Source organism: Massilia atriviolacea, assembly GCF_003953935.1.
GTDB classification, from domain to species: Bacteria; Pseudomonadota; Gammaproteobacteria; order Burkholderiales; family Burkholderiaceae_D; genus Telluria_A; species Telluria_A atriviolacea.
In genome coordinates this window covers 632,478-715,602 of record NZ_RXLQ01000001.1, presented here as the reverse complement: position 1 = coordinate 715,602, position 83,125 = coordinate 632,478, and the positions used below count along the sequence as shown (strand labels likewise).

The following is an 83,125-nucleotide window of genomic DNA, read 5'->3' as shown; positions in this document are numbered from 1 at the left end:
CGTCTTGCCTACGCCGCTCGGGCCTACCAGCACCATGTTCTTGTGCCGCTCCACAAAGCCCAGGCCGCCTCAAACAGATCGCCCTGATAGATCGCCCTGATGCGGACATGAAGTTCGTCGAGCACAGTGGCGCCGCGATTGAAGCCGGCCGCCTGTCCATCCTCGAGCTGGAAGACCGCATGCGCCAGGCCGGCGCCGAGCTGCTGGTAATCAAACCGGGCAACGTGACCGAGAGCCAAATCCTGGCTGACAACGAGCAGGGATCGTGCGCGCTCAAGAAGGTGGCCGAGAACATTGAAGACCCGCTCGACCAGGCGCTGCAGCTGATGGCTGCCTGGGTGGGCGAGCCGCAAGGCGCGCACCTTGCCGTCTTCAAGGACTTCGGCGCTGCCACCTTGGCCGAGGCATCCGCCGACCTGCTGTTCAAGAGCGTTACCGGTGGCAAAATCTCCGCTGAAACCTACTTCAACGAGCTGCCTACCTTCGACGTGCCAATGCCAAAGGTGCCGGGCGCCGAACCGGTCACGAAGCCTGGCGCCAAGCCTGCGCCGGTGACCGACTTAGCGCGCTCGAGCAGTGGTTGATGGACCTGCTCATCCAGCACAATGTCTTGATGCTGCGCGCCGAGGCAGAAGTCAAGGCCAAGGTGCTCGCGCTGCTGATCCCGATGCAAAAGGATATCGTGGGCGTGCTGGCCAGCGCACCGGCTCTGTCCGAGCTGGACAAGGCTGGCAAGAGCGCGCTGCTGCGCAAATCGAATGCGCTGATCGCCGACTACTACGGTCGGGCCCAGCTAGTGGCCGACCTGGGTGCCATGGCGCAAGTCGAGGCGCTGGGCGTGCACTCCGCGCTGTCGACGGTGATCGAAGCCCGCATTGGCGTTGGCATGCCGACCGAGAACTACCTGGTCAGCGACACCCTGATGCTGGGATCGCCGGCGCGCACCTGGTGGCTGCGCCAGCAGCAGGACACGGCGTTCGAGTTGGCAACGCAAATCCGCATCGGGGCAGCGCAGGGCGAGACGAACGCTCAGATCGTTGCGCGCGTAGTCGGCACCGACGAAATCCCGGGCGTGATGCCGATGGCGCGCAAGAACGCGCTGTCGACCGTGCAGACCAGCATGGCCGGCGTGGCAGCTGCGGCGCGCCGTGCAACGTTCGAGATGAATCGGCACCTGATGACCGCCATTGAGCAAGTTTCGACCATGGACGGGCATTCCGGCCTGATGTGCATTGCATACGGCGGCGCGCAATGGGATCTGCACTATGAACCGATGGGCGAGAACCACCTGCAGTCTAACGATGGCGTGCCTCGGCACCACGGCTGCCGGTCGACCGAGATCGCAGTGATGAAGATCTTCCGCGAGATGGGGATCGACCTGGACGAGCCAGAAGAGGGCGCGCGTGCATCGTCGAGCGGGCCGATTAGCGCCAAGACGACTTTCGCCGACTACCTGACGATGAAGGGCGCCGACTACCAGAACGAGGTACTCGGCCCTGGCCGTGCTGCGCTGTTCCGAGAGGGCAAGCTGGCGCCGCGCGACCTGGTGAACATGAGCGGCAGACCGCTGAAGCTGTCAGCCTCAAGGAGATGTACTCGCAGTAGGGTAGCATCGGCGCATGACATTCCACCCGAGATCCCTGCCGGCGTCGCCGACGCTGCCCGTGCCGCCGGCGTCACCCAAGCCCATGGCTATCGACGATCTCGCGGCCGCGCTGGCTAAGATATCAGCGATCGGCATGGGCGGCGCGCCGGTCGCGCTTCCTGATGGGCGCGCCGTGATGGCCGTCGATCTGGTGGCGCACGGCGAGGTGCCTGCGCATTTTGTCGTAACGAGCAGGAAATAGTTTTACTCCCATGAGTATTGATCAGTTTGCAAAGATATAATTAATATCAGTGCAAACTTCGTGTCGATGCAACTCGATGCGATCAATCCTCAAGGAGGGCGTATTTTGTCGAATATCATGTGGTTTCTGCTGGGTGAGTTCCTGATCGTGATGGCAATGGTTTATTTGATCCGTACAGTAAATGGTCAGGATGCGGAAAGTAGGCAGCTTTACTTCGGGTCGGTCGTGCTGACGGCCATGACCTTGGTCTTCATCCTATCAATGGCGATGTATTACTGGGCAGAAGGCGCGGAAATTCAGGCGCGCGCGCAGAAGATATTTGAGGCCTGCCTCCAAGTTATCCCTCCGCTCTTGACGCTGGTGATCGGGTTTTACTTCGGCAAGCGGAGCGAGACCAAGGCGGTGTCAAAGCCGGAAAATACCTAAACGAATTACAGCCCGCTCCGGCGGGCTTTTTTTCTATGAAAGCAAATTAAGCTTGGGCGCAATTTGACGCGTCGGTGGTCTAACGCGGATTGAGTTGATTTAGGATGTGATGTCTCGTCATACCGCCCGTGCCGAGCCGGTCGAAGAGCACCGGCTTACTGCTTGCCTGACCACTTGCGCGGCGTGCGGGCAGCCGATGCCTGTGGCCTATACTGCTGTGGTCAAGTCATTTCGGACACACGCTAGGTTAGCGAACAGCCGGCTTGCTTCGCCCCAAGTCTCGGAAACGATAGCCCATGCAAGCTTGCCGTGCCGATTTGTTAGCTGTAATGGCATCCCTTTTTGGGCGCATTGGTACCAATACCTTTCATTGTCGTGGATGGTCACCATGACCGACATCGGCGTTGTCAGGCCCAACGCACACGGACAGGCAATGATGAGTACAGCAAGCCCGTCGACGAAACCGAATACCCAAGCTGGATCGGGGCCGAATATGTCCGATATGGCCACTGCGACGGACCGCGGCAAGGTCCACCAGAACCTGCGCCTGACATCGGCCAGTTCAGGATTCTCCTCGCCGTCGAGCGAAGGGAACGCCGGTTCCAGCGCATCCTGCATAGCGGGCAATTGCCCCGCTTGGCACGCCGAATTTCCGGATGCACCGGATCACTGCGATCCCGATGGGAACTTCATCGGGATGGGGCTACCAGAACATGATCGTGCAGCCGCTCGCCCGCAAAGGGAATCGTGGACCTTCCTCACTGCCGGCTTCTTTGCTCGAAACAATGCCTGCGATGCGATGCGATGCGATGCGAGCGCGATTGCGCCGGCAAGGGGCGTCAACGCGCACTGCCTTGGCGATCACTGACATTTCCGCATCACCGTCATGTGCTTCTGCAACATGTCGGGCGATATTGATTTCATTTGCTCGTCGATGATCGCCGGAGGTCCTTCCGGCGTTCTCGTGCCCTTCATCTTCTTGTGCATGTTGCACATTGCGTTCATCTCGCCTGTCTGCGATGCAGGAAACGCTGCGAACCGTGCGTAAGCGTCCTCTCCTTCGCTCTCATCAGGCATACCAGGCGCCAACATGGTCAATTGTTTGACGCACCTCAAAACATCCGGCAACGGTTCAGATCCGGGCCGCGCCAGCAGTTGACCGACGCCGCAAATATGGCCGCCGTCGCGTACGCGGCAGCGACACGTTGCCGGCCGCTCAGCTGCCCTGCCCGCAGGGCAGGCCATGGCGTTCGCAAGATGCCTGGAGCAGCCTGTGTGCGGCATCCGGCACAAGCGACTTGCAAGGGCGGCGTGACGCGGTGGGAGATCTGCAGACACCATGCGTCATGAGGGAGGGAACCCTGGAGGTATTCCGGTGTCAGACAGTGCAACGCCCCATTGATGGCGGTCGACCTGGCACAAGGCCGCCGGCGATGGCTGCGCGGCGCAAAGCAAGGGGGCGGGGCGCTCGTGAACCGGAACCGGTTCTGTCAGTTCATTCAAACAAGGTACGATCAACGAACGAGGGGCCGACAAATGGATCAGAGCTTGCAGGTGGCGGAACGGGCGCATCCCCATGCCGGGGTTGCTATTGCGTCGCGCGAACCCGGGATACGTCCAGTCACGGCGCAGTGGGCATGGGCGACGGCAGGATTGTCGCCGATGTCGACGTGGACAGCGTATTGGGACTGGGCCTGGCATCTGGCGTGTTCTCCCGCGAAACAGGGTCAACTGGCGATCAAGGCCGGACGCAAGTACGCCAGGCTGCTTCGGACCTTCACAAACCTACCGTGCGACGGCTGCCCGCCATGTATCGAACCATTGCCGCAGGACCGCCGTTTCAGCGCGCCGGAATGGCGGATGTGGCCATTTAACCTCGTGTATCAGTCATTCCTCCTCACTCAGCAGTGGTGGCACAACGCCACGCAAGGCGTACCCGGTGTGACGCCGCATCATGAACAGTTGATGATATTTGCCTCACGCCAGCTCCTGGATATGGTTGCGCCATCGAATTTCATCGCGCTCAATCCGGTCGTCTTGCACGAAACCTTTCGGCGCGGCGGCCGAAACCTGTTGGAGGGAATGTACAATTGGGCCGTCGACAGCGTGCGCCTGCTTGCCGGCGTGCCGGAAGCGACCGCCGACGCGTTCCTTCCGGGCCGCGGGGTCGCCATCACCCCCGGTAAGGTTATTTATCGAAATCGCCTGATCGAACTGATCCAGTATGCGCCGCAGACCGACACGGTGTACGCCGAACCGGTGCTGCTGGTACCGCCATGGATCATGAAATATTACATACTCGATTTGTCGCCACCCAACTCACTGGTCAGGTTTCTAGTTCGGCAGGGGCACTCGGTCGTGATGCTCTCGTGGCGCAACCCCGATGAAAACGATCGCGAGCTCGGCATGAACGACTACCTCGCCAGCGGGGTGCTGTGCGCCATCGACATCGTCGAGGCGACATTCCCGGGCAGGCGAATGCATGCGCTCGGGTACTGCCTGGGCGGCACCTTGCTGGCCATCGCTGCGGCAGTGCTGGGAAGGCGCGGCGACACGCGCCTCAGGTCGCTGACCCTGCTGGCGGCCCAGCTTGATTTCTCCGAGCCCGGTGAGCTGGGCATCTTTATCGACGAAAACCAGCTGGCCTACCTCGATGCGCTCATGGCGCGGCAAGGCTATCTCGACGGCAAACAAATGCAAGGCGCGTTTGCGCTGCTGAATTCAAAAGACATGGTCTGGTCGCGCATCGTGCAAAACTATTTGCTGGGCCGAAGCGGGCAGCCACGGACCGAACTGGCCGCATGGACTGCGGACGCCACCAGAATGCCTTACAGGCAGCACAGCGAGTATCTGCGCCATCTGTATCTTCACAACGATCTCGTCAATGGACGCTATGTCGTCGATGGGAAGGCGGTATGCCTGGCCGACATCAGGCTGCCAATCTTTGCGCTGGGCGCGCGGCGCGATACTGTGGCGCCATGGAAGTCCGTGTACAAGGTCCACGCGGTCACCGATGCGGAAATCACCTTCTGTCTTGCCAGTGGCGGACACAATGCGGGCATTGTCGCGCCGCCAGGCCCATCGGCGGACGAAAAAAGTTACCAGATTGGTGTGCGCGATGGCGGGGCGCCCACCGTGGATGCTGAGCAATGGTGGCGACAGATGCCTAATCGCCCCGGCTCCTGGTGGCCCGCGTGGGCCGATTGGCTGAAACAGAAATCGGGTGAGCGCGTCGAAGCCGGCGCTGTGTGGCGCGCCAGCGCCATGCTCGACCCGGCGCCCGGGCGTTACGTTCTCATGGCCTGATGACCGGCGCCGGCCGCACGGTGACGGCGCGCCTGTTACCGTGCATCGCGCCAGTTCCGCTCGGCTTCCCGGCCAGGCCGCCCCGGTTCGCCCGCCGGGCGGATGGCGAGGTGGTGAAAGGCGAAGTAGCGCCAGTCGATGTGGCCTGAGATAGCGTGCATTCCATTAGTTCCCTGTAAACGCACGCCATATGAGAGCGCGCAAATCGTGGCGAACGGCTTTGGAGCGGCGCTTTTGGAGCGGTACGATGGTATTTTTTTCGCTGCGTCGTGGCGCGTCGCTTTGCAGAAATCACTCTAACGGAGGTCGAAAATGGTCATGATAACCCGAGCTTTACCCTTGGTGGCGCTGGTCGGCGCACTGTCGCTGATAATGTCGAACAGCCTGGCTGCGCCGCCGAAAAAGGGGGCGTCGGCGCAGGGCGACGAGTCTGCTGAAACAATGCAGAGGCAGGAATACGCCGCAATAAGGCATGTCAACGATGCCGTTGCGGTGGTGCGCAGGCTGAACGCCGACGCGCGCATGCATTCCTTGCTGCGCAAGGCGAAAGGTATTTTCCTTGTCCCCACCTACGGCCGCGCCGCGTTAGGGCTCGGCGCTGCCGGCGGCGCAGGGGTACTGCTGCTCAAACGCGATGACGGATCGTGGAGCTCGCCGGCCTTCTATTACATTGGCAGCCTCAGTGCCGGTGCCCAGGCAGGCGCGGAGGGCGGCGCAATCGCGTTTGTGCTGAACAACGACAAGGCGGTCAACAAGTTCCTTCAAAAAAATCTGTTTTCGCTCAGTGCGGATTCGGGACTGACGATCGTCAACTGGAATGCAAGCGCGCAGGGAAGCATCGGCGATGGCGATGTCACTGCGTGGACCGGCACGCGCGGGCTGTTCGGCAATGTCGCCACGGTGGGACTCAATGGCATCGGCTATAACCAGAACCTGACCAACGCCTTTTATCGGCAGAACGTCTCCATCAGCGATGCAGTGGGCGGAAAATTCAACAATGATGGCGCCGACGTGCTGCGCGCTACCCTGCGGGATGGCGCGCGTTGACCGGCCTCGCATTGCCGGGAAGAATGAAGGTGGCCCGGCCCGGCGGCTCCCGACCCGGCAAAATTTGACGTCGGTAAAAACGTTCAGCCACTTTCATTGATCGGTGAATGAGTCAAAACCAAGGGGGAAAGCATGTCCTTGAAGACGATTGTCGTGCACGTCGATTCCACGCCCGGATCCGGCGAGCGGGTCAACATTGCTGCGCAACTTGCGATCGACGACGACGCGCATCTGATCGGCCTGGCCACCACCGGGTGGTCGTCGTTTGTGTTCGCCACGGGCGCCATCGATCCGATGGTACCGCCGTTCTCTCTGGAGCTCGAGCCTGTCAGGCAGGAGTGTCGCACCGCACTTGCCGCTTTCGAAGCGCAGGCGTGCGCGCTCGGTGTCGCATCCCTGGAAACGCGGATGGCGGAAGAGGAGGCGGGCATGGCGCTCGCCCTGCATGGCCGCTACAGCGACCTCATCGTGCTGGGACAAACCACGGGCGCCAGCAGCAGTGTCCTGGTGCGCCGCGATTTCCCCGAGTATGTCCTGCTCAATTGCGCCGCGCCCGTGCTGGTGATCCCCGCCAGCGGCAGCGTCGGCAGGGTCGGGCGCAAAGTGCTTGTGGCGTGGAATGGCAGCATGGAGGCGCGGCGGGCCGTTGTCTCAGCCATTCCCGTGTTGCAGCGCGCCCGGCAGGTGAGTCTGGTCATCATCAATCCGGAGCGGCCTGGAATGGACGAGGGCGATGAACCCGGCGCCGACATGGCCCTGTATCTCGCGCGGCAGGGTGTGCGCGTTGACGTGCTCAGCCGCTCGACCAGGGGCGAGGCCGGAGATGCGATCATCGACGTGGCGACCGGATGCGGCGCGGACATGGTGGTCATGGGTGCCTATGGGCGCTCCCGCCTGCGTGAATTCATCATGGGCGGGGCCACCCGGACCATGCTCGAATCGATGCCGGTGCCGGTCTGGATGGCACACTAGCGTGGTGCGCCACGGCGCCTGCGCCGCTTACTGCATGTGCAAGGCGCGGGCGAGTGCCTGGTCGAGCCGGTAGATGTCGTTGGCGAACAGCGGTCGGCCGCGCCGGTCGGTGACGGCGGTCGCATAAAATAGCACCACGGGAACGGCACTTCCGAGCCGGACCGTGCGAGTGGGCCCCGGCTGCATGGCCTCACGCACGCTCTCGCTGTCCCATTGCGCCGTATCGGCCAGGACAAACTCGGCCAGTTCGGCCGGACGCTCCACCCGGATGCATCCATGGCTCAGGTCGCGCCGTTCCTTGTCGAACAGTTCGCGCGCGGAGGTCGCGTGCAGGTAAATATTCATCGGATTCGGCATGGCGAACTTGACCGCGCCAAGTACATTCCGGGGGCCGGGCCGTTGCCGGACACGCGCCGTTCCCGCACGCAACGCCGCCATGGAATCGGCCGTCCCCGCCGCAAGTATCTTCCCGCCGGCGGACACCAGTTCCATTGCGTTGTTTTTCAGGTAGGCCGGATCGCGTGCCAGCCTGGGGAGAATTTCCTTGCGCTCGATACTGCGCGGAACGTTCCAATAGGGGTTGAATTCAAGGTAGCGCATCTGGCCGACGAAGAGCGGGGTTGGCGTGCGGGCGGCGGCGCCGACAATGACCCGCATCTCGAGCGGTTCGGCCTGGCCGGGGTGGGCACTGTCGAATGCCCACAGCCGGAACGCCGGAATATTGACGGCCACGATGCGCCCGCGCCGCACGGCGGGAAGCCAGCGCAGACGCTCGAGCGTCAGGATGAGCTGGCGCACGCGATGGGCGGGAGAGACGGCGAGCGCGGCCATGGTTGACGCGCCCAGCTCGCCGTTTGCGTCGAGGCCGTGGCGCGATTGAAAGCGCCTGATCGCTTGCGCGAGAGCGGCGCTGTATACCGCGTCGTCAGCTGCGGCATCGGCGCCGGGCAGGTCGCCGAGCAGTATGAGGCGCTGCCGTACGGGAGGAATGCCCGCATACGGCCTTCCCACGATGAGTTTGCCTCCATGCGGCAATGCGGAGATCGGCGGCCATTGCCCGGCCAGGCTGGCCAGCGTGCGGTACTCGGCCAAGGTCTTCTTGACCCGCCAGTACAAGGCGACGCGCGGCGCGGCGTCGTTGGCCAGTTGGGCCACGCCATCTTGCACCAGGGCGCGTCGAAGCTGCTCGACCGGATCGTAGTCCGGGCCTTGCTCGGCTGCCGGGAGAGCGGCGGGCTCCGGGGGCGCCCGGCCGAAATGCAGGTGCGACAGCAATTGGAGTACCGCGCCGCTGAGTGCAACGTCGACCGCCGCGCCGTGCGCCGCAGGATCGTCCGGCTGGCCCGGCACGGCCGCGAGGCGATAGGCGGACGGTTCGAGGCCATGGGCATGCGCTTCCTGCAGCAGTTGCAGCGCCTGGCGCGCGTGCCGTCCATCGCCGCCGCTCCAGAGCGGGCGGTAGCCCTCCGCTTCGTAGAGCCGCGCGACCATGTCCTGCGCAGCGGCGGGCAGGGCGTCCGGCCGGGCAATAGCCGCCCTGATGGCGGCGCTGCTGGCAAACGCATCCTCGCTGTTGCTGGCCGGCGCGGACAGCAGTAGCAGGAGCAGTAGTAGCATGTGTAAGGTGATGCGGGTGGCCCCGAAGTGGGTTTGGCGATCCAAGATTGTCCCCGGCAAATTGTGGTGTTGGAAAATTGCGCTGCTTCGCCAGCGGCGCCCGGTTGCGCGCCCCCCACGCTCGCCCCGCCGCGCACTACGGTGGCGTAAGAGGCGCGCTGCCATGGCGCTCTCGGCGCGGCTGCCCGGCGAGACCAGCGGCGCACTTGGCCGGCACCTTGCGCACGCGGTCGAGCCTCAGCGCGACGATGCGCGCCGACGCGACCGCCGACCTCGCGGTCTCTAAGCGGCCGACGGCCAAGCTGCCTGTTTCCACCGGCACCGGCGCGGTGGGAATGTCGCGGACGCAGCCGGCAAACCGGCCCCGCCGCGCCTGTATGTCATTCCTGCCTTGCCGGAGCGTCGGCCGCGTACCGATCGGCGCTCATGACGACTGGAAAATGCAGCTGCTGCATTTTCATCGGAGCGGTCACCGGGCCAACCAGATCGCGTCCGAGCAGTATGGCCATTGATTCGTCCCGCGTAAAGCGGAGCACGCGCACGCCTGTCAGCTCCTGGGGCCTTTCCGGCAAGGCGACGGCTACGATGTGGTGCAATATGCTCCTTGAAGCCGAGTCCCGGAACTATCTTGCATAATTGCTGGCATTGAAAACAGTACGCGGACTTATCGGGGGCCGACCGATGAAATGCGAAGCGTGTCCGCACACTTTGATTCACCTCAAACGATACCGATTTTTCCCGCATACAGTGGACTGATCGAGGAGGGACCCGACGCTCGCCGGCCCGGACGGGTGATGTGCGCGCCGGTCGAGATCGGCCAGCTTCGCCGGCGTTACGGCGTCGAGGCCGATATCGTCCCCGGAACCGGTGAGAGCGATCTCGGCCACGCGCTGATGGAACCGGCGTGCGTTAACCGCTTCTGGGTGGGACCACCGGCAGGGTGCCGTTATCCGCCAGCCTGCCGCTGCTGATGTCGGCATGAATCCGCGAAACGGGATGGGAGGAAGCATGGCCCGCACAGCCTCGGTTACCGGCGTGCTGCAGTTCACGCACGATATCGGCCCGGTCGACATCTTCGCCAATAGCGCCAGCATCCCGGCCGATGTCATGCTGCGCCACATGACACCTGAGCGGTGGCCGACAGTGCTTCAGGACGACCCGGGGTCGATGTTGCGTATGTCGGGCGATGCCATCGTATCCATGCGGCAGCGACAGTTCGGCCGCATTATCGACATCGGTGCGGTCAATGCCCGGCAGGGGCAGGCGGGCCAATGCAACTACGCCGCGAGCAAGGCAGGTGTCCCCGGGCTGCCCAGGGCGCTGGTGCGCGAATCGGCATCGAGGCACGTGACCGTCAATGCCACCGCACCGGTCTGTTGCGACACCGGCGTGGTCGCCAGCCGCGCGCCCGCGACGCCGCAGCGGACCGAGGCATCGATCCCGTCGGGCCGGCTGGACTTGCCCGCCGAAGTCGTCCGGGCGGCGGCTTGTATCACGGGCGCCACGGTCGATGTCACCGGCGCCCAGTCGGTGCGGTAGGTCGCCATGCCAAAGACAATGGACGCCATGGTCATGCGCGCTGCGGAGGACGGACTGCGGCTCGAGCAGGTCGCCGTGCCGCGGCCCGGCGAACACGATGTGCTCCTGCAGGTGAGCGCCTGCGGCGTCTGCCGTACCGACTTGCATATTCTCGATGGCGATCTTGCACCGCACCGGCATGCGCTGGTCCCCGGCCACGAGATCGTCGGCCGCGTCGTGGATGCCGGCCGCCGCGCGCGCCGCTTCGAACCGGGCCAGCGTGTCGGGGTACCGTGGCTGGGATCGACCTGCGGGCGTTGCGGGTACTGCCTGAGCGGGCGCGAGAACTTGTGCGGCCGGGCGCGCTTTACCGGTTACGACCGCGACGGTGGCTATGCGCAGTACGCGGCCGCCGACGAGCGCTATTGTTTTGCCTTGCCCGAGCGGTATGACGATCTGCATGCAGCTCCGCTGCTGTGTGCCGGCTTGATCGGCTACCGCGCCCTTGCCATGAGCGCGCCGGCCGGTCCGCTCGGCTTGTACGGGTTCGGAGCGGCCGCGCATCTCGTGGCGCAACTGGCGGCCCAGGGCGGACGCACGGTCTTTGCGTTCACCCGGCCAGGCGATGTCCGTTCGCAGCAGTTCGCCCGCTCCCTGGGCGTGTCCTGGGCCGGCGCGTCCGGCGACAAGCCGCCAGAGCTGCTCGGCGCCGCCATCCTGTTCGCGCCGGTCGGCGCCCTGGTGCCGCAAGCACTCGCCGCCAGCGCAAAAGGGGCGAGCATCGTGTGCGCAGGCATTCACATGAGCGACATTCCCGCCATGTCCTACGCCTTGTTGTGGGGCGAGCGCTGCCTGCGCTCGGTAGCCAACCTGACCCGGCAGGACGGCGAGCGCTTCTTTCGCCTGGCGGCCGACCATGCCTTGCGCATCGTCCCGGTAGCGTTCCCGCTCGGCGCTGCCACCGAGGCGCTCGGGCGTCTGAGGAGCGGAAGCATCGATGGCGCCGCCGTGCTCGCGCCATGGGCCCCGCCCGTAGCGGCGGGGGCGGCATCGTCGCCGTCAGCGCGGATGCCGTGAGCGCCGCCGCTGCGCCCGGCCTGGACGGTGTCGACCTGTTCGTCCCGCCGATCCCGTGTCCGCGCGGCAGGTCGCAGCCCTCTTCGCACCGGTGGATACCGATGCCATGTTGACGCTCGATGTTCATAACCTGTCGGTCTAGCGGAATGCACTTCGTTGCCATCCTGGAAACCTGTTCTGTTCTTCCCTGTTCGCCGATGCGATCGCTGCCGTCGTGGCCGGCCGCTGTGCGTCCTCGCGCCGGCGTTCTCGGCCTTTGCCGAGAACGCCGGCGGGCACGACGTGTTGATCGTGGATGACACGATTGCGAGCGGCAGCACGCTTGCCCGTTGCGCCAGGACGTGCCGGAAGCGCGGCGCCTGCCAGGTGTATGCGGTCGCCGCGCATGGTCTGATTACGGGTGAGGCGAGCCGTACCCTTGGGGAAGCCCAGGTCGACCGAATTCCTGTCAACGATACGGTTCCGCAGTTCAGGCTGGCGTACGGACCGGTTCGGGCGAAGTTGCAGCTGCTCGCTTGCTGGTCGCTGCTGGCTGGGCGTACGCGCCGCAAGCAGCTGCGACGCCGCGCGCGGCGGCGTCATCCGTACGGCCCGAGGCTTACCTTCGGCTCGCCGCCTCTGGCTTGTGCGCCTGCCCTGGTTTGTCCGGCCCGTGCGTCTCCTGGCGCGGCGCCGCTGGTTTTTTCCGGCGCTGGGCATCTCCCTGGTCGAAGAAATGGTAGCGCTGGCCTCCCTGCAGCTTGGCCAGGTACATGGCCTGATCGGCTTGGTTCAGCAAGGCGTCGATACTTGTCGCATCGGATGGGAAAATCGCAATGCCGACGCTGGCGCGAATGGTGAACCGGTGTTTCCGGAACTGGAATGGACGGGCGAGGGCGTCCAGCAGCTTTTGTGCCAGCAATCCGGCACTGGCACGGCTGTCGAGGTCGGCCAACAGCACCGCGAACTCGTCGCCGCCGATCCGAGCGACGGTGTCCGAACGGCGGATGCCCGACTGCAGTCTCTGTGCCACGGCGGCGAGCAACTGGTCGCCGACGTGGTGGCCGAGCGTGTCGTTGATGGCTTTGAAGCCGTCGAGGTCGAGGAACATCATTGCCAGCGGCTGCTCGGAGCGCAAGGCGCTCAATGCCGCTTTCTGTGCGATGTCGTCCAGCATGGCGCGGTTCGGAAGGCGGGTCAGGACGTCGTGGTAAGCCAGGTAATGTTCGTGTTCGCGCCGCGCTTCGCGCTGCGTGATGTCATGCTGTACCGCGACGAAGTGGCGAATCGCACCCTGCGCGTCGCGCAGCGGGGCCACGGCTTCCTCGACCACGTAGAGCGTCCCGTCCTTGCGCCGGTCGATCACGTCGCCGCGCCAGATCCGACCCGCCCGCACCGTGTCCCACAACTGGCGATAGAATGCGGCGTCGTGCCGGCCCGATCGAAGCACGCTCGGGGTATGGCCGAGGAGTTCCTCGACAGCGTAGCCGGACAGTTCGCACAGGGCGCGATTAGCCCACAAGATATTTCCCTCGCTGTCGGTGAGCATCGCCGGCGCGGGAAACTGTGCGAAGGCCTCGGTCAGGAGGCCATCGGGCGCCGATGCGGAACCATCGGCTTGTTGGTGCGGCGTCATGTGTGCCCCGCGGGAGAGTTCAAGACCCGGACAGCTTGGATCTGGCCGGCGCCGGGAAGTTCATCCGCCGTTCGCGGCGGCGGCGCCAGCGTAGCGCCGGCCGTTTTGCCGATGCGCGTGGCGACAGAACAAACTGCGCGCGTCTCGATTTTCCTTGGCACAAGGGAATTCGTTGACGATCGCTTGCGCATGGACGGCATGGAAACCGACCGCGCCGACCTTGTCACCGCCGAAATTTCCGGTATCAAGAAAGAACCTCTCACGGTCTCAGTGGGCGGCAACGAGGTCACGATCAGCGGGCAGCGCGTGGCCGTGACGGAGCGCGGAAGGGCGGACTGCGCTCCGCGAGCGCCAAAGGCACGAACTTGCCGCGCGTTGGCTGAACCAGTATCCCGACGCGACAGGCGACCATGACGGCCTGGGCGTGTTCCGCCTCTAGCGCACCGGGCGCGCCCTGTTACGGTGCAAGCGTTGCGCTCTTGCTGGACAGCCAGGCCGGCGGCACCCCACTGCACTATCTGCGATTTGCGCTTGAGTCGACCCGGCCGCGCCATACGATCCCGCGACGACGGCGCTGCTTTATGCAAGGCTGCGTCATCTTGACCGTGGCGTCGTTGCAGCAGGCTTGCCGGTGATGGTCGACGCCGGCTTACCGGAGCGCGCAACGCATCCTCTTCAAGGAACTGGCGAACGATCTCGATGTGCCATTCGTCGTGTTCTCGATACAGGCCGACGAACGCATGATGCGCGAGCGCATCGTCAGCCGGTCCCGCATGCACCGCGATCCCTCGGATGGCGGTCTCGATACGTTCGGGCCCCAGCTTGCCACCAGCGACCCGCTGTCCGGCGATGAGACAAGTGAGCTTGTCTGTGTAGGCGGAGACGGGGCGGCGGGCGATGTGTCGCTCCGAGCGAGCCTTGTCACGGTGTTCGACCGATGCGGGCACGGGCGCGCGGAAGCTGACCGGATTGCCGTGTCGAGGCCGTGTTCGCGGAGCACGGTCCAGCGGGCTTCCTTGTGCAAGCCGCGCGCGATTGAGGCGCATCAAACGTCGTGCTTCGCAGCGGACCATGCTCGAACAGCGCATCCGGTCGGCCGCGCTGCGCACGCCCGGCGGAGTTCGGATGTCTCCTATAACTTTTCAGATAGTGAGGATCCAATGATCAGTGACAGCGAAGTAAGAAAGAACGTAGAGCATGAGCTCGAGTGGGATGCACGGCTCGACGCGTCAGAACTGGCAGTAACGGTGAAAAGCGGTGTCGTCACACTGACGGGCGCTGTGCACTGCTATGGCCACAAGGTGGAAGCCGAACGTGCAGCCAAGCGGGTCAAAGGCGTTTATGGCCTGGTCAACGAAATCGACGTGCGGCTCGCCAGCGACGGCCGTACCGACGCCGAGATCGCCCACGATGCCGTAGCAGCGCTTCAGCTGCAGTTGCCCATCTCGGCGCAATCGGTCAAGGTCATCGTCGAACATGGACATATCCGGCTGGAAGGGAAGGTAAACTGGGACTACCAGCGCCAGCGCGCGGAGGGCGCCGTGCGCAACCTGCGCGGGGTTAAGAGTGTGCAAAATCAGATAACGATTGCGCCAGCGGTCTCACCGCGGGACATCCGGGGCGAGATACAGGCCGCGTTCCATCGGCATGCCCAGATCGAGGCCAATCGCGTGACGGTAGGGGTGCAATCCGGTCATGTTGTTCTGGCGGGCACCGTCAGAACCTGGGCCGAACGTGAGGAAGCCGAGCGTGCGGCGTGGATGGCACCTGGCGTGGTCGGCGTACGCAACAATATTGCGATCGGCCCATAGACCGGCGGGATCGCCACGCGCGTTCGTATGCGCCCAGGTACGACGACGTTGGTAGCACCTCGGCTACAGCTGGCACTCGCGCCCGCCGTGGCGGCAGCGGGTGCCGGCGCGCGCCATCATCCGGAAAGCTGGGCTGGCTCGGCACAGCACGCGATCATGTCGCGTATGTCGCGTATAGCGCTCTGGCTGTCGCCTGCCGAGATATCCACGGCGCGGATGGGGGCGGGCAGCATGACCACCCTGAATCCGTTCGTGAGCGCATCTTTCACGGTGTCCGGCACGCGATGGTGCGTCGCCAGGCCCCCGATAACAGCCGCCGGCGCCCGCTTGCGCAGTTGCGCGGCCAGGCCGGTCCCTTTGAAACCGGAGTACGCATCGGGCGCGCCGACTAGGCGCCGGCCGGGAAGGTTTTTGGCGCTTCCCCCATTCCCATTGACTGGTCCATTCCGGCGGCGCGCTGTCAACGGCGATTTTAAACTGGTACAGTTTTCGTCGAGCCAGCGCTGTAAAACGGATACACCGCCGTCACCGGCCACCCCATGTGTTCAGCCAATTTCCGTGAGCTCGCACGCACGCATCATGGCGGCCTGCCGCTGATGCTTGAGCCTGTAGCTTTCGCCCGCGATCGGCGCGATGTGCGCGCGGTGCGGCAGGCGGTCCAGCAGCGCCGCGGTCAAGGTCGTATCCTGTACCAACGCCGTGTCCCGCTGCCCGAACGCCAGCTTGCTGGTCACGAGCAGACTGCTGCGTTGGTACAAGGCGGCGCTCACCTGGAAGAACAGGTTGGCTTGCTCCCGGTTCATCGGCAGCTAGCCGATTTCGTCGACGATCGGCAAGCGGTACGCCTTGATCGCCCGGTGCACGACCGCCTTCAGGTTGTTCTGCGTATGCGCTAACGTGGCAGGTGTGGTCCGCCGCGTCAGGACGGCGGGTTCATTGCATTGTACTGGCCGCGAGAATTTCCGCCCCGGGGCCGTGCGAGAAGCTGTGTTGATACAGCTGAACATGATTTGTTCCCTGCAGTGTCGCCTGGTACAGGGCGTGGTCTGCATGGCAGAGAAGGGCGCCGGGATCCCCCCCATGCTCCGGCGATAGTGCCACGCCGATGTTCGCTTGCAGGTCGATGCGCTCGCCGCGGACTACAAACGGCATCGCCAGCGCGGCCTGCAGTCGTTTTACCATGGCGAGCACGGTATCGCGGTCGCTGATTCCAGTGGCCAGAATGGCTAGTTCGGCATCGCCCACGCAGGCAAGCGTGTCCGATTGCCTGACCGTGCTGGCCAGGCGACCGGCAAGCGCGCCAGGCAAGCCGCTGCCTGCGGCGATCAGGGGGCCGTGCAGATCAGGGTGGCCATCGGGTGCGATCCGGATCACGGCGGTGCGCTCGGTGCCGCGCGACGAGCGCGCGATGGCTGCGTCCAGTAAATGGATGAGCGTGGCCCGGTTGGGACGGCTGAAAAACAGGTCCATGCGCGTCTGGGTGCGCGCTGACCGGTCGAAATCGAGCTGTTGCGTGATGTCTTGCTGAACGGCGACGAAATGGGTGACGCTGCCGTCTTCGTTGCGCAGTGGCGTGATGACTTCGTTGGCCGCATACAGCGAACCATCCTTGCGTTTATCGATGACCTGGCCGCGCCACACGCGGCCGGACAGTACCTTTTGCCACAGCTCGGCGTAAAAGACCGGCCCTTCGATGCCCGAGTTCAGCAAGGCAGGCGTGCGGCCCGCTAATTCATCGAGCGTATAGCCGCTCAACGTGCAGAAAGCAGCGTTGGCCCACACGATCCGGCCTGCAGAATCGGTGATAAAGGTCGCATTTGCCAGTTCCTTGAATGCCTGGAGCAGGAGCGGCTGCAGGGAGGTTGGAAAGTGATATGGCGCTTGTACAGGGTTCATGACGGCGGTCTCCGGTTGTTCCTGGTTAGAGTCCGTTTGCGCGCCCGAGTTCAACGGCTTGTTTTGCTGCGCCAGAAAAGCTGCTCGACAGGGATTCATGGCGGCCGTGCCGAACCATACGATATGCTGCGGGACTGACCACCATGCGCATCAACGCCGGGAGACATGTCATGGTCAAGCCGATCGTCGTGACCGGTATCGTGGCGGCGGTGGCGGTAACCGCCCGCGCAGTCCTGTTTTATGTGACACGCGACTTAGGCACGTCGTGCATGGCGCCGCCAGATCCTCGCGCGCTCGCGTTCGCGCGTCGCTTCGGCTTCCGTGATGTCCTGCCGTGCCGCGACGCTATAACGGGATCGCGCGTTGCTTCTCGTACGGCAGTCGCGGCGGGATCGCTCATGTACCGTCAACTGATCTGCGCCAGGCCCGTGTCCGCGCCATGCCATGCCCGCTCTCATCGTGGACGCAGCTGGCAAGATGGGCACGATGGCTGCGCGAGCGCAGCTGTACCGGGTGCGCACTGGCGCTGCGACTTTCCTCATCGCCTGTGGCGGGAAGCAGGGGAAAGGGCAGCTTGCGTGACCGCTGCGCCCGCAAGGCGTTCGCAAACAAGGAGACAGCCTGCCTTGACGATGTGGCTCAGGGCCATGGCGAGCGCGCGAGCGGAGCAGGAGTTGCCCGCGCATTTTGTCCGTATGCTGCTGGAAAACGTGTTGAAGTAGCGCATTGCCAATGTCAGACGTTTGAGCCCCCGCTTGATGTAGCGCAGAGATCATGCGCTTAACACGCCCATGATTAAGGTTCCTTGCATGCGTTAGCGCCGCTGACGCCGCATACGAGCGGTTCATCGTTGGGGGGTGGGTAGTGCGCAAAACGATTATGGTTCACGCGGGTACCGTGGCGCGCAACGCATTGAATGATGCTGGTTTGCCCGCCCGGACGACGCACCGGGCATTTCAGGCGCGTGGTCGCAGGCGGTGCCGCGGGCGAGCTTACCTCATATGAGCGCATCGATCCACCCTGGGGCGCCCTTGCTAGGGATGAAGGGCTTGATTGTCGGAATCGCCAACGCCGACAGCATCGCATACGGTTGCGCCCGCGCGATGCGGGCCCAGGGAGCCGACCTGGCTGTTACCTACCTCAACGACAAGGCGGAGCCGCATGTCCGGCCCCTGGTGCAGGCGCTCCAGTGTCCGATCATCGTTCCTTGCGATGTTGAAAAAGCAGGGGAGCTGGAAGCTGTCTTCGCCCAGCTCTTGCAGCGTTGGGGACGGCTGGACTTCGTGTTGCATTCGATTGCCTATGCCCCCCGGGATGCGTTGTGCGGACGGGTTACGGATTGCCCTGGGACCGGCTTTGCGCGTGCCATGGATGTGTCGGTCCATTCCTTCATTCGTATGGCGAAGCTGGCCGAACCGCTGATGACCAGTGGCGGATGTCTGCTGACGATGAGCTATCTTGGCGCACAAGAAGTTGTCAGGCAGTATGGCGTGATGGGGCCGGTGAAAGCCGCGCTCGAGGGGGTGGTCCGCTATCTTGCCGCCGAGCTCGGTCCTAGCGGCATCCGCGTGCATGCCATCTCGCCGGGACCGCTCAAGACCCGGGCGGCGTCCGGTATTCCTGAATTCGATTCCTTGCTGGAGCTGGCGGCAAAAAAAGCGCCGCTGCACCAACTCGTCACGATCGACGATGTCGGCATGGTCGCGGCTCTGCTTGTGTCGGAAGGCGCCCGCGCCCTGACTGGCAACGTCATCTATGTCGATGCCGGGTATCACGTCGTCGATTGAGCCTCGTTCGGTGCAAGCTTCTGTAGCGATGCTCTCCCCGACGCCTTGAGGCGATGAGTTCATGGCGGCAACGGCAATCCGTGCCCTGGCAGGTATCGACACGGCGTCGTGCCTGCGTTGCGGCGGCCTGCAATAAGACAGGCCGCTGCCCAAGTTCAGTCCTCAAGCCCGAAAAACGCCAAGGTCGCCGCATACGCATCGGCCCGCACCTGTCCGACCGGCACCCCACGCGCGCTGGCGAGCAGCTCGGCAACGCGCGCCAGCGCCGCCGGCTCGTTCCTGCCCGCAATGCCCGGGGTGTAGCCGGGCGGCGTCAGGTAGGGCGCGTCGGTTTCCAGCATCGTGCGCGCGGGCGGGATGGCGTGCAGCGCCTGCAACAGGTCGTGATTGCGGTTCTTTTGTCCGACCCAGCCGGTAATGCCGAGATAAAAACCGCGTTCGATATACGCTCGCGCGACCGCCTCGTTGCCGGTGAAGCAGTGCACCACACATTTCGGCAGGCGGCCCTGGAAGTTGTCCAGGATGGCCAGCAGGTCCGCTGCGGCCTCCCGCTCATGCAGGAACATGGGCTTGCCGATCGTGCAGGCCAGCGCGACATGGGCTTCCAGCGCGGCACGCTGGACCATGCGCGGCGACAGGTCGCGGTTGTAGTCGAGCCCGGTTTCGCCCACCGCCACCGCATTCGGATGCGCGAGCAGTTCGCGTAGTTGCGCCAGGGTGTCGTCGTCGAACCCGGACGCGTAATGGGGATGGACGCCGGCAGTGAAGTAGCCCGTGCCGGGCGCCATCTGTTCCGTCAGCAGCGCCACCTCCCTGGACGTGGCGAGCGAGGTGCCGGTCAGGATGAAGCGCCCGACACCGGCCTCATGCGCCCGCGCGATCACTTGTTTCCAGTCACGCGAGAAGCGGTGGCTGGCGAGGTTCAGTCCAATGTCGATCAGGGGCGGTGTCAGCATGCCCGGCATTGTCGATGGCAAGTTGGTAGTTTGTCAATGTCGACGATGCCGGGCCATGCACGACACCATCAGCGTGCACGCAGGACGTGGCCGCAGGCGTTCCTCATTTCCTTATGCTTGCCTCTCAAAATATTGCTTCATTGCAAGGCTGCTGCGTAGCTCCGTCACGATCGCCAGAAGATCTTCCTGGCGTTTTCCCCCCGCTTCCGCTTCCGCTTGCGTAAGCGGCTGGTCCACATAGGTCTCTCTTCTGACGCCGGGGCGTCCCGCGATGCCGTACTCCTCGCCGCCAGTCTCGCGCGGATTGGGGTGGGAGACGACCGCCTCCGAATCGATCATTGCAATCGTATTGTCTATTTCACGTTCGACGACTGCTTTGACTCCGGCCATCAGCGGAGTCCAGGCAGATGCCCTCGTTTCGGTAGCCACCCTCTGATTGAAGCGCTCGTTTTTGTCAGCGTAGACTTCGTCCAGGCCAGAATAATCCTTGTGGTCCTCGGGCACCACTTTTTTCTGGGCATTTACGAGGTTGCCATCACTGTCCACCAATTCGTTTAGTTCTGTTGCCAAGGCCAAAATCGAACGATATTGCTCGTTATTTTTTAGCGCCTCACTATGGTTTGTCAGGCGCGTCAGCGTCGTTCCATTGAAATATTCATCATGCGATCCGTTCTTAAATGCAACCCAGGCGTTGTTTTCAACTTGTCGTGGATTTGTCAATCCCTCTTTGCCCTGCAACTCCGTCAGTAATCCTTCCAGTTTTTTCAGGGCGAGCGGTTTGGCGTTGTTTTGCGCATATGTTTTCATGGCGGCCAGGTCGTCTCGTGAAGCAGAGGTGGTCGCTAAAATATTGGGCACCCAATCCTTTGCCCATACACTCGCCAGTTCTTTGACGATCGACGAATAGTCGTCGTCATCTGGCAGCGTCGCTACTCGCTGAATCAGGATGGAAGGGATTGCCATGGTATTGGCCAGGGCCTTGTTCAGATGGATAAAATGAGCGGGCAGGGCTTCCAATTCGGCATCGTCTCCAGCTTGCGCTTCCAGATGCGCCAGCGCCGTGTCGTCGAGTTCCTTACAGAGTATCCCCATGTGACTTCGGTCCGCAGTGCTCGTGTCCTCATCTTGGGAATCCACTCTGGATCCGATGATCGCATCGGCGATCTCATCGCCGTTCAAGGATATATTCATCTGCGAGTAAATATTGCCACCCTGCAGTTTAGACGCCGTCGGCTCCACAATTTGCATGTTGTCGATCTCGATGGCGCTCTCCTGCGCGGTCGAGCGAACCCATCCCGTACCCACGCCTTTTTCCTTAAGAAGTTCGAGAAGCGCGTCCAGATTTGCCGAACCCAATTTGTTCGCCGCAGTTCTGACTTCCCCCAGCGCCGCTCTCATCTTTATGTGAATTTCCTGGATTTCCTTTCTGTCCGGGCTGCCATCCGTCTTGTTCGGGACGATGAAAGGCGGCATGCCGATCTCGACGACGTCTCCCGAATCGGTTTCCAGTTCGAATCCGATCCCGAATAAATCCGACTGTGGCGGCGTACGGGCGAGGATGATGTGCGATGCGGTACCTGCAAGCGAGTGTCCGGTAAATTCGTATTCGAAACCGACGCTGCGGTGCGACGACATGATGCTGTCTTTCGTATGCTTTGAAAGCAGCTTCGTTTGATAGGCCTTTTGTTCGGCGATAAAGTCGCCCGCCGACATGTCGGCTATTTTTTTGTACCCGTCTATTGGCGCAGCGCGCGCGCGCAATCTTCCGGGAAGATTGGCGCTCAACGATTTATGCGGCTCGGCATTGACCTCGGCAAATGCATCGGAGCGAATATGCGGCCAATCGTTGTCTTTATATCTGGCCTTATTTTCGGCAAAGAGTGGATGCCACATGTGGTTCTTTTCTGTTGCTTTGGCGTCTGCCTTGTGGTTGCGCAGTACTTCCTGATTCGGGCCGCGTCGTGACGGAACGACATGGTCGGGGTGGGTTTCGATCTCAAGGATTTTCCCTTCCGCCAGCGTGCCCACTTCTTTCCCGTGGAAGATCGAATCGCCTATTGGCGCCACGGTATTGGTCGTGCCGACCACTTTCACGAGCAGGCCGCGCATGGTCGCTTCTCCCGCTGCCGCAGCGGCCCGCGGCGAGGCGGCGTCGGTGCCTGGCGCATCCTGAGCGGCAGCGGGCGGCCGGTTCGCCTGCGCCGGCGCGGATTCTTCCTGAGGGGGGATGTGCAGCGACGAGACGCTGAGCGTGCGGGTCAATGAGGGAGTGAACACAGGTTTGTCCTCTTTTCACAGGTGAGGGGGAATCGGTAAGATGGACCTCGCCGTATCGATCGACGCGGCCACCGCTATCCCATAGGTGGCGGCAGAACCGCAGCCGTTCCATCGCTCCCGGCGTCTTTTCGCATGTGCGGCAGACCTGATGTGCGGCAAACCTGATGCGCCGCGAAGATTCCCGATCCTGTGCATGGAACCGGGCGCCCCTTTCCGCACACACATGGCGGCAAGGGCGTCGTCACGCGGATGGCGCCGGCATCACCGCTCACTTATCAGGGAGGGTACGCCGAAAGCCGGTGCGCGCCACGCCGCCGGCGGGAGGCGTCCGCATCGACACCATGGCCTCGTCACGCTCCGCGCTACACAGTTCCACGATCACCGCCTGCTCCATCATGCAGCCGCACGACCCCGTCGCCGACGCCAGCGGCCGCCGCCGCCGCGGCCTGGGCCGCAAGGACGCCGCCGGCCCCCGGCCGCTGTAGGCGCAGCATGGCGACCCAATCGATTTCATCCCTGCAAGCGCCGCTGCACCTGCACAGCGCGGCGCCGCTGGCGGCCGCCAAGCCCGCCGCCGAGGCAGGCAAGGCCATGGGCAAGGCCGACTTCGACGACCTGGCCGGCTCCGGCGCGGTCCAGGCCCATCTGCCCAAGGTGCGCACGCCGCTGATGCGCCGCCTGGCGCGCACGCCGGCGGCCCCGCAGCCGGCGGTCCACGACGACCACGACACACCGCTCAAGAGCGCCGCCGCGCAACTGATCGAGTCCCTGTCGCAGCGCTCGGACGACAGAGGCGAGCCCTGGCAGGGCACCGAAGACCCGCTCCAGCAACAAATGCTGCTGGAGCAGGCCCGCCAGCATCTCGAACACCTGCCCGACGACGGCAGCGGCAAGCGCGAGGCCCTCGGCGCCCGGCTCGATGCGATGCAGGCCGGGCTCACCGCGCGCCACGGTCCCGCCATTGCCCAGGGCAAGGGCCATGCCGACGCGCTGGAAGGCGCGCTCGCCGCGCAGGGCGCCGCTCCCGCCGCCTTGTCCGCCTTGCGCCAGCAGTTCGGCGCCCCGGTCAACGGCCGCCGCGATGCGCCGATGCCGCCCACCGCGCTGCTCGATATCCTGCTCAAACAGGCCGGCCCGGCCGGCGCCGGTACGGCGCTCGGCCGCCCGCCGGCGCAATTGCACGAGGAACTGAGGCGCCGGGGCCGTTCCGGACCGCGCCTGTGGCTGTCGCTGCAGGACGCCGCCAGTTTCCAGCTGGTCAACACCAGTTTCGCGATGGCCGGCGACCTGCGCCGCGAACTGTCGGACAAGGCCCAGGCCGCGCCCCTGGCCGGGCAGGGCGAGCTGGCCCGGCTGCTGCTGGGCCTGGGCGACGCGGACGCCGGCCAGGCCGGCCCGCTGCTGCGCCAGCTGGTCGACATGGAACACCTGAGCCCGCGCCAGCGCGGCGCCGCCTGCCAGGTCCTGCGCGCGGCCATCGCGCGCTGCCCGGACAGCATGTGGAGCGGCGCCGCGCCGTCCCAGCGCCTGGGCCTGCTCGACCAGCTGCAAGCGATGACGATCGAACACCACGCCGCCTTGCCGACCCTGTCGGCGGCGCCCGGCGACGCGCTGCAATCGCGGCTGCGCGAGGACCACCACAACAGCAGGAGACCATGATGGAAGACATCGCCGCACGCCTGGTACGCCAGGCTCGTCACGACCAGGTCGTGATGCAACAGCCGCAGGAGGACGGCCTGCAACTGCTGGCCTATCCCTTGCCGGACGGCGCGCTGGTCGCGCTCGGCTTCGGCCGCTACAGCGCGCACCGCGTGCTGCCCGAGCGCGTCCTGCGGCGCCGCGCGGTCCAGCCGTCGCGCTACGCCGGCTGGCTGCCGGCCATGCTGGGCGACGGCAGCTGGTACCTGGTGCGGCGCCTGCGCGACGACGCTTCCGGCCAGCCCGCCTTGCCCGACAGCGCCCAATGGCAGGCCGCGCGCGAGCTGCTGGCATGAGCCGCATCTCCTCCGCCGGCGGCGCAGGGCGCGCCGAGCTGCATGGCGGCGACGCCCATTTCGGCATCGCCGGCCCGTCCGCCCTGGACACCATCGTCCCGGTCAAGCGCACCGACCTGACGGCGTGGGAAGAATCGGCCTCGCTGTCGCCGTTCGATGCGGCCAGGCAGGAAACGCTGGCGCCGCTGACGCGCTTTCTCGGCGCGGCGCTGACGGTGGCCAATCCGGCCTGGTCGCGCGACCCCTTGCCCGGCTTGCGCGCGCTGCAAAAGCGCCTGGTCGACCATTCGCTGGCGCTCGATCCGGCCGCGCGCGCCGACAGCATGGAAGCGATCCTGGTGGTCGAAGACGCCGTGCGCCTGCGCCTGCGCTTCCAGCAGATGGAGCTGGCGCGTTTCGGCGCCGAGGCGGCCGCATGAAACTGCGCCAGCGCCACACCCCCATGCCGCTCGACCTCGCGGTGGCCATCGGCCTGCTGTGGGGCCACCTGAACAGCGGCCAGTTCGACCAGGCCTGGCGCCTGGGCCGCGTGTGCCGCCAGATCTGGCCCGACGACGAGCGCCTGGCGCTGCTGGTGGCCACCGCCCAGGTCGAGCTGTTCGACGGCCCCGACCCCGATACCCAGGCCTTGCTGGCGCGCGCCGCCTGCCCGTCCTGGAGCGCCGTGCTGGCGCGCCGCTGCGGCGCCGCCTGACCCCATCCACTCCCTTCACCATGCCAGGAAATCCGCATGCTCAATAGAATCGTCATGTACCTCAACGGGCTCGCGGCCCGCATGGCAAAGCGCGCCGAACTGGGGGCCGCCGGACTGGTGATCGCCATCGTCTTCATGCTGGTGCTGCCGATGCCGGTCTGGCTGCTCGACATCCTGATCGCGCTCAACCTGTGCGCCGCCGGCCTGATGGTGGTGGTGTCGATGTACATGGCCGGGCCGACCGCGTTTTCCACCTTTCCCACCGTGCTGCTGCTGACCACCCTGTTCCGCCTCGCGCTGGAGGTGGCCACCACGCGCCTGATCCTGCTCGAAGGCGATGCCGGCCACATCGTCGAAACCTTCGGCAACTTCGTCGTCGGCGGCAACCTGGTGGTCGGCCTGGTGATTTTCCTGATCCTGACCGTGGTCCAGTTCATCGTCATCACCAAGGGGTCGGAGCGGGTGTCGGAGGTGTCGGCGCGCTTTTCGCTGGACGCCATGCCGGGCAAGCAGATGTCGATCGACAGCGACCTGCGCTCGGGCCTGCTGACCCCCGACGAAGCCAAGAAGAAGCGCGCCACGCTGGGCCAGGAGAGCCAGCTGCACGGCGCCATGGACGGCGCCATGAAGTTCGTCAAGGGCGATTCCATCGCCGGCATCTTCATCGTGGTGGTCAACCTGGTCGGCGGCATCTCCATCGGCATGCTGCAGCACAATATGGCGGCGGGCGAGGCGGTGCGCAAGTACGCCATCCTGTCGATCGGGGACGCCCTGATCGCGCAGATTCCGGCGCTGCTGATCTCGCTGGCGGCCGGCATGATCACCACCCGCGTGCCGATCGGCGACGAGAAGCCGGGCGAGGAGGCCAGCAACATCGGCCAGGACATCGCCGCCCAGCTGTTCGGCGAACCGCGCGCCTTGCTGGTGGCCGCGTCCATCATGCTCCTGTTCGGCCTGATTCCCGGCATGCCGACCCTGGTGTTCCTGATCCTGGCCGTGCTGCTGGGCGGCGGCGGCGCGGTCGGCATGCTCAAGCCGCGCGCGGAGGCGGCCAGCCAGTTGCAGACAGCCGAGGTGGAGCGCCAGAACGCCGGCATCGTCGACCTGACCACGTTTACCGCCACACGCCCGTTCGCGGTGCGCATGGCGCCCGAGATGGAGGGGACGGAGGCGGCCGACAGCGTCATCCGCGCGGTGCGCATCATGCGCAACAATGTGCTCGACCAGAAGGGCATCCCGGACCTGCAGCCGGTCGACTTCGAGTTCCGCGCGACGGTGCCGGCCGGCCGCGTCCACTTCCTGATGGCCGAAATCCCGCTGATCGACGTCGAGATGCGCAGCGGCTGGGCGGCCAGCACCGAATCGGCCGAGCGGCTGGAGGAACTCGGCTTCACGGCGCAGGAAGACGCGCTGGTCGGCACGCGCCGGCGCCGTGTCTGGGTCGAGCTGGCCGACGAAGCCGGCCTGCAGGCGGCCGCGGTCAAGTACCTGTCCTGGGAGCAGGTGTTCGCTGCCGACGTGCAGGTCGAAATGCTGCGCAACTGCCAGATGTTCATCGGCGTGCACGAGGTGCAGCGCTTTACCGCCTGGGCCGACCGCCGCTTTCCGGAACTGGGCAAGGAACTGGCGCGCAGCGTGACCCTGCCGCGCCTGACCGAGGTGATCCAGCGCCTGGCGCGCGAGGGCGTGTCCTTGCGCAATGCGCGCCTGCTGCTGGAAACCACCCTCGAATGGGCGCCCAAGGAGCGCGATCCGGACGTCATCGCCGACTATGTTCGGCTGGCCTTCAAGCGCCAGCTGTGCCACGAGGTGGCGCGCGACGGCCTGATCGAGGTGGTGCTGCTCTCGCCCGAGCTGGAAGAACAGTTGCGCGCCGCGCTGCGCCAGACCAGCCAGGGTGCCTATTTGGAGCTGGACCCGGAACTGGAACAGGCCATTCTCGACCGCCTCGGGCAACTGGCCGGCACCGGGGGCACGCCGGCCGCGCCGCCGGTGCTGGTGACGGCGGCCGACATCCGGCGCGCGCTGCGCAACCTGATCGAGGAAGAGTTCTTTTCGGTGCCGGTGTTCGCGTTCGCCGAACTGACCCAGCACAGCCGCGTGCAGCCGGTCGGGATGATCGAGATGTAAGTACCCGTCCAGAAGTAGATGCGATTGTTGTCTTCCATGGCCGGCGCGCTGCGGCGTTGCCCAACGCTCGCGGTGCTCGCACTGCGTCGCGTCGGGCGCACGGCAATCGCGTCCGGTTCTGGGCGCCGGAATTTCAGATCTATTTCTGTTCGGGTACCTGGGCGCGGGCGGCAGGCGCGCGTGACGCAAAAAAGCGGCCCGGCGGGCCGCTTCGTCGCTTCCGCAAGGCCGATTCAAATGGCGCTGTTGGCGATCTCGTTGGCGCGCTTGTTGATGTCGGCCAGCGTCTTCAGCATCGACAGCATGTTCTGGACCATCATGGCCATGTGGGTTTCGATTTCCTTGGCCTTGAGCATGGCCGCCGGGCTGTTGCTGCCGGCATGGGCAGCGGCCAGGTCGGCGTGCTGTTTCTCCAGCGCCTCCAGTTCGCGCATCTGGTGGGCAAAGGAGCCCGCAACCGGGTGCGACGGCGGCGCCGCATGGGCCGCCGGGGCGTGATGGGCGGCCGGGGCATGATGGGCGTGCGCGGCGCTGGCTGGCGCCCTGGCGTGCTGGCTGGCCGGGGTGTGCCCGCTTTGCTCGATCCGCGCCAGCATTTTCGCCGGCAGCGAGGTCAGGAAATCGGCCGCCTTGCCCAGCAACGAGCGCTTGGCGGGGGCGTCCGCTTCCTTGTGATTGTCGAGCTGCTGCGCCAGCGCGCTCGCCTGCTGTTGTATGGCGGGGGATACCGATGTCTCCTTTGGGGCAAGCTGCGCGGTGAGGTCGACCAGGGGCGGCACCGTGCCGCCGACCGGTCCCTTGGGCAGATCGTCGAGGTCGATCAGCGAGGCTTGCTTGTCCCCGGCTGCGGGGGCGAGGTGGGAGGTGAGGTCGCCCATCGGCGGCACCGTGGCGGCGGCGGCTGCTCCTTTCGGCAGGTCGTCGAGGTCGATTAGCGGCGCTTCCTCCCGCGCAGCCTCGGCGGTCTTGTTGTTGAAGGACGCGTGCATGCGGCTGGCGAAGTTGTTTTCCTTGGCGCGCATGGGGTTGCGTGCGGCCGCTCCGCCGGTCTGTGGCGGCGCGGGCGGGGGCGGGCTGTGTTCCGCTGTCTTTTGCGCTGTCTGCTCGGGTTTATTGAAGAGCGCGAGAATCTCGCTGTTGCTCATGCGCGCGCTGGTCTGGATGGGCATGCTGCCTCCGTGTGGGATGAAAAAGAAAAAGGGCGCCGTGTGGCGCGGTCAGGAATCGGGCATGTCGATGGCGTCGGCGCCGGCATCGACCGTCTGGCGGGCGGCGTTGCCGAAGGCGGCCCTAAGCGCGGCGGCGCCCGCCTGGAAATCGGCGCGCCATTCGCCGCCGCCGGCTTCCAGGCGGCAGGCCCCGCCCGTCAGGGTGGCGTCGGCCCGGACCTCCCACGCGCAATCGGCGGGCGCCAGCGCGCTGTCGTCGGGATGCAGGTACAGCACCGGCTGCGCCAGCGTGCGCGGCGTCTCCTGCAGCAGGCGCCGGCAGCTCGCTGCGAGCCGTTCGCGCGGCGTGCTCTCGGCCAGCGCGCGATCGAACAGGGCCAGGGCCAGGTCGACCGCCAGCGCCTGGGCGCCGTCGAGCAGGTCGGCGTGGCGCTGTTCGAGCTGGCGCAGCAGGGCGGCGGTGCGCTCCAGCGCCTGCTGTTCGGCGTCGGCCACCGCCGCGCGCGCCTCGTCGGCGGCGGCCCGGCGCACTTGTTCGGCCGCGCTCCTGGCCTCGTCGAGAATCTTTTCGGCGGCGGCGCGTGCGTCGCGCGTCAGCGTCAGCGCGCCGGCGCGCCACAGGCCGTACTCGGCGCGCAGCAGGGAATCGGTGGAAATCGTGGCGACACAGAAGTCGTTCATCGTCGTGCCTTGTTCAAGAGGGAATGGGGTGCTATGCGCCCTGCATGGCGCGCGCCCGGCACAGCAGCCAGCAGCGGCGCGCCCGTTCGGCGCCGGCCGCGCCCAGCGCTTGCGGCATGGCGGCCAGCACGGTGGCGATGCGCGCACCGACAGCGGCGTCCAGGCCGCAGCGCAGGCGCGGCCACAGGCCGGGGAAACCGGCCTCCAGGTGGCAGGCCAGTTCGCACAGGCCGCGCAATGCGAGCGTGTCGCTGTCCAGATAGAGCGGGCCGCCGTGGCAGGCCAGCGGCTGGGTCGAGGCCAGCCGCAGGCACCACGCCCGCTCGGCGGCGCACAGGGTCGCCAGCGCCGCCCCATCCTGGGTGCGCGCCGCCAGCAGGCCGCCGTACAGGCGCGCGGTGGCGCCGAGGGCGGCCGGATCGGTGCCGCTCGCCTCGGCCCAGGCCGGGTCGAAGCTGGGCGGCAGCGCCGGGGGCAGGCCGAGCTGGGCGCACCACAGGCGGTAGCCGTCGCGCAGCGACAGCGTCCCCGCCATGGCGGCGTGCGGCGGCGGCTGCGGGGCGGTGCGCCAGGGAGCGAACCACCAGTCGAGAAAACCGTCGGGCAGCGAAGCGGCGACGCTCATGCCCTAGTCCCGCACGGCGGCATCGGCGCTGAAGGCCGGCGGCTTGCCGAAGTGGCTCTTCAACATGGCCGCCAGGCGCGGATGGTAGCGGCCCAGCGCAAACAGCAGGCCGCCCAGCAAGGTGGCCGACAGCAGCGCCAGGCCGATCAGGGTCATCCGCAGCGACGTGGCCGAGCCGGCCTGGACGCGGAACGGACCGACTTCGCTCCAGTCGATCACCGGCGCCGTGTAGGCGCTCGACGCCATCACCACCGAGACCTTGGAGCGTCCGCCTTCGCCGGACAGGCCGGGGATGCTGGAGGCGACCAGCTGGCGGATGCGCGGCAGCAGGGTGTCTTCATCCATGGTGCCGTGGTATTTGACGAACACGGCGGCGGAAGACGGCTGGATCGGTTCGCCCGGTGCTATGCGTTCGGGCAACACCACGTGCACGCGCGCCGAGATCACGTTGTCGAACTGCTGCAGGGTCGATTCGAGTTCGGCCGACAGCGCATGGATGTAGCGCGCGCGTTCTTCGAGCGGGGTGGAAATCATGCTGTCCTTCTTGAACACCTGGCCCAGGTCGGACAGCGCGCGGCGCGGCAGGCCGGCCGCCTGCATGGCGGTGGTGGCGCGCGCGATGTCGTCGGCCTTGACGGTCAGGGTCACGCCTTCCTTGGTGGCGGCTTTCTGCGCCTCGATGCCGTGGCGGCTGAGCAGGGTGACGATTTCGTTGGCGTCGGCGTCGTTCAGGCCGACCTGCAGGTTGGCGCTCTTGCCGCAGCCGGCCAGCAGGGCGCACAGCGCCAGCGGCAGGAGCGGCGCCAGGAGGTGGCGTGACGGCGGCATGCTCATTGCAGCCGGGTGAGCTGGTCGAGCGCCGAGGCGGCCTTGGCGGCGGCCTTGGACACGAACTGCACGCGCGTCTGGTAGTCGCTCAGGGCCAGCGTGGCCTTCATCAGCTGCATCGAGTCGCCCGAGCGCGCCGCCTGCTCCAGGTTGCGCGAGATTAGCTGCTGGTCTTTTTTCAGCTCGCCCGACAGCGCGCCGGCGCGCTGCATCACGCGCTCGCCCAGCGAGACGGGGCCGTTGCCCGGCTGGGCCACCGGCCCGAGCGGGGCGGCGCCGCCCTTGGCGCCCTGGCCGAGCTCGCGCGCCATGATCTCGCGGAATTCGGTCTCGCTGACGGGACTGAGGTGCAGCGCGTCCTTGCCGGGGGCGCTTGGGCCTGCCGCGTCGGGCCCGGGAAGCGGCATTTTGCTGCTGAGGATATCGGTTACTTGCATGGCTGTACTCGCGCTGGAGGGTGGAAGGGGAGGGTTCAGCGAATGAGTGTCGGGCCCGGGCCGATGGTTCCACGGGCTTGTTTCGGAGATCGACGGGGATATATTTTCGATTCGGGCGAACCAAACGGGAGCAGGCTGCCACTCACCAGCAATGCCGGGCTGTCGCCGCTGCCGTTCATCATCCGCCAAGAGGAAGAAATAGCATGTCACACGATAATAATCCGATCACCCGGGCGCTGCGCCGCCTGGAAACCCACTTCGACGACGCCGACCAGCGCATGCGCGACTTCATGGCGGCCGAAGCCGCCGGCGACAAGCCGGACCCGGACAGCTTCCTGCACATGCTGGAGCAGCGCTCGGTGACCCGGCGCGCCATGGAGGCGCAGCACAAGCTGCATGAAAAGCCGCTCAAAACCGTTCTGACCGAGGCCAAATAAACCATGAGCGAACACGATCAACTGGCCCGCTGGTTGCGGGCCCAGCCGCTCGGGGCGCGCGTCGCCATCGACGGCGAAGCGGTCTGGCTGCGGCCGGACGAGGGCGGCGCCGAACTGGCGGCCTGCCTGTGGCCCAATCCCAGCGGCGAGCAGGTGCAGGCCGCGCTGCGCCAGGGCTTCTCGAGCGCGCAAGCCTTCGAGGCGGGCCTGAGCCTGTCCGACGACGGCTTGCTGCTGAGCCGCTGGCTGCCTGCCTGCGGCGGCTGGAACGACGCCGCGGCGGCGCTGGAACAATTGCTCGACCAGCTGGCCGCCTGGCGCGCCAGCCTGGGTGCGGCGGCCGAGCGGCCGCGCGCGGCCGCCGGCGGCGTCGCCCGCCACGAACAGCGCATGCGCCAGATGCTCGCCGGAGCACGGCCATGACGCGCCTGGCCTGCATTGCCCGCGGCGTCCTGCTGGCGGCCTGCCTGGCGCAGGCGGCGCCGGCCGCCGCCGTGGCGCCCGCCAGCTGGAACGAGACCGGTTTTGCCGTCGACGCCAAGGGCTTGCGCCTGTCGCGCGTGCTGGAGCAGTTCGGGGTGGCCTACGGAGTCCAGGTCGACAGCCGCGTTGCCGACGCCGTGCTGCCGCCGACCCGGATCAAGGCCGCCACCGGTACCGAATTCCTCGACCGCCTGGCCGCCAGCGCGGGTTTCCGCTGGTTCGTCTACAACGAGACGGTGTACGTGGTGCCGAGGGGCGAGCAGGTGTCGATGCGCCTGCAGGTCGGCGAAGACGCGGTGCAGGACGCCAAGGCCGCCCTGAGCGGGGTGGGCCTGTTCGATGCGCGCTTCGGCTGGGGCGAACTGCCCGACGAAGGCGTGGTCATCGTCAGCGGTCCGCGCGTCTACGTCGAGCTGGTGCGCTCGCTGCTGCTGCCGGACCGCAAGCCGGAAGAAGCCGCCAGCGGCAGGCAGGTGATGGTGTTCCGCCTCAAGTACGCCAGCGCCGCCGACCGCACCATCGCCGTGCGCGGCCAGAAGGAACTGGTCCCGGGCATCAAGACCATCCTCAGCCGGCTGCTCGACAGCGACCCGGCCCAGAAGCCCAGTGCGCTGCCGGACAAGGACTTCGACATCGCCAGCAGCAAGCCCTCGCGCCGCGCCCCGCTCGGCAAGGGCGGCGCGCGCGACGCCGACGAGGCGGCCGCCGACGTCCCCGAGCGCAAGCGTGGCGCCAAGGCCGCCGGCCGGGGCGAGCGCGTGCGCATCGACGCCGATCCCTCGCTCAACGCCGTCATCATCTACGACGACGTGGCCAAGCGCGCCACCTACCAGAGCCTGATCGCGCAGCTGGACGTGGAACCGCGCCAGGTCGAGATCGAAGCGCTGATCGTCGACATCGACCGCAGCAAGCTGAGCGAACTGGGCGTGGAGTGGGGCGTCAAGGACGGCAACAGGAGCGCCACCATCAACGCCGGCCCCGGCCAATCGCAGGGCATCGACCTGCCTTTGCCCGGTTCGACCCTGCTGATCAATAACGCCGGCCGCTTCTACGCGCGCCTGAAGGCGATGGAAGGCAATGGCGACGCCCGCGTGCTGGCCAAGCCGACCGTGCTCACGCTCGACAACGTGGCGGCGGTGCTGGACCTGAGCCAGACCGCCTACGTGCCGCTGGTCGGCGAGCGCGTGGCCGACCTGGCCGACATCACGGTCGGCACCATGCTGCGCGTGGTCCCGCGCATCGTGCAGGAGGGCGCGGCGATGCGGGTGCGGCTGGAGATCGATATCGAGGATGGCGCGATGGACAAGAACGGCGGCAAGAACAACGTGACCCGTTCCACCATCAGCAGCCAGGCCATCGTCGATGCCCAGCAGACGCTGATGATCGGCGGCTACCATGCGGAGTCGGTATCGCGCCAGAACCAGAAAGTACCCGTGCTGGGTGACGTGCCGCTGCTCGGCGGCCTGTTCCGCAGTTCCAGCGAAACCCATAGCGCGCGCGAGCGCCTGTTCCTGATCACGCCGCGCGTGATGAACAATCCCGGCATGGCGGCGGCCGAGCTGTCGCGCGCGAACAAGGCGGCGCGCCGGCTGGCGGCGGCCGAACAGCGCAAACAGGTGCGCCACGGCGAGCCGTCCCTGGCGCCGGCAGCTGTACCGGCGCCAGCACCGGCAGCCGTAGCCGCACCCGCGCCGGCCGCCGCACCGGCCGCCGCGCCAGAGGCAGAGGCCATGGCCGTAAACGTCAGGCCGATGATGCGCCGGGTGTCGCTGGCCGACACCCTGTGGCCCAAAAAGACGCGTCCCGGACCCTGCAAGCGGCAGGCGCTGTCATGGCGCTGAGGCCTGCCGCGCGCCTGTGCTGCCTGCTGCTGGTGTCGGGCATGCCGGCGGCGCAGGCGGCGCTGTTCAAGTATGTCGATCCGGTCACGCGCATGGCCAGCTATACCAACTACCGTCCCTCCCAGGCCGGTGCGCGCGAACTGGCGCTGCGGCTGGACGGGGCGCCGCGCCGGGTGGCCGCGCGCGTCAGGTCGCTGGCGACGGCGGCGGTGGCGGCGAGCGGGCCGATGCTGGGGCCGGCCAACTTTCCGCGCATCGACGCGGCGCGCCAGCGCGAACTCGACACCGGCCGCCGCCACATCATCGGCACCGAACTGCAGTCGGCGGAAGCGGAGCTGGCGCGCCTGCTGGCCGGCGGCGCCGCGCCCGACCAGATCGGCCGCCGGCGCGGCGACGTGGCCGCCCTGCGGCGCGAACTCGAACGTCTTCCTTAGCCTATTCCGGCGTGTATTCGAGCCGGTAGCCCTGGCTGTACGAGGTGCGGATGATCACGCGCCGCTCCGGGCCGAACTGCAGCTTCTTGCGCAGCTTGTAGACATGCTGCTCGATGGTGCGGCCCGCCACGTCGCTGTCGGCGCTCCAGATCGAGGCGCCGATGGTGCCGCGCGAGATGAACACCCCCGGCGACGAAAAGAACAGCCAGGCCATGGTGAACTCGCGCGGCGTCAGGTCCACCGTTTCGCCATCGTAGGCGGCGCTGGCCGCCTCGCGGTCGAGCGCGTACTTCCCCAGCGTGATGGTGCGGCGCACGCGGTTCGGATGGTGGCGCCGGATCACGGCGCGGATGCGCGCGATCGCTTCCACCGCCTCGAAATGCGCGCCGATGAAATCGTCGGCGCCGGCGTTGAGCGCCAGTGCCGCCATCTCTGGCGTGCCTTGCGATAGCGCGATGACCGGCGTGCTGTTGCCGGTGCGGCAGTTCAGCCAGGAGACGAAATCTTCGCTGTCGTCGCGGTGGTTGCCGATGTCGATCATCAGCAGCGCGAAGCCGCGCCGGCTCAGCATGCGCGACAGGCTATTTTCCGTAGCAAAGCGCTCGCAGCTGAAACCGGACTGTTGCAGCAAGGCTTGCAGCCTGGCGAACAGGCTGTCGCTGCGCACGTAGCAGCCGATGCTCTCAGAATTATTCAGCATGCTGTGGATCCCCGGAAATAGCCTTGATGTAGTGGTCAATGTTGCGACCGCTGTTGTATCAGCAAACCGCCTCGCGCCGCAAGGGATTTTTGCTTGGAGCCAATAACGACGGCCTGTCTGCGATATGCGTGGTGAATATTTTCAGAAAGATGGAACCGCTTCTACGCTGGCGACACTCATCGTCACTGGATGCGCGCAAGGTGCGCAGCCAGCTTGGCGAGGCCGGGTACATTTTTTTTCACGCGATGCTTCTGAATGTTGCTTATGCTTAATTCCCTCTTGTCTTTCCCCAGGCGCGGCCTGCTGTTGTGGCTGGGCGCATGCCTGCCGCTGGCGGCCGGCGCCGCGCTGCCGGCCGCAGTGCCGCAGCCCTTGCTGATGCCGGCGTACGGCATCCCGAACGCCGATGCGGAGTGCATGGACGAGGCGCCGCAGCCACGCGCCATCGTGGCCAGCATGTTCAAATCACAGCCGCAGCCGCGCGCCAGCAAGCTGGCCATGCTGGAGGCGCCCAGGCCGACCGTGTCGCGGCCGGCCGTTGCCAGGCCGGCGGTGCCGGCGCCAGCGCCGCCGTTACCGCTACCGCAGCCGCAGCCGCAGCCGCAGCCGCTCGCTGCGCCAGCCACGCAGGGCTGGCAGCTCAAGGCGGCCGACCGGACCCTGAAGACGGCGCTGCTGCGCTGGGCCGCCAGCGAAGGCTGGCAGCTGGTATGGGAAGCGCCGGTCGACTATGCGGTCGAACGCGACACCACCATCGGCGGCAGTTTCGAACAGGCCATCGAAGCGGTGGCGCACAGCATGGCCGGCGCCGAAACGCCCTTGCAGGCGATTTTCTACAAAGGCAACCGCGTCATCCGCATCGTCGCCAAGGGAGCGCAATCATGACAGCCCGATTTGTCACAGCGGTGGCGCTCTGTTCCACCCTGTCCGCATGCTCCGACATCGCGCGGCGCGACCCCCAGACCTTCGGCGACCCGGGCGGAAAAATCGCCGAGATGTCGCGCCAGGTCGGCACGGCCATGCCGCTCGCCGCGCCCGCCGTGGTGCATGCCGAGGGGGTCTGGCTCGGCCACAAGGCGATCAAGCTGGCCAATACGCCGACGCTGCCGCCGGTGTTCGGCGAGCCGGCCAACTTCGACCGCACCGTGTCGTCGCTGGCCGAACTGGCCGAGCGCATCACCATGCGCTCCGGGATTCCGACCAAGGTCAGTCCGGGCGCGCTGGCCGTCGCCAGCGGCGCACCGGCCCCGGGGACGCCGCCAGCGGCGGCAGGCGCCGGCACGGTGACGCCGATCGTCCCGCCGCTCAATGCCGCGCCGGCCAAGGGCGCCCCGTCCAAGGCCGAACCGGTGCACATCGCCTACCGCAACGGCAGCTTCCAGAACTTCCTCGACACCGTGGCCGCGCGCTATGGCGTCTACTGGAAATACACCAACGGCGCGATCCTGTTCTTCCACACCGAAGCGCGCACCTTCCAGATCAATGCGCTGCCGGGCGACGCCACCTTCAGCGCCACCGTCAGCAGCGGCGCGACCTCCAGCGGCGGCGTCTCGGGCGGCGGCCCCGGCGGCGGCAGCGGCAGCGGCACCAATGGCGTCAGCGCCAGCAACAACCAGAATACCGGCGTCAGCTCGCAGCTGTCGGTCTACTCGAACCTGCAGAAATCGGTCGGCGCCATGCTCTCCGCATACGGCCAGGTGGTGGCCTCGCCTGCCACCGGCAGCATCACCGTGGTCGATACGCCCGACGCCATGGAACGCATCGCCGCCTTCATCGACAGCGAGAACCAGGCCATGGCGCGCCAGATCGCGATCAATGTGACGGTGCTGTCGGTCACGCTCAGCGACGCCGACGAATACGGCATCAACTGGAACCTGGTGTACAGCAACCTGCTCAACACCTACGGCATCCGCAACACCATCGCCGGGACGCCCGGCAGCAGTCCGGCCGCGTTCTCGGCCGGCGTGCTGGCTTCGTCGAAGAGCAAGTTCGCGGGCAGCTCGCTGATGATCAAGGCGCTTTCGCAGCAGGGCAAGGTGCGGCGCCAGACCAGTGCCAGCGTGGTCACCCTGAACAACCAGCCGGTGCCGGTGCAGGTGGCCAAGCAGACCAGCTACCTGAAGTCGTCCGAAACGACCGTCTCGCCGCTGGCCGGTTCGACCACCTCGCTCACGCCCGGCGTGGTCACCTCGGGCTTCAACATGAGCATCCTGCCGCACCTGCTGGACGACGGCACGGTGATGCTGCAGTTCTCGACCGATATTTCGGCCCTGCGCCAGATCCGCCGGGTCAACAGCGGCGGCAGCGGCGACAGCACCAGCATCGAGTCGCCCGAACTGGACACCCGCAACTTCCTGCAGCGGGTCGCGATGAAGTCGAACGAAACGCTGATCATCAGCGGCTTCGAACAGACCGACGACGATATCGACCGCCAGGGCGTGGGCCATCCGTCCAACTTCCTGCTCGGCGGCGCCCTGGCGCGCAAGGCCAACAAGGAAGTGATCGTGATCCTGGTGACGCCGACCACCATGGCCGGCGGCTGAGGCGAGCGCGATGAGCACCCCCATCATCGAGCTCGGACGGCACAAATTCGTCTGCGGCCTGTTCTGGCAATCGCTGTCGCGCCCGCGCGAGCTGGCGCGCGAGGCGGCCGACCTGGCGCGCAAGATCGACTGCGATCTGGCCGTGCTGCGGCGCGAGTATTCGACCGCCCAGGCCGGCTTTGCGAAGAGCGGCAGCGGCCCGCGCCAGGCCCTGTATTCGCTGGCGGCGGCGGTGGCGAGCCGGCTGGCGCGCGACGGCGCCCACTACGACGGCGAAAACCAGCCGGTGCACAACTGGCTGGCGGCGTTCCGCCTGCCGGACGGGAACTGGGCCTATTTTGCTGTGCGCGACGCCAACTTCCTGCCCAACGGCGACTTCGCCGGCACGCGCGAGGAAGTCTTCGAGCGCCTGCACGGCGACTACGGCCTGGGCGGCTGGAACCTGGTCATCGGCGACGCCGAGCTGGAACACTACGGCTTTCACAATTTCAGCGAGCGCAGCATCGAGGAGCTGCTGGGCGACCCGGACGGCGGGCGCATCAAGGTCAGCAAGGCCTGGCTGCTGCGTCCGACCGCGCCGCGCATCCCGCCGCGCATGCTGGCCGCTGGCGCCGCCGCCTGCGCGCTGCTGGTGCTCGGCGCCGCCTTCGGCTGGCGCCAGTACCAGTTGCGCCAGCAGGCCCAGCGCATGGCCGTGCAGGCGGCGCAGGCCGCCCAGGCCGCCCAGGCCGCCCAGGCCGAACAGGCGCGCCTGGCCTTGCTGCCGTCCTTCAAGCCGGCGCCGAAGCCGGCGCCGCATCCGTGGATCCACAGCGCCGCCCCGAGCAGCGTGGCGCGCGCCTGCGTGGCCGGCTTGTCGCAGCTCGCGCCCGGCGGCTGGGCCCTGGTCGAATATACCTGCGGCGCACCCGAGCAGCGCTTCACCTGGAACCGCCAGGGATCGACCGTCGACATGCTGCTGGCGCAGGTGCCGCAAGCGCAGGTCGATATCGGCGGCGACACCGCGACCCTGGGACGGCCCTTCGCGCCCGGTGCGGGCGCCGACGATGTGCTGCTGCCGCGCCAGCAGCTGGTGGCCGGGATCCAGTCGCGCCTGCAGTTGATGAACCTGGGCCTGCACCTGGCCCTCAAAGCGCCGCCGCCGCTGCCGCCCGGCGGAAATAAAGATGGAACCATGGCGCCCGATTGGCACACCTATACGTATGCGATCGGGCCTGTCGGCATGTCGCCGCTGGAGGTGGCCGCGATCCTCGACATGCCGGGCATCCGGCTCGAGCGATTGCGCTACCGCGCCGGAATCTGGTCATTGGAAGGAGTCATTTATGCGAAATAGCCTGCGCCTGCTTTTCCTGCTGGCGGTGGCGGCGGTGCCCGCCGCCGCCGCCGCCCCCGTGTCCGCCGCCGCGCCGGGCGGCGCCAGCGCCTCCGACGCCCTGACCCGCATCGAGTCCGAGACCCTGGTGCTGAAAGCGCGCGAGCGCCAGCTGGCGGTCAAGGCGGCGATCGCCCAGCGCCAGAACGAGATCGCCGGGCGCCAGGACGAGGGTGCGCGCCTGGGCAGTGCGGCGCCCGGTTCCAGCCCGGTGGTGCAGTCGCTCGAAGGCATCGGCCAGCACCAGTACGCGACGCTGCGCTTCGAGAGCGGCGCCGTGGCCGAGGTGCGCGCCGGCGATGTGCTGGCCGGCGGCCTGCGCGTGCTGAGCGTCGAATCGAATGGCGTGATCGTCGAAACGGCGCGCAAGAAGCGCATGCGCCTGCACATGGCGGGCAATGCGCAGGCGCCGTTCAACCCGGCGCCGGCGCCGCTGCCGCCAGCGCTGGCGCGTCCGGCGGTGGCGCTGCCGCCGCTGTTCCCCGGCGCCACCGGGAGCGAGCGATGATCCCCTTCGCCAGCATCCGCAACGCCGCTTCCTCCAGGGCCGCGCCAGCGGCGCCATCGGCCTCCAAAGCCGGCGCCGCGCCGCAGGTACTGAGCCGCTCGGGCGACTTCGAAGGCAGCGCCGAGGAACGCAAGCTCCTGTGCCTGCTGTCGGACGGGCGCCTGCTGATCGCGCAGGGCCAGGAATCGAATCCGCACGTGCTGTCCTACCGCGCGCGCCTGCAGAAGATGGCGCGCGAGTGCACCGTCAGCGTGGTCGACATCGAGACCATCGCCGCCCTGTACAACAATGGCGCGGCCGAGCAGGGCGGGCGCCGCAACGAGCACTCGATGATGCAGGTGACCGCCAAGGAGCTGCTCAACCGCGCCTGCCGCGAACGCGCCTCGGACATCCACATCCGCGTGCGCCGCTGCAGCACCGAGACCTATTTCCGCATCCATAACGACTTGATCCGGGTCGGCAGCCAGACCTCGGAATACGGCGAGCGCCTGCTGGCCACCCTGTACGGCGCGATGACCTCGGTGTCCGACAGCTCGTACAAGCCGACCGAACGCCAGGACGCCAGCATCGCCGACCGCGACAAGCTGCCGCCGCAGCTGTACGGCGTGCGCATCGCCACCGCGCCCACCAGCGAAGGCACGCTGATGGTGCTGCGCCTGCTGTACAACGACGCCGGCGACACGGTCGACCTGCGTCCGCTGGGGTTCAGCGAGCTGCATGCCGACCAGCTGCAGAAGCTCAAGGAACAGCCGACCGGCATGAACATCATCAGCGGGCCGACCGGCTCGGGCAAGTCGACCACCTTGCAGCGCGTGCTGAGCGGCGCGATCCAGGAGGCCGGCCAGAAGCTGCACGTGCTGACCGTGGAAGACCCGGTCGAGTATCCGATCGACGGCGCGGTGCAGACCTCGGTGACCAACGCCGGCAGCGAGGAAGAACGTTCGCGCCTGTTCTCGGCGGCGATCAGCAACGCCATGCGGCTCGACCCGGACACCATCATGATCGGCGAAATGCGCGACAAGGCCTCGGCCCAGAGCGCGCTGCGGGCCTCGATGACCGGGCACCAGGTGTGGACCACGGTGCACGCCAACAGCGCCATGGCGATCGTCGACCGCCTGCTCGACCTGGGCCTGCCGATGAACATGGTGGCCGACCACCTGGTGGTGACCGGCTTGATCAGCCAGCGCCTGGTCAAGCTGCTGTGCCCCCATTGCAAGGTCAGGCTGCGCGAACAGCCGGACGCGCTGGCCTCGCCGCTGCTGGCGCGCGTGCGCCAGGCCACCGGCGCCGCCTTCGAGCAGGTGTGCGTGGCCGGCCCGGGCTGCCCCGAGTGCCGCGAGCAGGGCACGGCGGGGCGCACCGTGGTGGCCGAGGTGATCGTGCCCGATGCGCGCTTCTTCGATTTGATCCGCAGCGGCGCCAAAGGACAGGCGCTCGACTACTGGCGCCGCGAGCTGGGCGGCCAGACCCTGCTCGAACACGCGCTGCAGAAGGTGGCGGCGGGGCTGGTCGATCCGCGCATGGCCGAGAAAGTGGTGGGCCACCTGGCTGTGGATGCGCCGCGCGCCGAGCGCCACCTGAACGTGGTGGAGACCTTGCATGCAGGTTGACGTGCAACGCTGGTGGGCGCGTACCCAGTTCGGCGAGGCCGTGCGCCTGCGCGTGTACCGCAAGATCGCCGCCATGCTGGGCAACGGCGTGCCGCTGCTGAAAATCCTAGACGAGCTGTGGGAGCGCGCTTCCTTCGAAGGGCGCAAGCCGAACGAGCCGCTGGCCATCGTGCTGGCCGACTGCCGCCGCACGGTGCAGAACGGCCGCTTTCTGGGCGACGGGCTGGAATCGTGGATACCGAGCACCGAACGCATGATCATCCTGGCCGGCGAGCAGTCCGGGCGCCTGGAAGTGACCTTGCAGGTGCTGGCCGGGGTGGTCAAGTCGCAAAAGGAAATCAAGCGCGTGATCGTCGGCGGCCTGTCCTACCCGCTGGCGATCCTGGCGATGGTGCTGGCTTATTTATATGTGTTCGGGGTGACGGTGGTGCCGCAGTTCGCGCGCATGGTCGACCCGGAGAAGTGGCGCGGCTCGGCGCGCTCGCTGTACCTGATGTCGCAGCTGGTGCAGCAGTGGATGCTGCCGATCGTCGGCGGCCTGCTGCTGGTGCTGGTGGCGATCGCCCTGTCGATGCCGCGCTGGCGCGGCAACCTGCGCGTCGTGATGGACCGCTACGCGCCGTATTCGATCTACCGGCTGCAGGTCGGCAGCGGCTTCCTGATGGCGTTTTCGGCCCTGCAGTTCGCCGGCATCACGGTCGAAAAATCCCTGCAGCGCCTGTCCGGCCAGGCCCCGCCATGGCTGCGCGAACGCCTCGACGGCGCCCTGCTGGGGGTCAAGTCCGGCCTCAATTGCGGCGAGGCGCTGCGCAACGCCGGCTACGGTTTCCCGTCGCCCGAAGTGGTCGACGACCTGTGCGTGTATGCCGAATACAAGGGCTTCGCCGACGCGCTCAAGATCCTGGCCGACGAATGGCTGGCCGATGGCGTGGAGACGGTGAGCGCCCAGATGAAGGTGCTCAACGGCTTTTCGGTGGTCGCGCTGGCACTGGTGATCGCCTGGCTGGTGACGGGCTTTTTCGGCATCCAGCAGGAGATCGCCAGCATGACGCGCAGCATGCGCTGAACCGGATTCCTTTTTTTTAGTTTTTTTTACTTGCCCACCGACTGGAGAACACCATGAAACAACGTACCTACCCACGCCGCCAGGCCGGCGCCTCCCTGCTGGAAGCCATTGCCTACCTGGGCATTGCCGCCATCGTCATCCTGGGCGCGGTCTCGCTGCTGACCGGCGCCTTCAGCAGCGCCCAATCGAACCAGGCCGGCGAGGAAGTGACCGCCATCCGCACCGCCGTGCGCAAGCTGTACATGGGCCAGGGCTACGGCACCGGATCGCTCAACGGCACGCTGAAAACCGCCGCTGCCTTTCCCGGCACGCTGGCGGTGACCGCCGACGGCACCGCCACCAATGTCTGGGGCGGCAACGTGGTCGTCACCGGCGCCACCGGCAGCTTCACCATCGCCTACCCGGCCTTGCCGCAGGACGTCTGCCTGGCCACCCTGGTCGCGGCGAGCGGCTGGCAGTCGATCGCCTCGCCCGGGACGGCGTCGATCACCACGTTCCCGGTCACCCCGGCGGCGGCCGCCACCGCCTGCAGCGTGAGCGGGGCGGGCGGCAATGCCCTGACCTTCACCTCCAACTGAACCCGAAACCATCGATCCTCGTATGCTTGACGCAACCGCAGTCCGCCAACTGGTCTTTTCCGACCTGTACCTGGGCCATCCCACGCTGGAGGACCGCTTTTGCGACGTCCCCGGCGCCAGTGCCAATCCGCTGCGCGCCAGCAGCGCGCTGCGGGGCGATCTCGACCTGCTGATCGGGGTCTGCAAGGAGGCGCTGGCGGGCAAGAGCGCGCCGGAGCGCTGCAAGGTGGCGCACGACGGCGTCGACTACCACATGACCACCATGCTGACGGCGGGCGGGCAGGTGTTCGTGCTGCGCCGGATCGCCGGCGCGATCCGTTCGCTGGCCGAACTGGGCATCCCCAACGCCTTCATCCCGACGCTGCTGGCGCGCGGGCTGTCCGGCCTGTTCCTGGTGGCCGGCGCGGCCAAGTCGGGCAAGACCAGCAGCGCCTGCGCCATGGTCAAGGAGCGCCTGGCGGCGCACGGCGGCGTGGCCGTGACCGGCGAATCGCTGATCGAACTGCCGCTCGAAGGCGCCTACGGCGACGGCGTCTGCTACCAGACCGGCACCGGCGCCGACGCCAGTTTTGCGGAGGCGCTGCGGCGGGTGCTGGGGACCGGCGCGCATATCATCCTGCTCGACGAGATCCGCGACCAGGAGGCAGCCGTGGCCGCGCTGCGCGCCAGCATCGACGGCTACCTCCTGATCAGCACCATGCGCGCCGACAGCGCCACCCAGGCCTTCGGCAAGCTCGAATCGCTGGCCGCCGAGCGCCTCGGCGCGGTGCACGCGCGCGCGCTGATGGCCGACGGCCTGGCCGGCGTGCTGCACCAGCAGCTTGCCGCCGGCGCCAGGGTCACCCTCAAGACCGACCTGCTTCTGTTGAAGGATGCGCCGTGCGCGCGCAGCCACGTGCGCAACGGCCAGTACGAGCTGCTCGCTCCCATCGCCAGGCAGCAGATGGCGGCCCTGATCGGGTCCGGCGCGGCCCAGCGGCTGGCGCAGCGCTAGGCCATGTTCAACGCCATGATCGTCGCCGCGCTGCTGGCGCTCACCACCTGGTACTGCGCGCTGCAGGGCGACTCCGGCGCACTGGCCACCCGCAGCGCGCAGCGCGGCCAGGCCAGCGCCATGGCCGCCTACCGCCAGACGGTGGTGGCGTACTTTACCGCCCATCCCGAGCGCTACCAGGCCGCGCCCGCGCCGCAGCCGGCGATGCCGGCCGGGCAGGGCGGCTTTGCCAACTACCGCCTGGCCGACGGCACCATCCTGGTGTACGCGCTGGCGCCGCAGCCCGGCCTGACCGGCGAGCTGCTGGCGCTGTCGCAGCGCTCGCACATGGTGGGCCGCTTCAGCGACGGCGTATTCCGTTCGGCGCTCTCGGGCGCGCCGAGCGCCATCGCCACGCCGCCGCTGGCGATTCCGAACGGCGGCCCGGTGTGGCTGGCCGCCGCCAACTAAGGACAGCAGCATGCACCCTATCCATCCCAAACAGCACGGCATCGCCATGATCGAAATCCTCGGCGCGCTGCTGATCGCCGCGATGCTGGTGGCCGGCCTGGCGTCGATGATCGACACCGGCCTGGAAGACGCCAAGGCCCAGCGCAGCGCGCAGTACCAGGCGGCCATGGCGGCCGCCGCCAGCACCTACCTGGCCGACCAGTACGGCGCGCTGGCGCAGCCGGCCCGGGTCGGCCAGACCATCGCGATCACGCCGGCCATGCTGCGCGCGGCCGGCATGCTGCCGCCGGGGATGGCGCCCGCCAATCCCTACGGCCAGAGCGGCTGCCTGCTGGTGCGCCCGCGCGTCAAGTCGGCGGCGGCGCCGGCCACCATCGTGCTCGATGCGCTGGTGGTCAGCGAAGGCACGCCGATTCCGGACCGGGTGCTGGCGTTTGCCGCCGCCAGCGCCGGCGCCGGTTTCATCAGCGCCCGCGAGCCGACCCGCGCCCAGAGCGCGGCCGGGGCCTGGGCGCTCGGCCCCACCACCTCGCCGACCCTGGCCAGCTTCCTCGGCGCCAAATGCAGCGCCACGCCGGCCGGCGGCGGCAGCCTGGTGTCGGCCCTGTTCTTCGACGGCGCCGGCCAGTCGGCCGATTTCCTCTACCGCAACAAGGTGCCCGGCATGCCCGAGCTGAACCAGATGAACGCGCCGATCGGGATGGGCGCGGCGGCGGTGGTGACCTTCGACGATCCGTGCAGCGGCGCCGCCATCGCCGTCGATGCCGAACGCAGGCTGATGCACTGTAATAGCGAGAACCGCTGGGCCAAGGTCTCCCCCACCTCGTCGTGGAAGAAGCCGGTGTACAACTTCGCCGACCTGGCGCTGCAGGAAGGCAACACCGATGGCGACGTGCGGCTGGTCAAGTCGCTCGGCCTGGCCTTCAGCTACCGCAAGGTGACCGACGAATGGCGTCCGCTGGCGGCCGACCAGAACGGCAACCTGAACATCCCTGGAACGCTGACGGCCGGCCTGGACGTCAAGGCCGGGCGCGACCTGACCGCCGGCAGGAACGGCGAGATCAAGGGCGACCTCGACGTGTACGACCACATCCACGGCTACACGCTGATCATCGACGACTACATCTGGGCCGCCACCTATTCGATCGGCAGCCACTACCAGCCGGGCGCCGGGTGCAACAAGTGGCTGGCCAACGCCGATCCGCCGGTGCGCGTGAACATCATCGGCACCATCGTGCTCGACTCGGCCTCGCCGCCCCTGCCGCTGATCTGCACCGGCACCGATCCCGACAACGCCGTGTGGCGCTACATCGACGGCTCGCTGACCCGATGAAGGCGGCCGCGCCCCTGGCCCTGGCCCTGCTGTGCGGGCAGGCCGGCGCCTGCTGGCAGGAGGCGGCCGAGCGGCACGGCGTCAACGCCAGCCTGCTGTACGCGATCGCGCGCACCGAGTCGGGCCTCGACCCGCTCGCGCGCGGCCGTCCCAACGCCAACGGTTCCTACGATATCGGTCTGATGCAGATCAACAGCAGCTGGCTGCCCACCTTGCGCCGCCATGGCGTCGAGGAGCGCCAGCTGTACGACGCCTGCACCAGCATCCACGTCGGCGCGTGGATCCTGGGGCAGAACATGCGCCGTCTCGGCAATTCATGGAATGCGGTGGGGGCTTACAACGCCGCCGATCCGAAGAAGCGGCTGGCGTACGCGCTCAAGGTGTACCGCAACCTGCCGCGCGAGGCGCTGGCCGGGCGTTAGCGGGCCGCGCGGCGGCGCCGGAACACGTGCGGCGCGCTGCTGCTGAGCAGATAAGTGATGTACTGAGGGTCTTCGGCGACGCGCTCCCAGCCGCCGCTGTCCATGAAGCGGATGCAGCGCGTGTTGTCCTGCTCGATGCGCACGCGCACCGGATCGCATTGCGCGAACAGCCAGTCCAGCGTGGGCTTGAGCAGCCATGCCCAGCGGCCGTGGTATTGCGGCAGCACCGCCAGGTGCAGTTCGTGGCCGTCGAAAATGGCGCCGCCGGCGGCCACGCCGTCGATTTCGTAGCCGACCGAGGCGCAGCCGCGGTAATGGGCCAGCGTGCGCTCGCGCGTGGCGAGGGCGGTCAGTTCGGCGGGGTAGCGCTGCTGTTCGATGTCGTACATGAGGCCGAGATCGGCGCAGGCGGTCAGGCGCAAGTCGGCCATGGGAACTCCGTGCGGGCAAAGGAAGGGGGGAGGACTGCGCAGCGGGAACTGCGCAGGAAGACAGGTGCGGGACCGCGCTGGCGGCCCCGCCGGTGACGCTGTTAGATGATGGCGCCGCTATCCGGACCTTTGGATGGTGGCGCTGGCGGTGGTGGCGGTGGGACCAGCGAGCTGAGGGCGGAGACGGCGGTCAGGACGGGAGCGAGCATTGGCATGGTACTTCCTTTCAAAATTGTCGATTGCAACTCCGGTTGGAGTACTCATGAGTGTTCGCCGGGAGGGACAAGGTTCCGTGCGCGATGGCGCAGGCGGTGATTTTTTTCGGTGGCGGCGGCGCGCCTGCGCTACGACACCGACAGCAGCCAGGCGCTTGCCTTGTCCTTGGCGGCCAGGATCGCGTCGAGCAGGCTGGTTTCGTCGGCCAGCTGCTCGATGCCGATGTCGTGCAGGATGATGTAGCGGCCTTCGCTGGCGTCCCACAGCCATTCGCCGCCGGGATAGCCGGGGCTGGCCAGCGGCGCCGCCGCCGACGGCGCCAGCGCGCGGCGCGGCAGGTAGACCGACACGCACAGGTAGGGCTGCGGCGCGTCGGCCGCCAGCGAGGTCAGCGTGACGATGTCGTCGAACTGCAGCTCCAGCACCGGAGGACCGTCGGCGCTGCCCAGGCCCGTCAGGGCGACCAGCTCGCGCAGGCAGCGCAGGACGGCCGCGGCGGAGCCGGCGAACGCCTCTGGTGGGACATAGTCGTGTTGCTGCATAGAACCTTATAGGTAAGTAAGCGGTCGGAGCAATGCAATATGGGTAAGGGAATGCTACGCATTCCGGGGCGCATCGCCAAGATCAAACAGCGCCGGCACGGCTTGCAGTGCATCCGTGGCCTGCGACGATCCGCTTCCCGTACTCGATGATACTGATTTTCCGCGCCGGCTTCAGTGGTCGAAAAGGCGTGCGCCGTTCCGCGTCGAACGGGTGTTGTTTGACGGTCGTTTTCATGCCACGCGCGCGTGCTGGAACCCTGGCAAGCGGCAATGCCACACAGTGGCCGACCACCCCATTTGCGCGGAGCGCCGACATGTTGAGAAGCCCCATCGAGCCGATCCCGAACCGCAGCGCTCTTGCGGCCCGCCTTCCTGAATTACCCGCTGCGCAAGACCAGACGCACCTGCCGGCCGGTCCGCCAAGGCGCGACAGCGCAGGCGCGGCTCCTGACTTTCCCGCTGCGCCAGAGCGGGCGTCCCAGCCGTCCGGAGCGCGCAGACGGCACAGCGCCGCCGACGCCAGCTTCGCTCCCGTCGCGCCTAAGCGCGGCGGCAAGGACAGCCTGGCGCGCGAGCAGGTCAGGGGTTTCCAGCAAGCCTGCGCCGGGCTGGCCGATGCGATCGACCTGCTGCCCGCCTTGCCGCGCAGGCAGGCGGCCAGGTCCAGCGCCATCAGGAACCAGTTGCAGGCATGGGCCGCGATGCCCGCTCCGCCGACGCCGCAGGGCTTCGCGCTGACGGCGGAAGTGCGCAGGCACCTCGGCAGTGCCGCCAAGCGCCCGCTCACGCTCGACGCGCTGGCGCAACTGGCCGCGGCGGGCGGCGTTGCGCCCGAGGAGGCGCAGCGGCGCCTGCATGGCGCGCGCGCCGGCATCGCCAGGGAGAAGGCGGCCGCTTTCCAGCATGCCTGCAAGGCGCTGGCGGCGTCGATCGAGGCGCCGCCGGCGGCGGGCGAGGTGCGCGACCCGGCCGTGCTGGCCGTGCTGGCCGGACTGCTGGCGCAATGGAGCGCCGCCGGCGCGCCCGCTTGCATGGCCGCGTTCACGGCCGCGCCGGCACAGGCGCAGCGCCTCGGCCTGGACCAGACGGCGCCGCTCAGCCTCGATGCGCTCGGCCGCATGGCGCAGGCCGGCGGGCTCGGGAAGGCCAGCGTGACGGCGGCGCTCGCGAACGCTGTCGCACTGGCCGGCAGCGGCGATACCTGGGCCCCGCAGCAGGTTGGCGACGCGGCGCAGCAAAAGCGCTTGCGCAAGATGGGGGAAGGGCCGGTGCACAAGACGCCCGGCATGTTGCGGCGGCTGCGCAATCGGGTCAAGGATCGCACGGTCCAGCACAGCATCGATGTCGGGCCGGCCGGCCAGACGCGGGCGGGGAATCTGTTTTCCGCCGTCGTCGATGTCAGGAAGCCGTCCAGGAAGCATGACGTGCGCAATGCGGCCGATCCCGCCAGCAAGGGCTGGCGGTTCAGTTCGGCCCGGCGCACCGATGCCGCGCGCGCACGCGTGCTCAAGGACGTTCCGGAGCGCGCCGCGCAACTGAGGAGTCGCGCCAGCACGGCGCGCGCGGGCCTGCTCGACGCCATGCGCACGGCCCCCGGCGCGCCGCCGCTGCCGCCATCGGCGCAGGAGGTGGCTGCGCTGCGCACCGCGCTGGCGCCGGAACTGGGGCCGGGCCAGGACGCGGCGGCGCAGGCGCTGGCCGTGGCCTTGCTCGGCGCGCGCGGTCCCGTAGCGGCTGCGCCGCCGCCAGCGGCCGGCGCCGCCCCTGCGCCGCCGGCCGCGCCCGATGTCAGCGCGACGCTTGCCGCGTTTCGGTACATGCAGCGGGAAATGAACTGGAACGCCCTGACCGCGCCCGCACCGTCCGGCCGGCCCGAGGCGATGCTGGCCTGGCGCGCGGCCGAAGTATTGTCGCGCAGCGAAGGGGGCTTCGTCCTGCTGGCGCACACCATGTGCAAGGCGCCGGAAGAACGCGAGCGCGAGAGCCTGCACACCTTTTTGCAGGCAGCCGACCAGTTGCGCCGCCAGCCGGCGCTGGCGCAGCACCACGCCGACACCCCGCACGACCTGCTGGCCAAGGCCCCGGCGCTGGGCAGCTCGGCCGTCGGGCGCGCCCTGCAGGCCAGCGCCGCCGTGCTCAAGGACAGCGCCGCGCCCGACATGGCGTATGCGATGAGCAGTCCGGCCGCCTTCGCCCGCCTGCTGGGCGTGCAGTTAGGCGAGAGCGAAGAAACCGGCGACCTGGTCGACGCGCTGCTGGCGCCCGCCGCCTCTGCCGGCCCGCACAAACTCGACCGCGAGCTGATGCTGGCGCACGCCCTGATGCCGGCCGGCGTGCGTGCCGGCGCCGCCCCCGATGCGCACAGCGGGGCCCAGGCGCTGGCCGCGCTGCACCACCTGCGCGGCGCGATGCGCTGGAGCGAGCTGGCTGGCGCATCGGCGCCGCCCACGGACGCGGCGGCCGTGGCGGCCTGGCGCAGCGCCGAAGTGCTGGCGCGCACCGAGCGCGGTTTCGCGCTGCTGATCGAGAACATGCACGACGCGCCGCCGGCGGGGGACAAGCGCGAGGCCATGCGCGCCTTCCTGCAGGCGGCCGACACCCTGCGCGAGACCGCGCCGGCGCTGGCGGCGGTGGCGCCCGGGCACGCGCGCGCGATCCTGGCCCAGGCGCGCGCGGACCAGCTGGGCGACACCCTCGCCAGCCGCGTCCTCAAGCACAGCGCCGCGCGCCTGGACGGCGCTGGACCGGCCGCACCGGCGCACGCGGCCAGGGCCACGGGCGACCTGTTCGCCTGGCGCCAGGGGGCACGCGAGGATGGTCCGCGCAGTACCCAGAAAATGATGACGGCGCGCCTGCACAAATTCATGCGCAAGGCCGTGCCGCGCGCCGAGCGCAGCGGGACTGTGGCGAAGCTGGCCAATGCGGTGGGCGCCAGGACGACGCCGCTGCGGGGGCTGTCGATGGGCGTGCAGGGCACCCACCTGGGCAGCGTCCCCAAGGAACTCGAAAAATACTGCGCCGCCTTCCAGCACGCGTGCGTCACGCTGCGCGACGACGTGCGCGCCATGGCGGCGGCGCGCGACCCCCTGGACGAGGAAGAACGCGGCCTCGTGGCCGGCTTGCTCGACGACTGGGCCGGCCTGCCCAGGCAGAAAACGCCGTCCGGCTTTTCCTTTGCCGCGCTGGCGGCGGCGCCGACCGGCTCGACCTTGCCGGACCTGGCCGAGCTGCCTGTCACGCTCGACCTGGTGCGCCATCTGGCCGCGCACATCAAGCTGCCGCATGACAAGGTAACGGCGGCGTTGCAGGAGGCGCGCGACCTGGAGCAGGCGGCCGACCTGAAGCCGGCCACCATGACCCGCGCCGCCATGGCAAGCGTCTTGAACGAGCTGGTCGGAAAAATGCAGTCCGGTTCGCGGCTCAAGCTGAGCGACGGCGCGATCAAGGGCTTCAGCACGGTCGGGGCCTCGGCCATCGTGGCCGATGCGATGTCGGGCGCGATGGTGTTCGGCGTGCGCGCCGACCTGCGCTACGATTTCGGCAGGCATGCCACGTTCGAGCTGGCGCGTTCGGGCCATGGCTTCGAGATCTTCCTCGGCACGTCGAAGTCGCATCGCGCCCTCGGCGGCGTCGGCCTGAAGGTGGGCTACGACATCAAGCTCGGCAGCGAGGAGTCGAAGGCGGGAATGAAGCTCAGGGCGGGCGGCGGGGCGACCGCCACCCCGGTCGACTTCGAACGCAGCGAGGGGCGCGGCATCATCTTCCGGGTCGAACGGCCGATGAAGGAGTCCAGCCGCGCCAGCAACGACAAGGATTGGGGCTCGGTCGCCTACGACGATGCTGGCATGGTCGAGACCACCCGCAAGCTGATGGCCTTCCTGCTCGACGCCGGCGCCGACGGCCTGTCCGAGGAAGCGATGTGGAGCAAGCTGGCCAGCGACTTCGGCGAGGGCGTCTCGGTCGGTTGGCAAGATAGCAAGAACACCACCAACCGCCAGAAAATGGCGGTCGACTTCGGGGCCGCCGTGTCGGGCAAGGCCGGCGGCGCCAGCCTGCGCGCCGGCGCCAGCATCAGCCTGTCGGGCGAAAACACCTCGAGCCAGCAAACCAAGGTCAAGGAACGCGGCGGCACCGTCAACCTGCTTGCACGCAAGTTCGGCACGGGCGCCAGCCTGAACCTGGGCGCCACCCTCGGCGCGGGTGTGGGAAAGGGCCCCAAGCCCAAGGAGGAGCAGGCCGCTCCCGCGCCCGGCGCGGCGCCAGGCAACAAAGCGCAGAGCGGCAAGGTGGGCGCCATGTCGAGCGGCAGCCTGGACCTGGTTTCCATGCAGGCCGTACTGGGCGAACAGAGCCAGTCGGTGAAGGTGAGCTTGCCGACCCAGGACGGCAAACTGATCAACCGCGCCGCCTATCTGGACGTCGAGTTTGCGAGCGCCGAGGCCTGGGTGGGCAGGATCGAGCGGGAGCGCGACCTGTGGGTCCGGACCATGACCAGCGAGTACGTGCGCGACAAGGGCGGTCCCGGCGCCGACAAGCCCGAGATCGGCCCGGCCATGTGGGCCGCCTTTACCGAGGAGGACCTGGCGGAAGGCACGCGCCAGCTCGACGAGCTGATCGCCACCGCGCGCGCCGAGGAGCGTCCCAACTTCAAGTACATGGTGCGCCAGCGCATCAAGCCGGAGGCCGCCGCGCTGTACGACAGCTTCTCGGACATCGACAGGCAGGGCGGCAGCATGTTCGGCGCGGGCGACTGCAAGGAGCAGCAACGGCGCCTGCTGGCCGATGCCGGCAGCTGGTTGCCGCAAAAGCTGGCGATCATCGAGAAAATGACCGAAAAGGACAGCTTCGGCGTGCAATCCGGGCTGCGCATGTTCGGGCTCAGGCAGGCCGAGGGCTCGCGCGAATTGCGCTCGTATAACTTCCAGTAACACGGCGGGGTGGCAGGCGGCCGGGTCCTCACAGGCGATCCGGCCGCAGGCGCACGAAGGGGGAAAGATCGGCGATGGCGGGAAGAGGGGGGATGTATGACAGGATGCGGTACCGGAAAAGACGCCGCCTGCCGGCGGCGCCGGTTTACTGCTGTTCGTTGACCTGCTTGGCCATGGTGCTGAAGATCTGCAGCTTGGACAGGGCCTGGCCCTGCGCCGCCGCCCAGCGGATCAGGTCGGCGTCGCCGCCGGGTGCGGTGGACCATTCGCCCGCGCCGCTGCGGGCCGGGCCCGGCAAATGCTGTGTTCGCTCATTCAGATAGGTCATCGTTGCCTCCTGTCGTGATCAAGGCTGGAAAATGCCGGAGGCGGCAAGGTCGTGCCGCCTCCGGCGCTGACTAAGCGAGTGCTTAGATGGCGTTCACCGCAGCGGTGTTGGCCTTCTTCTGGATCTGCGCGGCCATCTCGGCCGCCGACAGCGCCTCGTTGGCTGCCATACCGGCGCCGATCGAAATCAGACCCGATGCCGTCCCTGCTGCTGCCGATCCTGCGACTAACAAGCCCATAATGTTCTCCTGATATAGTTGATGAAAATTGCCGCCTTGGCTGTTCGCTGCCGCAGCGGTACTGCGCACGTCGTGTTGCGGCGCCGGCCGCTTGGGCCGGCGCCGCCAGGCGCGATCTCAGATGGCGTTCACCGCAGCGGTGTTGGCCTTCTTCTGGATCTGCGCTGCCATCTCGGCCGCCGACAGCGCCTCGTTGGCTGCCATACCGGCCCCGATCGAAATCAGACCCGATGCCGTCCCTGCTGCTGCCGATCCCGCGACTAACAAACCCATGGTGTTCTCCTGAAGTGGTTGATTGAGATTGCCGCCTTGGCGATGTATTGCCGCAGCGGTCCTACATGAGTCACCGCCGGACGGGCACAAGTTCCGTCGCCGGCGCCAAACTTGCCGCTTCCCGCCCTGCGCTGAGATTTGTTGAGGAATCGGTGGCGTGGGGCAAGTATGATTTGCTTTGCATCCGCCACTGGGCAAGAGGCAGCGGCGCCGCCGGGGCGCCATTTTTCGGGATACATATGAGCGATGAATTTTTGGCGGAACGCGACCTGCTGTCCGAGCTGATTGCACTGGTCAACCAGGGCGAGGTGTTCTCCGACATTCACATCGAGCAGGACGCGCGCATCATGATCAAGACGCCGCGCGGCTGGACCGCCGCCGGCGAGGAAGCGGTGACGCTGGCGGAAATGACGCCGCTGCTGGGGGCCATCGACGAGGATTGGGAAGACAAGATCCTCAACGCCGCCATCGACCGTTCCTTCGTGCTGACCAATTGCCGCCTGCGCTGCAATCTGTACCGCATGTCGGGCGGGCGCGCGATCGGCATCGCGATCCGGCGCCTGCCGATGGAGCCGATCTCGATCGAAAAGACCGGGCTGCCGGGCTACGTGCGCACCATGCTCGAAGCGACCAAGGGCGTGATCCTGGTCACCGGACCGACCGGCTCGGGCAAGACCACCACCATGGCCGCGCTGCTGGACCATATCAACCGCACCCGCAGCGCCCACATCGTGACCATCGAGGAGCCGATCGAGTACTTCCTGCGGCGCGACCAGGCCATCATCTCGCAAAAGGAAGTGCCGACCGATACCGCCAGTTTTTCGAGCGGCCTGCGCGAGGCGATGCGGCAAAAGCCGGACGTGCTGATGGTGGGCGAGATCCGCGATTTCGACACCGCCGACACCGTGCTGCACGCCGGCGAATCGGGCCACCTGGTGCTGGCCACCATGCATACCAACAGCGCGCTGGGCGCGATTTCCAAGCTGCTGGGGTTCTTCCCGGCCGAGCAGCAGGCGCAGCGCGCCGCCGCGCTGGCCAATTCCCTGGTGGGCGTGATCTACCAGAACCTGCTGCCGAGCGAGGACGGCCAGAACTTCGTGCTGGCCAGCGAGATGATCTTCAATCACAACCAGCAGGTGGCGCCGCTGATCAGCGATCCGTCCAAGATGCACCTGATCGCCGACTTCCTCAAGCGCAAGGAAGACAATATGTCGCGCAGCCTGAACGACGTGCTGGCCCAGCTGGTCGGCAAGAAGATGATCGGTACCAAGGATGCGATGCGCTCGGCCTACAACCGGCTGGAGCTGCATGAAATGTTGAGCAACAAGCGTTAAGCAACGAGCGTTAAGCAACAAGCGTTAAGCAACGAGCGTTAAGCAACAGGCGCTGCTTACACCACCGCTCAGACAATCTCGCGGCCGGCCAGGCAGTATTCGCCGCCGCAGCCGCTGGGGCTGGACGGATCGCAGAAGCCGTCGCTGCCGCAGCGGCGCAGGCATTCGACGCGGCTGCCCGCACGGGCCGGCCCGATCATGGGGCCGCGTGCAGCCCTGTGCATGCGCAGCGGCGGCACCGGACTGCCCTGCACCATCGCCAGGTGGTGCATGCGCTCTTCGCAGCCGCCGACGACGTTCTCGGAACGCGCCACGCGGCGCGCCGGCAGCACGTCAGGCGCCAGCGGCGCCAGCGGCGCCGGGACGACCGCCAGCACGCTCAGCGGCACGGTCGGCGGCGCGGCCGCCGGCACCGTGGTCTCGCAGGCCATCGGGATCACCGGGTCAGGGCGCATGGGACGATGGCGGTTCGCCACGGCTTTCCAGTTCGACTTCGCGCCCGGCATCGTCCTGCTCCATCAGTTCCCGCACCACCGCGTACACCTGGGCCACCGACTCGTAGCTGGCGCGGGGCACGTAGTGGTCGGCCTGGCCGGTGGCGTACAGGGTGCGCGCCAGCCAGACGTGGCGGATCACCGGGATGCCGTGCGCGCGCGCCTCGCGGATCATGGCCTGGGCGACGTCGTCCTTGCCCTTGGCCAGCAGCAGCGGCGCCGGCGTCTCGGCCGGATCGTAAAACAGCGCAACCGCAAAGTGGGTCGGGTTGACCACCACCGCGTTGGCGCCGGCGGTCCTGGCCGGAGCCGATTCCGAGGCCCACTGCATCGCCAGCCCCTTGCGCGCCTGCTTGACGTGGGCGTCGCCTTCGGACTCCTTGTATTCGCGCTTGATCTCTTCCATGTCCATCCGCAGCGACTTGATGTGAAAGTACTTTTGCAGCGCGAAGTCGATCATCGCCAGCACCAGGCACACGCCCACCACCGGATGGAGCACGCTGCGCAGCAGGGCGATGAAGCCGAAGTAGATGTCCTTCGGTTCGCCGTTGGACATCTGCAGGATCGACGGCAGCTGCTTGCGCACCATGAACCAGATGATGATCCCCAGGCTGATGGCCTTGATCAGCGCCATCAGCAGCTCGCCGATCTTCTTCTTGGCGAACAGCTGCTTGACGCCGTTGACAGGGTTGATCTTGTCGATCGAGGGCGTGAGCGACTGGGGCGCGATCAGGATGCCGAACTGGCCCCAGTGGGAGGCGAATGCCACCACCAGGCACACCACGAAGAACACCGCGAACACCGCCAGCAGCAGATTGCCGGCGGCGGTGATCACGGCCGGCATCGCTATATGGAAGGGCTGGCCGACCTGGCGCAGCGACAGCTCGAACAGGGCGTCGAGCGCCGCGCGCCACTGCGGCTCGGTGGCCAGCGCCAGTTCGGCCACGACGATCAGCATCGCCACGCGCGCCAGGTCGCGGCTCATCGCGATCTGGCCCTTGTCGCGGGCGTCGCTCAGCTTCTTGTCTGTGGGTTCTTCTGTTTTGTCGTCGCTCATTGTCTGCCGTAGTCCAGCATGTGCGGGATGAAGTCGAGCATGCGCGCGAAGTCGCCCGCCACGTAGTGCGAAAAGATCGGCCAGTACACCAGCAGGATCAGCAGCCCGGCCAGGCTTTTCACCGGCGCCGAAATGAACGAGACCTGCAGGTTGCCGGCGAAGATGCCGATGATGGCGAACGCAAAGTCGACCATCAGCAGCGGAATGATGACCGGGCCGCCGTAGACGGCGATGTGCCAGAAGAATTCGCCGAAGCGGCGGATCAGCAGGTCCAGGTGGCCCGGTTCGAACGGCGGCGTCAGGCTCATGGCCGGCCACAGGCCGTAGCTTTCGATCAGGATGCGCACCAGCGCCAGGAACAGGCCGGCCTCGACCATCAGCACCACGGTCGCCTGCAGCAGCATGCCGCCCAGCACGCTGGCATCCTGGTCGACGCCGGACGGGATCTGGATCGGCGAGCGCTGGGTGTCGAGGATCGAGCCGATCGACTGCGCCACCCACACCGGAATGGCCAGCATCACGCCGAGCAGCAGGCCGATGCCGGCTTCCTTGAGCGCCAGCGCGGCGGCCCCCAGCAGGCCGGGGGTGGACTGCTGCAGCGCGAAGTAGGTCGGCGCCAGCGCCGGCAGGGCGATGGCGAAGGCCACCGCGTTGCGCATGATCCCTTGCAGCGTGCGGTTGCTGAAGCCGGGCAGGATCGCCAGGCAGACGGCGCTGCGCGGCACGGTCAGCGCCATGGCGATCAGGAAGGTTTGCAGGTCGACCAGCAGGGCGCTGTTCATGGCTAGCGTCCGATGGTGGGAATGAGCATGAAGGCGCGCTCGCACAGCTGCATGATCTCGACGCCGAACCAGCGTCCCAGCACGGCGACGGTGAGCGCCACCGAGAGCAGCTTGACCACGTAGGGCAGGGTCTGGTCCTGCACCTGCGTGACCGCCTGCACCAGCGAGACCAGCACGCCGAACAGGGTGGCGATCAGCAGCGGCGGCGCCGAGATGACCACCGCCAGCCACAGGCCCTGCTGGAAGAATTGAAGTGTGTCGCCCATGGCGCGCCTCAGAATGAAAATGTCACAGGGCTGTTACAGGTACGACATGGCCAGGGCGTTGAGCAGCTTGCCCCAACCGCCGACCATGGCGAACAACAGCAGCTTGAGCGGGATCGTGATGGTCTGCGGGCTGACCTGCTGCATGCCCAGCGCCATCAGCAGGTTCGACACCAGCAGGTCGATCACGACGAAGGGAATGTAGATCAGGAAGCCGATCTGGTACCCGGTCTGGAGCTCGGACACCACGAAGGCCGGCACCAGCACCAGCAGGTCGCTCGACGTCGCCGCCTGCGCCATGTCCTTGGGCCACAGCTTGCGGGCCGAATCGAGGAACAGCTCGCGCTGGTCCGGGTGGCTGAACCTGAGCATGAAGGCGCGCAGCGGCTCGACCGCTTCGCGCGCCTGCGTCATCAGCTGGCCGCTCTGGCCGGCGCCGCCGCGCGCTTCGATCGCCAGCGCGCGCGTGCCGATCTGCTGCGCCGTGGGCGCCATGATGAAGATGCTCATGGCCAGGGCGATGCCGTAGATGGCCAGGGTGGGCGGCACCTGCTGCACCCCGATGGCGTTGCGCAGCACCAGCAGCACCAGCGAAATCTTCAGGAACGATGTGGTGACGACGACGATCAGCGGGATCAGCGACATCATCCCGAGCAGGATCGCAAACGAGACGACGTCGTACTGGCTGCCCATCATGCCGCGCTCCATTCGGTGATGCGCACGCCCAGGCTGCCGTCGACGTCGACCGCCTCGGCGCGGCCGAGCAGCTGGCCGGCGCAGCGGATTTCCAGCGCGGCCGGACCGGCGCCGGCCAGCAGCAGCGTGCTGCCGACCGCCAGGCTGCGCAGCGCGCCCAGGCTGAGGGTGAGCTTGCCCAGTTCGATGTCGAGCGTGGCGGGCAGCTGGTCGAGCGCGTCCTGCGCAAGCTCGCACGCGTTTGCGCTGTCGTGATCGGGGGATTGGTCCATGCGGTTCTCCAAAGCTAAGATGATCAGGGTGCCGGGCGCCTGGTAACGCACGCTGGCGCGCAGCCCGCCCAGGTCGACGTGGCCGCAGCCGCCGCGATCGAAGGCGCTGCTGTCGGGCAGCAGCACGTCGCCCTGGCGCAGGCTTGCCAGCATGGCGTGCGGCAGGCGGTGGCGCGCCAGTCGCACCGCCTGCCGCAGCGGCAGGGCGGCGAAGGCGTCGAACGGGGCTTGCAGCGGACGCCAGCAGGGTTCGGCCAGCCAGCGCAGCCAGTCGGCGGCGCTGGCGCGGCCATGGGTTGCCACCAGGTGGCCGCCGCTGCGCAGCGTCAGGCGCAAGGTCGTCAGCGGCGCTGCGGCGTCGGCAGGGGTGTCGGCTGTCAGGCTGCCGGCGCCGGCCAGCGGGGTGCCGGCCAGGCGTGCGCACACGGCGCCCTGCAGCCATTCCCAATGGGGGCCGTGCCGATGCTCGCCGAGGTCGATGCCGGTGAGGGCGCGCAGCAGCCGTGCGCCGCGTACCAGTTCGACGCAGCCGAAGCTGCCCCGCAGCGTCAGCGGATCGAGCCACGACGGCGCGGCGTCGACGGCCGTTTGCACGGTCAGGACGGCGTCGGCGGCCAGCGCCGGCAGCGATGCCTGGCGGCCGATGCCGGTCAAGCGTGCCAGGTCGGCCTGGTCGCGGCCGATGCGGGCCACGGCCAGCGGCCGCACGGCGTGCGTGGCCGCGTAGGGGATGATCGGGGAGCTCGGCATGGTCATGAAATCCGGGTAGGCCCGCGGCGCCGCGATGGCGGCGCCCGCAAGGCGGATGAGGGCGGGCGCTATAGCACGGCGATCCGCACATCCTTCTGCATACGTCGCTGCAAGCGCCGTTCCAGTTCCATTTTGTTTTGATGCAGGCGCTGTTCGAGGTCGCCGTCGCCGGCGCTGAGCAGGAACTGCACGCTGCCGGGCGCCGTGTGCACCACCACGCCGAGCGACTGCCCGCCCGGCAGCTCCAGTTCGAAGATGCCTTGCTGTTCCTGCAGTCCAAGCAGGGCGGCTTCGACGCCGGCGTCGGAGCTGGCGGACGCGCCCACCCCCATCCCCACCCCCACCCCGCCGGCCGCTCCCACCCCGGCGCAGCCCTCGCCGTCGTCGGCGTCGCCGTGCTGGTGGCCGGGCGGCGCGACGACGGTGTCGACGAAGCTGTCGATCAAGGGCGTGCGCGGGTCGGCCTCCGCCTGCTCGCGGCGCACGCGCTCGCGGCGCAGGTACTCGGCCTGGCGCGCTGCCTGGGTATCGCGCGGCCTGGGACGTGGGGGTGGCGGCGCGGGGGATGGCGGCGGCGGCGCCTTGGGTGCGGGCCTGGGCGCATAGCGCGGCGGCGGCGCGCGGCGCACCGGCTGCGGCTTGTCGTCGTCGCGCGCCGGGGCGGGAGCGCCGGTGCGCACCTCAATCGTCATGGCGGCGCTCCGTGTCCTTGATGTGCTGGCGCAGGATGTCGAGCTTTTCCTGCTGGCGCCGGGCCTCGGCCAGCTGGCGGTGGGCCGCGAAAAAGTCGGCGCCGGCCGCGCGGCTGCCGCCGGCGTGTTCGCGCCAGGCCAGCAGGCGCTGGCCGGTATCGCGCTTCATGCGTTCGTAGCCGCCCTGGGCGGCGCGGAACTGGCGGCTGTCGGTTTCCATCGCAAAGAACTGCGCACGCGCCTGGCGCCAGTGTTCGGACGCGCCTTCGCGCGCGCTGCGCCACGCCAGCTTGGCCTGGCGCAGCGCGTCGCGCCGCGCGCGCCACCGTTCGCGCGCCTCGCGCCGCTCGCGTTCGAAACGCTCCAGGCGGTGCTTGCGCACGCCGAGCAGGCGTTCGATGGTGCGGTCGGGCACGCGCGCTTCGATCACGTCCACCGCTTCGCGCCGGGGCTTGCCGCCAGTGCCGCGCATGCTCATGCCGCCAGTGCCGCGAGGCGTTCGAGGGTGTGCGCGAACGGCGTCTGGCCGCTGGTGTCCTGGCGCAGGAAGTCGATCTGGGCCTCGCGCAGCGCCACCGCCTGGTCGGCCAGCGGATCGCCGCCGCTGCGGTATTCGCCCAGCCGGATCAGCAATTCCATCTCCTGGTAGCGCGATTGCAGCGCGCGGAAGCGGAAGGCGGCCTTGCGGTGCGCGCCGTCGGTGACGTTGCCCATGGTGCGGCTGATGCTGGCGAGGATGTCGATGGCCGGGTAGTGGCCCTGTTCCGCCAGTTTCTTACTGAGCAGGATATGCCCGTCCAGCAGCGACTTGGCTTCGTCGCCGATCGGATCGGACGCCGATTCGCCGTCCACCAGTACTGTATACATGGCGGTGATGGCGCCTTCGGCGGTGGCGCCGGCGCGCTCGACCAGGCGTGGCAGCATGGTGTAGACCGAGGGCGTGAAGCCGCCGCGCGCGGGCGGCTCGCCGGCGGCCAGGCCGATTTCGCGCTGGGCGCGCGCAAAGCGGGTGAGCGAGTCGACCAGCAGCAGCACCTGCCTGCCGCGCGCGCGGAAGCCTTCGGCGATGGCGGTGGCGGTAAACGCGGCGCGCGAGCGCTCCATCGAGGTGCGGTCCGAGGTGGCGCAGACGATGATGGTCTTGGCGACCAGTTCGGGATCGAGTTCGTGTTCGAGGAATTCGTTCAGTTCGCGCCCGCGCTCGCCGATCAGGCCGAACACGATGGCGTCGGCCTTGCAGCCGCGCGCCACCGCCGCCATCAGCGTGGTCTTGCCGCAGCCGGGACCGGCGAACACGCCGACCCGCTGGCCGCGTCCGAGCGTGAGCAGGCCGTCGATGGCGCGCACCCCGGTCGGCAGCACGGTGGCGATGCGCGGGCGGTCGACCGCCGCCGGCGCCTCGCGCACCACCGGCACGGTTTCGCGCCAGCCGTCCGCGCGCAGCGGCGGCGCGTGCGGAGAGCGGAACAGCACCCGGCCGAAGCCATCGAGCACGCTGCCGAACAGGTGCTCGCCGCTGTCGATGGTGTGCACGCGCCCGAGCGGTTCGATCAGGGTGCTGCGCGAGACGCCTTCGAGCGGACTGAGTCCCGACAGCAGGGTCGCCTGTTCGGAAAAGCCGATCACCTCGGCCAGCATGGGTTGGGCGCCGGGGCTGTGCAGGTGGCATAGTTCGCCGATGCGGGCGGGCGGCATGTGGGCCTCGATCAGGGTGCCCAGCACCTGGGCCACGCGGCCGAAGCGCTGCAGGCCCGGCGCGGCCGGCAGGCCGGCCAGCCAGAGCGGCGCCTGCCTGGCGAGCAGCGCCAGGCGCTGCGCGGCGGCCGCGTCGCGGATCACCAGATCACCTCGATCTTGCGCTTGCCGAAGAAGGTCGCGCGGCTGGGCTGGATCGCCACCACCCGCACGCCCTTGTAATCGTCGCCCACGTACAGGCGCGCGCCATCCTGGGTCACGATGCTGGCGTTGGCGCCGGAGATCACCTGGCCGATGCGGAACGGCAGCATCGCTTCCGCCGTCACCGCCTTGGCCTTGACCGGGAAGCGGATGTCGTGCTCCTTGATGAAGCTGCCGAGGATGCGTTCGAAGCGGGCCGATTCTTCGTCGTCGAGATGGGCTTGCATGCTCCAGGCGCGCTCGCCCAGCGACAGGTCGAAGCGGTTGAGCAGGTCGGCGTCGGCCAGGCGCTTGCGGAACAGCGCGGCCAGGTCCGGCTTCTCCGGCTTCTCCGGCGCCTTGGGCGGCGCTGCGGCCTTGCCGGCGCGCGCGGGCGGCTTGGGCGCGCCGCTCTGCGTTGTGACCGGCTGAAGGGCGACCGGGTCGGGACGCGTGGTCAGCGCGTAGGCGGTGGCGGCCAGCATCGCCGCGACCAGCGCCAGCAGCGCACCGGCGCCGCGCCGGCGCCAGTTGGCATGCGGCCTGGGTGGCTCCTGCTGGACGGGCGCCGGCGCGGCGGTGTCGCCGGCGTGCGCCTCGCGCGCATCGCAGGCCGGTTCCGGTTCGGGCAGCGGCGGTGGCGCTTCCCACGGCGCGTCCGGCCAGCAGACGCTGATCCAGATGTCGCCGACGCGCGCGCAGTCGCCGGCGCGCAGCTCGACCAGTTCCTGTGCATCGCTGCGCCCGGCGGCGTAGATGGCGCCGCCGCTGGCGGTGAGCAGCCAGCCGTCGCCGTGCGGCGCCAGGCGCGCGTGTTCGGATTCGATGCCGTGGTCGGCCATGACGACGTCGGCCTCGTCGCCGGCGCCGATGTGGACGGCCTGCCCATCGAGCGGCAGCGTGGCGCCCCGATGCAGGCCGTTGAGGATTCGCAGTTCAAGCATGGTGTGGTCTCTGTGGCTGGTTCGATACCGGTGAGTGCCGGCGGCGGCGCTTTGGTTCCGCGCTTGTTGATAGAAGCGGCCTCGCCCGCGCGGTGGACGCCGGCGGCCTTGCGGTTCCCTCGCGTGCGGGCTTGCCTGCTGCAATTTCCTCAACGTTTTTCAAAGTCTCACGAATGCTCATGGTTCGGCAGAACGCCGTTTTTTCGCTGCTATCGTGGCGTCCATGGTGCTGCCGCAACGGCCACGGACCGCAAGGGACAGCACACCTCATTCCCGCCAATTACGGAGATCGCATGATGACTATCGAACACGCCGCCAGCCTGAGCCCCGCCACCCCCGCCATCGATGTGCGGCGCCTGTTCATGGCGCACCGCCAGCACCTGGTGCGCTTCGTGCAGCGCTACACGCGCAGCCTGGAAGACGCCGAGGACGTGGTGCAGAACACCTTCATCGAAGCGATGCGCTGCGCCGACCGCTTCTCGGGGCTGTCGAAGCCGTCGACCTGGCTGTTCGGGATTGCGCTGAACCTGGCGCGCAACCAGGTGCGCCGCAACAGCGCCGATCTGTACGACACGGTGGAGGAGGGGTTCATGGAACAGATCGCCGACCAGTTCGCCAATCCGGCGGACCGTTTCGAGTCGCGCCAGATCACGCTGCAGGTCGATTCGCTGTTGCGCAGCATGCCGCCGAAGATCCGCGAAACCTTCGACGTGGTGGTCAACGGCGACGCCACCTACGAGCAGGCGGCCGAGTACCTGTCGATCCCGGTCGGCACCGTGCGTTCGCGCGTCTCGCGCGTGCGCGCCGCCGTGCGCGAGCAGTTCGGCAGCATGGCCTGAAGCTGCCGCGCATGTCATGCCCTTGTCATCTTGTAATGCCTGTTTCCGTCAGGGCGAGCCGAACTTCTCAACGATTTTCAAAATCGCCCGAAGATGGGCTGCAAAGCCCCGGTCGCGGTGTTTTTCCTGATACATTGTTAACTGAAAATCCAGACGACTGAACACCCACCGTCCGCCACAGTTTTTACTCTACATGGAGAAATTGTCATGATGTCCGCGCCTGTTTCCCGCACCGTGTCGTCGCCCGCCATACAGGCCGCCGATGTCCAGCGCCTGTTCCTCGAACACCGCCAGCATCTGGTGCGTTTCGTGCAGCGCTACACGCGCAGCCTGGAGGACGCGGAGGATGTGGTGCAATGCACCTTCATCGAAGCGCTGCGCTGCGCGGACCGCTTTGCCGGCATGTCGAAGCCGTCCACCTGGCTGTTCGGCATCGCGCTGAACCTGGCGCGCAACCAGGTGCGCCGCAACAGCGCCGACCTGTACGAGCCGGTGGAAGAAGGGTATTTCGACCAGATCAGGGACCAGCGCGCCACGCCGGCCGAGCTGTGCGAGTCGCGCCAGATCAGTTCCAGGGTCGATGCGCTGCTGCGCAGTTTTCCGCCGAAGATCCGCGAAACCTTCGACGTCGTGGTCAGCCGCGACATCACCTACGAGGAAGCGGCCGATTACCTGGAAGTGCCGGTGGGCACCGTGCGCTCGCGCGTCTCGCGCGTGCGCGCCGCCGTGCGCGAGCAGTTCGGCGCCGGCGCCTGAGCGGGCGCGATCGGCAGCGCCCGCGGCGCATCGCGCGCCGCGCTCGACTTTGGATGACAACGCTTGCATGCGCCTGCCTCACGCGCCCGGGCAGCGGCATGCGGCGGCGCTGGCGGCGGCGCAACGCATGGCGTATGATTGCAATGTTTCCAATTTCCAACTCTTAATTTTCAGGAGGAATCCATGTCGATGGGCGACAAGCAAGTTCTGCAACGCCTGGTGGAACGGGCGCGCGCCGAGAAGGCCCGGCTCGAGGCCGAGGGCGTGCCGATGCAGGACGTGCTGGAGGCGGTGGCGTTCAGGCTGTACAGCGATTTCCCGGAAGACGGGGCGCCGATGAGCCAGGATCAGCTCAGTTGCGTGCTGGTCTGGGCCTGGCACCCGCAGCGCCTGGTGTACGGCGTCGGTTTCGCCGCCTGCGGCGCGGCCACCGATCCAACGCCGGCGGCCAGGCTGTATCCGGTGCTCGTCGAGCTGTACGGCCCGGAACCGGCGCGCCAGGCGTATGCCGACGCCGACGCCCTGATGCGCGACAATATGGACGACGATGGCGTGATGCCGCCGACCGGCGTGATCAGCTTCAGTCCGGATGTGATTCCACGCAACGACAGGGTCGCCGATTACCAGGCCCATTTCGCCGCCGACTGGGATCGCCAGCCCGCCTTCGACGACATCGACCGCGGCCGCGACAACTACCTTTACCTGCGCTGCAAGGCGATCCGTCCGCCCGGCGCGCAGGCCGGATCGTACCGGGCGCGCCCGCTGGTGCCCACCCTGAGCGTGTACTGGAGCAAGCCGGCTACCCTGATCCGGCCCGGCGACTGGAACCGCATCGGCCCCGGCGCCTACATTGGCGAATGCAACTATATTCTGGAGGGAAGCGCGGCCGACATCTTCGTCGGCGAAGTGCGCTGGCCGCGCGCGGAAATTCCCGAGCTGGGCCACTACTGCTTCATCGGCGTGATCGACGCCGTGCTCGACCGCCTGGACGATCCGCACACCTGGCCGCGCTTTCCCGACCAGTTCGCGTTCGAGCGCTTCATCGCCGAGTGCAACAGCGCCGTCTGGCATAACTTCAATGTCTACCGCAGCGATGCGCGCCTGGAATTCGCCCTGCGCGCGGTGCCCGACCTGGCCGCCAGCTACGACCTGTTCGCGTTCTACAACGTCGAGGTGGGCGAGTCCGGCGCCGGCGGGCCCTTGCCGCCCGGTAGCGAACTGACCCTGGTGCTGCGCGCGCCCGGGCGCGAAACCATGCGCTTCCCGGCCGAGTACTTCAACGGACGCGGCCTGCAGCTGCTGCGCGACTTCGGCGATTTCAAGGAGGTGGCGCAGGGCGAGTGGCAAGCCGCGCTGGAGTTGACCGTGCCTCCCGGAACGCCGGCGCGGCGCTACTCGCTGACCGTGGCGCAAACCTTCCACCGCGGCCACATGCAGCTGGGCGCGGTGAACTGGAGCGTACAGATGTAAGGGCGCGCGCTCAGTCGGGCTGCAGCGTGCTCGACGGCCCCAGCGGCACGAATTCGAAGCGCCAGTCGAACCAGCGCTCCATGTCGCCGTACTGGCCGGGGTCGCAGGTAACCACGCTGCCGTCCGGCACCGGGATGCACAGCGCGCCGTTCGACAGCGACAGGGTCTGCGTGCCCGCCTGCGGATTGGCGGGATCCTGGCGCAGGCGCACCAGCGAGGCGGCCGTGCGGTAGCGCGCGTGGCGCGGCGGGCTGCCGGGCGGCCCGGGGTGGCTGACGGTGACGCTGAGCACGGCGCGCGGGCTGTCGCGCAGCGCGCCGAACTGCTCGCCCATCGGCGCCGCGCTTTCGAACTCTTCCTTCACGCTGACCTGGGCCAGCAGCATGCCGTCGCCGGCCGCGCGTCCGCGCATGCCGTTGCGCGGAAGTAGCTGCGGCGGGTTGGCCAGGCCGCGCACCCCCGCTGCGCCAGGCTCGGCAAGCAGGCGCAGGCCGCCGGTACTGACCTGGTGGAAGCGCGGCGAGGGATTGACGATGTGCACGGCGCTGCGCAGTTCGGCGCAATCGACCGTCTCGCCCGCCAGGCGCAGGCGCAGCGTCAGCGCCGTTGCGCAGTTCAGCCCGTTAAGCGGCAGCACGCCCAGCCTGAGCTGGGCGTCGTCCAGTTCCAGCACGCGTTCCCGCGCCCTGCCGTCCCGTTCGTCCAGCACGGTGTAGGCCAGCGCGCCGGCCAGGGCGCGCGCGTCCGGCGCACCCTGGTATTGCCAGCGCAGCGCGACGTCGGCCTGGCCGTGGGCGTTGGCCATGTGCACCGCCTGGTCGGGACCGAAGGCGGCGATGAAGGTGTCCGACGGCATCAGCGGCACCGGCAGGTACAGGGTGCGCACCAGCGTGGCCCGGGTCTTCAGGTTGTACAGCTCTTCCACCACATACACCATGGCGGCGCCGGGGCGGGTGGTCAGGACCGCCTCGCTGGTCGTGAAGGTCAGGCTTTCCCACGGCGCCAGCAGGACCTCGTCGGCGCCCGGCGCGGGGCCGACCACGAAGGGCTGGCACAGCATCTCGCAGGTCAGCCCCGGCTGGCCGGGGTCGAGGCTCAGCGCGCGCCGCTGCGGCGCCGGCACCGCCAGCGCGATGCCGGCCGCGGCCCAGCCGGCCGGCCCGACCGCCTCGGCGCTGAAGGGAAAATGGGCTGTCTCGCGCGTGTTCTGCACCAGCACGTCGCCGCCCATCTGGCCGAACGACGCGTGCTGGGGAAACAGGAAGCTGACGCGCTTGACCTGGTGGGTCAGCGCCACCGGCTTGCTGTCCTTGCCGAGCGGGCGTACCGCCACCAGCGAGACGCTGAAGGTGCCCAGCGACAGGCCGCTGCGGCCGGCCGCGCCGTCGAGCGCGCGGCTGGAAGTTTGCAGCGGGCTGGGAGCGCTCAGCAGGTTGTAGCGCAGGCCGCTGAAGATGTCGTCGTCGGCGCCGCCGAGGGTGGTGTGGATCATGCTGGAGTCTCTCCGTGCTGTGCGTGGTCGGTGGCGGGCGCGGCCGGGTGCGGAGCGAGCAGCATGCGGCCCTCGCGCAGTTCGGTGCGGCGCCCGCCGAGATGGGCTTCGGTGCCGGGATGGCGCAGGTCGATGGTGGCGCCGCTGCCGTCGAGCCATTGCCACTGGCCCAGCTCGTGCGGCGGGACCGGCATGTGCAGCAGGGGCGCGCCGGCCTCGGCCGCCGGCTCGTACTCGGCCAGCAGCGGTCCCATCGAAAACACCGGCGCCAGCGCCCGCAACGCCGCGTCGAACAGGCCGGGCGGCAGCGCCAGGGCCTGGTCGGGCAGCAGGCCGCAGCTGGCGTAGACGCTGGAAAACGGGTCCATCAGCAAGCACAGGCGCAGCGCCGGCGCGGGCGCGAAGCGGCAGTACAGCGGGTGCGCGGGGCCGAGCGGCGCGATGCCTGGGCCGTCTTCGCCCGCGTACGGGCTGAGCAGCAAGTCCGGCTGCGCTTCGCGCCAGACGGCGACCAGGCCTTCTTCGGGGTCGTCGGGGTCGCCCAGCGTCATGGGCAGCGCTTGCGCCAGCGGGTCGGCCGGGGCGGCGGCGGCAAGGCGCCGGCGCAGCTGCGCCAGGCCGTCCGGCAAGCCGTCGGCGCCGAAGGCCTCGGCCCAGGAAGGGTCGGCCAGCGGCGCGCCCTGCAAGCTCAGCCCCAGGCTGGCGCCGATCACGGCCAGCGGGCGCCCGGTCAGCACCGACAGCCAGGCATCGTGTTCGTCGACCGGATCGATGCGCCAGCCGGCGTCGTCGAGCAGGCGGCCGAGCGCGTCGAGGCGGGCGCCGCCGTCGTCGGCGGCGGCGATGCGCGCCAGCGGGCCGGCCAGCGGCGGGTTGGCGCCGGCCAGCTCGGCCAGCGCCGGGCCGTCCGGGGCCGGCTCGAAGGCGGCGCGCCCGTCCGGCGCGGCATGCAGCATGCCCTGCCAGGCGCCGTCGGCGGCGTACACCATCAGGGCGCGGTTGTAGCGATTCCAGCTCCACCAGCCGGCCAGCGGCCCGTCCTGGCCGGTGCCCAGCGCGCGCGGATGGAAGTCCAGGCGCGCCGGCTGCAGCAGGCGCGGCGCCAGCTGGACGCTGGGCGACCAGGCGCCGAACTCGGCGCCGGCCAGGTCGGGGCCGGCTTGCATGGCCGGCGCGATGAAGCAGTTGCCGGCATCGAGAAGCCGTCCCGGGCCGTCGCGCCAGGGGCCGGCCAGCGGCAGCACCTGGCCGTAGCGGTCGACCAGGGTCAGGCGTTCGATGCGGAACTGGCCGCCGCTGGCGCGCCGGAACAGCGGCGCCGCCTGCTCCGCCGGCACGGCCAGGTCGGGCCGCGGCGCCCCCGGATTGGCGCCCGGTGCGGGCAGGCCGTCCGGATTGGGCAGGTAGTGGCTGCGCGCATCGCGGCAGCGCATGCGGTCGAGCACACCGTCGAGGCGCTGGCTGAGGAAGTCCCAGTGCTCCAGCGCGGCCAGGCGCGCCTCGATCGCTTCGCGCTCGAGGCCATGGTCCTGCAGCACGCGGCGCAGTTCGGCGAGCAGCACTTCGCGCAGCGCCGGGGTGACCGTGCTGCGCTCGCGCACCAGGCAGCTGACGGCGCCGTCCGGGCGGGCGGCGCTGTCCTCGAGCAGGTAGTCGCGTCCGCCGAAGCGCCAGTGCGGCGAGCCGTCCGGCCCGAACAGGGGTACATCCAGGTAGCGCAGTTCCCATTCGAGGAACAGGGGCGCCCACGGCTGGCGCCAGGCGCGGCTGGCCAGCGCGAAGCAGCCGGCGGCGCCGGGCGTGGTTGCGCCGAGGCCGGCCAGCGCCGCGAGCAGCGCCGCCACCGGGGCATGTCCCGCCAGCGCCTGCCACGGCGCGGCGCCGGCCCAGACCCAGTCCGGTTCGGCCGGGCCGGGCGCCGGCGCGAGCGCCGTTACGGCCAGCCCGGCGCGCCCGAACAGGAGGGGATCGTCGGCGCGCCGCGCCAGGCCGCCGCGCGCGCCGGCGATCAGCAGCAGCGGGTCCTGGCCTTCGTAGTAGCGGCCGGCGCCCGATTCGCGCAGGGCCAGGCGCGGATCGAGGCAGGCCAGCAGCGCCTGCTCGGCCGCCGCCAGCGCCTGTCCGGCCGCCGCCAGCGCGCCGTCGGCGGCGGCGCCATCGGCGCGCACCTGCGCCGCCTGCAGTTCGAGCCGGGCGACCAGCTCCGGCCAGTCGTCTTCCCCGACCTCGAGCGCCGGCCGCTGGCGCTCGCCGTCGAGCATGGCGCGGCGCCAGTCGAGGTCCTGGCGCGCGCGCCGCCAGCGCTCGCATTCCAGCGCCAGCGCGGCGCGCCGCGTTTCCGCCGCCTGCAGTGCGGCCAGCGCCGCCAGGGCGGCCGGCGTCGGGAGCGGCGCCGCCGCGGCCGGACCGGCCGCCGCCTCGTCGCGCTGCGCCAGCCAATAGCGTCGTTCGCCGGCCAGGCTGGCAAAGCCGCGCTGGTGGCGCTCGCGCGCCAGGGCCGGCGGCGCCAGCGCGGTTTGCCGGTGCAGCAATTCGGCGAAACCGGCCGTGGCCGGGGCCGCGCCGTGCGCCTCGAGCAGCACGTCGAGCCCCTCCATCAGCGAGGGCGCAAAGGCGATCTTGACATCGGCCCCGGCCGGACGCGCATCGTCCGGCTGGCCGTCGCGCTCCCACGCCAGCGCATCGAGGCTGGCGCCGACCAGCACCCGCGCCGGCCCGGCCAGGCCGGGCTCCGGGTTCCAGCCCAGCTGCGCCAGGCGCGCGGCCAGGGCGGCGCCCTCGCGCCCGGCGAGCGGCTCGAGCGCCGCATCGTCGTACCAGCCCAGTACGCTGTAGCGCAGGCTGGCCCGCTCGATGCGCTGCTGCGCCGTCGGGACGGCGCCGTCGGCGATGTGCTCGTGCGCGACCGGGTCGTAGAACGAGAGGATGTTACGGTTGTGCGGGGTGAAGACGGTAAAGGCGGGGTTGCCGCAGCCGCCGGCGTCGAGCGCGTAGCGGCCGGCGGCGTCGCCGAAGGCCGAGCGGTGCCGTTGCGGCGCGTAGCGGTGGGCCGGCACGGCGATGCCGATCAGCAGGGACTGCGGCGCGGCGCCGGACTGCGGGTCGAGAAAGGCGCTGGCGGCGCGCACCGGCTCGGGGTCGAAGCGCCCGCCCCCGGCGCCGTCGGCCAGCAGCAGCCAGGCCATGGCGGCGCACGTGCCGTCGGCCAGGCGCTGCTGGCGCAGCACCAGGTAGCGGTTGGGAATTTTTTCGAAGGCGAGCGTGCCGTCCGGCTGTTCGCGCGCGCTGCGCAGGCCGGGCGGCAGGGTCCAGCTCAGGTACACCCCGGGAGGGCGGCCGCTCTCGCCGGGGAGCGGATGATAGTGCGGCGCTTCGGGACTGTCGAGATCGGCCAGGCGGTCGTACTGGACGGCCCACTTTTGCTCTTCGGGCACGAGCATGCGCGTGGTGACGCACAGCGCTTCCAGGCACATGGGAACGAACAGGTGGTTTTGCATGAAGATGGGTCGGGTCGGTTCACAAAGAGGAAGATCGGCAGTTCAGGCCGGGGCGGGGACGGCGTGCAGCAGCACCTGCGGCGGCGCGCCCAGCCACTGCAGGGCCATTCCGGCCGGGCTCAGCGCCTGCTGCGGCCCCAGGTCGCCGGCCTGGCGCAGGCCTTGCTCGACGGCGGCGGCCAGGCCCCCGTTCCCGCCCAGGGCCACGGTGCGGCGTTGCGGGTCGCGCCAGAAGCGGGCGATGTCGAGCGCGCCGGCGGCCGCCAGCGGCACCCCCGGCGCGGCCGGCGCCACGCTGCGGCATTGCAGCATGCCGTCGGCCGCCACCCCGGGCGCCAGCAGGGCCGGCGGCGGCGTGATGCGCAGCCGCTGCGCCATGCCGTCGAACAGCCACAGGCCGACGTTCGGCCCCAGGGTGGCCTGGCGCAGCAGCGGCAGGGCGCGTCCGCCGGCGTCGTCGGCCTCGACCCGCAGGTCCGGCCATCCCGGCACCAGCTCGCTGCGCAGCAGCACGCCGCTGCAGGCCGCGCCGGTGGCGGCCTCATCAGGTGCTGGCGCGCCCAGCGTCGCCGCCGTCCCCGGCCGGTGCGCGCGCGCGGCGCGCCACAGGCGCTCGCGCAAGGCTGCGTAGATGGCCTGGTCGGTGCTGCGGCGCAGGCCCAGCGAGAGGGCGCCGTCGAGCAGGGCCTGTTGCCACTGGGGATCGACCTGGAACACGCGCAGGCTTTCGGGCGGCAGCATGTCGGCGCGCGGCACCAGGGCGGCGAAAGGCAGCGTTTCCAGGCGCAGCATGGCGGCCAGGGCGGCGACGATGGTGTCGAGCGCGGCGCCCGGCAGTTCGGCCAGCGCCGCCTCGTCCCCGGCCAGCTCGGCCACGGCGGCGTGCACCCGCGCCGCCGTCAGCGCCGGCGCGGCCCGCAGCGGCGCGGGCCGGGCCGGCTGGCGCAGGCGCTGCGGCACGTCCGCCAGCAGTTCCGGCGTGAGCACGCTGGCGCACAGGGCGGGCGCGGCGGGGAACAGCTGGGCATGCAGGCGGCCCGCGCCGGCATGCGGGCGTGCCGCCAGCCGCAGCGCGCTGTGGCGCATTCGCTTGAGCACGCTGAACCAGGCTTGCATCAGGGGACGGTCGGCCAGGCTCAGGTTGCGCCCCAGGTACCAGGCGGCGCAGTGCGAGGCGTCGAGCACGTGGTCGCGCGCATCGACCACCAGGGCGTCGGAGAACTGCTCCCACAAGCGGCGCGGCGGCGCGGCCGCGCTGCCGACCGCCACCAGCGGGCCGCGATACCAGGCCAGCAGGCGTTCGCCGCCCCAGGTGGTGTGCGGCAGCGGCACGAAGCCGTCGCCCAGGCGCGCGGCCAGGCCCGGGTCGCCCAGCGCCGCCGCCGCTGCCGCTTGCGGCGGCAGCAGGCGCAGGTCGCGCGCGCGCCCGTCCTGTTCGAGCAGGCCGTGGGCCAGCGCGACGAAGGGCGTACGGCCGTCCTGTGCGGGCCCGCTGGTGAAGGTCCAGGCAGCCAGGCTGAGCATGCACAGCTGCTCGGCGCGCGCCTGGTGCTGCGCCAGCGCCGCCTCGGCGCCCGGCGCGCCGGCCAGCAGGTGGCCCCAGCCCTCGAGCGAGACCAGGTGCGCGATGTAGCGCCGCTGCGTGCCCGGCGCCGCCGGCGCCGGCAGGCGCAGGGCTTGCACGACGCAATACTCGTCGGCGCCGGCGCGCCGCACGTGGGCGCTCCAGCGCAGGTCGCACTGGCGCGGCAGCAGGGCGCCGAAGTCGCGCGGCAGCAGGCGGATGTGCTGGCAGGGGTCGTCGCCATCGCGTTCGGCGGGCGATGGCGTGAGGGCCGGGCCGACCAGCCCGGGCGTGTTCGCCAGCAAGTTCCAGAAGCTGCGCTGCGAACCGCCCCAGCGCCGGTGGCGCAGGTCGGCCGCCGGGTCGGCGCTGGCGGCCGGGAACAGCAGTTCGTGCTCTTCGCACACCAGCAGGGCCATCCCGGGCAGTTCCGGGTCGGCCGCGCCGTCGATGCGGGTCAGCCAGGCGCTGTGGGCGTCGCGCAGCACCACGTGCGGCAGCATGCCGGTCAGTTCGCCCTGTTCGCCGTCCTGCGGCATGCGCGCGTGCACCGCGTCCGGCGCCAGGCGGTAGCGCGGCCCGCTGACGGTGAAGGCGTGGCGCGCGCCCAGGCGCGCCTCGCCCGCCAGGTGCAACTGGTGTTCGACCTCGACCGTGTAGCTGCCGACCGCCAGCTGCGGCAGCGCAAAGTCGTCGAAGGTGAGCGCCGGTCCGGCGCCGGGCGTATCGTTCTGTCGGTTCTGTCGGTTCTGGTCGGTCTGGTCGCTCATGCGGAGAGGGCGCTGATGGTGGGTGGGCAGGCCAGGCGCGGGGCGCTGGGGAAGTGCAGGGCGGCGGCGGCGCCGAAGCGCGCGCCGTCGTCGAGCGCCGGCAGGTCGAAGCCGAGCGCGTTGAGGCGCTGGTGCAGCAGGCCGCGCGCAGCCACCGCGCCGGGCGCGCCGAAACCGGCCAGGCAGGCCATGGCCTGCGGCGCGGCCTCGAGCGGCTCGGCCATGGCGCCCGGCGCGCCCGGCAGCGGCAGGGGCGGCAGGCCGCATGAGGGGCTCAGCGGCGCGCAGACCCACAGGGTGGCGCCGGCCACCGTCAGCGGCGCGGCGCTCGCGCGCGCCGGCGGCGCGGCGATGCGCACCCCGGTCACCAGCGCATGGGTGTGGCGCTCGCCGTCCAGGCGCGGCTGCCCGTCCGCTTCGGGCGCGCCCCACAGGCCGGCAGCCAGGCAGGCCAGGCGCGGGGCGATGCGCCAGGCGCCGAGGTCGGCCAAGGGCTGGCCGTCGCGCAGCACCGTGATCCAGGCGCTGGCGCGCACGCCGGCGCTGGCGCAGGGGCGCACGCCGAACGGCGCCAGCTCCTGCGCGCCGGCCAGCGCGGTCCCCTGCACCCACACGCTGGTGGCCGGCGCGGCGAAGTCGGCGTCGAGGGTGAAACCGGCGCTGCTGGCGTGCGCCGGCAGCACGCCCTGGCGCGCGGCGCCGTCCGGGGCGCCCGGCGCCGCCAGGCGGCCCTGGGCCGGCGCCGGCGCCGCGCCCGGCACGCCGGCATCCATGCGCAGGCTGACCCGCTCGCTGTCGGGCGCCAGCAGGCGCCGCTTGACGCTGGCCCAGTCCGGCAAAGCGGGCGGCGCCGCCGGCGCGCCGAAGGCGACATGGACGTCGAACAGGTACAGATTGAGCACCACCTGGCCGCGCAGCGGCGGGCCGTCCAGGCGCATGCTGGCCGACAGCTCGAGCCGGATGGTCTTCTTGATGAACAGGAAGTCGATATCGTAGGACACGCCCGCGCACAGTCCCACCTCGGCCGTGAAGCTGAGCGGCTGGTAGCGCATCAGGAAGTCGGCGTGGGCCTGGAACCAGGCTTTCAGGCCGCCCGAGGCGAACGCGATATCGAGTGCGCCGCCGGCCATCACGCAGGCGGGGGTGAGGGCGCCGTAGACCCCGCCCTTGATCACCACCTTGTCGCCGTAGCGCCAGTTGAAGCCGAGCCGGCCGAGTACCGGCCAGGCGGCAGGGCGCTGGAACGCCGGGTGGTAGCCGCCCACGCTGACCACGAAGTCGGGGCGGGCCGGGTCGAGCCACCAGCAGGCGGCCATGCTGCCCGAGAGCACGCACTCGCGCACCAGCAGCCAGGAGCGCGGCGTGAGGCCGCCGCCCAGGCCGAGATAGCCGCTCAGGGGCTTGAGGCTGGCCTGGAATTCGACCTCGATGCAGGCCAGCGCTGCGCCGTTGTCCTGGCCCAGGGAGGCCGTGCACACGCCCATCAGGCTGAAACTCAGTTCGGGGCCGATGACGGCCACCGCCACCGCGTTGGTCTCGACCATCTTGTAGGTGGTAAAGCGCAGGCCGGCCGCCAGCCACATGGCGCCGGGCATCGGCTGCAGCCAGGGCGGCGCCGCCGGCGCGCCCCCGCACAGGGTGCCGAGCACCTGCAGCGGGCCCGGGGTCTTGCCCTGGGCGTCGGGCGCGAACAGGCCCGCCACGAAGGGGCAGGACCAGACTTCGCCGATGCGCGGCAGGCGCAGGTTGTAGTTGACCCCGAGGCCCCCGGAAAAACCGGTGATGAAGAAGGCCGGATCGCCCCCGATCGGGGCGCGCAGCTCGGCGAAGACGAAGATGGCGGTGCCGCCGTCGTCGAACTGGGCCAGTCCGCCGACCCCGGCCACGGCCACCTGGGCCACGCGCAGCAGCGCGCTGCCGCTCATGGCGAAGCCGAGGCGGCGCCCGGCGCCGGCCGACATCTGCGCCAGCTCGGCGTCGTCGCAGACGCGCAGGCCGGCGCCGACCATCAGCGGGGCCTTGTCGAACAGGATGCCGAGCCCGCTCAGGTGGAAGCGCGGCGCGAACGAGGCCAGCGGCGAACTCAAGCCGAGGCCGGCCGCTTCCAGCGTCAGGCCGGCGACCTGGACGGCGCCGTCGACCAGCACGCCCAGCTCGCCCTGCTCGAAGCGGACGCCGATGCGGCGCAGGCTGAGCGGACCGAGGTTTTTCTGCACGACGATCCAGCGCGTGGCGCCGGCGGGTCCGTCCGGCACCTCGGCCTCCACGGCCAGCGGCCGCAGCGCGCCCTGGGGCGGCGTATGCGGCGGCGCGGCCAGGCGCGCGCGGCGCTGGCCGGGTGCCAGGCCGAGCATGAGCGGCAGGCGCGCGCCGCCCAGGTCCAGCTCGAGGCCGACGGCGATCTGGGCCGGGCCGGCGCCGGCCGCCGCGCTGCCCAGCAGCAGGGTGGTGAAGTCGCGCATGTCGTCGCTGTCGAGCACCCTGTTGGCCAGCATCAGCCAGGGGTCGGCCAGGCCGATGTCGAGTTCGGGCGGCAGCAGCTTGCCCACCAGCGGCAGTTGCGACAGGCGCAGGGTGCGCCGCACCACCACGCCGGCGGCCAGCAGGGCGCGCGCGCCATCCTTGCCCGCGCCCTGGATGCGCAGCGCGCCCTGGCCCAGCTCCCACAGGGTCAGCTCCAGGTCGAGGCGGCGCGTTGCGGGGCCCAGGCTGGCCTGGGCGTGCAGCCACTGCAGGCGCGGCTCGAGACCGGGCGGCGCCGGCGGCAGGGCGGCTTCCTGGCCGAGCAGGTGCATCAGGTCGTCCAGGCCGACTGTCTGGTCGCGCCTCACCGTGCCGCGCTGGCCCCAGTCCAGTTGCAGTTGCCAGGCGCCGGCGCTGCGCGCCAGCGCGCCGCTCATGCGCCAGGCGCCGAGCTGCGCGCTGCCGTCGAGCCGCACCTCGCATTGCTTGCTGTCCTTGGGCCGGCGCAGCGCGAAGGTCGAATCCAGGTGCAGGCTGACGGTCGGCTGTCCGGCGCCGTCGAGCACCAGCGGCACGGTCACGCCCCAGTGGAAGCGCAGTTCGCGGCTGCCGGTGGTGAGCTCGAAGGCGAGCGCGTCGAGCGAGACCATGGCCAGGTGGGGCGGCAGCGCGGGCAGGCCCAGTTGCTCCGACATGGCCAGCTCGCGCATGGTCAGGCCGCGCCGTTCCAGGCTGGCCGCGAAGGTCCAGCTGCCATCGTCGTCGCGCGCGGCGCGGGCCTGGAAGGGCAGGCCGCCGACCCGGGCCAGGGCCAGCAGGGAACCGTGGTAGGTCCGGCTGGCGGAATCGCTGACATTGTTGACGCCGAGCGCGAATTCGACCCGGTCCAGCATCAGGAAGGGGGCGATGCCGACTTCCATCTCGACGTCGATTTCCAGCTCCAGCGACGACAGCGCGGGCGTGAACGGATTAAAGCGCAGCGTGAATTCGCTCAGCGTCACTTCCTCGATGTCGAGGAAGGCCTCGGGCAAGCCGGCGCCGACCACGGACGGACCGCCATGCGGCAGCGCCAGATGGCGCAGGCCGCGCGGCGGCTTGAAGCCGGCGCGCAGCGACAGCGACCAGTCGGCGCCGCGCTCGCCGAGCGGGATGTCGGCGTCGGCGTGGCACCAGGCGCCGCCGGGCAGGAGCAGGGCGCCGTGCAGCCACAGCTGGGCGCCGCCGCGCGCCACGCGCACGTACAGGCTGACGCACTGCAGGCTCACCGACGGCGCCAGTTGCGTGCCCTGCGTCAGGCCGATGCGCAGGTCCAGTCCCTGGAAGGCGGCGGCGCCGGCGAACGGGTCGAAGGACAGCTCGAACTTGTCCAGGGCCAGGCTGTCGAGCGCGTGCAGGCAGTCGGGCAGTTGCTGTTTCAGCTGTTGCGGGGCGAAGGCGCCGCCCTGTACCGAGGGAAACAGGCTTTCGACCAGGCCCAGCACGGCGAGGGGGGTGTGCAGCAGGTAGAGCGGCCGGTCCAGGCGCAGATGCCAGCTGGCGCCGCGCCGCAGCGGTACTTGCAAGGTCACGCCGGGCAAGTCTTCCGGCTCGGGGTCGGGACCGGGGTCGGCGCCGGGGGCGGCGCCCAGCCCGAGGCGCATCTGGGCCGACACCTGCAGCACCGGCGGCTGGTCCGGCGCGGCGCGCCGCAGCAGCAGGCGGGCGTTGTCCAGGCTGAGCGCGTCGAGCGCCGGAAAGCGCAGCTGCTCGGCCCACAGCTCCACCTCGAACTGCGGGGCGGCGCCGGGCTCGACCAGCACCGAGATGCGCGCATGCACCTGTTCGCAGACCTCGAGCAAGGGCTGGAGCGCGGCCACGGCACCCGCGGGCGCTATGCGCTCGAGCAACTGCGCCGCGTGCAGGCGCAGTTCGCGCAGTTCCAGCAAGACGCTATCGATGGCGCCATCCTCGTCCACGCCGAACATCAATTCGAGACGGCAGTCGAGCAGGCCGGCGACGGCGATCGCCGCGCCCACGCTGAGGTAGACCCCGGCCTGCTCGCGCGTGGCGGCGTCGGCATCGATGGTGACGCTAACGCCCTCGACGGCGAGCAGCGCGAGCAGCTGGGTGGCGCAGCGGCCGACGCCCGGCGCCAGCGGCTCGAGCTCGGCGGCGAGCTGCTGCAGGGTCAGGCCGCGCCCGGCCGCCAGGCGCGCGTCGATGGTGTCGAGTGCCGTCATGGCGTGCCCTCGCGTGCAATCGGATAGAACAGATCCGGGTCGAACTCGGCCTTGCTTAGCCCGAGGTCCTCGAACAGGCGCTGGTTGGCGGCCAGGGCGCTGTTGAGGTGGCCGTCGCCGCCGCGCCTGAGAACCGGGTCTTCGTTCGCAGTGACGCGCCGGGTACTGCCCAGCAATTGCACGGCAACGATACCGAACACGGGATGACTGTAGAGTTCGTTTAGAAAGGTTTCAGCCAAGTCCCGCTGAGCTCGACTTGGATATTTCTGGCCGCTGAAGTCGTTGCGTTCCCCATAGTCGCCCCCCCTTTTGTTCGGTGTCCATATCATGCTGATGAACGTCATGGCCACCTCGTCGGCGATACGCAGGATCTCGGACGCGGGCCATGCATTGCCCTTTGTGCGCAGTCTGAAGACATTGCACGCCGCAATTACGCCGAGCTCTTCCGCTGTCGGTTCCGGATCCACAGGCGCGTCTTTCTTCTTCTTCTTCTTTTTCTTTTCTTCCTCGGCAGGCGGCCTGGTCGACCTTAGTTTGTCGACCAGCACGCGCACGAACGCCATCTCGGCGTTGTGTCCGAGGGATCCGAGCACCAGACCGAGCGAGGCTTCCTTCTCCGAATGTGTGCCGCCGGCCTGCGTTATCTGGCACGCCACGGTATTGGCGATACTGTACAGGCGGCGGAACGGGTCGCGCAGGATCGCTTCGATATCGCAGCGCGCTTTGGCGCCGCTCTTGCCGTCTTCCTCCGGGCAGAAATAGGCAAACTTGTTGGTGCCCGTCGCCGTGAGGAGCTCAGGCTTGCAAAGCAGGTTCAGCACGGCATTCCGCGCGATCGGCAGGGGGCGCTTGAAGTTGATGGTGATATTCAGGCGCGGGCAGCATTCCCCAAGCTCGGTCTTGTTCATCTCGTCAGCCGTCGTCACGCGTAGGATCTGCCTTTCGATGTGCAGGCGGCGCCGCACGCCAGGTTCGCTGACGCAGCCCGCCACCTCGCTACCGGCCTCCGGCACGGGGGTACCGGCCGCGTGCGGGTCCAGGGTGGCATCGCTGACCTCGATGACCAGGGCCAGCGGCGAACGGAATTTCGCATCCTCGCTTGTGTCGCTGCTGTCTTCGTTCGACTTGCGTTTTTTCGAGTGAGGCGCTGATCCAATCGAATCGCGCTTGCGCTTTTTTTCTCCCACGCTCGACAGCGAACTCGGCTCTTCGTGGTCGGTGCGGTTGGTGCAAACCGAAAACCCGATGGCCCTGGTCATCGAGAAGTTCGTCAGCACGCGTCCGCGCGCCGCGTCGGCCGCCGTACTGTTCAGCGCCAGCAGTTTATTCAGATTGGCCACCGTTTGATCTTTCAGTGCCGTGTTATTACAGAGGACGCTGAAATCGTTCCAGAAGTAGACGCCGAAATCGACGCCGTCGTTCTGCCTGCGCATTGCCGTCTTCAGCAGTGCTTCCGAATAGACCTCGCTGGGTAGATTGGAATGTTTGAGGTTGGCAAGCATGACCACGGTATCGGGGTTGATCCGCTGGAGCCAGTAGAGGTCCTCCGAGCCTGTGCTGCTCGTGCCGACGCTGGTGGCGCTGCCATGGTGGGACGATTTGACGACCGAAAACGACTTGAGCTTGTCGCCGCTGCGCATCCAGGCCGGCGCCGAAACCCCGTCCTTTCCGGCGCCGGCGCCCAGAAGGGCGTCGAACGTCGGGTCTTCCAGTTCCGGCGCGAAGGCGTCGCCCGCCGAATAGAACAGAAAGTCGCCCCACTCGATCACGAAGCCGAGCGAAACCAGATTCGGACTGAATTGCGCCTTTTGCTCGGTGTCGATGCCTTCGCCGCGGCTTGCAAAGATCGGCTTGCCCATTCCGTCATCCTTGTCGACGAGCGGCGCCAGGACCCCGCCGCCGAAGAGCCAGTGGAAATTGATGTCGGCACAGCCGGGCTGGTCGAGCCGAGGCGTATTGTGTTCGTCAGGCGCCACCTTGCCGATGCAGGCGAACGGTGGAATCGTCCAGACCGAGGGCGTCTCCGTCCGTGGGTCGGTGGCCTTGCGCTTTGCCGATTGCTCCTGGCACCAAGTGAAATAATTGTCGATGCTGGCCTGTTTGAGCGGCACCGAGAACATCGGTTTGACCGCATTCGTCCGCAGCCGGATTCCCGCGTCGAGCCCAGGGTCGATGATGACCGCACTGCGGATCTTCTGCTCAACCAGACCGAGGACATGGTCTTCGTGAAAGTGCGTCAGCAATTGGTAGTCGAAGCGCCGCTCGGGTTCCCACCCGAGGTGCTTGCTACAGTAATCGTGCACATTCTGGTTGAGCGGGCCGCGTGCCAGACCGCCGTCGACGATCATGCTCCTGTAGTGCAGGCAGTCCTTGGGCAACGGCTCTTCCTGATGGCTGTCGTGCGCGCCTTCCCACATCTTGCACTCGATAATAATGCAGTCGCTGTAGCCAGCCTGCAAGAAATGGATGCGCAACCGCCGCTGTGAAGGTGTGGTCATCGTAATTCCGGGTGTCACGCGGCAGTTTCTCGCGCCGCTACCGTTAGTTTATAAATCGAAACATTGGTACAATAATATCATTAACATTTCCTGAATGCACGAAATATATGCGCCGAAGTCCGCTGTGGCGGCGCGTGTTGGGAGCGCTTCCTGTCGCGGGGAAGCCGCGCGCAGCCGGCTGTCACGTCAGTGAGGGCGGGTCCGGCGCCGGCTTACGCTTGCCGATGATCCGCTTGCGCGGAGACGGATGGCGCATTGGCGCGCGCCTTGTCCGTGTACTTCATGTAGGCCGGAAGCGCGATGGCGGCCAGGATGCCGATGACCATGATCGCCGGCAGGATGAATGCGAGCACATAGACCCCGCGGTTGTTGGGCGCCGGCGGCGGGCCGAATTCGTTGCTTCCTTCATCGCCGCGCTTGAACAGCATGATGAAAATGAAGTAGAGGTTGATGAAGGGAATAATGACGCCGATCAGATACAGGGCGCCCAGGCCCAGGTCTTGCAGCCGCCGGCGCGCAACGAGCAGTGGGACAAGCCAGATGGAAAACGTCAGCACCGTGCCGGCCAGGAACATGAAGTCCGTACTGACGAACGCGGCGAGCTGGAGGAGTAGTCCCAGCACCACGGAGGCGAGCATCCAGAGGGCGGTGGAGTACGCGATCCAGCGAACGCGTCCGATACGGCCGTTCAAGGCAAACAGGCGCGTCGCCGCAGAGATATTGGAATCTGAAAAATGGGTATGGGGCGCTGCGTAGATGTTGCTCACGATGGGTCCTAGGTAGTCAATTACCTTAATCAATATGCAATATTACCGGACGGGGAAGTCTGCCGTCCATTCCTATTTTCTTTTGTCATTAGTAATTGCGATAAAGCTACACCGATCCGCGTCATCGCGACGATGCGCCGGTCGGCATATTTTCAAGAAGTTCTAGACGACCGGTCTAATCTGGGTTACAGTGCATGCATGAATACAAGAACGCACTCCGACAACGCCCATGTCCGCGAGAACATCCTTGCCACCGGCCAGCGCATCATGGCGGCGAAGGGATTTTCGGCGGTCGGCCTGAACGAGATCCTGAGCGCCTCCGGGGTACCGAAGGGTTCGTTTTATCACTACTTCGGCTCCAAGGACGCGTTCGGGGAAGCCATGCTGGAAGCGTACTTCGAGGCCTATCTGGCGGATATCGATGCCACTCTCGGCCAGCCGGGCATCACCATGGCCCAGGGCCTGATGAATTACTGGCAAAGCTGGCAGGCGGCGCAAGCGTTTTCCGAGTGCCAGGGCAAGTGTCTCGCCGTGAAGCTGGGCGCGGAGGTGGCCGACCTGTCCGAAGCGATGCGCCTGTCGCTCAAGCGCGGTACGGCAGGAATCGTGGCCCGGTTGGCCGCGGCGATCGAGGCGGGCGTGGCGCAAGGGTCGCTGGCAATCGACAGCGATGCCGCGACGGCGGCGCACAGCCTGTATCAGTTGTGGCTGGGCGCGAGCATCATGGTGAAGATCACCCGCAGCACCGAGCCGTTCGGGCGGGCGATGACGACCACGCGACAGATGCTGCACCTGCCGCCGGAATAAGCGGCATTGTCGATCGGAGCGTAAACTTGTGACTGTGTGCTAGTCGACTGGTCTACTCAGGTGGGGCGAGTTTTTTTGTTTGGCATATTTTTTTTGCTGGCGCAGTAGACGACTGGTCTACTCAAAGGCGTTTTGTAATTTACCTAGGAGAAATAACATGAAAGTACTGATCGTCTTGACCTCGCATAGCGAACTTGGCAGCACCGGCCGCAAGACCGGTTTCTGGCTGGAAGAGCTGGCGGCGCCGTATTACGCGCTCAAGGATGCGGGTGTGGAAGTGGTGCTGGCCTCGCCGCAAGGCGGCCAGCCGCCGCTCGATCCGAAAAGCAAGGAGCCTGATTTCCAGACCGAACAAACGCATCGATTCGAAGCCGACGCCGCCGCCACCGCGCAACTGGCCGCGACCGTGCGCCTCGATACGGTCCAGCAAGCGGATTTCGACGCGGTGTTCTATCCGGGCGGCCACGGCCCGCTGTGGGACCTGGCGCAGGACAAGGACTCGATCGCGCTGATCGAGGCGTTCATCGCTGCCGACAAGCCCGTCGCGCTGGTGTGCCATGCGCCCGGCGTGCTGCGCGATGTCAAGGCCCCGTCGGGCCGTCCGCTGGTGGAAGGCAAGCGGCTTACCGGCTTTACCAATACCGAAGAAGAGGGCGTCGGCTTGACCGATGTGGTGCCCTTCCTGGTGGAAGACATGCTCAAGGAAAAGGGCGGCATCTATTCCAAGGGCCCGGACTGGGCTTCCTACGTGGTCGGCGACGGGCTGCTGATCACCGGCCAGAATCCCGGCTCGTCGGCCGCCACCGCCGCCGCCCTGCTTGCGCGCCTCGCCTGAGTCGATGCGTCCACGGCGTCCCGGTACCGGGACGGCGCGCGACCGGCACGGGAAGGTAGGTAATTCGTCGAAAGGCGATATCTTCCCGGCTGCCCTCATGATTTGCGATTCGTCGTCGATATAACCTTATGTCAATGTTGCTTCGGCGCTCAAACCGCCCTGAAGTGTCCAATTGACAAAAAAACTATCTCTTACCTATCGCGAACATGACCGCCATTTCATCTCTATCGAGTCCCATCACGGCGCCGGCGCGCAGTCCTTCACCGGTGTCTCCGCGCAGCGAAGCGCCGCCGGTCCAGCGGACGCCCCCGTCGACCATCGTCAAGCTCAGCCCGGAGGGGCTGTCCGCATCCGCCTCCGGGCGCGCCGTCCTGCGTTGGGAATCCGCGGCGCAGGATGGCCTCAGCGCGCTAATGGCGAGCAATATGGCGTCGCGCTCGGTGGCTGGCCGCTTCGACGGACTGGGCGCGGCCTTGCTGGGCCAATTCCGGGGCGACGCCGCCAATGTGTCGCAATCGGTGCAGCTCGCTCCGGCCGGCGCGCCCTCGTCGCCGTACGGGATCGCCGCCGCAATGCCGGCCATGCACGGCTTCGGCGAGGACAGGATGTCGCTCACTATCGTCACCAAAACCGGGGTCGAGGTCACATTGGGCCTGGACAACCAGGAGGATGGCCTGGCGCTGCGGATGAATGCCAGCGGCGAACTGAGCGAAGCCGAGCGCGGCGCCCTGGCCGGCCTGGCCGCTGCCTTCCAGGAAGCCATCGACGGCATGACGCAGGAGCCGCCCTCGGTCAGGCTGGAAGGCTTGACCCAGTTTAATTCGGCCGTGCTGGCGTCGGTCGACTTGCGCGCCGCGATCAAACAGCGCACCGATCCGGAAGGCACGCAATCGCTGCATTTCAAGGCCGATCATGCCGGTCGCACGGTCAGCCTCGACGGTCCGTCGGGCTCGGCCTCGGTGCGGGTCGACACGGGCAATCTGTCCAACCTCGGCAGCGCGGACCAGCAGGCAAGGGCGCTGGCCAATCACCTCAAGCAAATCGACCAGGCCGCCGGGCGGGGACGCGCCGACGCCGGACTCATGAGCATGTTCAAGGAAGCGTTTTCCGCCCTCAACAGCAATGTCGGCGCCGTGCAGGCGCGCCCCGGCGTGGCCGTGGCCGGCAAATGGGAGCTGGCGGCCGAAGACCATGCGGTCTTGAGCGGGCTGGCCGATTTCAGCGCCTCGGTCAGCCAGGCGTCCGGCGCCATCAACCCGATGCGGCCGACCGAAATGGACAGCTTCGCCTACGACTTGTCGCAAAGCACCAGCATCGGCGGGCGCAGCCAGGGCGAGCGCACGGTGTCGCAGCAGCAAAAATCCGAACTCAATGCCAGCTTCCACACGCCGAGCGTGCCCGGCACCACGCTGAGACTGGGCTACGACCGCGAATCGCAGAACTACGACTACCACCAGATCAAGGATGCGGCCAGCAGCGATGTCGACCTGGCCTACAGCGACGGCCATCTGGTCAAGGCCACCCTGAATCAATCGGCCACGCAGTCGGCCAG

General features: G+C 68.3%; 78 protein-coding genes and 1 pseudogene (1 of these 79 running past the window's edge). 43 read left to right on the top strand and 36 right to left on the bottom strand.

The genetic code is table 11. The features are described from left to right. Positions 1-63 (bottom strand): hypothetical protein (locus tag EJB06_RS32850; protein ID WP_267876887.1); only part of this gene is annotated, 63 nt, incomplete at its 3' end. 14 nt (positions 64-77) lie between these two features. Between EJB06_RS32850 and EJB06_RS03085 the strand changes: the two genes are divergently transcribed. The 5 genes from EJB06_RS03085 (at position 78) to EJB06_RS33200 (ending at position 3,141) form a co-directional block, all read left to right on the top strand. Continuing rightward, on the top strand, positions 78-584 hold the full coding sequence (locus tag EJB06_RS03085; RefSeq protein ID WP_441295155.1) for a DUF4055 domain-containing protein: 507 nt from the start codon (positions 78-80) through the stop codon (positions 582-584). Further along, entirely contained in the window at positions 584-1,723 is a 1,140-nt protein-coding gene (locus tag EJB06_RS03080; RefSeq protein ID WP_126072507.1) for a hypothetical protein, read from the top strand. Before EJB06_RS03085 ends, EJB06_RS03080 begins: the two co-directional genes overlap by 1 nt. Continuing rightward, positions 1,689-1,847 (top strand): hypothetical protein, encoded by a 159-nt coding sequence (locus tag EJB06_RS31705; protein WP_164557796.1) that lies wholly within the window; start codon positions 1,689-1,691, stop codon positions 1,845-1,847. The genes EJB06_RS03080 and EJB06_RS31705 overlap by 35 nt, the downstream gene beginning before the upstream one ends. 60 nt (positions 1,848-1,907) lie before the next feature. Further along, positions 1,908-2,273 carry a hypothetical protein gene (locus EJB06_RS03075; RefSeq protein WP_198420744.1) on the top strand — a complete coding sequence of 122 codons (366 nt, stop codon included), beginning with the start codon at positions 1,908-1,910 and terminating at the stop codon, positions 2,271-2,273. Positions 2,274-2,661: 388 nt separating this feature from the next. Then, positions 2,662-3,141, top strand: a complete 480-nt coding sequence (locus EJB06_RS33200; protein ID WP_164557794.1) for a hypothetical protein — start codon at positions 2,662-2,664, stop codon at positions 3,139-3,141. Here EJB06_RS33200 and EJB06_RS33195 read toward each other — a convergent pair. Beyond that, positions 3,135-3,350, bottom strand: a complete 216-nt coding sequence (locus EJB06_RS33195) for a hypothetical protein (RefSeq protein ID WP_164557793.1) — start codon at positions 3,348-3,350, stop codon at positions 3,135-3,137. The two genes, EJB06_RS33200 and EJB06_RS33195, sit on opposite strands and share 7 nt — an antisense overlap. 459 nt (positions 3,351-3,809) lie before the next feature. Between EJB06_RS33195 and EJB06_RS03060 the strand changes: the two genes are divergently transcribed. Beyond that, positions 3,810-5,579, top strand: a complete 1,770-nt coding sequence (locus tag EJB06_RS03060) for a PHA/PHB synthase family protein (protein ID WP_126072505.1) — start codon at positions 3,810-3,812, stop codon at positions 5,577-5,579. 35 nt (positions 5,580-5,614) lie between these two features. Here EJB06_RS03060 and EJB06_RS32845 read toward each other — a convergent pair whose 3' ends face one another. Continuing rightward, positions 5,615-5,740 (bottom strand): hypothetical protein, encoded by a 126-nt coding sequence (locus EJB06_RS32845; protein ID WP_267876884.1) that lies wholly within the window; start codon positions 5,738-5,740, stop codon positions 5,615-5,617. Positions 5,741-5,891: 151 nt separating this feature from the next. On the opposite strand from EJB06_RS32845, the gene EJB06_RS03055 reads away from it, so the two are divergent. Beyond that, positions 5,892-6,626: a YSC84-related protein gene (locus EJB06_RS03055; protein WP_126072504.1), complete on the top strand. Its 735-nt coding sequence runs from the start codon at positions 5,892-5,894 to the stop codon at positions 6,624-6,626. Positions 6,627-6,758: 132 nt separating this feature from the next. Beyond that, positions 6,759-7,598: a universal stress protein gene (locus EJB06_RS03050; RefSeq protein WP_126072503.1), complete on the top strand. Its 840-nt coding sequence runs from the start codon at positions 6,759-6,761 to the stop codon at positions 7,596-7,598. Between the two features lie 27 nt (positions 7,599-7,625). On the opposite strand, the gene EJB06_RS03045 is transcribed toward EJB06_RS03050, so the two are convergent. Continuing rightward, complete coding sequence (locus tag EJB06_RS03045) at positions 7,626-9,260, bottom strand: L,D-transpeptidase family protein (protein WP_164557792.1); 1,635 nt, start codon at positions 9,258-9,260, stop codon at positions 7,626-7,628. Between the two features lie 161 nt (positions 9,261-9,421). On the opposite strand from EJB06_RS03045, the gene EJB06_RS03040 reads away from it, so the two are divergent. The 4 genes and pseudogenes from EJB06_RS03040 to EJB06_RS33045 all read left to right on the top strand — a co-directional run. Then, a complete protein-coding gene (locus EJB06_RS03040; RefSeq protein ID WP_126072501.1) occupies positions 9,422-9,727 on the top strand; it encodes a hypothetical protein in 306 nt (101 codons plus the stop codon). 496 nt (positions 9,728-10,223) lie between these two features. After that, the gene (locus tag EJB06_RS03035) at positions 10,224-10,754 is read left to right on the top strand and encodes an SDR family NAD(P)-dependent oxidoreductase (RefSeq protein ID WP_164557791.1); all 531 of its coding nucleotides are present in this window, start codon (positions 10,224-10,226) and stop codon (positions 10,752-10,754) included. Between the two features lie 18 nt (positions 10,755-10,772). Next, entirely contained in the window at positions 10,773-11,810 is a 1,038-nt protein-coding gene (locus EJB06_RS03030; protein ID WP_126072552.1) for a zinc-dependent alcohol dehydrogenase family protein, read from the top strand. Between the two features lie 156 nt (positions 11,811-11,966). Continuing rightward, positions 11,967-12,266 (top strand): annotated as a pseudogene (locus tag EJB06_RS33045) (phosphoribosyltransferase family protein); the annotation flags it as partial. Positions 12,267-12,408: 142 nt separating this feature from the next. Here EJB06_RS33045 and EJB06_RS03020 read toward each other — a convergent pair. After that, positions 12,409-13,425, bottom strand: coding sequence for a sensor domain-containing diguanylate cyclase (locus tag EJB06_RS03020; protein ID WP_126072498.1), 1,017 nt, complete (start codon positions 13,423-13,425; stop codon positions 12,409-12,411). Between the two features lie 701 nt (positions 13,426-14,126). On the opposite strand from EJB06_RS03020, the gene EJB06_RS32380 reads away from it, so the two are divergent. Then, positions 14,127-15,236 carry a BON domain-containing protein gene (locus EJB06_RS32380; RefSeq protein WP_229426891.1) on the top strand — a complete coding sequence of 370 codons (1,110 nt, stop codon included), beginning with the start codon at positions 14,127-14,129 and terminating at the stop codon, positions 15,234-15,236. Positions 15,237-15,781: 545 nt separating this feature from the next. Here EJB06_RS32380 and EJB06_RS03005 read toward each other — a convergent pair. Both EJB06_RS03005 and EJB06_RS03000 read right to left on the bottom strand, forming a co-directional pair. Next, the gene (locus EJB06_RS03005; RefSeq protein ID WP_307720433.1) at positions 15,782-16,039 is read right to left on the bottom strand and encodes an ATP-binding protein; all 258 of its coding nucleotides are present in this window, start codon (positions 16,037-16,039) and stop codon (positions 15,782-15,784) included. Between the two features lie 130 nt (positions 16,040-16,169). Further along, positions 16,170-17,132: a sensor domain-containing protein gene (locus EJB06_RS03000; RefSeq protein WP_164557790.1), complete on the bottom strand. Its 963-nt coding sequence runs from the start codon at positions 17,130-17,132 to the stop codon at positions 16,170-16,172. A gap of 1,001 nt (positions 17,133-18,133) precedes the next feature. On the opposite strand from EJB06_RS03000, the gene fabI reads away from it, so the two are divergent. Then, positions 18,134-18,919 carry an enoyl-ACP reductase FabI gene (gene fabI / locus EJB06_RS02995; RefSeq protein WP_126072495.1) on the top strand — a complete coding sequence of 262 codons (786 nt, stop codon included), beginning with the start codon at positions 18,134-18,136 and terminating at the stop codon, positions 18,917-18,919. 155 nt (positions 18,920-19,074) lie between these two features. Here the strand turns inward: fabI and EJB06_RS02990 are convergent, their stop codons facing one another. Both EJB06_RS02990 and EJB06_RS02985 read right to left on the bottom strand, forming a co-directional pair. Further along, positions 19,075-19,875, bottom strand: coding sequence for a TatD family hydrolase (locus EJB06_RS02990; RefSeq protein ID WP_164557789.1), 801 nt, complete (start codon positions 19,873-19,875; stop codon positions 19,075-19,077). A gap of 111 nt (positions 19,876-19,986) precedes the next feature. Then, on the bottom strand, positions 19,987-22,152 hold the full coding sequence (locus EJB06_RS02985; protein WP_126072493.1) for a hypothetical protein: 2,166 nt from the start codon (positions 22,150-22,152) through the stop codon (positions 19,987-19,989). A gap of 492 nt (positions 22,153-22,644) precedes the next feature. On the opposite strand from EJB06_RS02985, the gene EJB06_RS02980 reads away from it, so the two are divergent. From EJB06_RS02980 to sctV, 5 genes are read left to right on the top strand one after another with little or no spacing between them, the layout of a single operon-like run. Then, a complete protein-coding gene (locus EJB06_RS02980) occupies positions 22,645-23,811 on the top strand; it encodes a hypothetical protein (RefSeq protein ID WP_126072492.1) in 1,167 nt (388 codons plus the stop codon). After that, on the top strand, positions 23,808-24,146 hold the full coding sequence (locus tag EJB06_RS02975; protein WP_126072491.1) for a hypothetical protein: 339 nt from the start codon (positions 23,808-23,810) through the stop codon (positions 24,144-24,146). Before EJB06_RS02980 ends, EJB06_RS02975 begins: the two co-directional genes overlap by 4 nt. Next, complete coding sequence (locus tag EJB06_RS02970; RefSeq protein WP_126072490.1) at positions 24,143-24,565, top strand: hypothetical protein; 423 nt, start codon at positions 24,143-24,145, stop codon at positions 24,563-24,565. Before EJB06_RS02975 ends, EJB06_RS02970 begins: the two co-directional genes overlap by 4 nt. Continuing rightward, complete coding sequence (locus EJB06_RS02965) at positions 24,562-24,840, top strand: hypothetical protein (protein WP_126072489.1); 279 nt, start codon at positions 24,562-24,564, stop codon at positions 24,838-24,840. The genes EJB06_RS02970 and EJB06_RS02965 overlap by 4 nt, the downstream gene beginning before the upstream one ends. Positions 24,841-24,876: 36 nt before the next feature. After that, positions 24,877-26,970, top strand: coding sequence for a type III secretion system export apparatus subunit SctV (gene sctV, locus EJB06_RS02960; protein WP_126072488.1), 2,094 nt, complete (start codon positions 24,877-24,879; stop codon positions 26,968-26,970). 233 nt (positions 26,971-27,203) lie between these two features. Here the strand turns inward: sctV and EJB06_RS02955 are convergent, their stop codons facing one another. From EJB06_RS02955 to EJB06_RS02940, 5 genes are read right to left on the bottom strand one after another with little or no spacing between them, the layout of a single operon-like run. Next, the gene (locus EJB06_RS02955) at positions 27,204-28,139 is read right to left on the bottom strand and encodes a hypothetical protein (RefSeq protein ID WP_126072487.1); all 936 of its coding nucleotides are present in this window, start codon (positions 28,137-28,139) and stop codon (positions 27,204-27,206) included. A 48-nt stretch (positions 28,140-28,187) separates the two neighbouring features. Next, on the bottom strand, positions 28,188-28,820 hold the full coding sequence (locus EJB06_RS31685; protein WP_164557788.1) for a FliH/SctL family protein: 633 nt from the start codon (positions 28,818-28,820) through the stop codon (positions 28,188-28,190). A gap of 31 nt (positions 28,821-28,851) precedes the next feature. Further along, positions 28,852-29,445 carry a hypothetical protein gene (locus EJB06_RS31680; RefSeq protein ID WP_164557787.1) on the bottom strand — a complete coding sequence of 198 codons (594 nt, stop codon included), beginning with the start codon at positions 29,443-29,445 and terminating at the stop codon, positions 28,852-28,854. A gap of 3 nt (positions 29,446-29,448) precedes the next feature. Then, complete coding sequence (gene sctJ, locus EJB06_RS02945) at positions 29,449-30,273, bottom strand: type III secretion system inner membrane ring lipoprotein SctJ (RefSeq protein WP_198420742.1); 825 nt, start codon at positions 30,271-30,273, stop codon at positions 29,449-29,451. 2 nt (positions 30,274-30,275) lie between these two features. After that, positions 30,276-30,710: an EscF/YscF/HrpA family type III secretion system needle major subunit gene (locus EJB06_RS02940; RefSeq protein ID WP_126072484.1), complete on the bottom strand. Its 435-nt coding sequence runs from the start codon at positions 30,708-30,710 to the stop codon at positions 30,276-30,278. A gap of 203 nt (positions 30,711-30,913) precedes the next feature. Between EJB06_RS02940 and EJB06_RS02935 the strand changes: the two genes are divergently transcribed. The 4 genes from EJB06_RS02935 to EJB06_RS02920 are packed head-to-tail and all read left to right on the top strand — an operon-like array spanning position 30,914 to position 33,905. Then, positions 30,914-31,147 (top strand): hypothetical protein, encoded by a 234-nt coding sequence (locus EJB06_RS02935; protein ID WP_126072483.1) that lies wholly within the window; start codon positions 30,914-30,916, stop codon positions 31,145-31,147. A gap of 3 nt (positions 31,148-31,150) precedes the next feature. Then, entirely contained in the window at positions 31,151-31,570 is a 420-nt protein-coding gene (locus EJB06_RS02930; RefSeq protein WP_126072482.1) for a hypothetical protein, read from the top strand. Then, positions 31,567-33,471 carry a type III secretion system outer membrane ring subunit SctC gene (gene sctC / locus EJB06_RS02925; RefSeq protein WP_126072481.1) on the top strand — a complete coding sequence of 635 codons (1,905 nt, stop codon included), beginning with the start codon at positions 31,567-31,569 and terminating at the stop codon, positions 33,469-33,471. Before EJB06_RS02930 ends, sctC begins: the two co-directional genes overlap by 4 nt. Then, the gene (locus EJB06_RS02920) at positions 33,462-33,905 is read left to right on the top strand and encodes a hypothetical protein (protein WP_126072480.1); all 444 of its coding nucleotides are present in this window, start codon (positions 33,462-33,464) and stop codon (positions 33,903-33,905) included. The genes sctC and EJB06_RS02920 overlap by 10 nt, the downstream gene beginning before the upstream one ends. A gap of 1 nt (position 33,906) precedes the next feature. Here EJB06_RS02920 and EJB06_RS02915 read toward each other — a convergent pair whose 3' ends face one another. Then, positions 33,907-34,605, bottom strand: a complete 699-nt coding sequence (locus EJB06_RS02915; protein WP_126072479.1) for a response regulator transcription factor — start codon at positions 34,603-34,605, stop codon at positions 33,907-33,909. A gap of 38 nt (positions 34,606-34,643) precedes the next feature. On the opposite strand from EJB06_RS02915, the gene EJB06_RS02910 reads away from it, so the two are divergent. Genes EJB06_RS02910 through EJB06_RS02855 form a run of 12 tightly spaced genes read left to right on the top strand, consistent with a single transcriptional unit; the run spans position 34,644 to position 45,481 of the window. Further along, positions 34,644-34,877 carry a hypothetical protein gene (locus EJB06_RS02910; RefSeq protein WP_126072478.1) on the top strand — a complete coding sequence of 78 codons (234 nt, stop codon included), beginning with the start codon at positions 34,644-34,646 and terminating at the stop codon, positions 34,875-34,877. Next, positions 34,870-35,490: a toxin co-regulated pilus biosynthesis Q family protein gene (locus tag EJB06_RS02905; RefSeq protein WP_229426890.1), complete on the top strand. Its 621-nt coding sequence runs from the start codon at positions 34,870-34,872 to the stop codon at positions 35,488-35,490. Before EJB06_RS02910 ends, EJB06_RS02905 begins: the two co-directional genes overlap by 8 nt. Continuing rightward, positions 35,487-37,148 (top strand): PilN family type IVB pilus formation outer membrane protein, encoded by a 1,662-nt coding sequence (gene pilN / locus EJB06_RS02900; protein WP_126072477.1) that lies wholly within the window; start codon positions 35,487-35,489, stop codon positions 37,146-37,148. Before EJB06_RS02905 ends, pilN begins: the two co-directional genes overlap by 4 nt. Before the next feature lie 10 nt (positions 37,149-37,158). Further along, positions 37,159-38,481, top strand: a complete 1,323-nt coding sequence (pilO2, locus tag EJB06_RS02895) for a type 4b pilus protein PilO2 (RefSeq protein WP_126072476.1) — start codon at positions 37,159-37,161, stop codon at positions 38,479-38,481. After that, positions 38,471-39,028, top strand: a complete 558-nt coding sequence (pilP, locus tag EJB06_RS02890; RefSeq protein WP_126072475.1) for a type IV pilus biogenesis protein PilP — start codon at positions 38,471-38,473, stop codon at positions 39,026-39,028. Before pilO2 ends, pilP begins: the two co-directional genes overlap by 11 nt. Then, positions 39,025-40,638 (top strand): GspE/PulE family protein, encoded by a 1,614-nt coding sequence (locus tag EJB06_RS02885; protein ID WP_126072474.1) that lies wholly within the window; start codon positions 39,025-39,027, stop codon positions 40,636-40,638. The genes pilP and EJB06_RS02885 overlap by 4 nt, the downstream gene beginning before the upstream one ends. Continuing rightward, entirely contained in the window at positions 40,628-41,704 is a 1,077-nt protein-coding gene (locus tag EJB06_RS02880; RefSeq protein WP_126072473.1) for a type II secretion system F family protein, read from the top strand. Before EJB06_RS02885 ends, EJB06_RS02880 begins: the two co-directional genes overlap by 11 nt. A gap of 53 nt (positions 41,705-41,757) precedes the next feature. Then, positions 41,758-42,282, top strand: a complete 525-nt coding sequence (locus EJB06_RS02875; RefSeq protein WP_126072472.1) for a type 4 pilus major pilin — start codon at positions 41,758-41,760, stop codon at positions 42,280-42,282. Positions 42,283-42,304: 22 nt separating this feature from the next. Then, positions 42,305-43,276: an ATPase, T2SS/T4P/T4SS family gene (locus EJB06_RS02870; RefSeq protein ID WP_126072471.1), complete on the top strand. Its 972-nt coding sequence runs from the start codon at positions 42,305-42,307 to the stop codon at positions 43,274-43,276. Between the two features lie 3 nt (positions 43,277-43,279). After that, the gene (gene pilM / locus EJB06_RS02865) at positions 43,280-43,726 is read left to right on the top strand and encodes a type IV pilus biogenesis protein PilM (RefSeq protein WP_126072470.1); all 447 of its coding nucleotides are present in this window, start codon (positions 43,280-43,282) and stop codon (positions 43,724-43,726) included. Positions 43,727-43,736: 10 nt separating this feature from the next. Further along, on the top strand, positions 43,737-45,059 hold the full coding sequence (gene pilV, locus EJB06_RS02860) for a shufflon system plasmid conjugative transfer pilus tip adhesin PilV (protein WP_126072469.1): 1,323 nt from the start codon (positions 43,737-43,739) through the stop codon (positions 45,057-45,059). Next, a complete protein-coding gene (locus EJB06_RS02855; protein WP_126072468.1) occupies positions 45,056-45,481 on the top strand; it encodes a lytic transglycosylase domain-containing protein in 426 nt (141 codons plus the stop codon). Before pilV ends, EJB06_RS02855 begins: the two co-directional genes overlap by 4 nt. Here the strand turns inward: EJB06_RS02855 and EJB06_RS02850 are convergent. Beyond that, complete coding sequence (locus EJB06_RS02850) at positions 45,478-45,912, bottom strand: N-acetyltransferase (RefSeq protein ID WP_126072467.1); 435 nt, start codon at positions 45,910-45,912, stop codon at positions 45,478-45,480. The genes EJB06_RS02855 and EJB06_RS02850 overlap by 4 nt on opposite strands. Before the next feature lie 344 nt (positions 45,913-46,256). Further along, on the bottom strand, positions 46,257-46,670 hold the full coding sequence (locus EJB06_RS02845; RefSeq protein WP_126072466.1) for a hypothetical protein: 414 nt from the start codon (positions 46,668-46,670) through the stop codon (positions 46,257-46,259). Positions 46,671-46,984: 314 nt separating this feature from the next. On the opposite strand from EJB06_RS02845, the gene EJB06_RS02840 reads away from it, so the two are divergent. After that, positions 46,985-51,598 (top strand): hypothetical protein, encoded by a 4,614-nt coding sequence (locus EJB06_RS02840; RefSeq protein ID WP_126072465.1) that lies wholly within the window; start codon positions 46,985-46,987, stop codon positions 51,596-51,598. 145 nt (positions 51,599-51,743) lie between these two features. Here the strand turns inward: EJB06_RS02840 and EJB06_RS02835 are convergent, their stop codons facing one another. The 3 genes from EJB06_RS02835 to EJB06_RS31675 all read right to left on the bottom strand — a co-directional run bounded on the left by EJB06_RS02835 (position 51,744) and on the right by EJB06_RS31675 (position 52,437). Further along, on the bottom strand, positions 51,744-51,926 hold the full coding sequence (locus tag EJB06_RS02835) for a hypothetical protein (protein WP_126072464.1): 183 nt from the start codon (positions 51,924-51,926) through the stop codon (positions 51,744-51,746). 82 nt (positions 51,927-52,008) lie between these two features. Beyond that, the gene (locus EJB06_RS02830) at positions 52,009-52,233 is read right to left on the bottom strand and encodes a hypothetical protein (protein WP_126072463.1); all 225 of its coding nucleotides are present in this window, start codon (positions 52,231-52,233) and stop codon (positions 52,009-52,011) included. A gap of 48 nt (positions 52,234-52,281) precedes the next feature. Continuing rightward, on the bottom strand, positions 52,282-52,437 hold the full coding sequence (locus tag EJB06_RS31675) for a hypothetical protein (RefSeq protein WP_164557786.1): 156 nt from the start codon (positions 52,435-52,437) through the stop codon (positions 52,282-52,284). A gap of 239 nt (positions 52,438-52,676) precedes the next feature. Here EJB06_RS31675 and EJB06_RS02825 point away from each other — a divergent pair, with 239 nt between their 5' ends. Then, a complete protein-coding gene (locus EJB06_RS02825; RefSeq protein ID WP_126072462.1) occupies positions 52,677-53,771 on the top strand; it encodes a type IV pilus twitching motility protein PilT in 1,095 nt (364 codons plus the stop codon). 68 nt (positions 53,772-53,839) lie between these two features. Here the strand turns inward: EJB06_RS02825 and EJB06_RS02820 are convergent, their stop codons facing one another. The 10 genes from EJB06_RS02820 to EJB06_RS02775 form a co-directional block, all read right to left on the bottom strand. Beyond that, complete coding sequence (locus tag EJB06_RS02820; protein ID WP_126072461.1) at positions 53,840-54,226, bottom strand: hypothetical protein; 387 nt, start codon at positions 54,224-54,226, stop codon at positions 53,840-53,842. Beyond that, positions 54,216-55,322, bottom strand: a complete 1,107-nt coding sequence (gene sctU / locus EJB06_RS02815) for a type III secretion system export apparatus subunit SctU (protein WP_126072460.1) — start codon at positions 55,320-55,322, stop codon at positions 54,216-54,218. Before sctU ends, EJB06_RS02820 begins: the two co-directional genes overlap by 11 nt. Continuing rightward, positions 55,319-56,104, bottom strand: a complete 786-nt coding sequence (gene sctT, locus EJB06_RS02810) for a type III secretion system export apparatus subunit SctT (protein ID WP_126072459.1) — start codon at positions 56,102-56,104, stop codon at positions 55,319-55,321. Before sctT ends, sctU begins: the two co-directional genes overlap by 4 nt. 2 nt (positions 56,105-56,106) lie before the next feature. Then, positions 56,107-56,370, bottom strand: a complete 264-nt coding sequence (sctS, locus tag EJB06_RS02805) for a type III secretion system export apparatus subunit SctS (protein WP_126072458.1) — start codon at positions 56,368-56,370, stop codon at positions 56,107-56,109. A gap of 33 nt (positions 56,371-56,403) precedes the next feature. Then, complete coding sequence (gene sctR / locus EJB06_RS02800) at positions 56,404-57,063, bottom strand: type III secretion system export apparatus subunit SctR (protein WP_126072457.1); 660 nt, start codon at positions 57,061-57,063, stop codon at positions 56,404-56,406. Then, on the bottom strand, positions 57,060-58,091 hold the full coding sequence (sctQ, locus tag EJB06_RS02795) for a type III secretion system cytoplasmic ring protein SctQ (RefSeq protein WP_126072456.1): 1,032 nt from the start codon (positions 58,089-58,091) through the stop codon (positions 57,060-57,062). The genes sctR and sctQ overlap by 4 nt, the downstream gene beginning before the upstream one ends. A gap of 62 nt (positions 58,092-58,153) precedes the next feature. Further along, entirely contained in the window at positions 58,154-58,777 is a 624-nt protein-coding gene (locus EJB06_RS02790) for a hypothetical protein (protein ID WP_126072455.1), read from the bottom strand. Beyond that, a complete protein-coding gene (locus EJB06_RS02785; protein ID WP_229426889.1) occupies positions 58,767-59,249 on the bottom strand; it encodes a hypothetical protein in 483 nt (160 codons plus the stop codon). The genes EJB06_RS02790 and EJB06_RS02785 overlap by 11 nt, the downstream gene beginning before the upstream one ends. Before the next feature lie 2 nt (positions 59,250-59,251). After that, positions 59,252-60,616 (bottom strand): FliI/YscN family ATPase, encoded by a 1,365-nt coding sequence (locus EJB06_RS02780; protein WP_307720432.1) that lies wholly within the window; start codon positions 60,614-60,616, stop codon positions 59,252-59,254. After that, the gene (locus tag EJB06_RS02775; protein ID WP_126072453.1) at positions 60,613-61,596 is read right to left on the bottom strand and encodes an FHA domain-containing protein; all 984 of its coding nucleotides are present in this window, start codon (positions 61,594-61,596) and stop codon (positions 60,613-60,615) included. Before EJB06_RS02775 ends, EJB06_RS02780 begins: the two co-directional genes overlap by 4 nt. Before the next feature lie 293 nt (positions 61,597-61,889). Here EJB06_RS02775 and EJB06_RS02770 point away from each other — a divergent pair, with 293 nt between their 5' ends. The 3 genes from EJB06_RS02770 (at position 61,890) to EJB06_RS02760 (ending at position 64,661) form a co-directional block, all read left to right on the top strand. Next, positions 61,890-62,435, top strand: a complete 546-nt coding sequence (locus EJB06_RS02770; protein WP_126072452.1) for an RNA polymerase sigma factor — start codon at positions 61,890-61,892, stop codon at positions 62,433-62,435. 207 nt (positions 62,436-62,642) lie between these two features. Further along, on the top strand, positions 62,643-63,191 hold the full coding sequence (locus EJB06_RS02765; protein WP_126072451.1) for an RNA polymerase sigma factor: 549 nt from the start codon (positions 62,643-62,645) through the stop codon (positions 63,189-63,191). 183 nt (positions 63,192-63,374) lie between these two features. Then, positions 63,375-64,661, top strand: a complete 1,287-nt coding sequence (locus EJB06_RS02760; protein ID WP_126072450.1) for a hypothetical protein — start codon at positions 63,375-63,377, stop codon at positions 64,659-64,661. A gap of 10 nt (positions 64,662-64,671) precedes the next feature. Here the strand turns inward: EJB06_RS02760 and EJB06_RS02755 are convergent, their stop codons facing one another. From EJB06_RS02755 to EJB06_RS02730, 6 genes are all read right to left on the bottom strand, one after another. After that, on the bottom strand, positions 64,672-66,153 hold the full coding sequence (locus EJB06_RS02755) for a hypothetical protein (protein ID WP_126072449.1): 1,482 nt from the start codon (positions 66,151-66,153) through the stop codon (positions 64,672-64,674). Beyond that, complete coding sequence (locus tag EJB06_RS02750; RefSeq protein WP_126072448.1) at positions 66,150-69,650, bottom strand: hypothetical protein; 3,501 nt, start codon at positions 69,648-69,650, stop codon at positions 66,150-66,152. The genes EJB06_RS02755 and EJB06_RS02750 overlap by 4 nt, the downstream gene beginning before the upstream one ends. A gap of 42 nt (positions 69,651-69,692) precedes the next feature. Continuing rightward, positions 69,693-71,984 carry a hypothetical protein gene (locus EJB06_RS31670; RefSeq protein ID WP_164557785.1) on the bottom strand — a complete coding sequence of 764 codons (2,292 nt, stop codon included), beginning with the start codon at positions 71,982-71,984 and terminating at the stop codon, positions 69,693-69,695. Continuing rightward, complete coding sequence (locus EJB06_RS02740; RefSeq protein WP_126072447.1) at positions 71,981-76,666, bottom strand: DUF6603 domain-containing protein; 4,686 nt, start codon at positions 76,664-76,666, stop codon at positions 71,981-71,983. Before EJB06_RS02740 ends, EJB06_RS31670 begins: the two co-directional genes overlap by 4 nt. Further along, a complete protein-coding gene (locus EJB06_RS02735; protein WP_126072446.1) occupies positions 76,663-79,164 on the bottom strand; it encodes a ComEC/Rec2 family competence protein in 2,502 nt (833 codons plus the stop codon). The genes EJB06_RS02740 and EJB06_RS02735 overlap by 4 nt, the downstream gene beginning before the upstream one ends. Positions 79,165-79,376: 212 nt before the next feature. Beyond that, positions 79,377-79,931, bottom strand: coding sequence for a DUF805 domain-containing protein (locus EJB06_RS02730; protein ID WP_164557784.1), 555 nt, complete (start codon positions 79,929-79,931; stop codon positions 79,377-79,379). A gap of 198 nt (positions 79,932-80,129) precedes the next feature. Between EJB06_RS02730 and EJB06_RS02725 the strand changes: the two genes are divergently transcribed. The 3 genes from EJB06_RS02725 to EJB06_RS02715 form a co-directional block, all read left to right on the top strand. Then, positions 80,130-80,738: a TetR/AcrR family transcriptional regulator gene (locus EJB06_RS02725; protein ID WP_126072444.1), complete on the top strand. Its 609-nt coding sequence runs from the start codon at positions 80,130-80,132 to the stop codon at positions 80,736-80,738. Between the two features lie 157 nt (positions 80,739-80,895). Further along, on the top strand, positions 80,896-81,573 hold the full coding sequence (locus tag EJB06_RS02720) for a type 1 glutamine amidotransferase domain-containing protein (protein ID WP_126072443.1): 678 nt from the start codon (positions 80,896-80,898) through the stop codon (positions 81,571-81,573). Between the two features lie 206 nt (positions 81,574-81,779). Then, positions 81,780-83,125, top strand: partial view of a hypothetical protein gene (locus EJB06_RS02715; protein WP_126072442.1) — the 5' portion only. It continues 199 nt past the right edge of the window; 1,346 of the gene's 1,545 nt are visible here — the first part of the coding sequence; its start codon is at positions 81,780-81,782; its stop codon lies beyond the right edge, outside the window.

Coding starts and splice junctions, on each gene's coding strand:
- EJB06_RS02825 (WP_126072462.1), top strand. CDS start 52,677: ATGAGCGATGAATTTTTGGCGGAACGCGACCTGCTGTCCGAGCTGATT.
- EJB06_RS02905 (WP_229426890.1), top strand. CDS start 34,870: ATGCTTAATTCCCTCTTGTCTTTCCCCAGGCGCGGCCTGCTGTTGTGG.
- sctT (WP_126072459.1), bottom strand. CDS start 56,104: ATGAACAGCGCCCTGCTGGTCGACCTGCAAACCTTCCTGATCGCCATG.
- EJB06_RS02965 (WP_126072489.1), top strand. CDS start 24,562: ATGAAACTGCGCCAGCGCCACACCCCCATGCCGCTCGACCTCGCGGTG.
- EJB06_RS03030 (WP_126072552.1), top strand. CDS start 10,773: ATGGACGCCATGGTCATGCGCGCTGCGGAGGACGGACTGCGGCTCGAG.
- pilV (WP_126072469.1), top strand. CDS start 43,737: ATGCACCCTATCCATCCCAAACAGCACGGCATCGCCATGATCGAAATC.
- EJB06_RS03005 (WP_307720433.1), bottom strand. CDS start 16,039: ATGAACCGGGAGCAAGCCAACCTGTTCTTCCAGGTGAGCGCCGCCTTG.
- EJB06_RS02975 (WP_126072491.1), top strand. CDS start 23,808: ATGATGGAAGACATCGCCGCACGCCTGGTACGCCAGGCTCGTCACGAC.
- EJB06_RS02760 (WP_126072450.1), top strand. CDS start 63,375: ATGTCGATGGGCGACAAGCAAGTTCTGCAACGCCTGGTGGAACGGGCG.
- EJB06_RS02935 (WP_126072483.1), top strand. CDS start 30,914: ATGTCACACGATAATAATCCGATCACCCGGGCGCTGCGCCGCCTGGAA.
- EJB06_RS02765 (WP_126072451.1), top strand. CDS start 62,643: ATGATGTCCGCGCCTGTTTCCCGCACCGTGTCGTCGCCCGCCATACAG.
- EJB06_RS02875 (WP_126072472.1), top strand. CDS start 41,758: ATGAAACAACGTACCTACCCACGCCGCCAGGCCGGCGCCTCCCTGCTG.
- EJB06_RS03000 (WP_164557790.1), bottom strand. CDS start 17,132: ATGAACCCTGTACAAGCGCCATATCACTTTCCAACCTCCCTGCAGCCG.
- EJB06_RS02870 (WP_126072471.1), top strand. CDS start 42,305: ATGCTTGACGCAACCGCAGTCCGCCAACTGGTCTTTTCCGACCTGTAC.
- EJB06_RS02930 (WP_126072482.1), top strand. CDS start 31,151: ATGAGCGAACACGATCAACTGGCCCGCTGGTTGCGGGCCCAGCCGCTC.
- EJB06_RS02910 (WP_126072478.1), top strand. CDS start 34,644: ATGTTGCGACCGCTGTTGTATCAGCAAACCGCCTCGCGCCGCAAGGGA.
- EJB06_RS03060 (WP_126072505.1), top strand. CDS start 3,810: ATGGATCAGAGCTTGCAGGTGGCGGAACGGGCGCATCCCCATGCCGGG.
- EJB06_RS31685 (WP_164557788.1), bottom strand. CDS start 28,820: ATGAACGACTTCTGTGTCGCCACGATTTCCACCGATTCCCTGCTGCGC.
- sctJ (WP_198420742.1), bottom strand. CDS start 30,273: ATGCCGCCGTCACGCCACCTCCTGGCGCCGCTCCTGCCGCTGGCGCTG.
- EJB06_RS02980 (WP_126072492.1), top strand. CDS start 22,645: ATGGCGACCCAATCGATTTCATCCCTGCAAGCGCCGCTGCACCTGCAC.
- EJB06_RS03055 (WP_126072504.1), top strand. CDS start 5,892: ATGGTCATGATAACCCGAGCTTTACCCTTGGTGGCGCTGGTCGGCGCA.
- EJB06_RS02755 (WP_126072449.1), bottom strand. CDS start 66,153: ATGATCCACACCACCCTCGGCGGCGCCGACGACGACATCTTCAGCGGC.
- fabI (WP_126072495.1), top strand. CDS start 18,134: ATGAGCGCATCGATCCACCCTGGGGCGCCCTTGCTAGGGATGAAGGGC.
- EJB06_RS02750 (WP_126072448.1), bottom strand. CDS start 69,650: ATGCAAAACCACCTGTTCGTTCCCATGTGCCTGGAAGCGCTGTGCGTC.
- EJB06_RS02855 (WP_126072468.1), top strand. CDS start 45,056: ATGAAGGCGGCCGCGCCCCTGGCCCTGGCCCTGCTGTGCGGGCAGGCC.
- EJB06_RS33195 (WP_164557793.1), bottom strand. CDS start 3,350: ATGCCTGATGAGAGCGAAGGAGAGGACGCTTACGCACGGTTCGCAGCG.
- sctR (WP_126072457.1), bottom strand. CDS start 57,063: ATGATGGGCAGCCAGTACGACGTCGTCTCGTTTGCGATCCTGCTCGGG.
- EJB06_RS02850 (WP_126072467.1), bottom strand. CDS start 45,912: ATGGCCGACTTGCGCCTGACCGCCTGCGCCGATCTCGGCCTCATGTAC.
- EJB06_RS31675 (WP_164557786.1), bottom strand. CDS start 52,437: ATGGGTTTGTTAGTCGCGGGATCGGCAGCAGCAGGGACGGCATCGGGT.
- EJB06_RS02790 (WP_126072455.1), bottom strand. CDS start 58,777: ATGACGATTGAGGTGCGCACCGGCGCTCCCGCCCCGGCGCGCGACGAC.
- EJB06_RS02885 (WP_126072474.1), top strand. CDS start 39,025: ATGATCCCCTTCGCCAGCATCCGCAACGCCGCTTCCTCCAGGGCCGCG.
- pilM (WP_126072470.1), top strand. CDS start 43,280: ATGTTCAACGCCATGATCGTCGCCGCGCTGCTGGCGCTCACCACCTGG.
- EJB06_RS02785 (WP_229426889.1), bottom strand. CDS start 59,249: ATGCGCGGCACTGGCGGCAAGCCCCGGCGCGAAGCGGTGGACGTGATC.
- EJB06_RS02840 (WP_126072465.1), top strand. CDS start 46,985: ATGTTGAGAAGCCCCATCGAGCCGATCCCGAACCGCAGCGCTCTTGCG.
- EJB06_RS33200 (WP_164557794.1), top strand. CDS start 2,662: ATGACCGACATCGGCGTTGTCAGGCCCAACGCACACGGACAGGCAATG.
- EJB06_RS02915 (WP_126072479.1), bottom strand. CDS start 34,605: ATGCTGAATAATTCTGAGAGCATCGGCTGCTACGTGCGCAGCGACAGC.
- EJB06_RS02820 (WP_126072461.1), bottom strand. CDS start 54,226: ATGCGCCCTGACCCGGTGATCCCGATGGCCTGCGAGACCACGGTGCCG.
- EJB06_RS02835 (WP_126072464.1), bottom strand. CDS start 51,926: ATGACCTATCTGAATGAGCGAACACAGCATTTGCCGGGCCCGGCCCGC.
- EJB06_RS02725 (WP_126072444.1), top strand. CDS start 80,130: ATGAATACAAGAACGCACTCCGACAACGCCCATGTCCGCGAGAACATC.
- EJB06_RS02845 (WP_126072466.1), bottom strand. CDS start 46,670: ATGCAGCAACACGACTATGTCCCACCAGAGGCGTTCGCCGGCTCCGCC.
- EJB06_RS03020 (WP_126072498.1), bottom strand. CDS start 13,425: ATGACGCCGCACCAACAAGCCGATGGTTCCGCATCGGCGCCCGATGGC.
- EJB06_RS02940 (WP_126072484.1), bottom strand. CDS start 30,710: ATGCAAGTAACCGATATCCTCAGCAGCAAAATGCCGCTTCCCGGGCCC.
- sctU (WP_126072460.1), bottom strand. CDS start 55,322: ATGAGCGACGACAAAACAGAAGAACCCACAGACAAGAAGCTGAGCGAC.
- sctV (WP_126072488.1), top strand. CDS start 24,877: ATGCTCAATAGAATCGTCATGTACCTCAACGGGCTCGCGGCCCGCATG.
- EJB06_RS03035 (WP_164557791.1), top strand. CDS start 10,224: ATGGCCCGCACAGCCTCGGTTACCGGCGTGCTGCAGTTCACGCACGAT.
- sctQ (WP_126072456.1), bottom strand. CDS start 58,091: ATGACCATGCCGAGCTCCCCGATCATCCCCTACGCGGCCACGCACGCC.
- EJB06_RS31670 (WP_164557785.1), bottom strand. CDS start 71,984: ATGAGCGACCAGACCGACCAGAACCGACAGAACCGACAGAACGATACG.
- sctS (WP_126072458.1), bottom strand. CDS start 56,370: ATGGGCGACACACTTCAATTCTTCCAGCAGGGCCTGTGGCTGGCGGTG.
- EJB06_RS31705 (WP_164557796.1), top strand. CDS start 1,689: ATGGCTATCGACGATCTCGCGGCCGCGCTGGCTAAGATATCAGCGATC.
- pilN (WP_126072477.1), top strand. CDS start 35,487: ATGACAGCCCGATTTGTCACAGCGGTGGCGCTCTGTTCCACCCTGTCC.
- EJB06_RS02720 (WP_126072443.1), top strand. CDS start 80,896: ATGAAAGTACTGATCGTCTTGACCTCGCATAGCGAACTTGGCAGCACC.
- EJB06_RS02955 (WP_126072487.1), bottom strand. CDS start 28,139: ATGCCCATCCAGACCAGCGCGCGCATGAGCAACAGCGAGATTCTCGCG.
- EJB06_RS03050 (WP_126072503.1), top strand. CDS start 6,759: ATGTCCTTGAAGACGATTGTCGTGCACGTCGATTCCACGCCCGGATCC.
- pilP (WP_126072475.1), top strand. CDS start 38,471: ATGCGAAATAGCCTGCGCCTGCTTTTCCTGCTGGCGGTGGCGGCGGTG.
- EJB06_RS31680 (WP_164557787.1), bottom strand. CDS start 29,445: ATGAGCGTCGCCGCTTCGCTGCCCGACGGTTTTCTCGACTGGTGGTTC.
- sctC (WP_126072481.1), top strand. CDS start 31,567: ATGACGCGCCTGGCCTGCATTGCCCGCGGCGTCCTGCTGGCGGCCTGC.
- EJB06_RS32845 (WP_267876884.1), bottom strand. CDS start 5,740: ATGCACGCTATCTCAGGCCACATCGACTGGCGCTACTTCGCCTTTCAC.
- EJB06_RS02735 (WP_126072446.1), bottom strand. CDS start 79,164: ATGACCACACCTTCACAGCGGCGGTTGCGCATCCATTTCTTGCAGGCT.
- EJB06_RS02920 (WP_126072480.1), top strand. CDS start 33,462: ATGGCGCTGAGGCCTGCCGCGCGCCTGTGCTGCCTGCTGCTGGTGTCG.
- pilO2 (WP_126072476.1), top strand. CDS start 37,159: ATGAGCACCCCCATCATCGAGCTCGGACGGCACAAATTCGTCTGCGGC.
- EJB06_RS02990 (WP_164557789.1), bottom strand. CDS start 19,875: ATGCTGACACCGCCCCTGATCGACATTGGACTGAACCTCGCCAGCCAC.
- EJB06_RS02770 (WP_126072452.1), top strand. CDS start 61,890: ATGATGACTATCGAACACGCCGCCAGCCTGAGCCCCGCCACCCCCGCC.
- EJB06_RS02970 (WP_126072490.1), top strand. CDS start 24,143: ATGAGCCGCATCTCCTCCGCCGGCGGCGCAGGGCGCGCCGAGCTGCAT.
- EJB06_RS02775 (WP_126072453.1), bottom strand. CDS start 61,596: ATGCTTGAACTGCGAATCCTCAACGGCCTGCATCGGGGCGCCACGCTG.
- EJB06_RS03080 (WP_126072507.1), top strand. CDS start 584: ATGGACCTGCTCATCCAGCACAATGTCTTGATGCTGCGCGCCGAGGCA.
- EJB06_RS02880 (WP_126072473.1), top strand. CDS start 40,628: ATGCAGGTTGACGTGCAACGCTGGTGGGCGCGTACCCAGTTCGGCGAG.
- EJB06_RS02740 (WP_126072447.1), bottom strand. CDS start 76,666: ATGACGGCACTCGACACCATCGACGCGCGCCTGGCGGCCGGGCGCGGC.